This window comes from Streptomyces sp. CS113 (assembly GCF_002188365.1).
Classification (GTDB): Bacteria; Actinomycetota; Actinomycetes; order Streptomycetales; family Streptomycetaceae; genus Streptomyces; species Streptomyces tendae.
Genome location: NZ_KZ195574.1, coordinates 2,492,494 through 2,607,836, shown reverse-complemented (window position 1 = coordinate 2,607,836; position 115,343 = coordinate 2,492,494). Strand labels below are relative to the sequence as shown.

Here is a 115,343-nt window from a genome sequence, read left to right as displayed (position 1 = left end):
TGACCTCGGCGGCCGGTGCCACCCGGCACGCCGAGGTCACCGTCGCCGAACGCCAGTCCTGGACCACGGCCGGCATCTGCCAGGCCGGTGACGTGCTCGGCCTCATCGACGGCGACGTGGCCGTGATCGGCGCGGACGTCTCACAGGTCGCCGCGACCGTCCTGGACCGCATGCTGTCGGCCGGTGGCGAGCTGGTCACCCTGGTCCTCGGCGACGAGGCACCCGAGAGCGTCGCCGAGCACCTGGAGGCCCGCGTCCGGGAGGCCTACCTCGCCGTGGACACGGTCGTCCACCGGGGCGGCCGGCAGGGCGCCCTGCTGCTGGTCGGCGTGGAGTAGGCGCGGCAGCCGGCGCGGCAGCCGTGGAGCAGGCGCAGCGGTCCGGGGCCGTTACGGCGCTCCGTTACGGCGCTCCCCTGGGCCGTTGTCAGTGGTGTGGTGTGCAATGGATCTCGTGCCCGCACTGCGAGAACCCCTGAAGAAGGTGCTCGGCCCCGCCACCGCGAAGGTGATGGCCGAGCACCTCGGCCTGCACACCGTCGGCGACCTCCTCCACCACTACCCCCGGAGATACGAGGAGCGCGGTCAGCTCACCCACCTCGCCGACCTGCCCATGGACGAGCACGTGACCGTGGTCGCGCAGGTCGCCGACGCCCGGCTGCACACCTTCGCCTCCTCGAAGGCCCCGCGCGGCAAGGGGCAGCGCCTCGAAGTGACCATCACGGACGGCAGCGGCCGCCTCCAGCTGGTCTTCTTCGGCCACGGTGTGCACAAGCCCCACAAGGAACTCCTGCCGGGCACCCGCGCGATGTTCGCGGGCAAGGTCTCCGTCTTCAACCGCCGCCTGCAACTGGCCCATCCGGCGTACGAGTTGCTGCTCGGTGACACCGAGGGCGAGGAGGCGGTCGAGTCCTGGGCGGGTGCGCTCATCCCCCTCTACCCGGCCACCGCCAAGCTGGAGTCCTGGAAGCTCGCCAAGGCGATCCAGACGGTGCTGCCCAGTGCCCGGGAAGCCGTCGACCCCCTGCCGGACTCCTTGCGTGAGGGGCGAGGCCTGGTCTCCCTGCCCGAGGCGCTCCTGAAGATCCACCGCCCGCACACCAAGGCCGACATCGAGGACGCCCGCGCCCGTCTGAAGTGGGACGAGGCCTTCGTCCTCCAGGTCGCCCTCGCCCGCCGCCGCCACGCCGAGACCCAACTCCCCGCCGTGCCCAGGAAACCCGCCCCGGACGGCCTGCTCACCGCCTTCGACGACCGGCTCCCCTTCACCCTCACCGACGGTCAGCGGAAGGTCTCCCACGAGATCTTCGACGACCTCGCCACCGACCACCCCATGCACCGGCTGCTCCAGGGCGAGGTGGGCAGCGGCAAGACCCTCGTCGCCCTGCGCGCGATGCTCGCGGTCGTCGACTCGGGCGGGCAGGCCGTGATGCTGGCGCCCACCGAGGTGCTGGCCCAGCAGCACCACCGGTCGGTCGTCGAGATGATGGGCGAGCTGGCCGAGGGCGGCATGCTGGGCGGCGCCGAGCACGCCACCAAGGTGGTGCTGCTCACCGGCTCCATGGGCGCCGCCGCCCGCCGGCACGCCCTGCTCGACCTGGCCACCGGCGAGGCGGGCATCGTCATCGGCACCCACGCCCTGATCGAGGACAAGGTCCAGTTCCACGACCTGGGCCTGGTCGTCGTCGACGAGCAGCACCGCTTCGGTGTCGAGCAGCGCGACGCCCTGCGCGGCAAGGGCAAGCAGCCCCCGCACCTGCTCGTCATGACCGCCACGCCCATCCCGCGCACCGTCGCGATGACCGTCTTCGGCGACCTGGAGACCTCCGTCCTGGACCAGCTCCCGGCCGGCCGGTCCCCGATCGCCAGCCACGTCGTCCCGGCCGCGGACAAGCCGCACTTCCTCGCCCGGGCCTGGGAACGGGTCCGCGAGGAGGTCTCGAACGGCCACCAGGCGTACGTCGTCTGCCCGCGCATCGGCGACGAGGACGACGAACCGAAGAAGAAGGCCGCGCAGCGCACCTCGCCCGAGGACGACGCCGAGAAGCGGCCCCCGCTCGCCGTCCTCGACGTCGCCGAGCAGCTGGCAGAAGGGCCTCTGCGGGGGCTCAAGGTGGAGGTGCTGCACGGCCGGATGCAGCCCGACGACAAGGACGCGGTCATGCGCCGCTTCGCCGCAGGGGAGACCGACGTCCTGGTCGCCACCACCGTCATCGAGGTCGGCGTGAACGTCCCCAACGCCACCGCGATGGTGATCATGGACGCCGACCGCTTCGGCGTCTCCCAGCTGCACCAGCTGCGCGGCCGGGTCGGGCGGGGTTCCGCTCCCGGCCTGTGCCTCCTGGTCAGCGAGATGCCGGAGGCGAGCGCGGCCCGCCAGCGGCTCAACGCCGTCGCGAGCACCCGCGACGGCTTCGAACTCTCCCGCATCGACCTCGAACAGCGCCGCGAGGGCGACGTCCTCGGCCAGGCGCAGTCCGGCGCCCGCACCTCGCTGCGCGTCCTCGCCGTCATCGAGGACGAGGAGATCATCGCCGAGGCGAGACAGGAGGCGGCCGCCGTCGTCGCCGCCGACCCGGAGCTGACCGGCCTGCCCGGCCTGCGCACGGCCCTGGAGGCGCTGCTGGACGAGGAGCGGGAGCAGTACCTGGAGAAGGGCTGAGAGACTGGCAGCGGACACCGTCCGTCCATCCGAGCACACCGACAAGGACCCAGAAATGACCCGCGTGATCGCCGGCAAGGCCGGCGGACGTCGCCTGGCCGTCCCGCCGGGGACCGGTACCCGCCCGACCTCGGACCGTGCGCGCGAGGGCCTGTTCTCCACCTGGCAGTCCCTGCTCGGCGGCCCGCTGGACGGCGAGCGGGTCCTCGACCTCTACGCGGGTTCCGGCGCCGTCGGCCTGGAGGCGCTCTCGCGCGGCGCGGGGCACGTCCTGCTCGTCGAGGCCGACGCCCGGGCCGCCCGCACGGTCCGGGAGAACGTCGCGTCCCTCGGTCTGCCCGGCGCCGAGGTCAGGGCGGGCAAAGCGGAACAGATCATCCGTACCCCGGCCCCCGCGGAGCCGTACGACGTCGTCTTCCTGGACCCGCCGTACGCCGTCTCGGACGACGATCTTCGGGAGATCCTGCTCACACTCCGTACGGAGGGGTGGCTCGGGGCGGAAGCGCTCGTCACCGTGGAGCGCAGCACCAGGGGCGGCGAATTCCGCTGGCCGGACGGCTTCGACGCGATCCGGGCCCGTCGCTACGGCGAGGGAACGTTTTGGTACGGTCGCGCCGCCTCTACGTGCGAAGACGCACGATGACCGGACCGGAGAGCGAGGGAACTCAAGTGCGCCGTGCCGTCTGTCCCGGGTCGTTCGACCCGATCCACAACGGACACCTCGACATCATCGCCCGTGCCTCCAGCCTCTACGACGAGGTCTTCGTCGCGGTGATGATCAACCGGTCCAAGAAGAGCCTGTTCGAGATCGAGGAACGGATCGACCTCATCCGCCGGGTCACCGCCGAGTACGGGAACGTCCGCGTGGAGTCCTTCCACGGCCTGCTCGTCGACTTCTGCAAGCAGCGCGAGATCCCGGCCATCGTCAAGGGCCTGCGCGCCGTCAGCGACTTCGACTACGAGCTCCAGATGGCCCAGATGAACAACGGCCTCTCCGGTGTGGAGACCCTCTTCGTCCCCACCAACCCCACCTACAGCTTCATGTCGTCCTCCCTGGTCAAGGAGGTCGCGACCTGGGGCGGGGACATCTCCCACCTGGTGCCGCCACTGGTCCTCGAAGCCCTCACGGAACGCCTGAGGAACCGCTGACCGCCCCGTCGCACCGCCACCGCCGCCCCCCGCGGAGACTGACAATCCGTCACCCGGTGTCCCCGGGACACCCCAGGGTCGTACAGTCGTCCCGTCCGTCTCCAACACAGCTGTAGAGAGTGGCGAGCACACGGTGGACGTGCAGAACAAGCTCGACGAGATCACCGCGATGGTCTCCGGCGCCCGCGCCATGCCCATGTCGGCCTCGTGCGTGGTCAACCGCGCCGAGCTGCTCTCGATGCTGGAAGAGCTGCGCGCGGAGCTGCCCGGTTCCCTCGCCCAGGCGCAGGAGCTGATCGGCGACCGGGAGCAGATGGTCGCGCAGGCCCGCCAGGAGGCCGACCGGATCATCGAGAGCGCGCACGCCGAGCGCGGCTCCCTGATCGCCAGCACCGAGGTCGCCCGCCGCTCCCAGGCCGAGGCCGACCGGATCCTCGCCGAGGCCCGCCAGGAGGCCGAGGAGGTCCGCGCCGAGGCCGACGACTACGTCGACTCCAAGCTCGCCAACTTCGAGGTCGTCCTCACCAAGACCCTCGGCTCCGTCGGCCGGGGCCGCGAGAAGCTCCTCGGCACCGGACCCGGCCTCGACGAGCACGGCTACGAGGACGAGGACGCCCCCGAGCGCAGCCACGACCCGGAGACCCTGCGCCGCGACGCCGACGCCTACGTCGACACCAAGCTCGGCGCCTTCGAGGCCGTGCTGGCCAAGACCCTGGACGCGGTCGGCCGCGGCCGTCAGAAGCTGCACGGCCGGATCGCCACCGACGACCTCGGTGTCCTCGCCGACGACATGACCACCGTCCAGCACTCCAGCGACGCCGACTACCTCGCCGACCTCGCGGGCCTCTCCGACGCCGCCCCCACCCCCGCCGCCGCCGAGCCGCCCAGGCAGCCGCAGCCCCAGTACGGCGAGCCGGAGCCCGTCGCGGCCCAGGCGGCGCAGGCCGTGCCGGAGATGCCGGCCCAGGAGCCGGCGTACGGCTACGCACCCCAGCAGCCCGACCCGTACGCGGCCTACCAGCAGACCTACGGCGGCGGACAGGACCCGTACGGCTACCAGCAGCAGGGCGCCGACCCGTACGCCTACCAGTACGACGACGGCCGGCAGGCGTACGACGGACAGCAGGGCTACGCCCAGCCCCAGCCCCAGCAGCCGCCGCAGCCCCCGCACGCCCCGCAGGCCCAGCCGCAGGCGCTCGACGAGACCAGCCTCTTCGACACCAGCATGATCAGCGCCGAGCAGCTGCGGGCGTACGAACAGGGCCGCGGCCTCTAGCTGCGGCGGGCTCTCCCGGCCCGGATTGGGCCGAGAGCGGATGGTCCAGTATCCTGGCTCTTCGGTCGCGCGTACGTCCGCGATCGCAGCTGCCCGGGAACACCGAAGGGCGGCCCCCAACCCACGAAGACCGAAAGCAGGAATGGTTCTGAACGCGCGCCTCGACCACCGCGACCCCCTCGTGTTCGACACGCACGAGCTGGGACGGCGGCCCGGTGCGCTCCAGCGCCTGACCCGCACGGTCGACGCTCCCAAGGACTTCGGTCTCCAGGGAGTCATCGGAGTGCCGGAAGGCGCCCCGGTGGAGCTCGATCTCCGGCTCGAGTCGGTCATGGAAGGGGTGCTCGTCACAGGCACCGCCCGTGCCAGGGCCCGGGGTGAGTGCGTAAGGTGTCTGGAGCCGCTCGAGCAGCAGCTCGAAGCGGACTTCCAGGAGCTGTTCTCGTACCCTGACGCCGACGACCGTGGCCGCCCCGTGGCGGAACCGGGCGACGACGCCGAGGACGACGAGGACAGGTTCTTCGTCGAGGACGGACTGATCGGCCTCGAACCCGTGCTGCGCGACGCGGTGGTGCTCGCACTGCCGATGCAGCCGGTGTGCCAGGAAGACTGCCAGGGTCTGTGCTCCGAGTGCGGAGTGCGCCTGTCGGACGACCCGGACCACCACCACGACGCCGTCGACATTCGTTGGGCGGCATTGCAGGGACTCGCCGGTTCACTCGGAGACGGCGAGAAGGACGAGATGAGCGGCGACGGGTCGGATTCCGCGGACGCCGCCGAGAAGCAGGAGAAGTAGCCGTGGCTGTTCCGAAGCGGAAGATGTCGCGCAGCAACACGCGCCACCGCCGGTCGCAGTGGAAGGCTGCGGTCCCCACCCTGGTTGCGTGCGAGCGCTGCCACGAGCCCAAGCTGCAGCACATCGCGTGCCCGGCTTGCGGCACTTACAACAAGCGCCAGGTCCTCGAGGTCTGAGCGGCTGGTGAGAGGCACTGTGTCAGTCCCCAAGAAGGCGGAAGACGCCAAGGCGGACCCACCCGCCAAGAAGAAGGCGGACACCCAGGCCTCGTCCCACACGCTTCTGGAAGGGCGGCTCGGCTATCAGCTCGAGTCCGCCCTTCTGGTGCGTGCACTGACCCACCGTTCCTACGCGTACGAGAACGGCGGTCTGCCGACGAACGAGCGGCTGGAGTTCCTCGGTGACTCCGTCCTCGGCCTCGTCGTCACGGACACGCTGTACCGCACCCACCCCGACCTGCCCGAAGGCCAGCTGGCCAAGTTGCGGGCCGCGGTGGTCAACTCGCGTGCGCTGGCGGAGGTGGGCCGCGGGCTCGAACTCGGCTCCTTCATCCGGCTCGGCCGCGGTGAAGAGGGCACGGGCGGCCGGGACAAGGCGTCCATCCTCGCCGACACCCTCGAAGCGGTGATCGGCGCGGTCTATCTCGACCAGGGCCTCGACGCGGCCTCCGAACTGGTGCACCGCCTGTTCGACCCGCTGATCGAGAAGTCCTCGAACCTCGGTGCCGGCCTGGACTGGAAGACCAGCCTCCAGGAGCTCACCGCGACCGAAGGGCTCGGTGTCCCCGAGTACCTGGTCACGGAGACCGGTCCCGACCACGAGAAGACCTTCACTGCTGCCGCCCGCGTCGGAGGCGTCTCGTACGGCACCGGCACCGGCCGCAGCAAGAAGGAGGCGGAGCAGCAGGCCGCGGAATCCGCGTGGCGGTCCATCCGGGCCGCGGCGGACGAGCGCGCCAAGGCGACGGCCGACGCCGTCGACGTGGACCCCGACGAGGCGTCCGCCTCCGCCTGACCATCCACCGCACGGTCCGAGCGCCCGCCCCGCCTCCGGGGCGGGTGTTCGGTTCGTCGTCCGTCCACCGGCCCGGTCCGCCGGGCCGGACCGGCCCGTCCGAGGGGACGCCATGCCCGAGTTGCCCGAGGTAGAGGTGGTCCGGCGCGGCATGGAGCGCTGGGTCGCCCACCGGACCGTCGCCGACGCCGAGGTCCTGCACCCGCGCGCGGTACGCCGGCACATCGCCGGACCCGACGACTTCGCCCACCGCCTCAAGGGCCACCGCATCGGCACGCCCAGCCGCCGCGGCAAGTACCTGTGGCTGCCGCTGGAGGACACCGACCAGGCGGTCCTCGCCCACCTCGGCATGAGCGGCCAGCTCCTGGTCCAGGCGCACGAGACACCCGCCGAGAAGCACCTGCGCATCCGGGTCCGCTTCGCCGACGCCGTGGGCACCGAACTGCGCTTCGTCGACCAGCGCACCTTCGGCGGCCTCTCGCTGCACGACACGTCCGCCGACGGACTGCCGGACGTCATCGCGCACATCGCCCGCGACCCGCTGGACCCCCTCTTCGACGACGAGGCGTTCCACCACGCCCTGCGCCGCAAGCGCACCACGATCAAACGAGCCCTGCTCGACCAGTCCCTGATCAGCGGCGTCGGCAACATCTACGCGGACGAGGCCCTCTGGCGCGCCCGCCTGCACTACGAACGCCCCACGGCTACCCTCACCCGCCCCCGCACCGCCGAACTCCTCGGCCATGCCCGGGACGTCATGAACGCCGCCCTCGCCGTGGGCGGCACCAGCTTCGACAGCCTGTACGTCAACGTCAACGGAGAGTCCGGCTACTTCGACCGCTCGCTCGACGCGTACGGCCGCGAGGGCCTGCCCTGCCGCCGCTGCGCCACGCCGATCCGCCGCCGGCCGTGGATGAACCGCTCCAGCTACTTCTGCCCCAAGTGCCAGCGGGCGCCGAAGGTCACGCCGTAGGCATCCGCTGTGCGTCGTACCGCTCGCGCGACGCCAGCACCTCGTCCATCCGCCCCTCGACGCACTCGATGAGCGCGAGCAGCCGCCCGGCCACCTCGCGTCCCAGCGCCGTCAGCTCGTAGTCCACACGAGGCGGATTGGTGGGCTGCGCCTCGCGGTGCACCAGCCCGTCGCGCTCCAGCGCGTGCAGGGTCTGGGCGAGCATCTTCTCGCTCACGCCGTCCACCCGGCGCCGCAACTCGTTGAACCGGAAGGAACCCTCGTACAGCGCGCCGAGCGTCAGCGCGCCCCAGCGCCCCGTGACGTGCTCCAGGGTGCCGCGCGAGGGACAGGCCCGGGAGAACACGTCGTACGGCAGATCCTGCTCCGCCGTGCGCTCCTGCGTGGTCGACATGCGTCCAGCGTACGTGAGCACAGCGCTGCACCGCAGATCGCGCTGAGCGGGGCACAGCACGGGAGCGGCGCCGGGAAGCGCCGGCCGGGACGGTCAGTAGCCGAAGTCCTGGGTCCACCACGGGCCGCCGGAGCCGAAGTGGACGCCGACGCCGAGGGTCTTGAAGTCGCAGTTCAGGATGTTGGCGCGGTGGTCGGGGCTGTTCATCCAGGCGTCCATCACGGCCTGGGCGTCGGCCTGGCCGCGGGCTATGTTCTCGCCCCCGAGGCCGGATATGCCCGCTGCCGCCGCCCGGTCCCAGGGGGTCGCGCCGCCGGGGTCGGTGTGGTCGAAGAAGCCCTGGGTCGCCATGGCCTCGCTGAAGTCCTCGGCCAGTTCGCGCAGGGCGCTGTTCGCGGCCACCGGGGTGCAGCCCACCTTGGCGCGCTCGTCGTTGACCAGCTTGAGCACCTGCGCCTCGGCGACGGCCTGCTCGGAGACGGCGGCGGGCGCGCTGGGCTTCGCGGGCTGCTCGGCGGCCGGGCGGGAGGGCGTGGGCTTCGGCTTGGCGCTCGGCGGCGCCTTCGGCTTCTCGGTCTTCGACGGTGTCCCGGCCGGGGCGGCCGGCTTCGAGGCCGGTGCCGAGGTGGACGGGGAGGCCGAGGACGGCGAGGAGGACGGGGAGTCCTTGGCGGCCTCCTCCTCCGACGGCGACTGGGAGGACCGGGAGGACGAGGCGGAGGAGCGGTCGGTGCCGCGGCTCGTGGCGGCGTCGTCGCCACGGCCGGTCTCGGCGCTGCCCGAGGTGCCGCCCTGCTCGGACGGGCTGTTCGTCGGGGCGTCCTGGGCGTGCACCCGGTCGCCCCCGCCGCCGTCGCCGCCGATCCGGTAGTTGTCGAGGCCGGGCATCACGCCCGTGGCCACCGCCACCGTGCCGATGGCGACCGCGGCGGACACGCCGAGCAGACCGGTGCGGACCGGAGTGGCCGCCTTCCTCCGACGGCGCCGGCGCCCTCCGCCGGTCGGCGAGCCGCCGTCGGGCGTGTATCCGTCCCTGGGGAAGGCGACGGTGCGGCCGGCCTGCGGGCCCTCGCCGTCCGGATCGTCGGCGAAGAGGTAGGCGTCGCTCTTGGCGCGGACCTCGGCGTAGGCCTCGGGGTTCAGATACGGGGCGATGCCCATCGTGGGAGTCCCGCCCGCGTCCGGGGCGAGCGGATCGCGGCGCCGTCCCGCCGTACCGTCCGGCTGATGGCCTTCCGCGGCGCGGCCCGTGGCGGCGCGGCCGGCGGCGGAGCGTCGGTGGCGTCCCATGTCCTGGCCTTCCTCGTCCTCGTCCTCGCGCTGGGCGTGCCCTCGCGGTCGACTGTGCTCCCGATCAACACGGAACTCACACGATCGAGTGAGTTTCAAGTGGGATTCACTGGGTCGGGACGGTACCGCATGGCGCCAGGGGGTGAAGTGTCCCGCGAGACATTGACTGGTTAGGTTGCAGTCATGAGCGAGGATGTACGGCTGGTCGCGTGGGTGCGCGGACAGGTCCAGGGCGTGGGTTTCCGCTGGTTCACGCGGGCCAGGGCGCTGGAACTCGGCGGGTTGAGTGGTTTTGCTCTCAATTTGGGCGACGGTCGCGTCCAGGTCGTCGCGGAGGGCCCGCGCGAGCGCTGCGAGGGTCTGCTCGCGTGGCTGCGCGGTGACGACACGCCCGGACGCGTGGACGGAGTCACCGAGATCTGGGACACACCCCGCGGGGGCTACGACGGCTTCGCCATCCGCTGACGGTCCTCCGCGCGGGGGTGCGCGGGCGCCGCGAACGGCCCTCGCCGCAGGGGTGGCCCGAGCGAAAACGGGCAGGTGGTTGCCAAGGGAGGCCGCCCGTGGCAGGCTCCGCACCCAGAATGATCGCCACGCCCCGAGGGGCCCGCAGGAGTCGCACCGCCGCCGTTTCCCGGCCGCGTGCCCCCGGGCGCCCGCCAATACGGGGCGTGATCGTGTTGACCGTCAAACTTTTTGGTGAGACGCTGAAAGCCCCGCGCACCTTAGCTGTTTGGCATGGTTGAACGGCAGTAAAAACTCCAAAGTGCCAAGCACCGCGGGTGCGATTCCCTCACGACCCACACCGCTTCGGTCGGTCACTCATTGTGGAGGACCATCCATCATGGCAAAGGCGCTTCTCGGTTACGTCGGCGGCTCCGACCCGCGACTCCTCGCCGAGATGCGACGGCTCCAGCAGCGCGTCCAGGACCTGGAATCCGAGCTCGGACGAATCCAGGCGGAGAACGACGCGCTGGCGGCTGCCGCTTCTCACGACAGGATCATGGAGAGCATGGAGAGCGTTGACGCACACCAGGCGGAGCCTGCGCTCACCTGATCACTGCATCGCTCCACCCACGGCACGGCAGTGGTCGGGCCCGCCCGTACAACCGCTCAGGTGTCAGAGTCTGCAAGGGACGCTTCGGCGTCCCTTCTTTCTTTCCCGCCCCCGTCCCGCCCGCCGTGTGTCCGTCCCCGCGCAACCTTTCACCCTCTTCAACGTCTGATGTGCCCTGCACGTTCACCGGTGAAACCGCGACGGTTCACCGGTTCGTGGAGTGAGACAGACCCGAGAGGTAGAGTCCGACGGCGTGCACCTGAAGGCCCTGACCCTCCGCGGGTTCAAGTCGTTCGCCTCGGCGACCACGCTCCGGTTCGAGCCCGGCATCACCTGTGTCGTCGGCCCCAACGGTTCGGGCAAGTCCAACGTCGTCGACGCGCTCAGCTGGGTCATGGGCGAACAGGGCGCGAAGTCGTTGCGCGGCGGCAAGATGGAGGACGTCATCTTCGCCGGCACCACCGGCCGCCCGCCGCTCGGTCGGGCCGAGGTGTCGCTGACCATCGACAACTCCGACGGCGCCCTGCCCATCGAGTACGCCGAGGTCACCATCTCGCGGATCATGTTCCGCAACGGCGGCAGCGAATACCAGATCAACGGCGACACCTGCCGCCTCCTCGACATCCAGGAACTCCTCTCCGACTCCGGCATCGGCCGCGAGATGCACGTCATCGTCGGCCAGGGACAGCTCGACTCCGTCCTGCACGCCGACCCGATGGGCCGCCGGGCCTTCATCGAGGAGGCCGCCGGTGTCCTCAAGCACCGCAAGCGCAAGGAGAAGGCGCTCAGGAAACTGGACGCGATGCAGGCCAACCTCGCGCGCGTGCAGGACCTGACGGACGAGTTGCGGCGCCAGCTCAAGCCCCTCGGACGGCAGGCCGCCGTCGCCCGCAGGGCCGCCGTCATCCAGGCCGACCTCCGGGACGCCCGGCTCCGGCTCCTCGCCGACGACCTGGTGCGGATGCGCCAGGCGCTCCAGGCCGAGATCGCCGACGAGGCCGCACTCAAGGAGCGCAAGGAGGCCGCCGAGCAGGAGCTGGGCCGGGCCCTGCGCCGCGAGGCGGACCTGGAGGACGAGGTGCGCCGGCTCACCCCGCGCCTCCAGCGCGCCCAGCAGACCTGGTACGAGCTGTCCCAGCTCGCCGAACGCGTGCGCGGCACGATCTCGCTGGCCGACGCGCGCGTGAAGAGCGCCACCTCCGCGCCGCCCGAGGAGCGCCGGGGCCGCGAACCGGAGGAACTGGAGCGCGAGGCCGCCCGCGTCCGCGAGCAGGAGGCCGAACTGGAAGCGGCCCTGGAGGCGGCCGAACACGCCCTGGAGGACACGGTCGCCCACCGCGCCGACCTCGAACGCGAACTGGCCGTGGAGGAACGCCGCCTCAAGGACGCCGCCCGCGCCATCGCCGACCGCCGTGAGGGCCTGGCCCGGCTGAGCGGCCAGGTCGGCGCCGCCCGCTCCCGCGCCGCCTCCGCCCAGGCCGAGATCGAACGCCTCGCCGAAGCTCGCGACGCGTCGAGGGAGCGGGCCGCCGCCGCCCAGGAGGAGTACGAGACCCTCCGGGCCGAGGTCGACGGACTCGACGCCGACGACCGGGAACTCGCCGAGCGGCACGACGCCGCCAAGCGGCGGCTGGCCGAGGCGGAGACCGCCCTCGGCGCCGCCCGCGAGTCGGCCACCGCCGCCGAACGCGAGCGCGCCGCCACCCAGGCCCGGCACGATGCCCTCGCCCTGGGACTGCGCCGCAAGGACGGCACCGGGGCCCTGCTCGCCGCCAAGGACCGGCTCACCGGTCTGCTCGGCCCCGCCGCCGGACTCCTCACCGTGACGCCGGGCCACGAGGCCGCCCTGGCCACCGCCTTCGGCGCCGCCGCCGACGCCCTCGCGGTGACCTCCCCGGCGGCCGCCGCGGACGCCATCCGCCTGCTGCGCAAGCAGGACGCGGGCCGGGCCGCCCTGCTGCTGGCCGGCGCCCCCGACGACGTACCGCACGAGACACGCGCCGACGGACCGCCGTACGCCGCCGACCTGGTCCACGGGCCGGCGGACCTGATGCCCGCCGTACGGCGGCTGCTGCGCGGGATCGTCGTGGTCGCCACCCTGGAGGACGCCGAGGACCTCGTCTACGCCCGCCCCGGCCTGACCGCCGTCACCGCCGAGGGGGACCTGCTGGGCGCCCACTTCGCGCAGGGCGGGTCGGCCGGCGCGCCCAGCCTGCTGGAGGTGCAGGCCTCCGTGGACCAGGCCGCCGCCGAGCTGGCGGAGCTGGGCGTGCGGTGCGAGGAACTGGCCGCCGCGCAGGAGACGGCCGTCGCACGGCGCCGGGAGTGCGCGGCGCTCGTCGAGGAGCTGGGGGAGCGGCGCCGGGCCGCCGACCGGGAGAAGTCGTCCGTCGCCCAGCAGCTGGGCCGGCTCGCGGGCCAGGCACGCGGCGCCGCCGGAGAGGCGGAACGGTCCGCCGCCGCGGCCGAGCGGGCGCAGGAGGCGCTGGACAAGGCGCTCATGGAGGTCGAGGAACTGGCGGAGCGGCTGGCCGTTGCCGAGGAGAGTGCCCCCTTCGGGGAAAGAGGGGAGGAGGAGCCCGACACCGCCGCCCGCGACCGGCTCGCCGCCGACGGAGCCAACGCCCGCCAGACCGAGATGGAGGCCCGCCTCCAGGTCCGTACCCACGAGGAGCGGGTCAAGGGGCTCGCCGGGCGGGCCGACTCCCTGGACCGGGCCGCCCGCGCGGAACGCGAGGCACGCGCGCGTGCCGAGCAGCGGCGGGCCAGGCTGCGCCACGAGGCGGCCGTCGCCGAGGCGGTCGCCGCCGGCGCCCGGCAGCTGCTCGCCCACGTCGAGGTCTCGCTCACCCGCGCCGACGAGGAACGCACCCTCGCCGAGGCGGCCAAGGCCAGGCGCGAGCAGGAACTGACCGCCGCGCGCACCGCCGGGCGCGACCTCAAGGCGGAGCTGGACAAGTTGACGGATTCAGTTCACCGGGGCGAGGTACTCGGCGCCGAGAAGCGGCTGCGCATCGAGCAGCTGGAAACCAAGGCGCTGGAGGAACTCGGTGTGGAACCGGCGGGGCTCGCGGCCGAGTACGGCCCCCATCAAGAGGTGCCGCCCTCGCCCCCCGCCGAGGGCGAGGAGCTCCCGGACGATCCCGAGCACCCGCGCAACCGGCCCCGGCCCTTCGTCCGCGCCGAGCAGGAGAAGCGGCTGAAGGCCGCCGAGCGCGCCTACCAGCAGCTCGGCAAGGTCAACCCGCTGGCCCTGGAGGAGTTCGCGGCGCTGGAGGAGCGGCACCAGTTCCTCAGCGAGCAGCTGGAGGATCTGAAGAAGACCCGCGCCGACCTGCTCCAGGTGGTCAAGGAGGTCGACGAGCGCGTCGAGCAGGTCTTCACCGAGGCCTTCCGGGACACCGCCCGGGAGTTCGAGGGTGTCTTCAGCCGGCTGTTCCCGGGCGGTGAGGGACGGCTGATCCTGACCGACCCCGACAACATGCTCAGCACGGGCGTGGACGTCGAGGCCCGGCCCCCGGGCAAGAAGGTCAAGCGGCTGTCGCTGCTCTCCGGCGGGGAGCGCTCGCTGACCGCGGTGGCGATGCTGGTGTCGATCTTCAAGGCCCGGCCGAGTCCGTTCTATGTGATGGACGAGGTCGAGGCGGCGCTCGACGACACCAACTTGCAGCGGCTGATCCGGATCATGCAGGAGCTCCAGGAGGCCTCGCAGCTGATCGTCATCACGCACCAGAAGCGCACGATGGAGGTCGCCGACGCGCTGTACGGCGTGTCCATGCAGGGCGACGGTGTGTCGAAGGTCATCAGCCAGCGGCTGCGCTAGCTCGGATCCCGCAACTTCAACTCTTGAACGAGAAGGCGCGCTCCAGCCCCCTTCCGCGTCCTCAAACTCACAGCTGTCGCCCTATTGACTTCGAAACTTGAAGGCATAGTCTCTGCAACGTTGCTTTTACCTTCAGGTCCCTTCGTTGGTACCCCGAAGAGAGAACCGCCCCCGGCAGCGTTGCCGGTAGCCCGAGGAGTACACGTGGCCAGCACATCGCAGGCACCCAGTTCAGGAGCCAGGACGGCTCACCCCGATCATCTCGGGCACGTCATCTTCATCGCGGCGGCGGCCGCGATGGGCGGTTTCCTGTTCGGTTACGACAGTTCCGTGATCAACGGCGCGGTCGAGGCGATCCGGGACCGCTACGACGTCGGTTCCGCGGTGCTGGCGCAGGTCATCGCCGTCGCGCTGATCGGCTGCGCCATCGGTGCCGCGACCGCGGGCCGCATCGCCGACCGCATCGGCCGGATCCGCTGCATGCAGATCGCGGCGGTCCTGTTCACCGTCAGCGCCGTCGGTTCCGCGCTGCCCTTCGCGCTGTGGGACCTGGCGATGTGGCGTGTCATCGGCGGGTTCGCCATCGGCATGGCCTCGGTGATCGGCCCCGCCTACATCGCCGAGGTGTCCCCGCCCGCCTACCGCGGCCGGCTCGGCTCCTTCCAGCAGGCCGCGATCGTCATCGGCATCGCCGTGTCCCAGCTGGTCAACTGGGGCCTGCTGAACGCCGCCGGCGGCGACCAGCGCGGCAAGCTGATGGGCCTGGAGGCCTGGCAGGTCATGCTCGGCGTCATGGTGATCCCGGCCGTCCTGTACGGCCTGCTGTCCTTCGCCATCCCCGAGTCCCCCCGCTTCCTGATCTCGGTCGGCAAGCACGAGAAGGCCAAGAAGATCCTCGAAGAGGTCGAGGGCAAGGACGTGGACTTCGACGCCCGCATCGGCGAGATCGAGCACGCCATGCACAGCGAGGAGAAGTCCTCCTTCAAGGAACTGCTCGGCGGCAGCTTCTTCTTCAAGCCGATCGTGTGGATCGGCATCGGCCTGTCGGTCTTCCAGCAGTTCGTCGGCATCAACGTCGCGTTCTACTACTCCTCGACGCTGTGGCAGTCGGTCGGCGTCGACCCCACCGACTCCTTCTTCTACTCGTTCACGACGTCGATCATCAACATCATCGGCACCGTGATCGCGATGATCTTCGTGGACCGCGTCGGCCGCAAGCCACTCGCCCTGATCGGCTCCGTCGGCATGGTGATCGGACTGGCGCTGGAGGCCTGGGCCTTCTCCTTCGACCTCGTCGACGGCAAGCTCCCGGCCACCCAGGGCTGGGTCGCCCTGATCGCCGCCCACATCTTCGTCCTCTTCTTCGCCCTCTCGTGGGGCGTGGTCGTGTGGGTCTTCCTCGGCGAGATGTTCCCCAACCGGATCCGCGCCGCCGCCCTGGGCGTCGCCGCCTCCGCGCAGTGGATCGCCAACTGGGCCATCACCGCGAGCTTCCCGTCGCTGGCCGACTGGAACCTCTCCGGCACCTACGTGATCTACACGATCTTCGCCGCCCTCTCCATCCCCTTCGTCCTCAAGTTCGTCAAGGAGACCAAGGGCAAGGCCCTGGAGGAGATGGGCTGACCCGCCCGCCCCGAACCCGGGGAGGAGGGCCAAGTCCCCGCTGCCCCTCTCCCCGTACCGTCCGCCGCCCCGCCCGGGTCTTCGTCCGGGCGGGGCGGCGGTGTGCCGGGAGCCGTTCACCGGATCAGGACGTGGCGCCGATGCGGCCGGGAGCGGGGGTGCACAGAAGCGACGCCCCCGTTCCCGGACGCATGGGAAAGGGGGCGTCGTCCGGTGTACGTCAGACCGTCACGGCCTCGGTCTCGGGCTGCTCGGCCCGCTCCGCGCCCGCACCCGGCGCGATCGGCGCCGGCTTCGGCAGCACCGTGTACAGCAGGGCGGAGACCACGATCGTGGCCACCCAGCCCAGTCCGTACTCGCCGACGAAGTTGTTCGCGGCCAGCGGGCCGGTGAACCAGTCGGACGTGGTGAACATCAGACCGGCGACCAGGCCCACCGCCCAGGCGGCCACGGCGGCGGGGGAGAAGCCGCCGCGGTACCAGTAGGCGCTGGTGCGCCCGGTGTCGGCCAGGGCCTCGCCGTCGTACTCCCGGCCGCGCAGCATGTCCGCGCCGAATACGCCGACCCAGGCGGAGAAGGCCACCGCGAGCAACGACAGGAAGGCGATGAACGACCCCATGAAGCTGGTCGCCACCAGCATCAGCACACCACCGAAGACCAGCGAGATCACGGCGTTCACCGAGACCGCCCAGTGCCGCGGGACCTTGAAGCCCAGGGTCTGCGCGGTGAACCCGGCCGAGTACATCGACATCGAGTTGATCAGCAGCATGCCGATCAGCGCGATCAGCAGGTACGGCACGGCGATCCAGGTCGGCAGGATCTCGCCCAGGAAGGAGACCGGGTCGGCGGCCGAGGCCAGATCCGGCGTGGAGACCGCCATGACCGCGCCCATCAGCACCATCGGCAGCACGACGATGCCCGCGCCGCCGACCGTGACGCCCACGATCCCCTTCGAGGACGCCGTGCGCGGCAGGTACCGGGTGAAGTCCGGCGCGGACGGGATCCAGCTGACGCCGCCCGCCGCGATCAGGCCCACGCCCGTGATCACCGCGGCCACCGAACCGGCGGGCCGGTCGAACACGGCGGACCAGTCGGTGTCGACCACCAGGTAGCCGAGGACCAGCACCGAGAAGGCGCCGAAGAGGTACGCCGCGTACTTGTTGCACTTCTGCACGGCGTTGATGCCGAGCCCCGAGATCGCGAACGTGGCCACGACAAACGCGAGCAGCGTCACCATGTCCAGGACGCTGTTGGCGCGAATGCCGAACACGATGTCCAGGACCGTGAGCACGGCATAGGCGCCGGTCACCGCGTTGATCGTCTCCCAGCCCCAGCGGGCGACCCAGATCAGCGAACCCGGCAGCAGATTGCCCCGCTGCCCGAACACGGCACGGGACAGCGCCATCCCGGGAGCGCCGCCCCGCTTGCCGGCGATGCCGATCAGGCCCACCAGCCCGTACGACACGACGGGCGCCGCCGCCGCGACGACCAGGGCCTGCCAGAAGTCGAGCCGGTACGCCACGACGAGGCTCGCGCCCATCGTGAGCAGCAGCACGCTGATGTTGGCGCCGACCCAGGTCGGGAACAGCTCGCGGGTCCGGGCGGTGCGCTCGTGGTCGGGCACCTGCTCGATGCCGCGGGTTTCCAGGGCGCCTTCGTTCTCGGCGGTCTTGCTCATGTGGGGGGTCCGTGCCTCGATCGTGGGGAGAGGGGGCGGTCGGGACTCTACGCGCGTTGACGCGGCCTCCTCCATCGTACTTTGATCCGACTCATTCCCTCCAGGGGCCTTTGTCCTTTGGCGGAAACCACAAGCAACCGATGGCGGGGGGCCGTGCCGGGGGTCACGCATACTGGTCCCGTTATGGAAATCGTCATCCTTGCTGTAGTCATCGCCGTGGTCGTGATCGGCGCGCTCGGCGGGCTGGTCGTCGGCAGCCGCCGCAAGAAGCAGCTGCCCGAGCCGCCCCCCGCCGCGCCCGACATCACCGCCCCTCCGGCCGAGCCGCACGTCGGCGACGAGGCCGAGACGCCGCGCGACGAAACGCGCCGGACGATAGAGGAGGTCGACCTCCCGGACGGCGGCACCGCCACCGTCGAGGAGCCGCCCGTCGTCGAAGAGCTCGAGATCCCGCAGATCGAGGTTCCCGAGCCCACCGCCGGCCGACTGGTCCGGCTCCGTGCCCGCCTCTCCCGCTCGCAGAACGCCCTCGGCAAGGGCCTGCTGACCCTGCTGTCCCGGGAGCACCTCGACGAGGACACCTGGGAGGAGATCGAGGACACGCTGCTCACCGCCGACGTCGGCGTGCAGCCCACCCAGGAGCTGGTGGAGCGCCTCCGCGAGCGGGTGAAGGTCCTCGGCACCCGCACTCCCGAGGAGCTGCGCACGCTGCTGCGCGAGGAGCTGATCACTCTCGTCGGCCCCGACATGGACCGCGAGGTCAAGACCGAGCCCGCCGCCAGCAAGCCCGGCATCGTGATGGTCGTCGGGGTGAACGGCACCGGCAAGACCACCACCACCGGCAAGCTCGCCCGTGTCCTGGTGGCCGACGGCCGCAGCGTCGTCCTCGGCGCCGCCGACACCTTCCGCGCCGCCGCCGCGGACCAGCTCCAGACCTGGGGCGAGCGCGTCGGGGCCCACACCGTGCGCGGACCCGAGGGCGGAGACCCCGCCTCCGTCGCCTTCGACGCGGTCAAGGAGGGCAAGGAGATGGGCTCGGACGTCGTGCTCATCGACACCGCCGGCCGTCTGCACACCAAGACCGGCCTCATGGACGAGCTGGGCAAGGTCAAGCGCGTCGTGGAGAAGCACGCCCCGCTGGACGAGGTGCTGCTCGTGCTCGACGCCACCACCGGCCAGAACGGTCTGATCCAGGCCCGGGTCTTCGCCGAGGTCGTCAACATCACCGGCATCGTGCTCACCAAGCTGGACGGCACGGCCAAGGGCGGCATCGTGGTCGCAGTCCAGCGCGAGCTGGGCGTACCGGTCAAGCTGATCGGACTCGGCGAGGGCGCGGACGACCTGGCGCCGTTCGAGCCGGCGGCCTTCGTGGATGCCCTCATCGGCGAGTGACGCCACCCCCGCGGCGCCCCGCGCCCGCACCCTGGCGAGAAGCGCCCGCCTCCCGGACCGGGAGACGGGCGCTTCGCCGTGGGCGCAGGGCTAGGCCCGGGACCGGTGGGCCACGTAGGCCAGTGTGCCCAGGAGCAGCCGGGCCGCCGGGGGCTTGGTGGCCGAGTCGAGGGCCGGGGGCCGCAGCCAGCGCACCGGGCCCCGGCCGCCGCGGTCGGAGGGCGGGGCCGTGACGTACGTACCGGGGCCGAGGCCGCTGAGGTCGAGGGCGGACGGATCGTCCCAGCCCATCCGGTACAGCAGCCGGGGCAGCTCGGCGGCGGCGCCCGGGGCGACGAAGAAGTGCGCGCGGCCCTGCGGGGTGGCCGCGACCGGACCCAGCGGGAGGCCCATGCGCTCCAGCCGGGCCAGCGCCCGCAGCCCGGCGGACTCGGCCACCTCGAGCACGTCGAAGGTCCGCCCGACCGCCAGCATCACCGCCGCGCCGGGGAACCGGCCCCAGGCCTCGCTCGCCTCGTCCAGGGTCGCCCCGGCGGGCACCCGGGGGGCGAAGTCCAGCGGGTGCGCGCCCGGCGCCGGACAGTCGGGCAGGCCGCACGAGCAGGCGCCCTGGGCGGTGCGGGCGCCCGGCACCACGTCCCAGCCCCACAGCCCGGTGAACTCGGCCACGACGGTGCACTCCGAGGCGCGGCCGCGGCGGCGCGCACCGGACCGGATCTCGCGCATGCCCCGACTGCTGCCGATGCCGATCGTGAAGCCCATGCCCCCTCCAACGGGTCCGACGCAGCGGCGGTTACGCAGCGGACGTGAAACGTGACTCTCTGCTTCCAACTCCCCAGTCCGACGCGGTTCAGACAGCGTCCGGAAGCACTCCCGGTGGTGCGTCCGACGGCGCACGCCCCGGTGTGCACCGTTGCACCGACTCCCGGTTGGCCTATGTCAAGTGAATCGCGTCCCGGCCACCGCGAGTTCATTCGAAGGGGTGGCGAATGGTGGCGATTCCGCAATCGCCATGGCTGGACGAGTGATCGTAGGACTACTTTGTGTGCATGGAGCCTTGGGGCACATGCACTTGTGGGTATGCCGGAGGCAACCCGGTCTTCCGTTCGAAGGGTGCCAACCACCGGACGGAGGGCCCGGGCCACCGGCATTCTGATAGGGCTTGGCGCACTCGGCGACAGGTGGTCTCAGGGATGGGGGCGTTCCAGTGAGTGGCAACGGCGGAAGCGGTACGGGCGCGGCGAGCGCGCCGCACGCTGACAAGCGCCCGAACGAGCTGCTCACCTCCTGGTTCGCCCGCAGCGGCTGGTCCAAGGGCGAGCTGGCCCGCCAGGTCAACCGCAGGGCCCGCCAGCTGGGCGCCAACCACATCTCCACCGACACCTCACGCGTGCGCCGCTGGCTCGACGGGGAGAACCCGCGCGAGCCGATCCCGCGGATCCTGTCCGAGCTGTTCTCCGAGCGCTTCGGCGTCGTCGTCTCGGTCGAGGACCTGGGCCTGCGTTCCACCCGCCCCACGCCCTCCGCCACCGGCGTCGACCTCCCCTGGACGGGCCCGCAGACCGTGGCCCTGCTCAGCGAGTTCTCGCGCAGCGACCTCATGCTGGCGCGGCGCGGCTTCCTCGGGAGCTCGCTGGCCCTCTCCGCGGGCCCGTCCCTCATCGAACCCATGCAGCGCTGGCTGGTCCCCACACCCTCCGCGACCCCGCCGGCGGCCGGACCCGAGCCCGCGGCACCCGCCGGCCGCGCGCGCGGGCGGCTGTCCAGGCCGGAGCTGGACCTGCTGGAGTCCACCGCGGTGATGTTCCGCCGCTGGGACGCCCAGTGCGGCGGCGGTCTGCGCCGCAAGGCCGTGGTCGGCCAGCTGCACGAGGTCACCGACCTGCTCCAGGAGCCCCAGACGGAGACCACCCGCGCCCGGCTCTTCAAGGTCGCCGCCGAGCTGGCCGAGCTGGCCGGCTGGATGTCGTACGACGTGGGGCTCCAGCCCACCGCCCAGAAGTACTTCGTGCTCGCCCTGCACGCCGCCAAGGAGGCGGGGGACCGGCCGCTCGGCTCGTACATCCTCTCCAGCATGAGCCGCCAGATGATCCACCTCGGCCGCCCCGACGACGCCCTGGAGCTGATCCACCTCGCGCAGTACGGCAGCCGGGACTGCGCCAGCCCCCGCACCCAGTCGATGCTGTACGCGATGGAGGCCCGCGCCTACGCCAACATGGGGCAGCCCGGCCGGACCAAGCGCGCCGTGCGCATGGCGGAGGACATCTTCGCCGAGGCCGACGAGTGGGACGAGCCGGACCCCGACTGGATCCGCTTCTTCTCCGAGGCCGAGCTGTACGGGGAGAACAGCCACTCCTTCCGCGACCTCGCCTACGTGGCCGGCCGCAGCCCCGCCTACGCCTCCCTCGCCGACCCCCTGATGCGCAAGGCCGTGGAGCTGTTCGCCAAGGACGACGAGCACCAGCGTTCCTACGCGCTGAACCTGATCGGCATGGCCACCGTCCACCTGCTGCGCCGCGAACCGGAGGAGAGCACCGTCCTGGCCATGGAGGCCATGGGCATCGCCAAGAAGGTCCGCTCCGAACGCGTCAACACCCGCATCCGCAAGACCGTCGACACGGCCGTACGCGATTTCGGCGACCTCGGTGAGGTCGTCGACCTCACCGAGCGGCTCGCCGTCGAGCTGCCGGAGACCGCCGAAGCGGTCTGAACCCCCACCAGCCCCGGCCGCGGCCGGCCCTCCCGAACTGCCCGACTCGGCTCCCCCATGCCAGGTCATTCGGAGGCCGCCGCGGCCGGCTTGCGTCCCGGTGCGGACCGCCCCGCCACGACGGCGGCCGCACCGGCCCGCACCCGGCCGTTCACCCACGCGTAACACGCACCGCGCCTTCGTCACGGCGGCGAAACAACGAGGGGCTTCCACCGAAACCGCGCTGCGCCAATCTCATGGCGCATAACCGGCCCACCCCTCACCCCGCCCGCCCAGGCTTCGCCCGCACGGGGCCGTACCAACGACGAGGAGACGCCGATGGCTCCAGCCATCACGCTCGCCGCAGAGACGGAGCTCTCTGCCGCCAACACAGGCTTCATGCTCATCTGCTCCGCCCTGGTGATGCTCATGACGCCGGCCCTGGCCTTCTTCTACGGAGGCATGGTCCGCGTCAAGAGCACCCTGAACATGCTGATGATGAGCTTCATCAGCCTCGGCATCGTCACCGTCCTGTGGGTGCTGTACGGCTTCTCCATGGCGTTCGGCACCGACTCCGGCAGCGTCGTCGGCTGGAACTCCGACTGGGTGGGCCTGAGCAACATCGGCCTGACCGAGCTGTGGGACGGCTACACCGTCCCCGTCTTCGTCTTCCTGGTCTTCCAGCTGATGTTCGCCGTCCTCACCCCCGCCCTGATCAGCGGCGCCCTCGCGGACCGGGTGAAGTTCACGGCCTGGGCGCTGTTCATCGCCCTGTGGGCCACGGTCGTCTACTTCCCGGTCGCCCACTGGGTGTGGGGCGCGGGCGGCTGGGCCTTCGAACTGGGCGTCATCGACTTCGCCGGCGGTACGGCCGTGCACATCAACGCCGGTGCCGCCGCGCTCGGCGTGATCCTCGTCATCGGCAAGCGGGTCGGCTTCAAGAAGGACCCGATGCGCCCGCACAGCCTCCCGCTGGTCATGCTCGGCGCCGGTCTGCTCTGGTTCGGCTGGTTCGGCTTCAACGCCGGCTCCTGGCTCGGCAACGACGACGGCGTCGGCGCGCTGATGTTCGTCAACACCCAGGTCGCCACCGGCGCCGCGATCCTCGGCTGGCTCGCCTACGAGAAGATCCGGCACGGCGCCTTCACCACCCTGGGCGCGGCCTCCGGCGCCGTCTCCGGCCTGGTCGCCATCACTCCGGCCGGCGGCGCCGTCTCCCCGCTCGGCGCGATCGCCGTCGGCCTCATCGCCGGAGTGGTGTGCGCCATGGCCGTCGGCCTGAAGTACAAGTTCGGCTACGACGACTCCCTCGACGTGGTCGGCGTCCACCTCGTCGGCGGCATCCTCGGCTCGCTGCTCATCGGCTTCTTCGCCAGCGGCAAGGGCCAGTCCGACGTCGAGGGCCTCTTCTACGGCGGCGGCCTCGACCAGTTCTGGAAGCAGTGCGCGGGCGTCTTCGGGGTCCTCGCCTACTCCCTGGTCGTCTCCGCCGTCCTCGCCTTCCTGCTGGACAAGACGATCGGCATGCGGGTACCGGAGGACGTCGAGGTGGCCGGCATCGACCAGGCCGAGCACGCCGAGACCGCGTACGACTTCAGCGGCGCCGGCGGCGGTGCCGCCCGGACGACCGCCACGCCGGCCGCCTCCGCGGCGGCGTCGGCCCCGAGCAAGAAGGTGGACGCATGAAGCTCATCACCGCCGTCGTCAAGCCGCACCGGCTCGACGAGATCAAGGAGGCCCTCCAGGCCTTCGGGGTCCACGGCCTGACCGTCACCGAGGCCAGCGGCTACGGCCGCCAGCGCGGACACACCGAGGTCTACCGGGGTGCCGAGTACACCGTCGACCTGGTGCCCAAGATCCGCATCGAGGTCCTGGTCGAGGACGACGACGCCGAGCAGCTGATCGACGTCGTGGTCAAGGCGGCCCGCACCGGCAAGATCGGCGACGGCAAGGTCTGGGCGGTCCCGGTCGACACGGCCGTACGGGTCAGGACCGGCGAGCGCGGACCCGACGCGCTCTGACACGACGGACGGACGAACGGGAGTCGCCGGGTGACCAGTACGGACGTGACGGAAGAAGCAGAGGGCTCGGGACCCGGCGGCTACGCGGCGGCCCGGCTGCGCCTCCTCACCGAGGGGGCGCGGTCCGGGCCGCCGCGCCGCAGGGCGCTGGCCGGACTGACGGACGACTGGCTGGCGGGCCTCTTCGGCGCGGGCACCGGGGGACAGGCGGGGGTCTCGCTCGTCGCGGTCGGCGGCTACGGGCGCGGCGAGCTGTCCCCGCGCAGCGACCTGGATCTGCTCCTGCTGCACGACGGCCGGGACGACAAGGCCGTCGCCGCACTCGCCGACCGCCTCTGGTACCCGGTCTGGGACCTCGGTCTCGACCTCGACCACTCCGTACGCACCCCGCAGCAGGCCCGGAAGACCGCGGGCGAGGACCTGAAAGTCCACCTCGGCCTCCTGGACGCCCGCCACCTCGCCGGAGACCTCGGCCTGACCGCCGCCCTGCGCACCGCCGTCCTCGCCGACTGGCGCAACCAGGCCCCCAAACGCCTCCCCGAACTCCGCGACCTGTGCGCCGAGCGCGCCGAACGCCAGGGCGAGCTGCAATTCCTGCTGGAACCCGACCTCAAGGAGGCCCGGGGCGGGCTGCGCGACGCCACCGCCCTGCGTGCCGTCGCCGCCTCCTGGCTCGCCGACGCCCCGCGCGAGGGACTCGCCGAGGCCCGGCGCCGCCTGCTCGACGTACGCGACGCCCTCCACCTGGCCACCGGCCGGGCGACCGACCGGCTGGCCCTGCAGGAACAGGACCAGGTGGCGGCCGAGCTGGGCCTGCTGGACGCCGACGCCCTGCTGCGGCAGGTGTACGAGGCGGCCCGCGTGATCTCCTACGCGGGCGACGTCACCTGGCGCGAAGTGGGGCGCGTCCTGCGCTCGCGCTCCGTGCGGCCGCGGCTGCGCGCCATGATGAACGGCGGAAAACCCGTCGCCGAGCGCTCCCCGCTCGCCGAGGGCGTCGTGGAGCAGGACGGCGAGGTGGTGCTCGCCCGCGCCGCACGCCCCGAACGCGATCCCGTGCTCCCGCTGCGTGCCGCGGCCGCCGCCGCGCAGGCCGGGCTCCCGCTCTCCCTGCACGCCGTACGGCGCCTGGCCGCCACCGCGCGCCCCCTGCCCACGCCCTGGCCGGCCGAGGCCCGCGAGCAACTGGTGACCCTGCTGGGCTCCGGCCGCCCCACGGTGCAGGTCTGGGAGGCGCTGGAGGCCGAGGGCCTGGTCACCCGGCTGCTGCCCGACTGGGAGCGGGTCCGCTGCCGCCCGCAGCGCAACGCCGTGCACCTGTGGACCGTCGACCGGCACCTGATCGAGACCGCCGTCCGCGCCGCCGGGTTCGCGCGCCGGGTGCACCGCCCCGACCTGCTGCTGGTCGCCGCGCTGCTGCACGACATCGGCAAGGGCTGGCCCGGCGACCACTCCGTGGCCGGCGAGACCATCGCCCGGGACGTCGCCACGCGCATCGGCTTCGACCGCGCGGACGCGGCCGTCCTCGCCACCCTCGTACGCCACCACCTCCTGCTGGTGGAGACCGCCACCCGGCGCGACCTGGACGACCCGGCCACCGTGCGCGCGGTCGCCGAGGCGGTCGGCACCGAGCACACGCTGGAGCTGCTGCACGCCCTGACCGAGGCGGACGCGCTGGCCACCGGGCCGGCGGCCTGGTCGTCCTGGCGCGGCTCCCTCGTCGCCGACCTGGTGAAACGGGTCGCCGGGGTGCTGGCCGGGGACCCGCCCGCCGAACCCGCGGCCGCCGCGCCCACCGCGGAGCAGGAACGGCTCGCGGTCGAGGCCTTCCGCACGGGCGGCCCGGTGCTGGCGCTGCGGGCCCAGACGGAGCCGCCCGCCGACTCGGCACCGGCTCCCTCCTCGGCCGACGGTTCCGAACCCCTCGGCGTCGAGCTGCTGATCGCCGTACCCGACCAGGCGGGCGTGCTCCCCGCGGTCGCCGGGGTGCTGGCCATGCACCGGCTCACCGTCCGCACCGCCGAGCTGCGGTCCCTCCCGCTGCCGGACGGCGTCGACGGCTCCGTCCTGCTCCTCGACTGGCGGGTCGCCGCCCAGTACGGTTCCCTGCCCCAGGCCGCCCGGCTCCGTGCCGACCTGGTCAGGGCCCTGGACGGCTCCCTGGACATCGCCGGGCGGCTGGCCGAACGGGACGCCGCCCACCCACGGCGCCGGGGCGTGGAGCCGCCCCCGCCGCGCGTCACGGTCGCCCCGGCCGCGTCCCGGCTGGCCACGGTGATCGAGGTCCGCGCCCAGGACGCGCCGGGGCTGCTGTTCCGGCTCGGGCGAGCGCTGGAGGCGGCGGGCGTACGGGTCCGCAGCGCGCACGTGTCGACGCTGGGGGCGAACGCGGTGGACGCGTTCTACGTGACGCGGGGCGAGGGTGTGCCGCTGCCGCGGGAGGACGCGGCGTCCGTGGCGCGCGAGCTGGAGGAGTCGCTGCGGGCGTGACCCCGTGACCGGTGACCCGCGGGCCGCGTGCCGCGTGCCGCGTGCTGAGTGGTGAGTGCTGAGTGCCGCGCGGCGCCTGCCGCGTGGCTGTGCAGCGGCCTGCCCGCTGTCTGCGGCGGGCAGGGACGATTTGCTTGCCGGGCCGGATACCCTGGAGGGCGACCCACACCAACGCCGACGCGAGGACCTACGCCGCCGTGTTCGATACTCTCTCCGACCGCCTGTCAGCCACCTTCAAATCCCTCCGGGGCAAGGGACGGCTGTCCGAGGCGGACATCGACGCCACGGCCCGCGAGATCCGCATCGCGCTGCTCGAGGCCGACGTGGCGCTGCCCGTCGTGCGCGCCTTCATCAAGAAGGTCAAGGAGCGCTCCCTCGGCGCCGAGGTCTCCAAGGCGCTCAACCCGGCCCAGCAGGTCCTCAAGATCGTCAACGAGGAGCTGGTCGGCATCCTCGGCGGCGAGACCCGCCGCCTGCGCTTCGCCAAGCAGCCGCCGACCGTGATCATGCTGGCCGGTCTCCAGGGTGCCGGTAAGACCACCCTCGCGGGCAAGCTCGGCCACTGGCTCAAGGAGCAGGGCCACTCCCCGCTGCTCGTCGCCTGTGACCTCCAGCGCCCCAACGCCGTCAACCAGCTGAGCGTCGTCGCCGAGCGCGCCGGTGTCGCGGTCTACGCCCCCGAGCCGGGCAACGGCGTGGGCGACCCGGTCAAGGTCGCCAAGGACTCCATCGAGTTCGCCAAGGCCAAGGTCCACGACCTGGTCATCGTCGACACCGCCGGCCGCCTGGGCATCGACCAGGAGCTGATGCAGCAGGCCGCGGACATCCGCGACGCCGTCAGCCCCGACGAGATCCTCTTCGTCGTCGACGCGATGATCGGTCAGGACGCGGTCAACACCGCGGAGGCCTTCCGCGACGGCGTCGGCTTCGACGGCGTGGTGCTCTCCAAGCTCGACGGCGACGCCCGCGGTGGTGCGGCCCTGTCGATCGCCTCGGTGACCGGCAAGCCGATCATGTTCGCGTCGAACGGCGAGAAGCTGGGCGACTTCGACGCCTTCCACCCTGACCGGATGGCCTCCCGCATCCTCGACATGGGTGACCTGCTCACCCTGATCGAGCAGGCGGAGAAGACGTTCAGCCAGGAAGAGGCCGAGAAAATGGCCTCCAAGCTGGCGTCCAAGAAGGGCCAGGACTTCACCCTGGACGACTTCCTGGCCCAGATGGAGCAGGTCAGGAAGATGGGCTCCATCTCCAAGCTGCTCGGCATGCTGCCCGGCATGGGCCAGATGAAGGACCAGCTCAACAACCTCGACGAGCGGGACGTCGACCGCACGGCCGCCATCATCAAGTCGATGACCCCGGCCGAGCGCCAGGAGCCGACGATCATCAACGGCTCGCGCCGGGCCCGTATCGCCAAGGGTTCCGGTGTCGACGTGAGCGCGGTCAAGTCGCTCGTGGAGCGGTTCTTCGAGGCCCGCAAGATGATGTCCCGCATGGCCCAGGGCGGCGGCATGCCGGGGATGCCGGGCATGGGCGGTGGCCCGGGGCGGCAGAAGAAGCAGCAGAAGAAGGCCAAGGGCAAGCAGCGCTCGGGCAACCCGATGAAGCGCAAGCAGCAGGAGCAGGAGGAGGCCGCCCGGCGCGCCGCCGCCGCGCAGAGCGGGGGCGCCCTGGGGCTGCCGCAGCAGGGCGGGCAGGACTTCGAGCTGCCGGACGAGTTCAAGAAGTTCATGGGCTGACCGCCCGTACGGGCGCAGTACGTCGCCGGGGCGCCTCCTGCCGCAGGGGGCGCCCCGGCGTCGTACACCCACATGCCCGCACGGCTTTCCTGTCGTAGCGTCCGGATATGACCAATCCGTCCCCGCCACGCAAGGCACCGGAGCCGCCTTGGCGGACCGAGGGCACGCCGGACGAGCCGCCCAAGCCGCCGTCCGGCGGCAGGAGGATGCGCGGCGGCTGGTGGAACCTGATCCTGGCCGCGCTGATCGTCTACCTGATCGCCAACCTCGTGCTCTCCTTCTTCAACGAGGGCGACGAGCCGACCATCTCCTACACGGAGTTCAGCAAGCAGGTCGACGAGGGCAACGTCAGCAAGATCTACGCCAAGGGCGACGCGATCCAGGGGCAGCTGAAGAAGGCCCGGGACAATCCCGAGGGCGACGGGACCTACACCAAGTTCACCACCGAGCGGCCGACCTTCGCGGACGACCGGCTCTGGGCCGACCTGACGAAGAACAAGGTCACCGTCACCGCCGAGCCCGTCGTGCAGCACCGCAGCTTCCTGGCCAACCTGCTGATCGCGCTGGCCCCGATGCTGATCCTGGTGGTGCTGTGGATCTTCATCGCGCGGCGCATGCGGGGTGCCCTGGGCGGCGGGGCGGGCGGCATGCTGGGCCGCAAGGCGCCGCCCAAGCCGGTCGAGCTGGAGGCCGGCAAACCGCGCACCACCTTCGCCGACGTCGCCGGGATCGACGAGGTGGAGGGCGAGCTGAGTGACGTCGTCGACTTCCTGAAGAACCCGGACGCGTACCGCCGCATGGGCGCCAAGATGCCCCGGGGCGTGCTGCTGACCGGCCCGCCCGGCACGGGAAAGACGCTGCTCGCGCGTGCGGTGGCGGGAGAGGCGGGGGTGCCGTTCTTCTCCGCGTCGGCGTCCGAGTTCATCGAGATGATCGTGGGCGTGGGCGCCTCCCGGGTGCGGGAGCTGTTCGCGGAGGCGCGCAAGGTGGCGCCGTCGATCATCTTCATCGACGAGATCGACACCATCGGCCGCGCCCGCGGCGGCGGCTCCGGCATGGGCGGGCACGACGAGCGCGAGCAGACCCTGAACCAGATCCTCACCGAGATGGACGGCTTCTCCGGTTCGGAGGGCGTGATCGTCATCGCCGCCACCAACCGCGCCGACATCCTGGACGCCGCCCTGACCCGCCCCGGCCGCTTCGACCGGGTGGTCAGCGTCTCGCCGCCGGACAGAAGCGGCCGGGAGGCGATCCTGGAGATCCACACCCGCGAGATCCCGCTCGCCCCGGACGTCGACCTCGTCCAGGTCGCCCGTACGACGCCGGGCATGACCGGCGCCGAACTCGCCAACCTCGCCAACGAGGCGGCGCTGCTCGCGGTGAAGCGGAAGCAGGAACGGGTGACGCAGGCGAACCTCTCCGAGGCGCTGGAGAAGGTCCAGCTGGGGGCCGAGCGCCCGCTGGTGATGCCCGAGGAGGAGCGCCGGCGCACCGCCTACCACGAGAGCGGTCACGCCCTGCTGGGCATGCTTCAGCCGGGGGCCGACCCGGTCCGCAAGATCACCATCGTGCCGCGCGGCCGGGCGCTCGGGGTGACGCTGTCGACGCCGGACGCGGACAAGTACGCGTACACGGAGGAGTACCTGCGGGGGCGGATCATCGGCGCGCTCGGCGGGATGGCGGCGGAACACGTCGTGTACGGGGTGATCACGACGGGTTCGGAGAGCGACCTGGAACAGGTCACCAACATCGCCCGCGGCATGGTCGCGCGCTGGGGCATGAGCGAGCGGGTCGGCCGGCTCTCCGCGCTCCCCGGCGACGCCCAGCAGGCGTACGGCCTCGCCGCCGCACCGCAGACGCTCGACGCGATCGACGGCGAGATGCGACGGGTGGTGGACTCCTGCTACGAGGAGGCCGTGCGCAAGCTGCGCGACCACCGGGGACAGCTGGACGCGCTGGCGGAGTCGCTGCTGGCGAGCGAGACGCTGGACGAGGCGGAGGCGTACCGCATCGCTGGGATCACCCGGCTGACGAAGGACGACCCGGAGGCGTGAGCGCCGCGCTTGCCTACTTCTGCGGGAACTTCCAGACGTAGGGCTCGCCGTCCTCCTCCGACCAGTGGACCTCCACACTGGTCGCGCCGGCCGGAATCACGTACGTCTCGCAGAAGACGTGGCTCTCGCCCTGCTTCCAGCTCTCGACGTCGTACGGGTCCTCGCAGCCCGGCGCGTCCTCGGAGGCGCCGATGAGGACGCCGCCGCGCTGCCCGTCGGCGAAGACCGTGGTGCCGTCGTGCACGTCGGAGCCCTCGGTCAGGGCGGGCCCGCTCTTGTGGGTGTACTTGATGTGGGCGGTGGCCAGCACCTTGCCCTTGGCGTCCGCGGCGTCCGCCACCGCCTTCGCGGCCTCCGCCTCGGTGCCCACCTCGACCTTCTGCGCCACGACGTCGTAGGTGACCTCGCCGGGGTCCTCCGCCACCCTGCCCGTCGCGCTCTCGCCCTGCGCCATGTCGCCGCCCGACACGGGCTGCGAGGGCGACGGCGAGGCCGCCGCGGACTCCGTGGTCCCCGCGCCCTTCGCGTCGGCGCCGGTGTCGTCGTCCCCGCCCCCGCACGCGGTGAGGGCCAGGGCGAGGACGGCGACGGGCGCGGCGAGGCGCAGTGCGGTCGTGCGGTGCGGCACTACAGGCTCCTGTATGCAGATGTGTCTGTTCCCCCGAACGGTGGATCAGAGTAGAGGCCCATGATCCACCTGGGGAAACCGCAGGAGCCCCCGACCGGCTTCTTCACACCATTCACACCTGCACCGCAAGAAGCCGATCAAGATCCGCGTGTGATGGATCGACATCGATCCTTACGGGACCCGGGCGATCAGGTAGCGGAACACGTTCGGCATCCACACGGTCCCGTCCGGCCGCTGGTGCGGGTGCAGGGCCTCCGTCAGCTCCTTGTCGACCCGCTCCCGGCCGGCCGCCGCGACCGCCGCGTCGAACAGCCCGGTCGACAGCAGCCCGCGCACCGCGCTGTCCGTGTCGGCGTAGCCGAACGGGCACGCCACCCGCCCCGAGCCGTCCGGCCTGAGCCCGGCCCGCTGGGCGACCTCCTCCAGGTCGTCGCGCAGGGCGGGGCGCCAGCCGGCCGTACCGCGCATCGGGTCGGTGAGCCCGGCGGCCACCCGCAGCACCGATGTCGTGGCACACCGCTCGGGCGGGCCCCAGCCGGCCAGCACCACGGCCGCCCCGCGCGCGGCGAGCGGTGTCGCCTCGGCGAGCAGTTCGCCGAGCTGCCCCGGGTCGCCCGCGAGGCATCCGGTGGGCTCGAAGGCGGTCACCAGGGTGAACGCGGGTGCCGTGGGGTCCGCCGCGTCCGCGGGGGAGCCCTCGACGATCCGCGGCGCGTCGGCACGCACGCGTGTGCCTCCCGTGCCGCCCGAACCTGGGCCCTCGGACGTCCCGGACAGCAGGCGTCCACGGGCCAGGTCCAGGAGCTCGGGAGAGCGCGAGTCGACCCCGGTCACCGTGGCACCGCGCGAGGCGGCCATCAGCAGCGCGAGACCGGAACCGCAGCCCAGGCCCAGCATCCGGGTATCGCCGCCCACGTCCAGCCGCTCGTAGACGGCCTCGTAGAGCGGTACGAGCATCCGCTCCTGTATCTCGGACCAGTCACGCGCGCGTGCACGCAGGTCCACGTGAGGCGTCGTCCTCGCGTGAGACGGGTGCTGCCGCACGAGCGTAGGTGTCATAGGAAAGTGCCCCAATCGCCGAGTGTTGCCGCCGTGCCCGATTCCATGGCCCCCGTGCAGTGCGCTCGCACTCCCCCCGTATGCCAGGTAACTCCGGGCTCGCCGTGGCGTCCAGTGGTGGCGGGGCCCGCTTTGCCCGATCCCCGGCACCGTGGCGAGATTTCACTTCCCGGCAACATGGACCTGGCCGCGCGGTACCCGGCACGGCGCCGCCCCGGACCCCGGCCCGGATGGCCGGAACGCGACGCCGGGCGATGACGGTGGGTGGCCGACGGGCCGACGGGACGGTTCCGGCCAAGGTCGGCCGGAGGGGCGGCCACCGCGTGGTGCCCGGACGCGTCGGAAGGCGGGGCGGTGCCGCACGCCGGCGGCGCACCCGGTAACGTCACGTCCGTCAGTGCGCCTGCTCGGGCGGCGCCCCTGCGACGCGACAGCGACCGAAACGCCCCCTTGCGCCCGCGCGGATGTCGTACTCCGGCGCGTGGACGGCGGCTACACGCCGGCGCGTACGTCGGACTACGCACCAGCTTGGTACGAGCTGTGAGGCTTCTCCGCAGATCAGCGCACCCGCCCTCGTCGGGACGCATCAGCGGCAACTGACTGGTACGTGCAAATTATTTGGGATGCCCCGGAATAGGAACACAGCGGCCCTCCGGCTCGTTGTCATTACGTGAGCACGACACCACCTGTTCTCGCCGCAGAGCTGGCGCAGGCGTGGGCCGACATTCAGCGGCACCACACCGAGCTGCCCGATCTTGCCGCGCCCGAGTCCCTGATCGGAGAGTCGTCGTCCGCCTGCGGGCACGAGCTCTCCTTCGAGCGACTGCTTCACGAGGCAGTCCACGGCATCGCCGCCGCGCGCGGAGTACGCGACACCTCCCGCGCGGGGCGCTATCACAACCGTCGGTTCCTCGCGATCGCCGAGGAGCTGGGCCTGGACCATCCCGAGGAGCCGCATCCCAGCAGTGGCTTCTCGCTGGTCACGCTCACCCCCGAGGCGAAGCGCCGCTACCGCCCGACGATCGAACGCCTCCAGCGCGCGCTGAAGGCCCACACCGCCGCGACCGCGACCGACACCGCCCGCAGCTTCCGCGGTCCGGCCGCCCGCCACGGCTCCTCCGGGGGCGGGGTGCGCGTGAAGGCGGTCTGCGACTGCGGGCGCAACGTCCGCGTCGTCCCGTCGGTGCTGGCCCAGGCCCCGATCATGTGCGGCGGCTGCGGCAAGCCGTTCCGCATCCCGGAGGTGGTCGGCGCCGGGGTGAGCTGACGGACCGGCTGCTCGTGGCAGCCGGTCCGCGGCCGGATTCCGTCGGGAGCCGGGCGGCCCGCCCCGCGCGGGCGGGCCCGCCGCCCTCGGTCCGACGGGCCCGCCCGCGTGTGGCACAATGGCTAGCTGTACTCGACAGTCGCACAGGACCCCTCTCTCCTCCGGCTGACGCGTCCATCGGGCACTCGGGTACCGCAACCCCACGCGGCTCTCTCGCCGTGCCCAACCACGTCAAAACCAGGAGAACCCACTCCCGTGGCAGTCAAGATCAAGCTGAAGCGTCTGGGCAAGATCCGTTCGCCTCACTACCGCATCGTCGTCGCCGACTCCCGTACCCGCCGTGACGGCCGGGCCATCGAGGAGATCGGCAAGTACCACCCGACGTACAACCCGTCGGTGATGGAGGTCGACGCCGAGCGTGTCGCGTACTGGCTCGGTGTCGGCGCCCAGCCGACCGAGCCCGTGCTCGCCATCCTGAAGAAGACCGGCGACTGGCAGAAGTTCAAGGGCGAGCCCGCCCCGGCTCCGCTGCTTCAGCCGGCCGAGAAGGCGGCCCGCCCGTCCTTCGAGGCGATCGGTGGCGAGGACGAGGGCAAGGGTGAGGCGATCACCCAGAAGAAGAAGGCCGACAAGAAGGACGAGGCCGCCGCCGAGTCCTCCGCGTCCGAGGCCTGAGCATGCTCGAGGAGGCTCTCGAGCACCTCGTGAAGGGCATCGTCGACAACCCTGACGATGTGCAGGTCGCCTCGCGCAACCTGCGCCGCGGGCGGGTGCTCGAGGTCCGGGTCCACCCGGACGACCTCGGAAAGGTGATCGGCCGCAACGGCCGCACCGCACGCGCCCTGCGCACCGTCGTGGGCGCCATCGGCGGGCGCGGTGTCCGTGTCGACCTCGTCGACGTGGACCACGTCCGCTGACGCCAATCGCAGCACCGGCTCGGGCCGGGGAAGGCCACTGGGCCGTCCCCGGCCCGCAGTCGTATGAGCCGTGGGGTGCACGGTGCGCCCCGCGCGGCTCGTCCGCAGTACCGACAGGAGATCAAGCACAGTGCAGCTGGTAGTCGCGCGCATCGGCCGCGCCCACGGAATCAAGGGCGAGGTGACCGTCGAGGTCCGCACGGACGAGCCGGAGCTGAGGCTCGGGCCCGGCGCCGTACTGGCCACCGACCCCGCCTCCACCGGCCCGCTCACCATCGAGACCGGCCGGGTGCACAGCGGCCGCCTCCTGCTGCGCTTCGCCGGCGTCCACGACCGCACCGGCGCCGAGGCGCTGCGCAACACCCTCCTGATCGCCGACGTGGACCCGGACGAGCGTCCCGAGGACGAGGACGAGTACTACGACCACCAGCTGATCGACCTCGACGTGGTGACCGCCGACGGCACCGAGGTGGGCCGCATCACCGAGATCTCCCACCTGCCCACCCAGGACCTCTTCGTGGTGGAGCGCCCCGACGGCAGCGAGGTCTACGTGCCGTTCGTCTCCGAGATCGTCACGGAGATCGACCTCGACGAGCAGCGCGCGGTCATCGATCCGCCGCCCGGCCTGATCGACGACCGGGCCGAGATCGCCTCGGCACGGGACGCCGATACCGAGGGCGACGCCGATGCAAGGGGCGCCGACGCAGGGGGCGCCGATGCCGAGGACGCCGGGGACGAGGCGTAATGCGGCTCGACGTCGTCACGATCTTCCCCGAGTACCTGGAACCGCTGAACGTCTCCCTGGTCGGCAAGGCACGCGCGCGCGGACAGCTCGGCGTCCACGTGCACGACCTGCGCGAGTGGACCTACGACCGGCACAACACGGTCGACGACACCCCCTACGGCGGCGGCCCCGGCATGGTCATGAAGACCGAGCCGTGGGGCGACGCGCTGGACTCCGTGCTGGCCGACGGCTACGAGACGGGGTCCGGCGAGCCCGCCCTGATCGTGCCCACGCCCAGCGGCCGGCCCTTCACCCAGGAACTCGCCGTCCACCTCTCCGAGCGGCCCTGGCTGATCTTCACCCCCGCCCGGTACGAGGGCATCGACCGCCGCGTCGTCGACGAGTACGCGACCCGGATGCCCGTGTACGAGGTGTCCATCGGCGACTACGTCCTGGCCGGCGGCGAGGCGGCCGTCCTCGTCGTCACCGAGGCCGTGGCGCGGCTGCTGCCCGGCGTGCTGGGCAACGCCGAGTCCCACCGGGACGACTCCTTCGCCCCCGGCGCCATGGCCAACCTGCTGGAGGGCCCCGTCCACACCAAGCCCCCGCAGTGGCGCGGGCGCGGCATCCCGGACGTGCTGCTCAGCGGTCACCACGGGAAGATCGCCCGCTGGCGCCGCGACGAGGCGCTGCGCCGCACCACGGCCAACCGGCCCGACCTCATCGAACGGTGCGATCCCAAGGCCTTCGACAAGAAGGACCGCGAGATGCTCTCCATCCTGGGCTGGCAGCCCGACCCGGACGGGGAACCGTACGGCCGATTTTGGCGCAGGACGCCGGGCATGGAAGAATAGGCGGCTGTTGTGCGTCCGTCCGGAGCGCGCCCCTGCCACAGGGGGAGACGACGCCCGTCCCGACCCGCACGACCCTGATTCCGAAACACCTAGTTTCCGTCGATGACCTGTGGCATCGGCGAAGAAAGCAGACGAAATGTCTCACCTGCTCGACTCCGTCGACGCCGCGTCGCTGCGCAGCGACGTCCCGGCCTTCCGCCCCGGCGACACCGTCAACGTCCACGTGCGCGTCATCGAGGGCAACCGCTCCCGTGTGCAGCAGTTCAAGGGCGTCGTCATCCGCCGTCAGGGCGCCGGCGTGCGCGAGACCTTCACGGTCCGCAAGGTCTCCTTCTCCGTCGGCGTCGAGCGCACCTTCCCGGTGCACACCCCGATCGTGGAGAAGATCGAGCTCGTCACCCGCGGTGACGTCCGCCGCGCCAAGCTGTACTACCTGCGCGAGCTGCGCGGCAAGGCCGCGAAGATCAAGGAGAAGCGCGACAGCTGAGCGCCCTCCGGGGTCCGCGCCGGGGCCGGATAGCATCTGGCCCCGATGGACACCGAAACACAGCACACGGAGCGCGACCGCTCCTCCCGCCCTTCCGACTCCGAGCAGCCCTCGGATCCGGAGGGCCCGGAGGAACGGTCGCGTTCCGCGTTCACGGGGCGGATCAGGGACTGGGTGCCGGGCGGCCGGATCACCGTGACCCTGCTGATCCTCCTGCTGTTCCTGCTGCTGGTCAGCACCTTCGTGTTGCAGCCGTTCCAGATCCCCAGCGGATCGATGGAGCGCGGATTGAGGATCGGTGACCGGGTTCTCGTAAATAAGTTGGCGTACCGTTTCGACGGCCGGCCGCGACGGGGAGACGTCGTCGTCTTCGACGGCACCGGGAGCTTCGGGCACGGCGACTACATCAAACGCGTTGTCGGTGTGGGCGGTGACCACGTGGTGTGCTGCGACAAGGAGGGGAGGGTCCGGGTGAACGGCCAGTCGGTCGACGAGTCGGCCTTCCTGTACCCCGGCGACCGCCCGTCCACGGTCCCCTTCGACGTCGTCGTCCCCGACGGCACCCTCTTCGTCCTCGGCGACCACCGGGCCGACTCCAGCGACTCCCGCGACCACCTGGGCTCCCCGGGCGGCGGGATGGTGCCGCTGGACGACGTGATCGGTCGCGCCGACTGGATCGTCTGGCCCGTCGGCCACGCCACCCGCATCGAGCGTCCCGACGCCTACGCGCGCGTGCCGGACGCGGAGGCCGATACCGGGGCCGCGTCCGGCGCGGGGGCCCCGTCCGCGCCCGCCGAGGACGGCGATGGGTAGCCGGGGCAAGCCGCGGGGAGCGCCCAGCAGCCCCACGGAGAACCTGCTGCCCACCGGTTCGAGGCGCACCAGCGCGCCGTCCGGCGGCCGCTCGCGCGCGGAACGCCGCAAGCTCCAGCGCAAGGTCAAGCGGCGGCGCAGACGCGGCGCCGTCAAGGAGATCCCGCTCCTCATCGGCGTCGCGGTCCTCATAGCGCTGGTGCTGAAGACCTTTCTCGTCCAGGCCTTCGTGATCCCGTCGGGGTCCATGGAGCAGACCATCCAGATCGGCGACCGGGTCCTGGTGGACAAACTCACGCCCTGGTTCGGCTCCGAGCCGCAGCGCGGGGACGTCGTCGTCTTCCGCGACCCGGGCGGCTGGCTCCGGGGCGAGCAGACCACCAAGAAGGACGACCCCGTCGTCGTCAAACAGGTCAAGGAAGGCCTCGCCTTCATCGGCCTGCTGCCGTCCGACGACGAGAAGGACCTCATCAAGCGGGTCGTCGGCGTGGGCGGGGACCACGTCAAGTGCTGCGACAAACAGGGCCGCGTCACCGTCAACGGCGTTCCCCTGAACGAGGACTACCTGTACCCCGGCGACACCCCGTCCCGGACGCCGTTCGACGTCACCGTCCCCGAGGGGCGGCTGTGGGTGATGGGCGACCACCGGTCCAACTCCGCCGACTCCCGCGCCCACCAGGAGACCGACTTCGGCACGGTGTCCCAGGACGAGGTGGTGGGGCGGGCCATGGTGATCGCGTGGCCGTTCGGTCACTGGACCACCCTGGACGAGCCGAAAACGTACGCGTCGGTGTCCGACGCGGCCGCCGGTTCGACCGCCGCCCCCGAGCTGTCGCATAGGGTTGCCCCCTACGATCCGAACGATCCGAACGCGATGATGGAACTCCCGACCCCTGCGGAACTCCCGCTCGTTATGGGAGTGGTGGGCCTGCGCCGTATCCGGGGCAGGCGGCGGCAGAGAGTAAGGAGTTGGCGTGGGGGATGTGGCGGTTGGCGCACGGTCCGGTCACGACGGCGAGGAGAACCGCGGACGCCCCGAGGAGAGTTCCGGTCCGGCCGCGGTCGGCGCCCCGGACTCCGGGTACGGCTCCGGGACCGAGGACGACAGGGTGACGAACGGACAGCACGGCCAGAACGGACACAACGGCGGGACCGACGACGAGGGAGTCGGCGGGACGCCGCCGGCGACGCCCCCCGCGGCCAAGAAGCAGCGCTCCTTCTGGAAGGAACTGCCGATCCTGATCGGCATCGCGCTGGTGCTCGCGCTGCTGATCAAGACGTTCCTGGTGCAGGCGTTCTCGATCCCCTCGTCCTCGATGGAGAACACCCTTCAGATCGGTGACCGGGTCCTGGTCGACAAGCTGACCCCCTGGTTCGGCTCGGAGCCCGAGCGCGGCGAGGTCGTGGTCTTCCACGACCCGGACGACTGGCTGGCGGGCGAGCCGACACCCGACCCGAACGCGTTGCAGACGGTCCTCAGCTGGATCGGCCTGATGCCGTCCGCGGAGGAGAAGGACCTGATCAAGCGCGTGATCGGGGTCGCCGGCGACACGGTCGAGTGCAACAAGACCGGCCCGCTCAAGGTCAACGGCAAGGCGCTGAACGAGCCGTACGTCTACCCGGGCAACACGCCGTGCTCGGACGACGACCAGGGCGGCCGGTTCAAGGTCACGGTCCCCGAGGGCAAAATCTGGGTCATGGGCGACCACCGCCAGAACTCCCGGGACTCCCGCTACAACCAGTCGGACAAGAACGGCGGCATGGTCCCGGTGGACGAGGTCGTCGGCCGCGCCATCGTGGTCGCCTGGCCGATGAACCGCTGGAGCACCCTGCCGGTCCCGGACACCTTCAGCCAGGACGGCCTCCAGTCCCAGGCCCAGCCCTCCGCCGCCGCCGCGCTGTCGGTCGCGCCCCAGGGCCTGGCCGTCGCCGGCGTGGTCCCGATCGTCTGGTGGCGCCGTCGCCGCACCGCCCCGGCCGAGACCCGCTGAGCCCACCGCAGGCCGTCGAGGTTCGCACAGCCCCCTTTCCGGTCGCCGGGAGGGGGCTGCCCCGTTGGCGTACCGCCGGGTAAGGTGCGGCTCCATGGGTGGCGAGAGCACGACACGTACGGTCCCGCGCGGCGGCGCGGCGAGCAGGGGTGCGGTGGGCAGCCGGACCGGGCAGCGGTTGTCCGGGATCGCCGTGGCGCTGGGCCTGGTGCTGTTCCTCGGCGGGTTCGGCTGGGGAGCGGTGGTCTACCGGCCCTACACCGTGCCGACCAGCTCGATGACGCCGACCATCGACGCCGGTGACCGGGTGCTGGCGCAGCGCATCGACGGTGCCGACGTCCGCCGCGGCGACGTCGTCGTCTTCAAGGACGCGACCTGGGCCAACGCCCCGATGGTCAAGCGGGTGGTCGCCGTCGGCGGGGACACCGTCTCCTGCTGCCAGAAGGGCAAGCTGAAGGTCAACGGCAAGGTGATCGACGAGCCGTACCTGCCCGCGGGCACCCCGGCCGAGATCAGCGACTTCCAGACCGTGACCGTCCCGGAGGGCCGCCTGTTCCTGCTCGGCGACGAGCGCGACAACTCGGTGGACTCCACCGCCCACCTCACCGACGCGGCCGGCGGCACCGTGTCGCGCGGCGCCGTGGACGCCCGCGTGGACGCCGTGGCCTGGCCGATGAACGGCATGCTGGAGCGGCCCACCGGCTTCGAGACGCTGGGCGGCCTCTCCTCACCGGGTCCGCTGCGCACCGTCGTCGTACTGGTCGTCGCCGGTGCCGTGCTGATCCTGGGGGGCGCGGCCTACGGCCCCCTCGCGAAGCGGGCCGGGGCCTCCCGGGCCCGAAGGGGAACGGAGCCGGCCGGTGGCCGCTGAGGTGACCCCGGCCGGACAGGACACCTACGCGGGCGGACTGCGCCGGGTCGCCCGGGTGGTGCTGCTCGACCCCGAGGACCGCATCCTGCTGCTGCACGGCCACGAACCGGACGATCCGGCCGACGACTGGTGGTTCACCCCCGGGGGCGGTGTGGAGGGCGACGAGACCCGCGAGCAGGCCGCCCGGCGCGAGCTGCTGGAGGAGACCGGCATCACCGACGTCGACCTCGGCCCGGTGCTGTGGCGGCGCAGGTGCTCCTTCCCCTTCGCGGGCCGCCGCTGGGACCAGGACGAGTGGTACTACCTGGCCCGCACCGCCCGGCCCGCGGCCGAGGCGGTCGGGGCCGGCCTCACCGAGCTGGAGCGGCGCAGCGTCGCCGGAGCGCGCTGGTGGACGTGTGAGGAACTGACCCGGGCACGTGAGACGGTGTATCCGACCAGACTCGCCGGGCTGCTGCGCACGCTGCTCGACGAAGGTCCCCCGGCCGGGCCGGTGACCCTGGACACCGAAATCGTCTAGGGGCGCACGGGACTGGCGCACAATGGGGGGACCGCACGGCTGAAGGGGAACATGCCATGAGCGCCGAGGACCTCGAGAAGTACGAGACCGAGATGGAGCTCAAGCTCTACCGGGAGTACCGCGATGTCGTCGGTCTGTTCAAATACGTGATCGAGACCGAGCGGCGTTTCTATCTCACCAACGACTACGAGATGCAGGTGCACTCGGTACAGGGTGAGGTGTTCTTCGAGGTCTCCATGGCTGACGCCTGGGTGTGGGACATGTACCGGCCGGCCCGGTTCGTCAAGCAGGTGCGCGTGTTGACGTTCAAGGACGTGAACATCGAGGAGCTGAACAAGAGCGACCTGGAGCTGCCCGGCGGGTGACGGAGTTTTCCACAACCGGTGAGTAGTTCACCGTGAGTGACGCGCTCGTCCCGTCTGCGTGATCGTTGGTGCCGGAGGTGGTGCCGACATGAACGCACGAGGCGCGATGGGCAAGTACGGCGAGACACTCGCCGCCCGCCGGCTGACCGGGTCCGGAATGACCGTCCTGGAGCGCAACTGGCGCTGTGGCAGGACCGGCGAGATCGACATCGTGGCCCGGGACGGCGACGTCCTGGTGGTCTGCGAGGTCAAGACGCGCAGGGGCGGCTCCTTCGAGCACCCGATGGCCGCCGTGACACCGGAGAAGGCGGAGCGGCTGCGGCGGCTGGCCGAGCGCTGGATCCAGACCCACGGGGGAGCCCCGCCCGGTGGCGTGCGCATCGATCTGGTCGGCGTGCTCCTCCCGCAGCGCGGCGCCCCCGTGGTCGAGCACGCCCGGGGGGTGGCGTGATGGCGTTCGCGCGTACGTGCTCGGTGGCGCTGGTCGGCGTCGAGGGCGTGGTGGTCGAGGTCCAGGCCGACCTGGAACCGGGCGTGGCGGCGTTCACCCTGGTGGGACTGCCGGACAAGAGCCTCACGGAGAGCCGGGACCGGGTACGGGCGGCCGTGGTGAACTCGGGCGCGGAGTGGCCCCAGAAGAAGCTGACGGTCGGACTCAGTCCCGCCTCGGTGCCCAAGAGCGGCAGCGGCTTCGACCTGGCCGTCGCCGCGAGCGTCCTGGGCGCGGCGGAGCGGATCGACCCGCGGGTGCTGGCCGACATCGTGATGATCGGGGAGCTGGGTCTGGACGGCCGGGTGCGGCCGGTGCGCGGCATCTTGCCGGCGGTACTGGCCGCGGCGGAGGCCGGGTACGAGCAGGTGGTCGTGCCCGAGTGCGCCGCCGCCGAGGCGTCCCTGGTGCCGGGCGTGTCGGTGCTCGGAGTGCGCAGCCTGCGCCAGCTGATCGCCGTCCTCGCCGACGAACCCGTGCCGGAGGAGGAGCAGGACACGCAGGGCCGCCCCGACCCGCTGCTGGCCGGTCTGCGCATGCCCGGCACCGGCGCGGCCACGGGAATGCGCAGCATGGGGGCGGCACCGCACGACCACGGTCACGAGCACGGCCACGACCTCGCCGACGTCGTCGGCCAGGAGTCGGCGCGCACCGCGGTGGAGGTCGCCGCGGCCGGCCGCCACCACCTGTTCCTGGAGGGGCCGCCCGGCGCCGGCAAGACCATGCTCGCCGAACGGCTGCCCGCCGTCCTGCCCCGGCTCTGCCGGGCGGAGTCCCTGGAAGTCACCGCCGTGCACTCGGTGGCGGGACTGCTGCCACCGGGCAAACCCATGATCGACACGGCCCCCTACTGCGCTCCCCACCACTCCGCCACCATGCAGTCCCTCGTCGGAGGCGGCCCCGGCATCGCGCGGCCCGGCGCCGTGTCGCTGGCGCACCGGGGCGTCCTGTTCCTGGACGAGACCCCGGAGTTCAGCAGCCACGCGCTCGACGCCCTGCGCCAGCCGCTGGAGGCCGGCCACGTCGTCATCGCGCGCAGCGCGGGCGTGGTGCGCTTCCCGGCGCGGTTCCTGATGGTGCTCGCCGCCAACCCCTGCCCCTGCGGGCGGTTCTCGCAGACCGACGAGACGTGCGAGTGCTCGCCCGCGGCGATCCGCCGCTACCAGGCCAGACTGTCCGGACCGCTGCTCGACCGGGTCGACCTGCGGGTCGAGGTGGACCGGGTCACGCGCAGCCAGCTGGCGGGGGACGGCCCCCGGGGCGACTCCACCGCGACCGTCGCCGACCGGGTGCGCGCGGCCCGGGAGCGGTCCGCGGCGCGGCTCGCGGGCACCCCGTGGCGGTCGAACAGCGAGGTGCCCGGCCGGGAACTGCGCAGCCGCTGGCGTGCCGCACCCGGCGCGCTGGAAGAGGCGGAACGCAGCCTGGAACGCGGTGTGCTCACCGCCCGCGGACTCGACCGGGTCCTGCGCGTCGCCTGGACCGTCGCGGACCTCGTCGGCCACGACCGCCCCGACGCGCGCGACGTCGCCCTCGCACTGCAACTGCGCACCGGGGTGCCCCGGGGCGTGCCGATGGCTCTGGGGGCACTGACGTGAACACTGACGTGAGCGGCGACGGCGGGCAGCCGGCGGACGCCGTCCCGAGCGGGGACGTCATCCCGGCGGAGAGCGACGCACTCTTCCCTGACGCGGCCGTGTACCTCGACGACCGGGACCCGGCCGACCGGGACCCGGCCGAGGGGGAGGCGGTGACGGGCGGTGAGGTGCTGCGGGACCGTGAGGTGCCTCGGGACCGCGAGGTGCTCCGGGACCGTGAGGTGCTCGGGCGGGTCTTCCTCGCCCGGGTGCTCGAGCCCGGTGACGAGACCGGCGGTCGGTGGGTGCGGGAGCGGGGTGTCCTGGAGGTGGCGCGGCGCCTGCGCGAGGGCGGGCGTCCCCTGCCGGGCGTGGGCGAGAAGCGGTGGGCCGGGCTGTGTGCCCGGGCGGGGCGCGCCGACCCCCGCCGTGACCTGGCCGTCGCCCGGTCCGCGGGAGCGCGGTTCGTGACGCCGGGGACCGCGGAGTGGCCGGGACAGCTCGACGACCTCGGTGACGCCCGGCCGCTCGGGCTGTGGGTGCGGGGCGGGCCCAGTCTGCGCATGTGGGCGCTCAGGTCGGTCGCCGTCGTGGGTGCCCGCGCCTGCACCGAGTACGGCGCCCACATGGCCGCCACCCTCGCCGCCGGGCTGGCCGAGCGCGGCTGGGTCGTGGTCTCGGGCGGGGCCTACGGGATCGACGGTGCCGCCCATCGCGGTGCCCTCGGGGCCGGCGGCGCCACCGCGGCGGTCCTCGCCTGCGGGGTCGACCGCCCCTACCCTCCCGGGCACACCGCGCTGATCAACAGGATCGCCGAGCAGGGCCTGGTCGTCGGCGAACTGCCACCGGGCGACCATCCGACGCCGAGCAGATTCATCCTGCGCAACCGGGTCATCGCCGCGCTCACCCGGGGCACCGTGGTCGTCGAGGCCGCGTACCGCAGCGGTTCGCTGGTGACCGCCCGGGCCGCCCGGCGGCTGGGCCGGCACGTGATGGGCGTGCCGGGGCCGGCAACCAGCGCCCTCTCCGCCGGGGTGCACGAGCTGCTGCGCGGCGACGCGGTGCTCGTCGGCGACGCCGCCGAGGTGGTCGAACTGGTCGGCGCCATGGGCGAGCTGCCCCCGGAGCGGCGCGGCCCCGTCCTGCCCACCGATCTCCTGGAACCCCGGACCCGCCACGCGCTGTCCGGGCTCCCCGGACGGGGAACGGCGACGGCGGCGGAGGTGGCACACCGGGCCCAGACCACCGAGGACGAGGCGATCGCGAGGCTGTACGAGCTTCGAGCACTCGGTTACGTCGAACGACACGGCGACGGCTGGAAGTTGACACGCCAGGCGATGATCTCGGTTCGCGGCGCTCGCGGCCCCTGCTGACGCACCGTGTTCGGCCGTCCGGGGGAACCCCCGACGCCCGTGGGGATTCTGGCAGTTGAGGTATTCGAGTGATCACCCAGAGCGATCATCGTCCCCCCTGTAGAGCGTTCGGCGGAACGTATCTGCGTAGGGTCACCGCCCGCTCCTTCGCACACCGCGACGGTCCAGTCACGCTACGCTCACGATGACCCCCACGCAGACGGCCGACAGCAGGCGACAACCAGAAAGCAGACCGGCGGCCTCAGGCAGATCCACATCACGGCAGAACGGCACTAGGCGACGAATGCCCCAGCACACCTCCGGGTCCGACCGGGCGGCGATCCCCCCAGCCGCCCGCGACGGTGGCAGCGTGCGACCGTCCGCCCCCTCGACGCTCGACGAGTTGTGGCGGTCGTACAAGGCGACCGGCGACGAGCGGCTGCGGGAACAGCTGATCCTGCACTACTCGCCCCTGGTGAAGTACGTGGCGGGCCGCGTCAGCGTGGGCCTGCCGCCCAATGTCGAGCAGGCCGACTTCGTCTCCTCCGGGGTGTTCGGGCTGATCGACGCCATCGAGAAGTTCGACGTCGACCGGGAGATCAAGTTCGAGACGTACGCGATCACCCGGATCCGGGGCGCGATGATCGACGAACTGCGCGCCCTGGACTGGATCCCGCGCTCGGTGCGGCAGAAGGCGCGGAACGTGGAGCGCGCCTACGCGACGCTGGAGGCCCGCCTGCGCCGTACCCCCTCGGAGAGCGAGGTCGCGGCGGAGATGGGGATCGCGGTGGAGGACCTCCACGCGGTCTTCAGCCAGCTCTCGCTCGCCAACGTGGTGGCCCTGGAGGAGCTGCTGCACGCCGGGAGCGAGGGCGGCGACCGGCTGAGCCTGATGGACACGCTGGAGGACACCGCCGCCGACAATCCGGTGGAGGTCGCCGAGGACCGGGAGCTGCGGCGGCTGCTGGCCCGGGCGATCAACACGCTGCCGGAGCGGGAGAAGACCGTGGTCACCCTGTACTACTACGAGGGCCTCACGCTCGCCGAGATCGGGAACGTGCTGGGTGTGACCGAGAGCAGGGTCAGCCAGATCCACACCAAGTCGGTGCTGCAACTGCGCGCCAAGCTGGCCGGTTTCGGCCGCTGAACCGGATCCGCGGCCGGGGCCCGGCGCCGTCCGGTGGCCCGGCCGGCGGTGGTGCGGCCGGGTGCATGACTCCCGTACGGGGTGCCGCGTCCGTAAAGTGGTGACGTGCCAAGGATTCGAGCGGCCTCTGTGGCCGAGCACCGGTCGATGCAGCGTGCCGCCCTGCTGGACGCGGCACGCTCCCTGCTGTCCGACGGCGGAACGGAGGCGCTGACCTTCCCCGCCCTCGCCGAACGGACGGGCCTCGCCAGGTCCTCCGTCTACGAGTACTTCCGGTCGCGGGCGGCGGTGGTCGAGGAGCTGTGCGCCGTCGACTTCCCCGTGTGGGCCGCGGAGGTCGAGGCCGCGATGGAGCGCGAGACGGCCCCCGAGGGCAAGGTCGAGGCGTATGTGCGCACCCAGCTCGACCTGGTCGGGGACCGGCGGCACCGGGCCGTCGTGGCCATCTCCGCGAGCGAGCTGGACGCCGGTGCCCGGGAGAAGATCCGGGCCGCGCACGGCGGGCTGATCGCGATGATCGTCGAGGCGCTGGGCGAGATGGGGCACGGCCAGCCGCGGCTGGCGGCGATGCTCCTCCAGGGTGTCGTCGACGCCGCCGTACGGCGGATCGAGCTGGGTGCGGCGGAAGAGCCGACGGCGATCACGGAGGCGGCGGTCTCCATGGCGTTGCGCGGCGTGCGGGGCTGACCTCCGCGCCGCCCGGCAACGGCACCCCCAGGACCGGCAGCAGCCTCGACGGACCCGTGTCCAGCAGCCACGGGGGGAGCAGGGACAGCGGGTTCAGATAGACCTCGCCCCGCAGCAGGCCCCAGTGCAGGCAGGGAGCGCAGTGCGGGCCCGCCGGCTCCACCGTGCCGAGTACCTCCCCGGCCGCGACCTCGTCGCCCTCGCGCACGGTCGCATCGACGGGGGCGTACGTCGTCCGCAGGGGTGGGGCGCCGGTCCCCGCCAGCTCCACCGAGACCACGCCGCGGCCCGCGACCGGCCCCGCGAACGACACCCGCCCCGCCGCCACCGCCCGTACCGGGGCTCCGGCCCTCGCGGAGAGGTCCACGCCGCGGTGCCCCGGCCCGTACGGCGTCGCCGGGGGCTCCCAGCCCCGCAGGACCACGGGACGCGTGCCGACCGGCCAGTGCCGGGCGACCGGCGGCACCGCCGGGTCCGGGACCCGCCGGCCGGCGTCCGTCACCGAGACCGCCGGAGCAGTCCTCGGCGGCCCCGTGGCCAGGACGGTGAGCAGCAGTACCAGCCAGGTGCCCGGGCGCACCCATCGCCTCGTTCGCATGGGAGCACCGTCCCGCACCGCGGTCCGGCGCCGCCCGGCCCTGTGGACCGCCCTCCGGTTGTGGACAGCCGCGTCACCCGGTGCCCCGCGGGTCCCGTACACTTCTGGTGGCGATCCGGGTCACCGGGTCGACTTCGCACGCCCCGACACGAGGCCCGCACAGGTCCGTGTCAGCGCCCCTCGGTCCCTTGCGGCAGGCGCATCCGGGCGTCAGGCGCGGGAGCCGTCCGGCTCGCGCGGCACAACCGAGAACACCAAGGAGATACGGCCATGGCCGTCGTCACGATGCGGGAGCTGCTGGAAAGCGGCGTCCACTTCGGTCACCAGACCCGCCGTTGGAACCCGAAGATGAAGCGCTTCATCTTCACCGAGCGCAACGGCATCTACATCATCGACCTGCTCCAGTCGCTGTCGTACATCGACCGCGCCTACGAGTTCGTCAAGGAGACCGTCGCCCACGGCGGCACGGTCATGTTCGTCGGCACGAAGAAGCAGGCGCAGGAGGCCATCGCCGAGCAGGCCACCCGCGTCGGCATGCCCTACGTCAACCAGCGCTGGCTGGGCGGCATGCTCACCAACTTCTCGACCGTCTACAAGCGCCTTCAGCGCCTGAAGGAGCTCGAGCAGATCGACTTCGAGGACGTGGCCGCCTCCGGCCTCACCAAGAAGGAGCTGCTGGTCCTCTCCCGCGAGAAGGCCAAGCTGGAGAAGACCCTCGGCGGTATCCGCGAGATGTCCAAGGTGCCCAGCGCCGTCTGGATCGTGGACACCAAGAAGGAGCACATCGCGGTCGGTGAGGCCCGGAAGCTCAACATCCCGGTCGTCGCCATCCTCGACACCAACTGCGACCCCGACGAGGTCGACTACAAGATCCCGGGCAACGACGACGCGATCCGCTCCGTCACCCTGCTCACCCGCGTGATCGCCGACGCCGTCGCCGAGGGCCTCATCGCCCGCTCCGGTGCTGGCAAGGGCGCCGAGGGTGACAAGGCCGCGGGCGAGCCGCTCGCCGCGTGGGAGCGCGACCTGCTCGAGGGCGAGAAGGCCGAGAAGAAGGACGACGCCGAGGCCGCCGAGAAGCCCGCCGAGGCTCCGGCTGCCGAGGCCGCCCCCGCCGAGGCCGCCCCCGCCGAGGAGGCTCCCGCCGCCGAGGCTCCTGCCGAGACCCCGGCCGCCCCGGCCGCGGACGCCGAGCAGGCCTGACCCCTCACCACCTTCGGGTGCCGGACGGCGGGGGCCGCACAGCCCCCGCCGTCCGGCCCGTAGATCTTCAGACTTCGAGAGAGATTCCGGAATCATGGCGAACTACACCGCCGCCGACGTCAAGAAGCTCCGCGAGCTCACCGGCGCCGGCATGATGGACTGCAAGAAGGCGCTGGACGAGGCCGAGGGCAACGTCGAGAAGGCCGTCGAGGCGCTCCGCATCAAGGGCCAGAAGGGCGTCGCCAAGCGCGAGGGCCGCTCTGCCGAGAACGGCGCCGTCGTCTCGATCATCGCCGACGACAACACCTCGGGTGTGATCGTCGAGCTGAAGTGCGAGACGGACTTCGTCGCCAAGGGCGAGAAGTTCCAGACTGTCGCCAAGACCATCGCCGAGCACGTCGCCAAGGCCGCCCCGGCCGACCTCGAGGCGCTGCTCGCCTCCGAGATCGAGGCCGGCAAGACCGTCCAGGCGTACGTGGACGAGGCCAACGCCAACCTCGGCGAGAAGATCGTCCTGGACCGCTTCGCGCAGTTCTCCGGCGGCTACGTGGCCGCGTACATGCACCGCACGATGCCCGACCTGCCCCCGCAGATCGGTGTCCTCGTCGAGCTGGACAAGCCCAACGCCGAGATCGCCAAGGGCGTCGCGCAGCACATCGCCGCCTTCGCGCCGAAGTACCTCTCCAAGGAGGACGTCCCGGCCGAGGTCGTCGAGTCCGAGCGCCGCGTCGCCGAGGAGACCACCCGCGCCGAGGGCAAGCCCGAGGCCGCCCTGCCGAAGATCGTCGAGGGTCGCCTCAACGGCTTCTTCAAGGACGCCACCCTGCTCGGCCAGCCCTACGCCCTGGACAACAAGAAGTCCGTCCAGAAGGTGCTGGAAGAGGCCGGTGTCAGCCTGAAGCGCTTCTCGCGCATCAAGGTCGGCATCTGAGTCCGTACCGCGACGGACGCGCGACCCCGGTAGGGTCGACAGCAGTCGTCGGCGCCGTTCGCGTATGCCGTTGCGCACGCGCGCGTGGCGGCGGGCGACAGCAGATCTGACGAGGAGGCCATTGCCGCGTATGGGATGCGAAACACGCCCCCACCGGCAGTGGCCTTCTTCGTGTGTGTGACCCACGTAAAAGAGGCGAGATCTCCATGACCACCAAGGCCGAGAAGAGCGACGACGGCAAAGTACGCGGCCGCTTCATGCTGAAGCTGTCCGGAGAGGCCTTCTCCGGCGGTGGGGGCCTGGGCGTCGACCCCGACGTGGTGCACGCCATCGCCCGCGAGATCGCGGCCGTCGTCCGGGACGGCGCGCAGATCGCGATCGTCATCGGCGGCGGCAACTTCTTCCGCGGCGCCGAGTTGCAGGTGCGCGGCATGGACCGCGCCCGCTCCGACTACATGGGCATGCTCGGCACCGTGATGAACTGCCTGGCCCTCCAGGACTTCCTGGAGAAGGAGGGCGTCGACTGCCGCGTGCAGACCGCCATCACCATGGGCCAGGTCGCCGAGCCCTACATCCCGCTGCGTGCCGTGCGCCACCTGGAGAAGGGCCGCGTGGTCATCTTCGGCGCCGGTATGGGCATGCCGTACTTCTCCACCGACACCACCGCCGCCCAGCGCGCCCTTGAGATCGACGCCGAGGCGCTGCTCATGGGCAAGAACGGCGTGGACGGGGTCTACGACTCCGACCCGAAGACCAACCCGGACGCCGTGAAGTTCGACGCGCTCGGCTACGGCGAGGTCATCACCCGGGACCTGAAGGTCGCCGACGCCACGGCCGTCACCCTGTGCCGCGACAACAGCCTCCCGATCGTGGTCTTCGAGCTGCTGAAGGAGGGCAATATCGCCCGCGCCGTCAAGGGTGAGAAGATCGGCACGCTCGTGGGGGACCAGGGCAGCCGGGACTGACCGGAGAACACCCCCGTCCGCGGACGCCACCTGTCCGGGGGACGGACGGGGACGGGACCGGGCCGGGGGATGGACATTGTCCCGCCGGTCGGGAACCGTGCAGGAAGAACGCGACGCAGCCGGCCGCCAGCCCGCAGGGGAATCGCAGCCGGGCCTACTCAAGACACGCAGGAGCAAGTGGTGATCGAAGAGACCCTCCTCGAGGCCGAGGAGAAGATGGAGAAGGCCGTCGTGGTCGCCAAGGAGGACTTCGCCGCGATCCGCACCGGCCGTGCGCACCCGGCGATGTTCAACAAGATCGTGGCCGACTACTACGGCGCGCCGACGCCGATCAACCAGCTGGCCTCGTTCTCCGTGCCCGAGCCGCGCATGGCCGTGGTGACCCCCTTCGACAAGACGGCCCTGCGCAACATCGAGCAGGCGATCCGCGACTCCGACCTGGGCGTCAACCCGAGCAACGACGGCAACATCATCCGGGTGGTGTTCCCCGAGCTGACCGAGGAGCGCCGCCGGGAGTACATCAAGGTCGCCAAGAGCAAGGGCGAGGACGCCAAGGTCTCGATCCGCTCCGTGCGCCGCAAGGCCAAGGACGCCATCGACAAGATGGTCAAGGACGGCGAGGTCGGCGAGGACGAGGGCCGCCGTGCCGAGAAGGAGCTCGACGACACCACCGCCAAGTACGTCGCGCAGGTGGACGAGCTCCTGAAGCACAAGGAAGCGGAGCTGCTCGAGGTCTGATGAACGACTCTTCCTGGGGAGCGCCGCCACAAGCCGGGTACTGGGGGCCGTCCGACCAGGGACCCGTCCAGGGCGCCGGCCCGGCGGGTCCCGCGTACGATGCGCACTACGCGCAGCAGACTCGCCCCATGCCCATCGTGCCCGACGTACCCGAACACGGCGGAGACCAGGACGACGACCAGGGGACCGCTCGGCTGAGCGGTCCCTTGTTCCGGGACGAGCCGTTTCACGACCAGCCCGTTCGCGACGAGCCGTATCGCGACCCGAGTCCGTCGGCGCAGCCGTATGCGGCGGTGCCGCAGAATCCGGAGCCCATGCCCGACGCCCCGCAGCCGGCGCAGTCCCAGCCGCCGCCGCAGAAGAAGAGCGCGGGGCGCGACCTGGGTGCCGCGATAGGGGTCGGCGTCGGCCTCGGCGTGGTGATCATCGCGTCGCTGTTCGTCGTCAAGGCGGTCTTCGTCGGCGTGATCGCGGTCGCCGTCGTGGTGGGCCTGTGGGAGCTGACCACGCGGCTTCAGGAGCGCAAGGACATCAAGGCGCCCCTGGTGCCGCTCGCGATCGGCGGCGCCGCGATGGTGGTCGCCGGTTACGCGCGCGGGGCCGAGGGGGCGTGGGTCGCGATGGCGCTCACGGCGCTCGCGGTCCTGGTCTGGCGGATGACGGAGCCGCCCGAGGGCTACCTCAGGGACGTCACCGCGGGCCTGTTCGCCGCGTTCTACGTGCCGTTCCTGGCCACGTTCGTCGCCATGATGCTGGCGGCCGACGACGGCGCCTGGCGGGTGCTGGTCTTCCTGATACTGACGGTCGTCAGCGACACCGGGGCCTACGCCGTCGGCTGGCGCTTCGGCAGGAAGAAGCTCGCCCCGCGCATCAGCCCCGGCAAGACCCGCGAGGGCCTGCTGGGAGCGGTGGCGTTCGCGATGGTGGCGGGCGCGCTGTGCATGCAGTTCCTGATCGACGACGGCACCTGGTGGCAGGGCCTGCTGATCGGCCTCGTGGTCGCCGTCAGCGCCACCCTGGGCGACCTCGGCGAGTCCATGATCAAGCGGGACCTCGGCATCAAGGACATGGGCACCCTCCTGCCGGGCCACGGCGGCATCATGGACCGCCTCGACTCGCTGCTGCCCACGGCACCGGTGGTGTGGCTGCTGCTGGTGATCTTCGTGGGCTCGGGCTGATCCGGTCGGTGACCCCCTCAGGTCGGGTCTGACCTGCTGGTTCTTCGGAGAGGGACCCGTTGTCCACAGGGCGGCGGGTCCCTCTCCGTATGTCTGCGACACTGGTATGGCCATGCCTAAGCCCGGAGAACTCACATTTGTCGCGCCGCGCGGAGCCAAGAAGCCGCCGCGGCACCTTGCCGACCTCACGCCCGCCGAGCGCAAGGAGGCTGTCGCCGCGATCGGTGAGAAGCCGTTTCGCGCGAAGCAGCTCTCGCAGCACTACTTCGCGCGGTACGCGCACGCTCCCGAGCAGTGGACCGACATCCCCGCCGGTTCGCGCGAGGGGCTGCGCGAGGCGTTGCTGCCCGAGCTGATGACGGTCGTGCGCCACCTGTCGACCGACCAGGGGACCACGCGCAAGACGCTGTGGAAGCTGTTCGACGGGACGCTCGTCGAGTCGGTGCTCATGCGCTACCCGGACCGGGTGACCATGTGCATCAGCTCCCAGGCCGGCTGCGGCATGAACTGCCCGTTCTGCGCCACCGGCCAGGCCGGCCTCGACCGGAACCTGTCGACCGCCGAGATCGTGCACCAGATCGTGGACGGCATGCGGGCGCTCAGGGACGGCGAGGTGCCGGGAGGCCCCGCGCGGCTCAGCAACATCGTGTTCATGGGCATGGGCGAGCCCCTCGCCAACTACAACCGGGTGGTGGGCGCCATCCGCCGGCTCACCGACCCCGAGCCCGACGGGCTGGGGCTCTCCCAGCGCGGGATCACCGTCTCCACGGTCGGTCTCGTCCCCGCGATCCACCGCTTCACCGGCGAGGGCTTCAAGTGCCGCCTGGCCATCTCGCTGCACGCCCCCGACGACGAGCTGCGCGACACCCTGGTCCCCGTCAACACGCGGTGGCAGGTGCGCGAGGTGCTGGACGCCGGGTTCGAGTACGCGGCGAAGTCCGGGCGCCGGCTGTCCATCGAGTACGCCCTGATCCGCGACATCAACGACCAGGCCTGGCGCGGTGACCGTCTCGGGCGGCTGCTCAGGGGCAAGCCCGTGCACGTCAACCTGATCCCGCTCAACCCCACGCCCGGCTCCAAGTGGACCGCGTCCCGGCCCGAGGACGAGAAGGCGTTCGTGGAGGCGATCGCGGCGCACGGTGTGCCGGTGACGATCCGGGACACCCGTGGGCAGGAGATCGACGGGGCGTGTGGTCAGCTCGCCGCGAGCGAGCGGTAACCTGACCGGCGGCAGTACCGGTAGTACAGGCAGTACATGCAGTACATCGTCAGAGTCATCACATCTTCATATTCCGACAGGGGAGCGCCACAGCGCTGAGAGTGCGGCACCGGCCGCAGACCCTCCGAACCTGGCCCAGGTCATTCTGGGTAGGGAGATCGGTCACCACTCGAGCTGTTGCGCCCTGCCCGGGATCCCTGCCAGGGGTCCCGGGCGGGGCCGCGTCTTCTCCTGGTCACCCAGGAGGAATTCAGTGAGCATCACCAAGAAGGTCAGTGTCCTGGCCGTCGGACTCGGCATGGTCGGCACGCTGGCCGCCTGCGGATCGTCCTCCGACGACGCCGGCGGCAGCGGCTCCGGCGACTCCAGGACCGTGACCCTGGTCAGCCACGACTCGTGGGCCGCGTCCAAGGACGTCATCGCGGCCTTCGAGAAGCAGTCGGGCTACAAGGTCAAGGTCCTGGAGGACGGCGACGCCGGGCAGGCCGTCAACAAGGCCATCCTCACCAAGGACAACCCGCAGGGCGACGTCTTCTTCGGCGTCGACAACACCCTGCTGTCCCGCGCCCTCGACAACGGCCTGTTCCAGCCGTACGAGGCCAAGGGCTCGGACCAGGTCCGGCCCGAGTACCGCGCCGACCAGGACAAGCACCGGGTCACGCCCGTCGACAGCGGCGACATCTGCGTCAACTACGACAAGGCGTACTTCACCCAGCACGGGCTGACCCCGCCGAAGTCCTTCGACGACCTGATCAAGCCGGAGTACAAGGACCTCCTCGTCACCGAGAACGCCGGCAGCTCCTCGCCGGGTCTCGGCTTCCTGCTCGGCACCGCCGCCCAGTACGGCGACGAGGGCTGGGAGGGCTACTGGAAGAAGCTCGAGGCGAACGGCGTCAAGGTCGTCGACAGCTGGGAGCAGGCGTACAACGAGGAGTTCTCCGGCTCGGCCGGCGGCAAGAAGGCCAAGGGAGACCGGCCCCTCGTCGTCTCCTACGCCTCCTCCCCGCCCGTCGAGGTCGTCTACGCCGACCCGCAGCCGGACACCGCACCCACGGGCGTCGCCGACGGCACCTGCTTCCGGCAGGTCGAGTACGCGGGCCTGCTCAGCAACGCGAAGAACCCCGAGGGCGGCAAGGCCCTCCTCGACTTCCTGCTGAGCAAGTCCTTCCAGGAGGACATGCCGCTGAACATGTTCGTCTACCCGGTGCGGGAGGGCGCGCAGGTCCCCGAGGTGTTCTCGAAGTTCGGGCCGCAGGCGAAGGACCCGCAGACCCTCGACCCGGCGAAGATCGCCGACAACCGCGACCAGTGGGTCAAGTCGTGGACCTCGCTCGTACTGAAGTGAGCCGCACCGGCAGGCGGGCGGGGAAACCGACCGGGACCGTGCGCGGGAGCGCGGCCCGGCTCGGGCTGATGGCCGTGCCCGTCGCGTTCTTCGCGGTGTTCTTCGCCTACCCCGTCGCCGCCATCGTCGCGCGCGGCCTGGAGGTCGACGGGGTCTGGCGGTTCGGGCGGATCGGGGACGTGCTCGCGCAGTCCGACGTGCGGCACGTGCTGTGGTTCACCACCTGGCAGGCGCTGGCGTCCACCGCGCTCACGCTGCTGGTCGCGCTGCCCGGCGCGTACGTCTTCGCCCGCTTCGACTTCCCCGGCAAGCAGGTCCTGCGGGCCGTGGTGACCGTGCCGTTCGTGCTGCCGACGGTCGTCGTCGGTACGGCGTTCCTGGCGCTGGTCGGGCGCGGCGGGCTGCTCGACGAACTGTGGGGCCTGCGCCTGGACACCACGGTGTGGGCGATCCTGCTCGCCCACGTCTTCTTCAACTACGCCGTCGTCGTACGCACCGTCGGCGGGCTGTGGGCGCAGCTCGACCCGCGGCAGGAGGAGGCCGCGCGGATGCTCGGCGCCTCCCGGCTGCGAGCCTGGCGGCAGGTGACGCTGCCCGCGCTGGCGCCCGCCGTGGCCGCCGCCGCGCTGATGGTCTTCCTGTTCACCTTCACCTCCTTCGGCGTCGTCCAGATCCTCGGCGGGCCCACCTTCTCCACCCTGGAGGTGGAGATCTACCGGCAGACCTCACAGGTCTTCGACCTGTCCACGGCCGCCGTCCTGACGCTGATCCAGTTCGCGGCCGTCGCCGCGGTCCTCGCCGTGCACGCCTGGACGGTACGGCGGCGCGAGAGCGCGCTCAGGTTGGTGGACGCGGCCACGACCGCGCGCCGGCCGCGCGGGGCCGGGCAGTGGGCGCTGTTCGCCGGGGTCCTGGGCACCGTCGCCGTGCTGCTGGTGCTGCCGCTCGCGGTGCTGGTCCAGCGGTCGCTGGGCGCGTCCGGCTTCGGCTACTACCGGGCGCTGACCCGCGAGGACGGCGGTGCCTTCCTCGTCCCGCCGATCGAGGCGATCGGCAACTCCCTTCAGTACGCGGTCGCCGCCACGGCCATCGCCGTGGTGATCGGCGCGCTGGCCGCGACCGCGCTCACCCGGCGGGACGCGGGCCGCTTCGTGCGCGGGTTCGACGCACTGCTGATGCTGCCGCTCGGTGTGTCGGCCGTGACGGTCGGCTTCGGGTTCCTGATCGCGCTGGACGAGCCCCCGCTGGACCTCAGGTCCTCCTGGATCCTGGTGCCGCTCGCGCAGGCGCTGGTGGGTGTCCCCTTCGTCGTACGGACCATGCTGCCGGTGCTGCGGGCGGTGGACGGACGGCTGCGGGAGGCGGCGGCGGTGCTGGGCGCGTCGCCCTGGCGGGTGTGGCGCGAGGTGGACCTGCCGATGGTGCGGCGGGCGCTGCTGGTCGCGGCCGGGTTCGCCTTCGCCGTGTCGCTGGGCGAGTTCGGCGCGACGGTGTTCATCGCACGTCCGGACAACCCGACGCTGCCGGTCGCCGTGGCCCGGCTGTTGGGGCGGCCCGGTGACATGAACTACGGCCAGGCGATGGCCCTTTCGACGATTCTGATGCTGGTGTGCGCGGTGGCCCTGGTGGTGCTGGAGCGGCTGCGGACCGACCGGAGCGGGGAGTTCTGACATGCCGTCCATGCCGTCCGGGCCGTCGGAGCAGCCCATGCCGTCCGGGCCGTCGGAGCAGCCCGTGCCGTCCGGGCCGTCGGAGCCGCCCGTGCCGTCCAGCCTGCTGAGTCTCGAAGGCGCCACCGTCCGCTTCGGCGGCCGGGCCGTGCTCGACGCCGTCGACCTGGGAGTCGCCGAGCACGAGGTGGTGTGCGTGCTCGGGCCCAGCGGCAGCGGCAAGTCCACACTGCTGCGGGCGGTCGCCGGGCTCCAGCCGCTGGACGCCGGACGGGTGACGCTGGACGGCCGCGACCAGAGCGGGGTGCCCGCGCACCGGCGCGAGGTCGGGCTGATGTTCCAGGACCACCAGCTGTTCCCGCAGCGTGACGTGGCCGGGAACATCGCCTTCGGGCCGCGGATGCGCGGCGCGTCCCGGACGGAGCAGCGGACCCGGGTGGAGGAGTTGCTGGAGCTGGTCGGGCTGCCGGGCGCCGCCCGCCGGTCCGTCGCCGCGCTCTCCGGCGGGGAACAGCAGCGGGTGGCGCTGGCCCGCGCGCTCGCGCCCAGGCCCCGGCTGCTGATGCTGGACGAGCCGCTCGGTCAGCTGGACCGCTCGCTGCGCGAGCGCCTCGTCGTGGAACTGCGGGAGCTGTTCGGGCGGCTGGGCACGACGGTGCTCGCGGTGACGCACGACCAGGGCGAGGCGTTCGCGCTCGCCGACCGGGTCGTGGTGATGCGGGACGGGCGGATCGCCCAGTCGGGCACGCCCCTGGAGGTGTGGCAGCGGCCGGCGGACGCCTTCGTGGCCCGTTTCCTCGGCTTCGACAACGTGGTCGAAGCGTCCGTCGCAGGGCAGGCCGCTCACACCCCGTGGGGCAAGGTGCCGGTCCCCGAGAACGCCCCCCAGGGCACCCGGACGGTACTCGTGCGGCCGGCCGGGGTCCGTGTCGTCCCCGCCGACGAGGGCCTGCGCTGCACCGTCACCGCCCGCACCTTCCGCGGCACGCACGTCGCCGTGCACCTCCAGCCGGAGGACGCGCCCCGCCTGGAGGCGGCCTGCGCGCTGCGGGCGGCGCCGGAGGTCGGGGCCGAGGTCGGGGTGGAGTTCGACGCGGCGGACGTCGTCGTGCTCGGTGGATCGGGCGTTCCGGAGTGACCGTTCCGGAGTGATCGTTCCGCTCGTAGGGTGACGGTATGACACTCCTCACCCACGACCGGTACTGCGACGAAATCGTCCGCCAGGTGGCCGGACTCGGGGCCGTGGTCACTTCGGGTGCGGACCTGTCCGCGACCGTGCCGACCTGCCCGGACTGGACCCTGGAGGACCTGGTCCGGCACGTGGGCCGGGCCCTGCGCTGGACCGGGCTGATCGTCGGCACCCGCGCCGAGGAGGACGTCCCGGTGGACCGGGCTCCGGGAGCCGCGGGGCCCGCGGCGCGCGGGGACGCGGCGGCGCTGGACGCGTGGCTGGCGGAGTCCGGCGAGGTCGTCGTCGGTGCCCTGCGGGAGGCCGGTCCCGATGCGCACGCGTGGTCGTGGGCCGGCATCGACACGGCGGGGTTCTGGGCGCGGCGGATGACGCACGAACTCGTCGTCCACGGCGCGGACGCGGCACTCGCGGCGGGCCTGCCCCGCCGGGCGGTCGCGCCCGACGCGATCGACGAGTGGCTGGAGATCGTGCGGTTCGTCCAACGGGTCCTGCCCGACGCTGCGGCGAACGAACTGCGCGCCCCCGGCAGCAGTCTCCACCTGCACGCGACCGACACCCCGGCCGAGCTGAACGCCGAGTGGTTCATCGAGCTTCCCGACGACGGCATCACCTGGAGCCGCGGGCACGAGAAGGCGACGGTGGCGTTGCGCGGCCCGCTCACGGACGTACTGCTGGCCTTCTACGGCCGGCTGTCGCCGGACGCCCCGGGGCTCGAGGTACTCGGTGACCGCGAGCTGCTCGAACTCTGGCTGGAGAAGGCGACGTTCGGCTGACACGACGGTGGCCCGCCCCGGACCGGGACGGGCCACCGCGATCAGCGCGTTGGCGCGGGAGATCAGCTGCCGCTGTTCGCTCCGCGACGGCGCAGGCCGAAGAAGACGGCGCCGCCACCGACGACGACCAGGGCCGCCGCGATACCGGCGATCATGCCGGTGTTGGAGTTGGCGCCGGTCTCGGCGAGGTTGGAGTCACCGGCCGCCGGGGACGGTGCGTTGTCGTTCGGAACGGCCGCCGGGGCGGTGGTCTCCGGCTGCGACGGCGCGGGGGCCGACGTGGAGGGCTCGGGCGCCGGGGACTCCGTCTCGTCGGACGGGGTCGAGGAGCTCTCCGACGGGGTCGGAGTCGGCGTGTCCTCGGTCTTGCAAGGCGTCGACGGGGTGGTGACGTCCGGCTTGATGAACTCGTCGACGTACCGGTCGGCCTTGATGTGGACGCGGTAATCCGTGTTCGGCTTCCAGTCCACGGCGAAGGAGACGGTGGTGCCCTCCTTGGAGCCCTTGACCGTTTCCTGGCCGACCTGCTCGCCGGTGCTCTTCAGGGTGACGGTGACGGTGGCCGGGATGCCGGCCGGGTCCACGTCGGTGACGGTGATGACACCGTTGTCGCCGTCGCACTTGGCTTCGGCGGAGAACTCGCTGATGTTGCAGGCGAGGGCGTTGCCCGACGCGCTGAGCGCCAGGGCCGCGGAGGCGGCGACGACGCCGAGGGCGCGGACGCCGCGGCGGGATGCCGTGCGGCTGATGAGGGACAGGACTGCCACGTTTGTCCTTTACGGGAGCGCGGATGCGGGGGGTGAAGAGGGTGCCGACGCTCGATGACGCGGCATCAGCACACCCATGAGCCTCACTGGTCTATAAGCGGGGCGTAAGAAGTGTCAACGCATATGCCCGCCAGGGACGTTGACTTTGCCGTCTTATTAACCGACGAGACGTTTCAGCGCGTCCGGAGCCTCGTCGATTCGGTCAACCAGCACGATTCGGGACTCCATCGCCCGCCCCTTCGCGAGCGACCGCAGCAGCGGCCAGGCCGGCAGCGTACGGGTCCAGTGCTCCCGGTCCACGAGCACCATCGGCGTGGGCTCGCCGCGCGACTCGTAGTAGTTCGGCGTCGCGTTGTCGAAGATCTCCTGCACGGTGCCGGCCGCGCCCGGCAGGAACACCACGCCCGCGGTGGAGCGGGCCAGCAGGCCGTCCTCGCGGGTGGCGTTGGCGAAGTACTTGGCGATGTGCGCGGCGAAGGCGTTGGGCGGCTCGTGGCCGTAGAACCAGGTCGGGATGCCGATCGAGGCGCCGCCGCCGGGCCATCGCTCGCGCACCTCGAACGCGGACCGGGCCCAGTCGGCGATCGACGGCGTGAACGACGGGACCTTGGCGAGCAGCGTCAGGGCCTCGTCCAGCATGCCGTCGTCGAACGGGGCGGCGTACGCGCCGAGGTTCGCCGCCTCCATCGCGCCCGGGCCGCCGCCCGTGGCCACCGTGAGCCCGGCGCGGGCCAGCTCACGGCCCAGGCGGGCGGCGCCCGCGTACTCCCGTGTGCCGCGGGACATGGCGTGACCGCCCATGACGCCCACCACCCGGCTGCCGACGACTAGTTCGTCCAGCGCGTCCGAGACGGCGTCGTCATGGATGGCGCGCAGCATGGAGGCGAAGACGTCACCGTCGGCCTTGGTCTGCTGGAACCAGTCGTAGGCCAGGGCGTCCGGCGTGGCCTCGTAGCCCTCGTCGAGGCGGGCGTACAACTCGTCGGGGGAGTAGACCCGCCCCCGGTAGGGGTCGAAGGGGAGCCCCGGTATCGGCGGGAAGACCAGGGCGCCGGCGGCGCGCACCCCGGCGGCGGCGCCGGCGTCCATCGGGCAGCCGAGGAAGACCGCGCCGGTGGGGTCGGCGGCGAGCAGGGCGTCCGTACGGCCCGTCAGGTCGACGGCCTGGACGCGGTGATGGGCGAGCGAGCCGGGGGCCGAGACGACGCGGTCGAACTCGGCGAGAGTCTCGATCTCCCGGTCGTGGGAGGCGTGGTGGGACTGGAACTGGGACAGTGACGGCGACCCGTGCGGTGACCGGGCCTTGCGCTGGGCGGGTGTCTGATCGGGTGTCGGATCCACCCGCCCATGCTAGGCACGCCCCCGGATCAGCCCTCGATCGCCGCCGGGTCCATCCACACGACCTCGAAGGTGTGGCCGTCGACGTCGTCGAAGGCCCGGCCGTACATGAAGCCGTGGTCCTGCGTCTCGCCGGAGACCGAGCCGCCGGCCGCGACCGCCTTCTCCACCAGCTCGTCGACCTTCTCGCGGCTCTCGGCGCTCAGCGCGATCAGCACCTCGCTGGACTTCGTCGAGTCCGCGATCTCCTTCTTCGTGAACTCGCGGTACTTCTGCGGCGTGTGCACCATGACCACGATGGTGTCGCTCAGCGGGATCGAAGCGGTGCTGTCGTCGCTGAACTGGGCGTTGATCTCGTACCCGAGCCCGGTGAAGAACTTCTTCGAGGCGTCGAGGTCGTTGGTGGCCAGGTTCAGGAAGATCATCTGCTGGTACATGGGGGCCTCTCCCGGGTTCGTATGCCGTGCCGTTCGAAGAGGTAGACGCGAGGCGGCCCCGGAACTCATCGCCGGTGCGCGGACTTTCTCGAAAAAGTTTTCCGCCGGTCAGTGGTCCAGCGGCAGCGCCGCCAGCACCGCGACGATCAGGACCAGCGGACCGAACAGGGCGAGCAGCGCGGCGGCGCGTACGGCGGCCGCGGCGCGCAGGGTCGCCGGGGGCGCGCCGAGCCGCCGCAGGGCGCCCGTGGTGTCGGCACGGGCGTGCCTGGCCTCGACGGCCGCGGTGAGCAGGGTGGCCACCGTGCAGCCGGCCACCAGGACGGCGCCCAGCGTGCCGAGCGGGCCGAAGGCCGGGCCGTCCCCGTCGTACACGGCCGCGGTCACGTAGGCCGCGGCGGCGACGGCGGCGACGACGCCGAGCGGGCGGCCGATGCGGTGGGACTCCTCCATGAGCACGCGGCCGGCCAGCAGGCGCAGGGCGCCGGGGCGGGCGGCCTGGAGCAGGCGGCCGCACAGGTGGGTGAGGCCGGGACCTGCCAGGGCGAGGCCCACGGCCGTGAGGGCCCAGCCGATCAGCACGCCGGCGGAGGGGGCGGTGCCGGGGGCGGGGGCGGCGCTCGCGTTGCCGGTGTAGGTCTCGACGGTGAGGCCCGCGGTGAGGACGGCGATGCCCCAGGGGAGGGCGGTGGTGCTCGGGGGGCGGGGGGCCGGCCCGGCCGGGGTGTCGGGGGCGGTGTCCGGTGTCTGCGAGGTGTCCGCCGGGGCCGGGGGAGCGGCGTCCAGCGTCTGTGTGGTGCCGTCCGCCGAGGTCGGGGGGTGGGGAGCACGTGCCTGCGGGTGCGGGGCGCCGCCTGCGCCCACCCTCCCCCGCTCTCGGCTTCGCTCGAGCGGGGGCACCTCCATCGCCCCAGCGGCACGACTGCCCGCAGCCACGGAGGCGGGCTGGCTGCCCGCAGACACGGAGGCGGGCTGCGCGGTGCGGGCGCCGAAGCGGCCGTAGGCGCCGAAGGTTTCGCGGGCCTTGCCCCAGCCGTACGCGCCGAAGCGGCCGTAGCCGCGGGGGGCGGGCGCCGTGGTGGGCCGGGGATCGCGGGGCCGCAGCGTGTGGGCCACCGCCGCCGACGCGAGGGCCGGGACGAGGACCAGCAGGGTCAGGACGGCCGGGGCGGGGAGGGTCTGCCCGACGGCCAGGGCGTCCGCCGCCACGCGGTCGGAGGGCGGGCGGCCGGTCAGGCTGCCGCGCAGGTACAGGAAGGCGAGCAGGGCCGCGACCGACCCGAGCGCGGCGGACAGGGCCGTGGTCGTCGCCGAGACGGCCATCAGCCGGCCCGGCCCCAGACCGATCGCCGACAGCCCCGAGCGGGGCCGGGTCCCGGGATCGGTGCGGGCCACGGCCACCGCCAGGTACACCGCGGCGGCCAGCGGCGCCGCGCACCAGGCCAGCCGGAGGGCGGAGGCGCCGGGGGTGTCCGGGTGGCTCAGCGCGTGGCCGAGGGCGCACAGCAGCAGGAAGCCCGTGCCCGCCGAGGCCAGCGCGACCAGCAGGCGGCGCAGGTGGACGGCGAGGTGGGCGGTGCGGGTCAGGCGGAGAGCGAGCACGCCGCCCGGCCTTCCGTTCCGGGAGTCCCGGCGGCACCCGTGGCCACCGTGGTCTCGGCGAGCGGCGGCAGGTGCACGGTCCGCACCCGCCGTCCGTCCAGGAGCGCCACCGTGCGGTCCGCCAGGGCGGCGGTCTGCGCGTCGTGCGTGGCGAGCAGGACGGTGATGCCGTGCGAGCGGGCCGCCGTGGTGAGCGTCCGCAGGACCTGGGCGCGGTCGGCGCGGTGCAGGGGGGCCGTCGGCTCGTCGGCGAAGAGGACCGCCGGGGCGACGGCGAGCGCGCGGGCGATGCAGACGCGCTGCCGCTCGGCCTGCTGGAGCTCGTGCGGGCGCCTGCGTGCCTTGCCGCCGACGTCGAGCCGGTCCAGCCACTCCAGGGCGGCGGTCTTGGCCCGGCGCCGGCCGGTGCCGCGCAGCATGAGGGGGAGCGCGGCGTTCTCCCAGGCGTTCAGCTCGGGGACGAGTGCCGGGGCGGGGTCGATCCAGCCGAAGCGGTCGCGGCGCAGCCGTTCGCGGCCGAGCGGGCCCATGGTGTGCACCGGCACGCTGTTGAACCACACCTCGCCGTCCTGCGGCTTCACCAGTCCGGACAGGCATCGCAGCAGGGTGGTCTTGCCGCTGCCGCGCGGGCCGCTCACGGCGAGGATCTCGCCCTGGCGCACGCCGAGCGACACGCCTTGCAGCGCGGGGGAGCCGTCGTGGTGCTGGAAGTGCAGGGCACGGGCCCAGAGCACGTCGTTGTCCGGCGGGGCCTCCATGGGCGTACACCTCGGTTCTGATCCGTATTCCCCCGGTCGTGTCGTCCCCCTTCCGGGGGAACGAAGACGGGGCCGATCGGTCACTGGGCACCGTAAGGAGTCGCCGCGGAGGAAGCCGGACAGCACGCGGCCCCGGGCCGCCGTTCTCACTCGAACGGACCGCACCGGGGCCGGTGATGATCGTCTCAGCGGATGATCGGGACGATCAGAGCTTCGTCCACGCCTCCGTCAGCGTGGCGCGCAGGATCTGCTCGATCTCGTCGAAGGTCTCCTGGTTGGAGATCAGCGGCGGGGCGAGCTGGATGACCGGGTCGCCGCGGTCGTCGGCACGGCAGTACAGGCCGTTCTCGAAGAGCTTCTTGGAGAGGAAGCCGTACAGGACGCGCTCGGTCTCCTCCTCGTTGAAGGACTCCTTGGTGGCCTTGTCCTTCACCAGCTCGATGCCGTAGAAGAAGCCGTTGCCGCGGACGTCGCCGACGATCGGCAGGTCGTGCAGCTTCTCCAGGGTGGCGCGGAAGGCGCCCTCGTTGTCCAGCACGTGCTGGTTGAGGCCCTCGCGCTCGAACAGGTCGAGGTTGGCGATGCCGACCGCGGCGGAGACCGGGTGGCCGCCGAAGGTGTAGCCGTGCAGGAAGGTGTTGTCGCCCTTGTAGAACGGCTCGGCCAGGCGGTCGGAGATGACGCACGCGCCGATCGGGGAGTAGCCCGAGGTCATGCCCTTGGCGCAGGTGATCATGTCCGGGACGTAGCCGAACTTGTCGCAGGCGAAGGTGGTGCCCAGGCGGCCGAACGCGCAGATGACCTCGTCCGAGACGAGCAGCACGTCGTACTGGTCGCAGATCTCGCGCACCCGCTGGAAGTACCCGGGCGGGGGCGGGAAGCAGCCGCCCGCGTTCTGCACGGGCTCCAGGAAGACCGCGGCGACGGTGTCCGGGCCCTCGAAGAGGATCTGCTGCTCGATCTGGTCCGCGGCCCAGCGGCCGTACGCCTCGGGGTCGTCGCCATGGATCGGGGCGCGGTAGATGTTGGTGTTCGGCACCTTGTGCGCGCCGGGGACCAGCGGCTCGAAGGGGGCCTTCAGGGCGGGCAGGCCGGTAATGGACAGGGCGCCCTGCGGGGTGCCGTGGTAGGCCACCGCGCGGGAGATCACCTTGTACTTGGTGGGCTTGCCGGTCAGCTTGAAGTACTGCTTGGCGAGCTTCCAGGCGGTCTCGACCGCCTCGCCGCCGCCGGTGGTGAAGAAGACCTTGTTGAGGTCGCCGGGGGCCTCGTTCGCCAGCCGCTCGGCCAGCTCGACGGCCTTGGGGTGGGCGTAGGACCACACCGGGAAGAAGGCCAGCTCCTGCGCCTGCTTGGCGGCGGCCTCGGCCAGCTCCGTGCGGCCGTGTCCGGCCTGGACCACGAACAGGCCGGCGAGACCGTCGAGGTAGCGCTTGCCCTTGTCGTCGTAGATGTGGGTGCCCTCACCGCGGACGATGGTGGGGACGGGGGCGTTCTCGTACGACGACATGCGGGTGAAGTGCATCCACAGGTGGTCGTACGCGGTCCGGCTGAGGTCCTTGGGGCTGTCGGTGCTCACGATTATCGGGTTCCCCACATATAGGTCTGCTTCTTGAGCTTCATGTAGACGAAGCTCTCGGTGGAGCGCACGCCGGGCACGGCCCGGATGCGTCGGTTGATGACCTCCAGGAGGTGGTCGTCGTCCTCGCAGACGACCTCCACCATCAGGTCGAAGGAGCCCGCGGTCATCACCACGTACTCGCACTCGGACATGGCCGACAGCGCCTCGGCCACCGACTCCACGTCGCCCTCGACGTTGACGCCGACCATCGCCTGGCGCCGGAAGCCCACCGTGAGCGGGTCCGTGACGGCGACGATCTGCATCACGCCCTGGTCGAGCAGCTTCTGGACGCGCTGGCGCACGGCCGCCTCCGACAGGCCCACGGCCTTGCCGATGGCGGCGTACGGCCGGCGGCCGTCCTCCTGGAGCTGCTCGATGATGGCGAGGGAGACGGCGTCCAACTGGGGACCGCCGTTCCTGGACTCGCGGGAGTCCTTCTGGTCTGCGCTTCGACTGGCCACGGCTTCACTGTGCACGACGTATCGACAGTTTCGCAAGGCCGGATCGATGAAATTCGTTGTCTGAGTCGCTTCAATCTGCGGATATCGCAACCCCGAGGGCGGTGGGGGTGTTGAAAACGTCGGGACTCCGTCTAGGGTGGGTGTCTCAGTTACTGGACACCCGAACTTGGAGGGCCGGCAGTGAGCACCGAGCTGCGTCGTCTGCGCAATTACATCGACGGTGAGTTCCGGGACGCCGCCGACGGACGGACCACGGAAGTGGTCAACCCCGCCACGGGCGAGGCGTACGCGACCGCCCCCCTGTCCGGGCAGGCGGACGTCGACGCCGCGATGGCGGCCGCCGCGGCGGCCTTCCCGGCCTGGCGGGACCTGGTCCCGGCCGAGCGGCAGAAGGCCCTGCTGAAGATCGCGGACGCGTTCGAGGAGCGGGCCGAGGAGCTGATCGCGGCCGAGGTGGAGAACACGGGCAAGCCGATCGGGCTGACCCGCTCCGAGGAGATCCCGCCGATGGTCGACCAGATCCGCTTCTTCGCGGGCGCGGCGCGGATGCTGGAGGGCCGCGGCGCCGGCGAGTACATGGAGGGGCTGACCTCCTTCGTGCGCCGCGAGCCCATCGGTGTCTGCGCGCAGGTGGCGCCGTGGAACTACCCGATGATGATGGCCGTGTGGAAGTTCGCCCCGGCGCTCGCCGCGGGCAACACGGTCGTCCTCAAGCCCTCGGACACCACCCCCGCCTCCACGGCCCTGATGGCCGACATCATCGGCTCGATCGTGCCCAAGGGCGTCTTCAACGTCGTGTGCGGCGACCGCGACACCGGCCGCCTGATGGTCGAGCACGAGACCCCGGCGATGGCCTCCATCACCGGTTCGGTGCGGGCCGGCATGTCGGTCGCCGAGTCGGCCTCCAAGGACCTCAAGCGGGTCCACCTGGAGCTGGGCGGCAAGGCGCCGGTCGTGGTCTTCGAGGACACCGACATCCCCAAGGCCGTCGAGGGCATCTCGGAGGCGGGCTACTTCAACGCCGGCCAGGACTGCACGGCGGCCACCCGCGTGCTGGTCCACGAGTCGGTCCACGACGAGTTCGTGAGCGCGCTCGCCAAGGCCGCGTCCGAGATCAAGACCGGGCAGCCGGACGACGAGGACGTGATGTACGGCCCGCTCAACAACCCGAACCAGCTCAAGCAGGTCTCCGGGTTCATCGAGCGGCTGCCCGCGCACGCCAAGGTCGAGGCGGGCGGCCACCGGGTCGGCGACAAGGGCTACTTCTACGCCCCGACCGTCGTCTCCGGCCTCAAGCAGGACGACGAGATCATCCAGCAGGAGGTCTTCGGACCGGTCATCACCGTCCAGTCCTTCCGCGACGAGGACCAGGCCGTCGAGTGGGCCAACGGCGTCGAGTACGCGCTGGCCTCCTCGGTGTGGACCAAGGACCACGGCCGCGCGATGCGGATGTCCAAGAAGCTCGACTTCGGCTGCGTGTGGATCAACACGCACATCCCGCTGGTCGCCGAGATGCCGCACGGCGGCTTCAAGAAGTCCGGCTACGGCAAGGACCTGTCGGGCTACGGCTTCGAGGACTACACCCGGATCAAGCACGTGATGACGTCGCTGGACATGTGACCCCCACGCGGTGCGCGCGGCCCCGGACGGACCTCCCGGTCTCCGTCCGGGGCCGCGGCGCGTGTGCACCGGGGGGTGAACTCCCCGCGCTCGACAGGGTGTCGGGCCTGGCCGGACCCGCTCGACGCAGCGTCGATTGTCCCGGTCGGCGGCGCGACGGGATCCTCGTGCCATGCCCCTGCTCCCGAAGACGCCCTCGCTGTCCCGCCGTACGCTGCTGCGCGGCCTGGGCGGTTCCGCCGCGCTCGGTGCGCTCGGCACCCTGGCCGGCTGCGGTGTCCCCGCCGCGTACGTCGCACCGGGCGACCGGGCCGCGACCGACCGGTCCGCCACCGAACGGCGGCTGACCTGGGCCAACTGGCCGCTCTACATCGACACCGACGACAAGCACCCCGGCCGGCGGCCCACGCTGGAGGCCTTCGAGAAGGAGACGGGCATCTCCGTCGACTACATCGAGGAGATCAACGACAACGACGAGTTCTTCGGCAAGATCAGCCCGTCCCTGATGAACCACCAGCCCACCGACCGCGACCTGATCGTCATCAGCGACTGGATGTGCGGGCGGTTCGTGCGGCTGGGCTGGGTGCAGGAGATGGACCGCTCCCGCCAGCCGAACGTCACCGAGTACCTGGACCCACTGCTGCGTTCGCCCGCCTTCGACCCCGGCCGGAAGTTCACCGTGCCCTGGCAGTCCGGCATCACCGGCATCGCCTACAACCGGCGCCGGCTCGGCCGGGAGATCCGGCACGTGTCCGACCTGTGGGCGGCCGACCTCAAGGGCCGCGTCACCCTGCTGTCCGGCATGGACGAGGCCTTCGCGCTGCTGATGCAGGGCAACGGCGTGGACATCACCGACTGGCAGACGGACGACTTCCACCGGATCTGCGACCAGGTGGAGAAGCAGGTCGCCAAGGGGCAGATCCGCCGCTTCACCGGCAACGACTACATCAAGGACCTCTCCAGCGGCGACGTGCTCGCCTGCCAGGCCTACTCGGGCGACGTGATCCAGCTCCAGGCGGACGATCCGGACATCGAGTTCGTCGTCCCGGAGGAGGGCGCCGAGCTGTGGGCCGAGTCCCTGATGATCCCCAACCTGGCCCGCCACAAGGCCAACGCCGAGCGGCTGATCGACCACTACTACCGGCCCGAGGTCGCCGCCGAGCTGGCCGCCTGGGTCAACTACGTCTGCCCGGTCCCCGCCGCCCGGGACATACTCGCCTCCTCCGGCGACGAGGAGACCGCGGCCCTGGCGGAGGACCCGCTGATCTTCCCGGACGCGGCGATGCGCGAACGGCTCGCGATCGCGCGGGACATCTCGGCGGGGGAGCGGACGGAGTTCGCGAAGCGGTGGAACGGGATCGTGGGGGTGTAGCAGACTGATCATGTGACGAATTCATCGGGCGAGGAACAGGCGGTCGGGGGCGCGGTCACGCTGGGACTGCTGGCGGCCTGGGCGCTGCACGACCTCGAGGAGTTGGCGACCGTGCCCGGCTGGTGGCGGCGCAACCTCCCCGCCCTGCGCGAGCGGTACCCGGGTGTGCCGGAGGCCGTGTGGCGGCGGGCCGGGTCGGTCGACGGGCGGGAGTTCGCGGTGGCGGTCGGCGCGATGGCCGCGGTCGTGGCCTCCGCGTCCGTCGCCGGACGGCTGACCGGCGGCCGCTCGGCCACCTACCAGGCCGCTCTCCACGCCTTCGGCCTGCACGGCCTGGTCCACCTCGCGCAGTCGGGGCTGGTGCGCGGCTACACGCCCGGGTCGGCGACCTCGCCGCTGATCGTGGTCCCGTTCACCCTCTGGGCCCGCCGCCGGCTGCGCCGCGCCGGTGTCCTGCGTCCCACCCGCCCGCGCGATCTCGCCGTGGCGCTGGGCTTCGCGGGGGTGGCGACGGTCGCGGCGCACGAGGTGGCGCGGCGGTTGACGGGGCGCGGCGCCTGACGGGGGCGCTACCTCAGCGCATTGCCCGACGGGGGCTACTTCAACGCGATGCCTGACGAGGGCCACTTCAGCTCGGCGCCTGACGGGGGCTACTTCAGCGCCGCCATGGTGATCCGGTCGAGGACCGGCTTCGGGCCCGCGCTCTTGGCGTCCGTGGAGTTGACCGAGGAGACGAGGGTGCGGCTCAGGTCGCGGGTGCCGCCGATGACGGCGCTGTAGCCGTAGCGGGAACCCGACTTGCCCCAGAAGACCTCGCCGTCGACTTCCGTGTACTCCAGCCCCGCGCTCCGCTCTGCGCCCGGAACGCCGGCCGGGGTCGTGAACATCTCCTCCAGCTCCGGCTGCGGCACGATCTTCCCCCGGAACAGCCGGGCGAGCAGCTTCTCCAGGTCGGCGGTGGTGGAGATCATGTCGCCCGCCGCCCAGCGGTCCGCCTGGTTCCACTCGGTCACGTCGAGGAGTTCCGTCGTGCCGTCCGGCCGCTCCACCGACTGGTAGCCGCGGTTGTGCGGGCCCCGGATACGGGGGTCGGTGCCGGGGAAGTACGTGTGCCGCATGCCCGCCGGACGCAGGACCAGGCGCGTGGCGACCGAGGCGTACGAGTGCCCCGTCACCTTCTCGATCAGCAGGCCGAGAATCGTGTAGTTGATGTTCAGGTACTGCTGCCGCGTCCCCGGGGTGAAGTCCTCCGGTCCCTTGGCGATCGCCGACGCCGCGACCTCCTGCGGGGTGAGGGTCTCGAAACGGTGCGCGTACACCTCCGCGAAGTCCTCGCCGAGACCGTCGCCCGGCTTGATGCCGCTGGTGTGGTTCAGCAGGTGGCGCACGCTGATCGGCTGCTCGAAGTCCGGCGTGAACAGGTCGGGGAGGTAGCCCTGGACGGGCGCGTCCAGGTCGATCTCGTCCTGCGCGGCGAGGCGCAGGACGGTGGCGGCGGTGACGACCTTGGTGATCGAACCGGCCCGGAAGCGGGCGTTGGGGAGTGCCGGCCGGTCACCGGTCAGGTCGCGCACGCCCGCGCTGCCGTGCCAGTCGCCGTCCGGGTCGCCGACCCGCACGAGGGCGGCGGTGGCGTGCTGGTTCGGGACGTCGGAGAGGGCGGCGCGCAGTGCCTCCTCGTCCGGCCTGTCCGAGCGGCCCGGCCCGTTCGTTCCGTCCGAGCGGCCCGGCCCCTCCGTTCCGTGTCCGGTGGTGGCGGGAGCGGTGTCGGAGGGTGGCGCGGCGAACGCGGGAACCGCCAGCGGGCCGGCGGCGAGGGCGAGCACGAGGGAGGCGGCGAGAGTGGAGGCGGTTCGGGCACGCATCGACTGCTCCAGAGGATCCGGACGGCAAGGACGGTGATCATCCTCGTCGTGCCGCGAGCCCCCGCGGATCCCCTGCGAGGAGGGCACCCGCCCCGAGTCCCGGATCGGGGAAGTCCCCTACAGCCGGCGGGACGTGTGCGGGACCGCCCTTACGGGCGGCGGGCGGAGCCGCCGTCGCGCAGCGCGCACAGCACGTCGACGCGGTTGGTGGTGATCGAGTCGACGCCCAGGGCGCGCAGGCGGCGCATGGTGCGGCGGGTGTCGGGGGTCCAGACGGACAGCAGGAGCCCGTCGGCGTGGACGCGGTCGGCCAGCGCCCGGTCCACCAGGCCGAAGCGGTAGTTGAGCCACCGCGGCCGCACCGCCGCCAGCAGCGCGGGCCGGGGCGGTGCCGCCGTGGTCCAGGTCATGGCGATCTCGGCGGCGGGGTCGGCTGCCCGCACGGCGAGCATCGCCGCGGCGCCCGCCGTGTAGTACACCCGGTCCCGCGCCCCGCACTCGCGGACCACGTCCACGATGCGCCGCACCGCCCGTTCGTCCGGCCCGCCCGGCAGGTCCAGCATCAGCCGGCTGCCGTCGGTCGCGGCCAGCGCCTCGGCGAGCGTCGGCACCCTGCCCGCCGTCAGCCCCCGCACCTCCTCGGCCGACAGGGAGCGCAGCGGCCTCTCGTGCTGCCACAGCCGCTTCAGCGTCTCGTCGTGCAGCAGCACCGGAACGCCGTCCCGGGTGAGGCGTACGTCGGTCTCGACCGCGTCCGCGCCGCGCTCCAGGGCGGAACGCAGCGAGGCGATCGTGTTCTCGCGGTACCGGTAGGGGTCGCCGCGGTGGGCGACGGCGGTCAGGGCGCGCGGGGTGTCCATGGCGGGGGCAACTCTCGGTGGGCGCGGTTCTCAGGAGGCGAGCCAGGCGGCGGTGTACGTGTCGATCTCGTCGGCGATCCTGGCCTTGCCCGGTGCGTCGAGGAAGGACGCCTCGACCCCGTTCTTCGCGAGGTCGGCGAGTCCGCGCTCGTCGAGGCCGAGGAGCCGGGCGGCGACCGCGTACTCGTTGTTGAGGTCGGTGCCGAACATCGGCGGGTCGTCGGAGTTGATCGTCACCAGGACGCCGGCGCGGGTGAACTCCTTGATCGGGTGCTCGTCCAGGGTGCGCACCGCGCGGGTGGCGATGTTCGAGGTCGGGCACACCTCCAGCGGGATGCGCCGCTCGGCGAGGTGGGCGAGGAGCTCGGGGTCCTGCGCCGAGCTGGTGCCGTGTCCGATGCGTTCGGCGCGCAGGTCGGTGAGGGCGTCCCACACGGTCTGCGGGCCGGTCGTCTCGCCCGCGTGCGGCACCGAGTGCAGGCCCGCGGCGATCGCCCGGTCGAAGTACGGCTTGAACTGCGGGCGGGCCACCCCGATCTCGGGTCCGCCGAGCCCGAAGGAGACCAGGCCCTCCGGGCGCAGCCGGTCGTCGGTGGCCAGCCGCGCCGTCTCCTCCGCGGACTCCAGACCGGCCTCGCCGGGAATGTCGAAGCACCAGCGCAGTACCGTCCCGAACTCGGCCTCCGCCGCCTTGCGGGCGTCCTCGATCGCGTCCATGAAGGCACCCTCGTCGATGCCGCGCCGGGTGGAGGAGAACGGTGTGACGGTCAGCTCGGCGTAGCGCACCTGCTGCCGGGCCATGTCCCGGGCCACCTCGTAGGTCAGCAGCCGGACGTCCTCCGGGGTGCGGACCAGGTCGACCACCGACAGGTACACGTCGATGAAGTGCGCGAAGTCCGTGAACGTGAAGAAGTCGGCCAGTGCCTCGGGGTCGGTGGGGACCTTGGAGTCGGGGTGGCGCGCGGCCAGTTCGGAGACGATCCGCGGGGAGGCGGAGCCGACGTGGTGGACGTGCAGTTCGGCCTTCGGCAGTCCGGCGATGAAGGCGTGCAGGTCACGCGGGACGTCGGGGTCGACGAGGTGCTCGGTCATGGGTTCCTCCCCGGGGCGGCGCCCCCACCCGGGCCGCGGGGCGGCCGTGGGGCGCGGGTGATCGGCTGATCGGTCGTTCGGGGATCATCGTAGGCCGGTCTCACGCCCGGCGGCCCGGGACCGTAGCATGGCGGGCACGAACGACCCGGGGGGACAGGACACGATGACGGACGCGACGAGACCGGACGGGGCATCCTCCGGCGATCACGATCCCTGGGCGCCCCCGGAGAGCGGGCCGTCCCTGAACAAGGGCGCCGGGCAGCCGCAGATGCCGCAGGAACCGCCCGGGCCGCCCGCCTCCGGCCCGCCGCCGGTCTGGCAGCCGCCGCCCGGCGTGCACGACCAGGCCACGGTCACCTCGATGCCCGGTGCCGGGTTCCCCGGCCCCGACCCCGCGGTGCCCGGCGCCGGGTTCCCCGGCCCCGACCCATCGGTGCCCCCGCCGCCGATCGCACCCGGCGGCGCCGGTGTCCCGGGCGGGTACGGCTACCCCGGATACGGCCAGGGCTACGGCTGGCCGGGCATGCAGATGCCCCCGCAGAACGGGCTCGGCACCGCGGCGATGGTGCTGGGCATCCTCGCCTGCGCGCTGTTCTGCCTGTACGGCGTGGTCTCCCTGGTGCTCGGCATCCTCGCCGTGATCTTCGGGATCAAGGGCCGCCGGAAGGCGGAGAGCGGCCTGGCCAACAACCACGGGCAGGCGCAGGCCGGGTTCATCATGGGCATCATCGGCATCGTCCTCGGAGTCGCCGTGATCGTGCTGATCGCCGTCGGGATCACCGCGGCGATCAACGAGGACTCGGACTACGACGACCCCTACTACGGCGCCTCGCACCCCGTGCCGGTCTCCGTGACGGCGGAACGCTGAGCCTCTCCCCGCAGGGTCGTCTCCACGACGCCACGCTCCGACGGGGGAGAGCGGTTCGTGTCGAACTCCGAGGCCACCGGCAAGGGCTCCGCGGCCGCTGGTCTCGTGCTCGGCGGCGTCGCCCCCGTGATGCTGCCGCCGATCGGCTTCCTCGCCTTCGCGAGCACGACGAGCGTCGCCTGATCCAGTCCGCGTACTGAGGGGCGAGCCCCCGGGCCGCCCCTCAGTCCCTCAGTCCCTCGGTCTCTCAGTCCCTCGGTCTCTCAGTCCCTCGGTCTTTCAGTGGTCCTGCGCGCGCAGTCGCTCCCGGGCCGCCATCAGCGCGAAGCCCAGCAGGTTCGGCCCCCGCCAGCGCTCCGGGTCCTGGGCCGCCTCGTCGTCCGCGGCCAGGCCGATGCCCCACACCCGGTCCACGGGGCTCGCCTCCACCAGCACTCTCCCGCCCGTGCCCAGCAGATACGCCCGCAGCGCGGGGTCCGAGGCGAACTTGTGGACGCTGCCCTCCACCACGATCCGGAACCGCTCCCGCTCCCACACCGCCTCGTCGAAGCCGCGCACGAGCCGGCCCGCCTTCTTCGCCTCGGCGGGGTGCGCGGCCGCCAGCACCCGCCGTTCGGCTTCCGCGTCCGCGAAGAGCCGGGCCTTGCCGGCCATCATCCAGTGCTCGGCCGTCGCGTACTCCACTCCGTCCACGGCGAACGGCGACGGCCACCACTGGCTCAGGCAGCTGGGACCCGGCCTGCCGTCCGGGAGCGGCCGGTGTCCCCAGAAGCACAGGTACTTGATCCGCGCGCCCGCCCGGACCCGTGCGACCAGCGCCTCCCGGCTGTCGATGCCCTCCACTGCCCGCTGCTCCGCCCCCGTGATCTTGTCCATGCACGCGAGTGTGGCACGCGCCACTGACACTCCGTCCGTCCTTTTCCGTGGCGACTCGACACCTGGTCGACAGATTCCGTCGCGTAACCAAATGGCAACAACGGAATCACTTGTTGGAGGCCTAGTGCTCTGTCAGGATCGGCACTCACATCGAGCCTGAGCCACGCCGGCCCCCGCCACGGGGAGACCGAGGAGAGCCGACATGCACAACCCGGGCAACGCCACCCAGGACCGATTCCCGGCCCAGGACCGCTTCGCGGACGGGGCCCAATTCATCGCGGGCCGTCTCACGAAGGGCACCTCCGGACGCACCCACACCGTCGTCGACCCGGCGACCGGCGCGGACGTCCTGACCTACGAACTGGCCGGACCCGACGACGTCGACGCGGCCGTCGGCGCCGCGCGGGAGGCGTTCCCCGGCTGGGCCGGTGCCACCCCGGGCGAGCGCTCCGACGCCCTGCACCGGTTCGCCGCCGTCCTCGCGGAGCGCGCCGAGGACTTCGCCCGCGCCGAGTCCCTTCAGTGCGGCAAGCCGCTGAAGCTGACCCGCGAGTTCGACGTGCCGGGCACGGTCGACAACGCGGCCTTCTTCGCCGGAGCCGCCCGGCACCTCCAGGGGCAGTCGGCGGGGGAGTACTTCGGCGACCACACCTCGTACGTCCGCCGCGAGCCCATCGGCGTCGTCGGCTCCATCGCGCCGTGGAACTACCCGCTCCAGATGGCCGCCTGGAAGATCCTCCCGGCGATCGCCGCGGGCAACACCATCGTGCTCAAGCCCGCCGAGATCACCCCGCTCACCTCCCTGATGTTCGCCCAGGCCGCGACCGAGGCCGGCATCCCGGACGGCGTGATCAACATCGTCAGCGGCACCGGACGGGAGGCCGGCGAGCACCTCGTCGCCCACCCCGACGTCGCCATGACCTCCTTCACCGGGTCCACCGCCGTCGGCAAGCGCGTCGCCGAGGTCGCCACCGCCACCGTCAAGCGCCTCCACCTGGAACTCGGCGGCAAGGCACCCTTCCTCGTCTTCGACGACGCCGACCTGGACGCCGCCGTCCACGGCGCGGTCGCGGGCGCGCTCATCAACACCGGCCAGGACTGCACGGCCGCCACGCGCGCGTACGTGCAGCGGCCCCTGTACGAGGCGTTCGTCGAGCGGACCGCCGCCCTCATGGACACCGTCCGCGTCGGCGACCCCTTCGCACCCGGCACCGACCTCGGCCCGCTGGTCAGCCACGTCCAGCGGGACCGCGTCGCCGCCTTCGTCGACCGGGCCCGCGGCTACGCGCGCGTGGTGTGCGGCGGCGAGGCACCCCAGGGCGACCTCGAGGACGGTGCCTACTACCGGCCCACCCTCGTCGCGGACGCCACCCAGGACAGCGAGGTCGTCCAGTCCGAGATCTTCGGGCCCGTCCTGGTCGTCCTGCCCTTCGACACCGACGACGAGGGCATCCGGCTGGCCAACGACACGCCGTACGGGCTCGCCGCCTCCGCCTGGAGCCGGGACGTGTACCGGGCCAACCGCGCCACCCGAGAGATCAAGGCGGGCTGCGTCTGGATCAACGACCACATCCCGATCATCAGCGAGATGCCGCACGGCGGATACAAGGCGTCCGGCTTCGGCAAGGACATGTCCGCCTACTCCTTCGAGGAGTACACGCAGGTCAAGCACGTCATGTTCGACAACACCGCGGTGGCGGCCAAGGACTGGCACCGCACCGTCTTCGGGGACCGATAGGACCGACAGCCATCACGCCAGGCCGCCGACCACGGCCGACCCACCCGAAAGGGCAACCACGCGCATGGAGCAGTACGAGCCAGACCGCCTGTCCCCGGCCCAAGTGGCCGCCATGCGGCGCTCACTCAGGAGCGGCCGGGCCGCCCTCACCCGCCGTTCGCTGCTGCGCGCCTCCACCGGCGGCGCGCTCGCGGCCGGCGGCCTCGGCCTGCTGAGCGGCTGCGGCATCCCGGCGGCCGGCAAGACCGAGGGCGGCGTCTCCGCCGAGGACCACTCGAAGGAGGAGAAGCAGGTCCGCTTCTCCAACTGGACCGAGTACATGGACGTCGACGAGAGCGGCCGTCGGCATCCCACGCTGGAGGCGTTCACCAAGCGCACCGGCGTCAAGGTCACGTACACCGAGGACATCAACGACAACAGCGAGTTCTTCGGCAAGATCCAGCCGCAGCTCGCCGCCGGCCAGGAGACCGGCCGCGACATCATCGTCCTCACCGACTGGCTGGCCGCCCGCCTGATCCGCCTCGGCTGGGTCCAGAAACTGGACCCGGCCAACCTGCCGCACGCCTTCACCAACCTGTCGCCCCAGTTCCGCAACCCCGACTGGGACCCGGGCCGCGCCTACTCCTACCCCTGGCAGGGCATCTCGACCGTCATCGCCTACAACAAGAAGGCACTGGACGGCATCGAGGTCGGCACGGTCTCCGACCTGCTCGACAACCCGAAGCTCAAGGGGCGGGTCGGCTTCCTCACCGAGATGCGCGACACCATGGGCATGACGCTCCTGGACATGGGCAAGGACCCGGCGCGTTTCACCGACGACGACTACGACGCGGGGATCGCCCGGCTCCAGAAGGGCGTCGACCGCGGCCAGATACGCCGCTTCACCGGCAACGACTACACGTCCGACCTCAGCAAGGGCGACTTCGCGGCCTGTCTGGCCTGGGCCGGTGACGTCGTCCAGCTCAAGGCCGACAACCCCGACATCGACTTCGTCATCCCGGACAGCGGCTACGTCACGTCCAGCGACAACATGCTGATCCCCAACAAGGCACGGCACAAGACCAACGCCGAACGGCTCATCGACTACTACTACGAGCCGGGCCCGGCAGCGGAACTCGCCGCCTACATCAACTTCGTCTGCCCCGTCGACGGTGTGAAGGACGACCTGGCGAAGATCGACGAGGACGCGGCGAACAACCCGCTGATCATTCCCGACAAGGCCATGCAGGCCAAGTCGCACTCCTTCCGCTCCCTGAGTTCGAAGGAAGAGACGGCATACGAAGAGAAGTTCGCGAAGCTCACCGGGGCGTGACGACGATGACGACCAACACGACGAAGAACCAGACCGACGGCGGCGGTGACGTCCGCCTCGCCGGCATCAGCAAGACCTACGGCTCCTTCACCGCCGTGCACCCGCTCGACCTGACCGTGCCGCAGGGCTCCTTCTTCGCCCTGCTCGGCGCCTCCGGCTGCGGCAAGACCACCACCCTGCGCATGATCGCCGGACTGGAGGAGCCGAGCGGCGGCACCGTCCACCTCGGCGACCAGGACGTGACCGCGCTGCCGCCCTACAAACGGCCGGTCAACACGGTCTTCCAGTCCTACGCCCTCTTCCCGCACCTCGACATCTACGAGAACGTCGCCTTCGGCCTGCGCCGGCGCGGCATCAAGAGCGTGAAGAAGCAGGTCGGGGAGATGCTCGACCTGGTGCAGCTCGGCGAACAGGCCCGCAAGAAGCCGCACCAGCTCTCCGGCGGCCAGCAGCAGCGCGTCGCGGTCGCCCGCGCCCTGATCAACCACCCCCGGGTGCTGCTCCTCGACGAGCCCCTCGGCGCCCTCGACCTCAAGCTGCGCCGCCAGATGCAGCTGGAGCTGAAGCGCATCCAGACCGAGGTCGGGATCACCTTCGTGCACGTCACCCACGACCAGGAGGAGGCCATGACCATGGCCGACCAGGTCGCCGTGATGAACGCGGGCCGCGTCGAGCAACTGGGCGCCCCCGCCGACCTGTACGAGAACCCGCGCACCACCTTCGTCGCCAACTTCCTGGGCACCTCCAACCTCATCGAGGCCGAGGTCGACACCCGCAGCGGCGACGACGTCGTCGTGAAGGCGGCCGGCGGCAAGCTGGTCCTGCCCGGCGCCCGGTGTGCCGCCCCGGCGACGACCGGCGGCAAGGTCCTGGTCGGGGTCCGCCCCGAGAAGATCAGCCTCACCCACGCGGACGACGCGGGCTCCATCCCCGAGGGCCGCAACCGCATCACCGGCAGGATCAGCAACACCAGTTTCATCGGCGTCTCCACCCAGTACGTCGTGGACTGCGCCGCCTGCCCCGAGTTCGAGGTCTACGCCCAGAACATCGACCGCGACGCCCGCCTCGCGCCCGGCGCCGAGGTCGTCCTGCACTGGAACCCGGCGCACACCTTCGGTCTGGACGCCGCCCAGGACATCGACGCCGGTGTGGCCGAGGGCGAGGCCGCCTGATGTCCACCCTCACCGAGGCGCCACCGCCGCTCACCCCGGCCGCGCCCGAGCCGAAGCCCCCGCGCAAACGCGGCCGCTGGACGCCGTACTGGCTGCTGCTGCCCGGCATCCTCTGGCTGGTCGTCTTCTTCGCGGCGCCGATGGTCTACCAGGCCTCCACCTCCGTGCAGACGGGCTCGCTGGAGGAGGGCTACAAGGTCACCTGGCACTTCGCGACCTACTGGGACGCGGTGTCCGAGTACTGGCCGCAGTTCCTGCGCTCGGTCGCCTACGCCGCCTCCGCGACCGTGCTGTGCCTGCTGCTCGGCTACCCGCTCGCGTACCTCATCGCCTTCCGCGCGGGCCGCTGGCGGAACCTGATCATGATCCTGGTGATCGCGCCGTTCTTCACCAGCTTCCTGATCCGCACCCTGGCCTGGAAGACGATCCTCGCCGACGGCGGCCCGGTGGTCGGCGCCCTGAACACGCTGCACGTCCTGGACGTGACCAGCTGGCTCGGCTGGACCTCCGGCGACCGGGTGCTGGCCACCCCGCTCGCGGTGGTCTGCGGCCTGACGTACAACTTCCTGCCCTTCATGATCCTGCCGCTCTACACCTCCCTGGAGCGCATCGACGGCCGGCTGCACGAGGCGGCGGGGGACCTGTACGCGAAGCCGTCCACGGTCTTCCGCAAGGTCACCTTCCCGCTGTCGATGCCGGGGGTCGTCTCCGGCACGCTGCTGACCTTCATCCCGGCCACCGGCGACTACGTCAACGCCTCCCTGCTGGGCTCGGCGGACACCGGAATGATCGGAAACGTGATCCAGTCCCAGTTCCTCAGGGTGCTGGACTATCCGACGGCGGCGGCGCTCTCGTTCGTCCTCATGGCCGCGATTCTGGCCATGGTCACCTTCTACATCCGCAAGTCGGGGACGGAGGATCTCGTTTAAATGGCCTTCGTCAACTGGTTCAAGCGTCGTCTGGTTGTGATCGCCGGACTGCTGACCCTCGCGTATCTGCTGCTGCCCAACGTCGTCGTCACCGTGTTCTCGTTCAACAAACCGAACGGGCGCTTCAACTACGAATGGCAGCAGTTCTCCACGGACGCCTGGAAGGACCCGTGCGGGGTCGCCGGGCTGTGCGGTTCCCTCTCGCTCAGCCTCCAGATCGCCCTCTGGGCGACGCTCGGCGCCACCGCCCTCGGCACCGCGATCGCCTTCGCGCTGGTCCGCTACCGCTTCCGCGCGCGCGGCGCGATCAACTCGCTGATCTTCCTGCCGATGGCGATGCCCGAGGTCGTGATGGCCGCCTCGCTGCTCACCCTCTTCCTCAACATGGGTGCTCAGCTGGGCTTCTGGACGATCCTGATCGCCCACATCATGTTCTGCCTCAGCTTCGTCGTGACGGCCGTCAAGGCGCGCGTGCTGTCGATGGACCCGCGCCTGGAGCAGGCCGCGCAGGACCTGTACGCCGGCCCTTTCCAGACCTTCGTCCGGGTCACGCTGCCGATCGCCGCGCCCGGTATCGCGGCCGGCGCGCTGCTCGCCTTCGCGCTGTCCTTCGACGATTTCATCATCACCAATTTCAACGCGGGCTCCACCGTCACCTTCCCCATGTTCGTCTGGGGATCGGCCCAGCGCGGAACGCCCGTTCAGATCAATGTCGTCGGTACGGCCATGTTCGTGATCGCCGTACTGTTCGTCCTGGTCTCCATGGTCATCGGCAACCGCCGAAACCGCCGCACGGCATGAAGCACGTCTGCGCCCTCGCAGCAGTGTCATTCGTAGGGAGTTGAAATCATGGCCCCTGGCGCCATGAGCCGCAGCAACGACTGGACGAAATCCCTCTCCGACGCCCAGCCGGTCCCGTACTGGCTGGACGACCCCGGCCGCCCCCGTCCCGAGGCCGCCCTCACCGGCGCCGAGACCTGCGACCTGCTGGTCGTCGGCGGCGGATACAGCGGACTGTGGACCGCGCTGATCGCCAAGGAGCGCGACCCGGGGCGCGACGTGGTGCTGGTCGAGGGCCGCGAGGTGGGCTGGGCCGCCTCCGGCCGCAACGGCGGCTTCTGCGCCGCCTCCCTCACCCACGGACTGTCCAACGGCCTCACCCGCTGGCCGGACGAGATCCACACGCTGGAGGAACTGGGCGCCCGCAACCTCGACGCCATCGAGGAGGCGGTCGCCCGCCACGGCCTCGACTGCGACTTCGAGCGCACCGGCGAGATCGACGTCGCCACCGAGCCCTACCAGGCCCGCGAACTGAAGGACTGGCACGAGGAGATCCGCGCCAAGGGCCTCGCCGAGGGCATCGAGTACCTGGACGCCGAGGCCGTACGGGAACAGGTCGACTCACCGACCTTCCGGGCCGGCCTGTGGGACCGGCGGGGCGTGGCGCTGGTCCACCCCGCCAAGCTGGCCTGGGGCCTCAAGCGCGCCTGCCTCGCCCTCGGGGTGCGGGTCTACGAGCACACCCCGGCGCTCACCCTCAAGCCGTACGGCGCCGGCATGGCCGTACGCACCCCGTACGGCGGGGTCCGGGCCCGCACGGTCGCGCTCGGCACCAACATCTTCCCGAACCTCGTCCGCAGGGTGCGCTCGTACACCGTCCCGGTCTACGACTACGCCCTGATGACCGAGCCGCTCAGCGCGGAGCAGCTGGCCTCGATCGGCTGGAAGAACCGGCAGGGGCTCGGGGACAGCGCCAACCAGTTCCACTACTTCCGGCTCTCCGCCGACCACCGCATCCTGTGGGGCGGCTACGACGCGGTCTACCCGTACGGCGGCCGGGTGCGCGCCGAGTACGACGACCGGCCCGAGACCTACGCCAAGCTCGCCGGGCACTTCTTCACCTGCTTCCCGCAGCTGGAGGGCGTCCGCTTCACCCACGCCTGGGGCGGCGCCATCGACACCTGCTCGCGCTTCTCGGCGTTCTTCGGCACCGCGCACCGGGGCAGGGTGGCGTACGCGGCCGGGTACACCGGCCTCGGTGTGGGCGCCACCCGGTTCGGCGCCGAGGTGATGCTGGACCTGCTGGCGGGGGAGCGCACCGAGCGGACCGAGCTGGAGATGGTGCGCAGTAAGCCGCTGCCGTTCCCGCCCGAGCCCTTCGCCTGGACCGGCATCGCACTCACCAAGTGGTCGCTGGCCCGCGCCGACCGGCACGACGGCCGGCGCAACCTGTGGCTGCGGACGATGGACCGCCTGGGGCTCGGGTTCGACAGCTGAACCGGCTCCGGTACGCCGTGTGACCCGGTTCACCCCAACGAGGTACCGCAACCCGCGTAATGCCGCCGGGAGACCTCCCTCTCCCTCGTGACGCACCCCGCGTCGACGAGTGAAAGGGAGGTTTCACATGCCTGGTGCGAAGACGGCGGTCGCGTGGCTGGCATCCGTCGCACCGGATCCCGAGTCCTGCCGCCGGGACTGGGAGCGCGACCCCTCGGGCATCGCGCTGCTGCCGGCCGGCAAGGCCTGGGACGTGCTCATCCTGCCGAGCAGGCTCGGCTATCCGACCCTGGACGTGCTCTCTCGCGTCCTGGACCAGCCAGGCCCGGTGCTCGCCGACTTCGGCGACGCGCGCACGGGCTTCTTCGTGCCGGCCGGCACGGCGGCCCGCTGGGTCGGCACCGGCATCAGGACCGCCGGGCTCGGCACCTGGATCGTGGTGCCGTACCCCGGCGGACTGTCGTCCGGAGGAACCCGCTGGCTGATCCCGCCGGACGGGACCGGCACCCTCACCGACCCCTCGCTCCTCGAGCTGGCGATGCACGAGGCGGCGGCGGCCCTCGCGGTGGAGGAGGACGGGGGGTAACGGGCGGTGAGGTGCGCAAGGGGTTGACAACCGAATTGGTCTGGACCAAATTGGGCGCGCTCCACCCTCCCCATCTCCCCCATGTCCGGAGGCACTTGTGGAACGCGCACGTGCGGAACGCGCCAGACCTCTCGCCCGCCGCCCCCTCGTCACCCTGCTCACGGCCGCGGCCCTCGCCGCGTCCGGCCTGACCGCGCTCACGTCGGCCGCCCGTGCGGCCGACGCGGACCTCGCCCGCAACGGCGGCTTCGAGTCCGCGCTCGACGGCTGGACCTGTACCGCGGGCACCACCGTGACCTCACCCGTCCACAGCGGCACGACGGCCCTGAAGGCCACCCCGGCGGGCGCCGACAACGCCCGCTGCGCCCAGACGGTGTCCGTGAAGCCGGACTCGCAGTACACGCTCTCCGGCTACGTCCAGGGCACCTACGTCTACCTCGGCGCGAGCGGCACCGGCACCACCGACGTCTCCACCTGGGCCCAGTCCGCCCCCGCCTGGCAGCAGCTGACCACCACGTTCCGTACCGGCCCGTCGACCACCAAGGTCACCATCTACACCCACGGCTGGTACGGCACCGGCGCCTACCACGCCGACGACATCTCCCTCACCGGCCCGGGCGGCGAGACGGGCCAGCCCCCGGCGGCACCCGGCGGCCTGAAGACCGGCTCGGTGACCTCCTCCAGCGTCGCCCTGTCCTGGTCACCGGTGCCGGGCGCGACCGGATACGCCGTCTACCGCGACGGCGCCAAGGTCAGCACGGTCACCGGCACCTCCACCACCGTGTCCGGCCTGACCCCCTCGACCGCGTACTCCTTCCAGGTCGCCGCGGTCAACGACGCGGGCGAGTCGGCGCGTTCGGCCACGGTCACGGCGACCACCGCCCAGCGCCCGGACGACGGCGGCGGCTCCTCCGACCTCCCGCCCCACGCCCTGGTCGGCTACCTCCACGCCAGCTTCGCCAACGGCTCCGGCTACACCCGCATGGCCGACGTGCCCGACAGCTGGGACGTCATCGACCTGGCCTTCGGCGAACCCACCTCGGTCACCTCCGGGGACATCCGCTTCGAGCGCTGCCCGGTCGCCGAGTGCCCGAACGTGGAGAGCGACGCCGAGTTCAAGGCCGCGATCAAGGCCAAGCAGGCGGCCGGCAAGAAGGTGCTGATCTCCATCGGCGGCCAGAACGGCCAGGTGCAGCTCACCACCGCCGCCGCCCGCGACAAGTTCGTCTCCTCCGTCTCCGCGATCATCGACGAGTACGGCCTGGACGGCCTCGACATCGACTTCGAGGGCCACTCGCTCTCCCTGAACTCCGACGACACGGACTTCAAGAACCCGAAGACCCCGGTCATCGTCAACCTCGTCTCGGCCGTGAAGACCCTCAAGGCCAAGTACGGCGCCGACTTCGTGCTGACCATGGCGCCCGAGACCTTCTTCGTCCAGCTCGGCTACCAGTACTACGGCACCGGCAAGTGGGGCGGCCAGGACCCGCGGGCCGGGGCCTACCTCCCGGTGATCCACGCCCTGCGCGACGACCTGACCCTGCTGCACGTCCAGGACTACAACTCCGGCTCGATCATGGGCCTCGACAACCAGTACCACTCCATGGGCGGCGCCGACTTCCATATCGCCATGACCGACATGCTGCTCACCGGCTTCCCGGTCGCGGGCGACGCGAACAACGTCTTCCCGCCGCTGCGCCCGGACCAGGTCGCCATCGGCATGCCCGCCTCCACCCAGGCCGGCAACGGCCACGTCTCGTCGGCCGAGGTCAACAAGGCGCTCAACTGCCTGACCAAGAAGACCGACTGCGGCTCGTACGCCACCCACGGCACCTGGCCCGGCCTGCGCGGCCTGATGACGTGGTCGATCAACTGGGACCGTTACGCGAACTGGGAGTTCCAGAAGAACTTCGACGCGTACTTCGGCTGACGTCCCGCGGGGTCCGGCCGGGCGGGGTCCGGCGGTCCACCAGCCGGACCCCGGCCAGCAGCACCACCCCGAGGCACCAGCTCGCCACCACGTCCAGCGGCCAGTGGTAGCCCCGCCGCACCAGCCCGTAGGAGGTGCCGAGGACCAGTACGGCGCACAGCACCACCAGCACCCGGCGTACGGCCGGTGAGCGCAGCCGCCCGAGCAGCAGCAGCGTCGCCGCGCCGTACGCCACGACCGCCGTCGCGGTGTGACCCGAGGGGTAGTAGCCGGTGGCGGGCGGCACCGCCGGAGTGCCGGGGCGGTCGGTCCACTCCTTCAGCGGCGCGACCAGCGCCGGCACCAGCACCATCGCCAGCGCCCCGGCCAGGGGCGGCAGCCACCACAGGGCCACACCCGAGGTGCGCCCGTGCCACGCCACGTACACCAGTGCCACGACCAGCACGGGCACGGCCACCTGCACGTTGCCGAGGTCGGACAGCAGCTCGGCGAGCCGGTCCGGGTGGACGAGTGCCCCGCTCAGCCGTTCGTCCGCCCCGACCAGCGGGCCGTCGGCGAAGACCTGCCAGGTGATCAGCGCGAAGAGGAGCAGGGGCAGCCCGACGAGGGCGGACGGTGCGCGAAGCGGGGCGGAGACCGGCATGACGCACAGCTTCGCAGGCCCGCCGTCCCGTAGTCTCACTGCCCGTGACCACCATACGAACGGCACGGGACAGCCAGTGGGGAGAGACCTTCGCACGGCTGAAGGCGATGACCGGTGAGGGCAGGTACGAGGAGGTCGAGGCCGAGGCCCGGGCGCTGGCCGCGCTCCCGCGGCGTCCCTGGCGCAGGCGTCCGCCGCACTGGGAGGCGAGGGTGCTGGCCACGGGAGCGGCCGTCCTGCACGGCCGGATGGCCGAGGCGCTGGACGAACTGGACACGCTGATCGCGGAACTGGAGCCGGTCGGCCTCAACGCGCGGATGCTGCGACTGATCGCCCGCAGCAACCGCGTGGTGGCCCTGTCCGGCCTGCGGCGGTACGCGGAGGCGGAGACCGAGGCGAACGGCGTCCTGCGGGAGCTGAACCAGATCGCCCACCGCGCCCCGGTGGCGAAACTGGAGGTCAACACCCTCGGGCACCTGGCCGTCGTGCTGTGCGGGCTGGCCCGGCACGAGGAGGCGGAAGCCGTGGCCCGCGGCAACCTGCCGCGCGCGAACGGACCCGCCGCCGGTGTCCTGAACACCACGCTGGCGCGCAGCCTGAACGGACAGGGCCGCTACGAGGAGGCGCTGGCGGAGGTCCGCCGGAGCCCGCCCCGGCCGCCCCGCTACGCCGGCGGCTACCCGGACCTGGTCACCGCCGAGGCGCTGCACGGCCTGGGCCGCCGCGCCGAGGCGGAGGACGCCGTACGGCGTGCGCTGGCCGACTGCGAACGGCGGCTGCACCCGGCCCATCCGCGCACCGCCGAGGCCCGAGCCCTGCTCGCCCGCATCACCGGGGAGGAGCCGGGCGAGGAAGCCCGAGAGGAACCGGGCGAGTGACACACCGAAGGGCCGGCACAAGGGGGGGAGTGTGCCGGCCCTTCGGTGAACCACCGTCCCGAGTGCCGAGGCGGCCGTCCTGACCGGAACGCCGCGCGCCCCGGGGGGTTTGGGGCGAGCGACCGTCCGATCGGTGAGGAAGCCGGAACCCGTGGGCTCCGGTTGTGTGCGCGAGGCACGACCAGGTCGAAGCCGGGGAAGCCTCGTCCTGATGATCCGCCCACAGTCCCCTGTGGGCGGGTGTATCTCTCATCTGCGTAGAACCTACGGCAGGGGGTGCGCTCAGGACAGGGCCATCGGCGTCCTGACATCCACCTCGCACACGTTCTTCACACGCTCTGCCGGTGGCCCCGCCAGACGTGCGAAACACGGCTCGGACGCGTGTTCCGCACTCGTACTCGGGCGCGAACGAAGGGCCGCCTCAGACGCGGGCGAAGGCCTGCTCGATGATGTCGAGCCCCTCGTTCAGCAGGTCCTCGCCGATGACCAGCGGGGGCAGGAAGCGCAGCACGTTGCCGTAGGTGCCGCAGGTCAGGACCAGCAGGCCCTCCTGGTGGCAGGCCTTGGCGAGCGCGGCGGTCGCCGCCGGGTCCGGCTCCTTGGTGTCGCGGTCCTTGACCAGCTCGATCGCGATCATCGCGCCGCGGCCCCGGACGTCGCCGATGACGTCGAACTTCTCGGCCATGGTGGACAGGCGGGACTTCATGACCGCCTCGATGTGCTTCGCCCGGGCGTTGAGGTCCAGCTCCTTCATCGTCTCGATGGCCCCGAGCGCGCCCGCGCAGGCCACCGGGTTGCCGCCGTAGGTGCCCCCCAGACCGCCGGAGTGCGCGGCGTCCATGATCTCGGCGCGGCCGGTGACGGCGGACAGCGGCAGACCGCCCGCGATGCCCTTCGCCGTCGTGATCAGGTCCGGGACGATGCCCTCGTCCTCGCAGGCGAACCACTGGCCGGTGCGGCAGAAGCCGGACTGGATCTCGTCCGCGACGAAGACGATGCCGTTGTCCTTCGCGAACCGGCTGATCGCCGGCAGGAAGCCCTTGGCCGGCTCGATGAACCCGCCCTCGCCGAGCACCGGCTCGATGACGATCGCGGCCACGTTCTCGGCACCGACCTGCTTGCTGATCTGGTCGATCGCCTGCGCGGCGGCCTCAGGACCGGCGTTCTCGGCACCGGTCGGCCAGCGGTAGCCGTAGGCGACCGGCACCCGGTACACCTCGGGCGCGAACGGGCCGAAGCCGTGCTTGTACGGCATGTTCTTCGCCGTCAGCGCCATCGTCAGGTTCGTCCGGCCGTGGTACCCGTGGTCGAAGACCACCACGGCCTGCCGCTTGGTGTACGCACGCGCGATCTTGACCGCGTTCTCCACGGCCTCGGCGCCGCTGTTGAACAGCGCGGACTTCTTCGCGTGGTCGCCCGGCGTCAGCTCGGCCAGCGCCTCGGCGACGGCGACGTAGCCCTCGTACGGCGTGACCATGAAACAGGTGTGGGTGAAGTCGGCGAGCTGCGCGGACGCCTTGCGTACGACGGCCTCGGCGGAGGCGCCGACGGAGGTCACCGCGATGCCGGAACCGAAGTCGATCAGCCGGTTGCCGTCGACGTCCTCGATGACACCGCCGCCGGCCCGCGCCACGAAGACCGGCAGCGTGGAGCCCACACCCTGCGCGACCACGGCCGTACGGCGGGCCTGCAACTCCTGCGACTTCGGGCCGGGAATGGCGGTGACGACACGGCGCTCCTGCGGAAGTGCGGTCATGGGGGGCTCCTGGGGTCGTGCCGGATCCGCGGGGCCTGGGGTGCCTGCGGGATCCGCGGGATCTTACGGACGCTTGCCTTCTTTTCTCGCAGGCTAGGACCGGCGGTGCGGGGTGGGCATGCTCCATGTGGGCGTTGTCCGAACGGCCGCTTGTCCGACATGGACAGGTGCCGGGAACGGCGACATATGGACACGTCGACGCGGGCCCGGCCGTGTAAGCGGTGAACTCCCCCTGGGAGGGCGTTAGATTGGCTCGCTGATGGTGGACGGAGCGGCTGGTCAGGGGGCAAGGGCGATGGACGGCGACGGGACCCGGGACGCGCGGGGCACGCATGCGAATCCGGTGCCGCGCCCGGCGGGGCCCCCGGAGGTGCCCGCGAAGCCCCCCGAGGCACCCGCGGTGCCGCCCCGGCCGGCGCGGGCACCGGGGGCCTCGGACGGTTCGGCCTTCCTGACCTGGCTGCGCACCCCGCGCCCCCAGGCCCTGCCCGGGGTGTGGCGGTTCGGACACCGGCCGCGGCCCGAGGAGGAGCCCGAGCGGGTACCGGCCCGGCAGCTGCTGAGCGGCGCGGTGATCGCCTTCCTGGTCGGCTGGCTGATCTGGTCGCTGCTGTGGAACGGCTACCTGGGCGGCTGGTGGCTGCTGCCCCTCTATGCGATGATCCCGGACTCCTGGGCCGAGCCCCACAGCTTCGCCGCGGTCGTGGCCGTCTACGCCTACTACGTCCTGATCGCCGGCATCATCATGGTCGGCGTCGGGCGGCTCGGCCGCTGGGGCGAGATCTGGCGGCGCTACGGACCGTCCGCCTGGCGCCGTGCCGTCCCGGGCGCGGTGCCCCCGCCCGCCCCCGAGGAGGACCCCGCCGCCTGGCCCGCGCTCCGCGCCGCCGGAGCCCACGACGCCGCCGAGCGGCTCGCCGCCGACGCCCGCGCCGGGCTCATGCGGGACGTGGACCACGCCCGCATCACCCGCGCCTGGCAGGGCGTGCAACGCGGACGGCACAGCCTCGCCACCTTCACCGGCGCGGTGCTCAGCCAGGGCGCGGGCGCCTGCCCGCACCCCTCCGGCGCCCGCGACCTGCCCGTCCGGCAGGCCCGGCACGACCTGGTCACCGGCCAGGTGCGCATCGGCACGGCCGCCGACGACGCCCGCAACCCCTACGCCTACCGCGGCGCCGGGCTCGCCCTCGGACCCGACCTGCTCGGCACCTCCCTGCTGGCCGTCGGACCCGCGGGCTCCGGCAAGACCGGCAGCCTGGTGCGCCCGCTCACCGAGTCGCTCTGCCTGCACGCGCTGGCCGGCCGCGCCGCGGTCGTCGTGGTCGGCGCGGCGGGCGCGGACCACGGCCCGGCCGACGCGTACGACGTCGTCGTGCGGATCGGCCACCCGGACTCCGTGTACGACCTGGACCTGTACGGCGGCACCACCGACCCCGACGAGGCCGCCGTCGTGCTCGCCGAGGCCCTGGCCGGCGACCTCACCGAGCAGCACCAGGGCGGCGACACCCGGCGCTCCACCACCGTCCTCGCCCAGCTCCTCGGCCCCTTCCGCGCGGTCCACGGCCGCTTCCCCGGCGTGCCGGAGCTGCGGCAGCTGCTGGAGGGCGCCCCCGGACCGCTGGCCGAACTGCGCGAGGGGCTGCGGACGGCCGGTCAGGACTCCCTGCTGCGCGAACTGGACGCGCGCGAGCGGCAGCTGGACCGGCCCGGGGACCTGGGCGGCGTCCTGGCCGACCGGGTGGCGCTCCTGGACCGTCCCGCCTTCGCCCCCTTCTTCGACACGTCCGGGCAGACGCGCCCCTTCTCCCTCAAGGCCCTCGACCACCCGGTGCGGGTCCGCATCGACCTGCCCCAGCGCGGTCACGCCGACGCCTCCCGGATGCTGGCGCGGCTGGTGCTCGCCCAGTTCACGGCGAGCGTCTCGGTACGGGAGGACCGGTCGCTGTTCGCCTGCCTGGTACTGGACGACGCGAGCGGCGTGGTGACACCGGAGGCGGTACGGGGCGTGCAGCGGCTGCGCTCGGCCGGGGCCGGCGTGGTCCTGACCCTGCGCACCCTGGACGACGTACCGCGCCCGTTGCGCGGGCCGCTGCTCGGGGCCATCGGATGCCGGATGGCGCTGTCCGGACTCACCCCCTGGGACGGGCAGGACTTCGCCGAGGTGTGGGGCAAGGAGTGGACCGAGGCCCGCGACGTCACCGACCGGCAGATCATCGCCGAGACCCCGGCGGGCAAGGCCGTGCACATGCTCCGCCGGGTGATCACCGGGAAGGCGCCCACCGCGCGCGCGGTGACCGTGCGGCAGGTCGAGCGGGAACGCTGGTCGGCCTCCGAGCTGGCGCACGCCGTGCCGGCCGGGCACGCGGTGCTGTCGCTGACCAGCGTCAAGGGGGAACACGCGCCGCCACTGCTGGTGGATCTGCGCGGGTGAGCCGTGCGGGGCCCGGGTGAACCGCGCGGGGCCCGGGTGAACCGCGCGGGACCCGGGTGAGCCGTGCGGGACCCGGGCGGGCCGTGCGGGACCCGGGCGGGCCGTGCGGGACCCGGGCGGGCCGTGCGGGACCCGGGCGGGCACCCGGGACCGTACAGTGAGGCAGAATCGACACAGGTCGTTCATACGCGGCGGCCAAAAGATCACAGGTACTCCACGCGGACCCCGCAGCCAGCCTCACCCCCGACGCAGACCCGAAGGCCCAGGCCCCATGCCACCCACGCTCGCCTCGCTCGTCCACCACTCGGCGCTCAAGCTGACCGTGCGCGCCGGCGAGGACCGCCTCGACGTGCCGGTGCGCTGGGCCCACGTCAGCGAACTCGCCGACCCGGTGCCCTACATGGAGGGCGGGGAGCTGCTGCTGATCACCGCCCTCAAGCTGGACGCCGAGGACCCCGAGGTGATGCACCGGTACGTGAAACGGCTCGCGGGCGCCGGAGTGGTGGGCCTCGGATTCGCCGTCGGGGTCAACTACGACGACATCCCCGAGGCACTGGTCGCGGCGGCCCGGAAGGAGGGCCTGCCCCTGCTGGAGGTGCCGCGCCGCACCCCCTTCCTCGCCATCAGCAAGGCCGTCTCCGCCGCCATCGCCGCCGACCAGTACCGCGCGGTCACCGCGGGCTTCGCCGCCCAGCGCGAGCTGACCCGGCGGACCCTGGCCGACGGCCCCGAGGGACTGCTGGCCGCGCTCGCCGCCCAGGTCGACGGCTGGGCGGCGCTGTACGACGCCTCGGGCGCCGTCGTCGCCACCGCGCCGGAGTGGGCGGGCCGCAGGGCGGCGCGGCTCACCGCGGACGTGCAGCGACTGCGCGAGCGCCCCGCGCCGGCCTCGTCGGTGGTCGGCGGTGCGGGGAACACCGAGCACCCCGAGAACGCCGACCGGGTCGAGCTGCACTCCCTGGGCACCTCCCGCAGGCCCCGCTCCGCGCTCGCCGTCGGCACGGCCGCCGCCCTCGGCACCGCCGAGCGCTACGCCGTCCACTCCGCCATCGCCCTGCTGACCCTCACCACGGAACGCTCCCGCTCCCTGCACGAGGCCGGGCTGCGCATCGACGCGGCCGTGCTGCGCATGCTGCTGGCCGGCGAACCCGACCACGCCCGCACGGTCGCCGGGGACCTGTACGGCGGCCTGCTGGACGCGCCGTTCCGAATGATCGTCGCCGAGTCGCCCGCGGCCAGGAACAGGGCCGCCGCGGCCGCGCAGACCGCCGGTGACACCGCCCCGGAGACGGGCGGCGACCCCCTCGGCACCCTCGGCGCGCTCGTCGAAGTGGTGGAGTCCGCGGCGGCCCGCGCCGGCGAGGCGGTGCTGGTCGTCCCGGAGGGCGAACGCCTGGTCGTGCTGGCCACCGACGGGGGCGCGGCTGTCGCCGCCTGCGTCGAGCACGCCTCCGCGCTGGAGGCCGCCCGCCCGGCGTCCGAGTCCCTCGCGGGCGGTGACGAGGAGAGCCTGTTCGTCGGTCTGTCGGCACCGTCCGGGCCCATCGCCGCGTCCGCCGCCTACAAGCAGGCCCAGCAGGCCCTGTCGGTGGCCCGCCGGCGCGGCCGCGTCTGCGTGGAGCACGAGCACGTGGCGGCCGGCTCGGTGCTGCCGCTCCTCGCCGACGACGCGGTGCGCGCCTTCGCCGACGGCCTCCTGCGGGCGCTGCGCGACCACGATGCCACCGGCCGGGGCGACCTGGTCGCCTCCGTGCGCGCCTGGCTCTCCCGGCACGGCCAGTGGGACGCGGCCGCCGCCGACCTCGGCGTCCACCGCCACACCCTGCGCTACCGGATGCGCCGGGTGGAGGAGATCCTCGGCCGCTCCCTGGACGACCCGGACGTCCGCATGGAGCTGTGGCTGGCCCTGAAGGCGACGGCCTCCGAATAGCCCCGTGCGGCCGAACAGCCCGTCCGGGGCGGTCCCTCAGCCCGTCCGGCGATTGAGGACGAGGCCCGTCCAGGGCCGAAGCGGGGGTCCGGGGACGGCAGCCCCTAGGGGCAGGGACGGGAAGGGGCGGCGGGGGCGAAACCGGAACGCCGCACCCCCACCTGGCCACACCGTCGAAGAACCCACCACCACCACGACACCCCGGACAAACGCGCGCCACCCGACCCCGCCCTACCGTGGACCCCGCACGCACCCGTACACACCACCACCCCCAACGCGGAAGGGCCGGGACTCGACATGACTTCCACCCACGCCTTCTGGCTCGCCGGCCGCCAGGCCACCGGCGAGTCCGACTTCGACGTCACGTCCCCCTGGGACGGCACCACCGTCGGCACGGTGAGCCTCCCCACCGACGCCCAGGTCGAAGAGGCCGTGGCCGCCGCGTACGCCGTACGGGACGAGTTCGCCGCGACCCCCGCCCACGTCCGCGCCGCCGCCCTCGACCACGTCAGCCGCCGCCTGACCGAACGCACCGAGGAGATCGCCCGCCTGATCTCCGCCGAGAACGGCAAGCCGGTCAAGTGGGCCCGCGGCGAGGTCGGCCGCGCGGTCTCCGTCTTCCGCTTCGCCGCCGAGGAGGCCCGCCGCTTCAACGGCGGCGAGGCCCAGCGCCTGGACACCGACGCGGGCGGCCAGGGCAGGCTGGCCCTCACCCGGCGCTTCCCCAAGGGCGTCGTCCTCGGCATCGCGCCCTTCAACTTCCCGCTCAACCTGTGCGCCCACAAGATCGCCCCCGCGATCGCCGCCGGCGCGCCCATCATCCTCAAGCCGGCCCCGGCGACGCCCCTCTCCGGCCTGATCATCGGCGAGCTGCTCGCCGAGACCGAGCTGCCCGCCGGCTCCTGGAGCATCCTCCCGGTCCCGAACGACCGCATGCCCGCCCTGGTCCAGGACGAGCGCCTGCCGGTCATCTCCTTCACCGGCTCCGAGACCGTCGGCTACGCGATCATGGACTCGGTGCCCCGCAAGCACTGCACGCTGGAGCTGGGCGGCAACGGCGCGGCCGTCGTCCTCGCCGACTGGGCGAGCGACGACGACCTGGACCGGGCCGCGGCGCGCATCGCGACCTTCTCCAACTACCAGGGCGGCCAGTCCTGCATCTCCGTGCAGCGCGTGATCGCCGACGCCGCCGTCTACGACCGGCTGCTGCCCCGCATCGTCGCCGCCGTCGAGGCACAGGTCACCGGCGACCCGAACGACGACGCGACGGACGTCGGCCCGCTGGTCAGCGAGGCCGCCGCCGAGCGCGTGGAGGCATGGGTGCGGGAGGCCGTCGACGCGGGCGCGCAGCTCCTCACCGGCGGCAAGCGCGACGGCGCCTCCTATGCCCCGACCGTCCTCACCGACCTCCCCGCCGACACCACCCTCGCCCACGAGGAGGTCTTCGGCCCGGTCCTCAGCGTGCAGAAGGTGACCGGCGAGGCCGAGGCGTTCGCCGCCGTCAACGACTCCAAGTACGGCCTCCAGGCGGGCGTGTTCACCCACGACCTCCAGGCCGCCTTCCGCGCCCACCGCGCCCTGGAGGTCGGCGGCGTGGTCATCGGCGACGTCCCCTCCTACCGCGCCGACCAGATGCCGTACGGCGGTGCCAAGCAGTCCGGCGTCGGCCGCGAGGGCGTGAAGTTCGCGATGGACGACTACACCTACGAGCGGGTGCTGGTCCTCACCGGACTCGCCCTCTGACGTTCCGGTCCCACCCGGCGCCGAGCCGGTGGTCCGCCCAGAGGTACGTCTCGGGCGGCAGATCGGGAACGGGGACCTCGCGCACGCGGTCCCCGTTCATCAACCGGGGCGGGCAGGCCCGCCGGCCGTCCGCCGACTCGTACGTTTCGCTGCCGACCGTGTGGTGGTGCTGCCGAGACCTCGACGACAGCCCCGGGGGTGCCGTCGTGGCAGTACGCCGTGACGGAGGACGGGGAGAGGGGGCCCGGTACCGGTAGCCGCCGGTGCCGGGCCCCCTCCCCGTGCCGGACTCCTCCGGACCCTCAACCGGAGAAGCCGACGTGCGCGAGCCGCAGAGAGCCGCGCAGCCTGATGCGGAGATCGTGGACGCCGGCGGCCGTGAGGGCGCCGTCCAGGTCCACGTAGTCGTACGGTCCCGCGGTCGGCGTGCCGGGTGACAGCGCCGCCGTCCACGGGCCCCCGTCCAGCGCGACCTCGACCGAGCCCGCCCCCGCGACCGACACGGTCACCCCGGTCACCCCGGTGCCGAAGTCGCAGTCGCGGTAGAGCAGTTCGCCCGTCCGTCCGGCGACCGTCGTGACCGCGTCGCCCACGACCGTCGTCCGGTCGACGATCTCCGTGCCGCTCTGCTCGTCGAAGTCGACCGCCTCCACGCCGCGTGTGCCGACCGGGCGCGGGACGGCGGGCTCGCCGTCGAGCGTGACGGTCGTCGACAGGCGCACGTCCGCGCTGGAGGCACCCACCAGCAGCGCGTACGGGCCCGGCTCCAGCCGCCACCGGCCGTGCGCGACGTCCCAGAACGCGAGGGCGGAGAGCGGAACTTCGAAGGAGACCCGGTCCGAGGCCCCGGGGGCGAGGGTGAGCCGGCGGTGGGCCAGAAGCTCGCGGCGCGGACGCGGCACCGAGGGGGCCTCGGCGCGGACGTAGAGCTGGGCCACCTCGTCGGCGGTCACCTCCCCGGTGTTGGCGACGGTGAAGGAGACGGTCACCGACCCGTCCCGCACCTGGGCCGTGAGGTTCCCATACCCGAAGGACGCGTAGGACAGGCCGTGCCCGAAGGGGAACAGCGGGGTCCCCTCGAAGTACAGGTAGGTCTGGCGGCCGCCGATCACGTCGTAGTCGAGCAGGCCGGGCAGGTCGGCGTCGTCGGCGTACCAGGTCTGCGGGAGCCGGCCCGCCGGGGAGACGTCGCCCGCGAGGACCCGGGCCAGCGCGGTGCCGGCCGCCTGGCCGCCGTGCGCGGTCCACAGCACCGCCGGGAGCGTCTCGACGTCGACCGCGTACGGGTAGGCGGAGACCAGCGCCAGCACGGTCGCCGGGTTGGCGGCGCGGGCCGCGCGCAGCAGCCGTTCCTGGTGGGCGGGCAGCCGCAGTGTCGTACGGTCCTCGGTCTCGCGGCCGTTGATGTGCGGGTCGTTGCCCGCGACCACGACGACCACGTCCGCGTCCGCCGCCGCCCGCGCCACCGCCTCCTCGCCGCGCTCGGCGACGACCAGCTCGAAGACCTCGGCCTCCGTGTCCCCGGCGTCCGGAGCGGCAACCTTCACGCCGTCGGCGGCGACCTGGACGAGGCGACCCGTTCCCGTGTGCCTCAGGAGGTGACCGTCGTCATGGGGCTCCAGCCGGAAGGTCTCCTGCACGATCCAGCCCCCGGGCTGGTCGGCGGAGGCGCGCACGAAGCCGTCCCCGGCGACGGACAGGTACCGGCCGTCGGGCGCGCGCAGGGTGAGCACGCCCTCGCCCCAGTCGACGAGCGCCAGTTCGGTGCCGACGGCGTCGGTGGTCAGGGGCGGCAGGTCGGTGCGGCCGGCGAGCAGGGCCGGGTCGAGGGCACCCTCCGTGCCGAGTGCCTCGGCGGGGGAGCCGTCCGACGGGAGGACGTGCAGGTAGGCGCCGTCGGACGTGCGCAGCCGGACGCGGTCCACGCCCTCCGCGAAGCTCACGCGCGCGGCGCCGAACCGCTCGTACAGCCCCTCCAGCGGAGTGGAGCGGTGGATGAGCGTGCCGCTGTACCAGTCGAGCTTGCACTCGTCGGCGAGCAGTCCGACGACGGCGACGCGGGTGTCGGGGGCCAGCGGCAGGACACCGTCGTTCTTGAGCAGGACCACCGCCTGCTCGGCCGCCTCCCGCGCCAGCGCCCGGTGTTCCGGCGTGTCGAAGTCACCGGCACCCGCGTACGGGTCGTGCTCCGGGTCGAACTCGCCGAGCCGGAAGCGGACCGACAGCTGACGGCGCACCGCCGTGTCCACGTCCGCCTCCGTCAACAGGCCCTGCTCCAAGGCACCCTTCAGGCGCGCGAGGATCCGCGAGGAGTCGGTGCCGTGGTCGGTGAAGCTGTCCACCCCGGCCCGCAGCGCGGCGGCGGTGGCCTCCTCGTGGCTGTCGAAGTAGTGCTCCGAGTCGACCAGGTTGGAGGGCGCGCCCGCGTCCGAGCAGACCAGGAGTTCGTCCTCCGTCCAGGCGCGCAGGTGCCGCCCGAGGTACGGGGAGAGGTGGTTGGGGCGGCCGTTGACCAGGTTGTAGGCCGGCATCACCCCGGCCACCGCGCCCGCCTCGACCGTCTCCCGGAAGGCCCGCAGGTCGTACTCGTTGAGGACGCGCGGGCGGACGGAGGACGAGGAGGTGTCCCGGTCGGTCTCGTTGTTGTGGGCGAGCCAGTGCTTGAGGACGGGCGCGGTGCGCCAGTACGTCGGGTGGTCGCCGCGCAGGCCCCGGGTGTAGGCGGTGGCGACGGCCGAAGTGAGCCTCGGGTCCTCGGAGTAGCCCTCCTCGTTGCGGCCCCACAGCGGGTGGCGCAGCAGGTTCACGGTCGGCGACCAGACGTTGAGGCCGACGCGCTCGTCGCGGGCGCGCATCGCCCGGGCCTCCTTGGACACCGCCTCGCCGACCCGCCGCACCAGCTCCTCGTTCCAGGTGGCGCCGAGCCCCACGGCCTGCGGGAACACGGTCGCCGGGCCCATCCAGGCCACGCCGTGCAGGGCCTCCTGGCCGGTGCGGAAGGCGGCGATGCCGAGCCGCTCGACCGCGGGCGCGAACTGGTGCAGGAAGGCGGTCTTCTCGTCGAGGGTGAGCCGCGACAGCAGGTCGTCGACGCGCTTCGCGAACGGCAGCCGCGGATCACGGAACGGCGGCGTGGGTGCGGTCACGTGGGGGTCCCCTTGCAATGGTGCGGGCAGGACGTCGAAGCGCTTCGATGCTCCGTGCGGCCCCGGGTGGGTGTCAAGGTGGCCACCAATCTTGGAAACGACCCTTGTGTGACCCGGGGGGTTAACTTAACCTCGCTGCAACATCGAAGCGCTTCGACATACATCGCCACGTCGAAATTCAGTTCCCTCAACACACCGCAGCCGACGGCCCGTCGGCTCTCCTGCGGTGCGCCACGAAGGCACGAAGGGTTGACGCACATGACGCCGAACGCCGCCTCCGGTCCCAGCCGGAGAAGTTTCCTCGCCTCCACCGCGGTCGCCACCGCGGCGGTGGCGGGAGGGGTGCCGCTGCTCTCCGCCTGCGGCGGATCCGACGGAGGCTCGCGCGACGGCACCACGTCGGGCAAGGACGCCGAGAAGCTGCTGCCGGCGTACGTGGCGGGCAGCGTCGTCACGCCCGACATCCCCAGCAAGAACGGCTCCGCGGTCGGCTTCACGAGCAAGCTCGACCTCGCGGACCTGAAGACGTCGGTGCCCGAGAAGCTCGGCAAGGGCGGCGAGGTCACGATCATGTCGCCGTTCTGGGGGTCCCCGCCCAAGGAGGACAACGCCTACTACACGGCGATGAACGACCTCGTCGGCGTCGACGTGGTCTGGCAGAACCAGGACGGCAACACCTACGACCAGAAGCTCGGCGCGGTGCTCGCCTCCAGCGAGGTGCCGGACGTGGTGGTCGTGCCCGGCTGGAACATGACCGGCAAGATACCCAGCGCCATCATCGGCAAGTTCGCCGACCTCGGCCCCTACCTGTCCGGCGACGCGGTCAAGGAGTACCCGAACCTCGCCGCGATCCCCACCGACGCCTGGCGCCGGTCCATCTTCGGCGGCAAGCTGCTCGGCCTGCCGATGCCGTCCTCGTACGTGTCCGGCATCGTGCCGCTGTACCGGCAGGACATCTTCGAGAAGGAGGGCTACGAAGTCCCCCGCTCCTGCGAGGAGTTCATGGCGTTCGCCAAGGACGCCACCAACGCCAGGGCCAAGCGCTGGGCCTGCCTGGACATGAAGTGGACCGCCTTCAACGCCTTCGGTGTGCTCTCCGGCAACGAGAAGTCGCTCGGCTGGAACCAGGTCGACGGCAAGCTGGTCCACCGCGCCGAGACCGACGAGTACCTCGAGGCGCTGGAGTGGACGCGCAAGCTGTTCGCCGCCGGGGTCGTGCACCCCGACGCCAAGCTCGGCAAGTCCAACGCCGCCGACCCCGGGCCCAAGTTCGCCGCCGGCGAGTTCCTCGTCTACAACCAGGACATCTCCCAGTGGTGGAGCCGCACCGCGGAACAGGCCACCCAGAACCCCGGGTTCAGGATCTGGGGCATGGACTTCTTCGGGCACGACGGCGGCGCCCCCACGCTGTGGGCGCAGAACCCGGCGAGCATCTTCGCCTTCGTCAACAAGAAGGCGTCCAAGTCCGTGATCCGCGACGTGCTGGCCGTCGCCAACGTCACCGCGGCGCCGTACGGCACCAAGGAGTACATGGCCACCAACTACGGCGTCGAGGGCACCCACTACACCGTCGAGGACGGCGTGCCCACCAAGACCGACCAGGGCAACATCGACGTGATGAACGCCTACGTGATGGTGGCGAGCCCCGCCGCGACCATCGCCCACCCCGACTTCCCCGAGGTCGCCAAGGGCCAGGTCGAGTGGCAGCAGCGGACGGGCGCGGTCACCAGGAAGCCCACGTTCTACGGCATGCAGATCGTCGAACCCGCCCGCTACACCAACCTCTCCAACGACTTCGAGCAGCTGGAGGACGACATCGTCCGCGGCCGCAAGAAGATCGGCGACATGCAGCAGGCCGTCTCCGACTGGAAGAGCAAGGGCGGGGACAAGCTGCGCGACTGGTACCGGAAGATCCTCGACGAGAACGGTCCGGCGGCCGGCTGACCGGGTACCGAGGCAAGGAGAACCACCGTGTCCCACAGCACGGTGCCTCGGACCAGGACCGAGGCCGATGCGACCAAGAAGACCCCGGTGGCGTCCGGCGACGCCACCGGCCCCCGCGGCGGACAGCGGCCCTCGGGGAAGCTGAGCCTGCGGCTGCGGTTCCGCCGCGACCGCGTACTGCTGCTGATGACCCTGCCGGCCGTGCTGCTGGTACTGCTCTTCAACTACGTCCCGATCCTCGGCAACGTCGTCGCCTTCCAGGAGTACGACCCGTACATCAGCGACAACGGGGTCGTCTCCATCCTGCACAGCCCCTGGGTGGGCCTGGAGAACTTCCAGCGGATCTTCGAGGACTCCGCCTTCTGGAACTCGGTGCGCAACACCCTCGTGCTCTTCGTGCTCCAGCTCCTGCTGTACTTCCCGATCCCCATCGCCCTCGCGCTGCTCATCAACAGCGTGGTCAGGCCCCGGGTGCGGGCGATCTCGCAGGCCATCCTCTACCTGCCGCACTTCTTCTCCTGGGTGCTGGTCATCGCCGTCTTCCAGCAGCTGCTCGGCGGCGCGGGGCTGCTGTCCCAGCTGCTGCGCGACCACGGGTACGACGGGCTGAGCGTCATGACCGACCCGGACACCTTCAAGTTCCTGGTCACCGCGCAGAGCGTGTGGAAGGACGCCGGCTGGGGGATCATCGTCTTCCTCGCCGCCCTCGCCTCGGTCAGCCCCGACCTGTACGAGGCCGCCGCGATGGACGGCGCGAACCGCTGGCGCCGCATGTGGCACGTCACCCTGCCCGCACTGCGCCCGGTGATCGCCCTGCTGCTGGTGCTGCGCGTCGGCGACGCCCTGACGGTCGGCTTCGAACAGATCCTGCTGCAACGCGACGCCGTCGGACCCGGCGCCGCCGAGGTCCTCGACACCTTCGTGTGGTGGAACGGCGTGCGCAACCAGGACTTCGGCTACGCGGCCGCCGCCGGGCTCGTCAAGGGCGTCATCAGCCTCGGCCTGGTGCTGGTGGCCAACAAGGTGGCCCACCTCATGGGCGAGCAGGGGGTGTACAAGAAGTGACCGCCGTACCCGAAGCGACGGCCGTACGAGAAGCGACCGCCGTGAGCCACGCGCCCGCGCGCCGGCCCCGCCCGTGGGCCGCCCCGCCCCGCCCCGTGTGGGAGGAGAAGCCCAGCCGGGCCGGTATCGCCGGCAAGGGGCTCGTGCTGCTCCTGGCCTGCCTGGGCATCCTGTTCCCGCTGTGGATCGTCGTCGTCACCAGCCTGTCCAGCCGCAGGTCCATCGACGAGGCCGGCGGCCTGGTGATGATCCCCAAGGACATCACCTTCGTCGCCTACCAGGAACTGCTCAGCGGCGGCCAGGTCACCCGCGCCGCGCTCGTCAGCATCGGCATCACGCTCGTCGGCACCCTGTTCTCCATGGCGGTGTCCGTGCTGTGCGCCTACGGGCTCTCCCGCAGCGGCTCGCTGGGCCACCGCTGGATCCTCATGGTGCTGCTCGCCACGATGTTCTTCAGCGCCGGTCTCATCCCGACCTACCTGCTGGTGCAGTCCCTGGGCCTGACCGACAGCTACCTCGCGCTGATCCTGCCGAGCGCGATCAGCGTCTTCAACATCCTCGTCCTGCGCGGCTTCTTCATGGGCATCTCCCAGGAACTGATCGACAGCGCCCGCATCGACGGCGCCGGGGACCTGCGCATCCTGTGGCAGATCGTCCTGCCGCTGTCCCGCGCGGTCGTCGCGGTGATCACGCTGTTCTACGCCGTCGGCTACTGGAGCGCCTGGTTCAACGCCTCGCTCTACCTGAACGACCAGGACATGCTGCCCCTCCAGAACGTCATGATCCAGCTGGTGCAGAAGCAGGAGGCACCGGTCGGGCTCGGCCAGGCGATCAAGACCGGTGAACTGTCCGGCCTGGCCGTCCAGATGGCCGTGATGGTGATGGCCCTGCTGCCGGTCGCCGTGCTGTCGCCCTTCGTCCAGCGCCACTTCAAGAAGGGCATGCTCACCGGGGCGGTGAAGGGCTGATGCCGAACCTCTCCGACGTCACCGGCCGGCGCATCCTCTACGGCGGCGACTACAACCCCGAGCAGTGGCCCGAGGAGACCTGGCCCGAGGACGTCCGCCTGATGCGGGCCGCCGGTGTCAACTCCGTCACCCTCGGCGTCTTCTCCTGGTCGAAGCTCGAACCACGCCCCGGCGTCCACGACTTCGCCTGGCTGGACCGGCTCATGGACCTGCTGCACGAAGGGGGCATCGGCGTCGTCCTCGCCACCCCCACCGCCTCACCGCCGCCCTGGCTGGGCCACCTCCACCCCGACACCCTGCCCCGCGACGCGGACGGCCGCACCGAGTGGTGGGGCGGCCGGCAGCACTTCTCGCACTCCAGCGCCGTCTACCGCCGCCACGCCGCCGCCATCACCGAGGCCCTGGCCGCGCGGTACGGGTCCCATCCCGCGCTCACCCTGTGGCACATCAACAACGAGTACTGCACCTACGACCACGGCGACGAGGCCGCCACCCGCTTCCGCCGCTGGCTCCAGGACCGCTACGGCACCCTCGACGCCCTCAACACCGCCTGGGGCACCGCCTTCTGGAGCCAGGGCTACGGCGACTGGGCCGAGGTCGCCCCGCCCCGCCGCGCCCACTACCTGAGGAACCCCAGCCAAGTGCTGGACTTCCGGCGCTTCACCTCCGACATGCTCCTGGAGTGCTACACCGCCGAGCGCGACATCGTCCGCCACCACACCCCGCACATCCCGGTCACCACCAACTTCATGCCGCTGTGGTCGGGGCAGGACGGCTGGCGCTGGGCCGAGGAGGAGGACGTCGTCTCCGTCGACCTCTACCCCGACCCGCGCGACCCGTTCGGCGCCCAGGAAGGCGCCCTGGTCCAGGACCTGACCCGCTCCCAGGCACGCGGCCCGTGGATGCTCATGGAACAGGCGGCGGGACCCGTCAACTGGCGCGGCGTGAACCACCCCAAGCCGCGCGGCCTCAACCGCCTCTGGTCGCTCCAGGCGGTGGCCCGCGGCGCCGACGCCGTCTGCTACTTCCAGTGGCGCCAGTCACGGCAGGGCGCCGAGAAGTTCCACTCCGGGATGGTGTCCCACGCAGGGGAGGAGGGCCGCACGTACCAGGAGGTCGTCCGGCTCGGCGCCGACCTCGCGCGTCTCGGCCCGCACGCGGCCGGTGGCACGATCCACGCCGACATCGCCGTCCTGCACGACTGGCACGCCTGGTGGGCCGCCGACCAGGAGGCTCGCCCCTCCGCCCGCGTCGACCACGCGGACGTCCTGCGCGCCTGGCACCGCGCGCTGTGGCGGGGGCACCTCAGCACCGACTTCGCCCACCCCGAGGACGACCTCACCCCGTACCGGGTCGTCGTCGTGCCCCAGCTCTACGCCCTCACCGACGCGGCGGTCGACAACCTCCTCGCCCACGTCCGCGGCGGCGGCACCCTCGTCTGCGGCTTCCTCACCGGCGTCGCCGACCCGGACGACCGGATCAGGCCCGGCGGCATGGACGCCCGGCTGCGCGAGCTGTTCGGCATCCGCACGCTGCACGAGTGGTGGCCCCTGGACGCCGACGAGAGCGCCGACTGCGACGGCTTTGGCGGCACCCTCTGGTCGGAGGAGCTCGAACCCGACGGCACCGCGTCCGAGACGATCACCTACCAGGGCGGCGAGCTGGACGGGCTCCCGGCCGTCCTGCGCAAGGGCAGCGCCTGGTACTTCTCGACCCTCCCCGAGCCGGACGCGCTGCGCGACCTCCTGGCCCGCGTCGCCGCCGACGCGGGCGTCCGCCCGGTGCTCGACGCCCTCCCGGCCGACGTCGAGGCGGTACGCCGGGGCGACCTGCTGTTCCTGCTCCACCACGGCCGGGACCCGGTCACCGTGGACGTCCCCGGCACCCACCTCGACCTGCTGACCGACACCGTCGTCACCGACCGCCTCACCCTGGGCCGCTACGGCGTGGCCGTGCTGAGCGCCCCGGAGCCGACGCCATGAGCGGCACGCCCGTGCACGGCGCACCCGTGCACGGCACCTGGGAACCGGAGCCCGCCGCCCGCTGGGAGGACGCCTTCCTGAGCGGCAACGGCCACCACGGCGCCCTCGTGTTCGGCGATCCGGACGCCGACCGGGTGATCGTCACCCACCACACCCTGGTACGCCCCGACGGCGACGACGCACACCGCCGCCCGCCCGCGCTCGCCGCCGCGCTCCCCGCCCTCCAGGACCGCCTGCTGACCGGCGACACCACCGCCGCCGAGGACTTCACCGACGGCCGCCCGCTGCACTGGGTACGCCCCTTCCACCCGGCCTTCCAGCTGCGCCTGGACCGACCACCGGACGACGACACCCACGACACCCGCGCCCCCTACCGCCGCGCCGTCGACTTCACCACTGGCGAGACCACGGCCACCCGCGCCGGCTGGACCAGCCGTGTCTTCGTCTCCCGCGCCGACGACGTGATCGTCCAGCACGTCACCGCCCCGCACCTCACCTTCGACCTGTCCCTCGACCCCCGCCTCCCCGGCGCCCCCGCCGGGCTCGGCGTCGGCCACGGCGCCGTCCTCACCCCCGAGGGCGCCCTGCTCACCCTGCGCGCCCGCTACCCCGGCAGCGACCTCGCCTACACCGGCGTCACCCTCGCCGCCGTCACCGGCGGCACCGTGAAGCTCGTACCGCCGGGCGTCCACGTCGAGGGTGCCACCGACGTGCTGCTGCTGACCCGGGTGCACCGCCACACCGGCGAGCTGGACACCCTCACCGAGAGCCGCGCCCTGCGCGCCCTGCTGGACGCCGCCCCGCACGCGTCGTCGTACGACAACCTCCTCGCCCGGCACCTGGCCCGGCACCGCACCGCCTACGACCGCGTCACCCTCGACCTCGCCGCCGGCCCCGCCGAACGCGCCCTGCCGGGCACGGCCCTGCTCGCCGGGGCCGGCGGCGGCCCCGCCCTGCTGGAACGGCTCTTCGCCGCCGGCCGCTACCACCTGCTGTCGGCGAGCGGCCTGCTTCCGCCCCGCCTCACCGGCCTGTGGACCGGCGACTGGAACACCGCCTGGTCCGGCGCCTTCACCACCAACGCCAACCTCAATCTCCAGACCGCCTCCGCCGCGGCCGCCGCCCTCCCCGAGGTCACCGAGGCCCACGCCGCCCTGGTCCACCGGCAACTGCCCGACTGGCGGGACAACGCCCGCGAGATCTTCGGCACCCGGGGCGTGGTCGCGCCCTCCCACACCGACGGCGAGAGCGGCCACACGTACCACTTCAGCCGCGCGTACCCGCTGCACCTGTGGACCGCGGGCGCCGACTGGCTGCTCAAACCGCTCCTCGACCACGAGGAGACGCACGGCACGCCCGACCCGCACACCACCGCCGCCCTGTCCGAAGTCGCCCTGTTCTACGAGGACTTCCTCCAGCGCACCGACGCCGACGGCCACCTGGTCGTCGTCCCCTCCTACTCGCCCGAGAACCGCCCCGGGAACGCGAGCTGGGGCACCCTGAACGCGGCGATGGACCTCTCCGCCGCCCGGCACGCCCTGCGCACCGCCGCCGACCGCCACCCCGAGCACGCCGACCGCTGGCGCGCCCTCGCCGACCGCCTCCCCGCGCACCGGGTCAACGCCGACGGCGCCCTCGCCGAATGGGCGTGGCCCGGCCTGGCGGACACCTACGACCACCGCCACCTCAGCCACCTCTACGGCGTCTGGCCGCTGGAGGAGATCAACCCGTACGACACCCCCGGCCTCGCCGAAGCCGCCCACCGCGCCCTCGAACTGCGCGGCGCCGAGAACGACTCCGCCCACGGCCACCTCCACCACGCCCTGGTCGCCGCCCGCCTCCGGGACGGGGCCGGGGTCGCCGACGCCCTGGACCGGGTCCTCGGCGGCGACTACTTCCACGCGTCGCTGATGAGCGCGCACTACCCGCACCGCGACGTCTACAACGCGGACGCGGCGCACGCCCTGCCCGGCGTGCTCATCGAGATGCTCGTGCAGTCCACCCCCGGCCGACTGGTCCTGCTGCCCGCCCTCCCCGCCTCCTGCCCGCAGGGCGAACTCAGGGGCGTACGGACCCGTTTCGGGGCCTCGCTCGACCTCGCCTGGACGGCCGACGGCAGCGCGACGGCCGTCCTGCGCCCGGACCGCACCCGCCGCATCGAACTCCACACTCCCTCCGGCGCCGAACCGCTCGACCTCGCCGCCGGGGAGGACCGCGTCATCAGCGTGACGGCGCGGTAGCACCAGCGCACGTCCCCCCACCCATGGAAGGAAACGCCATGGCACCACGCACGCGCCCCGCCCGCACCCGCGCCCGCACGCGCACCCTGACCGCTCTGCTCGCCCCGGCCCTCGCGCTCGGCGCCACCGTCGGCCTCGCCTCCGCCCCCGCCCAGGCCGCCGTCTGGAACTCCTGCGACCAGTGGGGCAACACCACCCTGGACGGCTACGCCCTCTACAACAACATCTGGGGCTCCGGCGCCGGAAGCCAGTGTGTCTGGGCCAACTCCGGCACCGACTGGGGCGTGTGGGCGGACCACCCGAACACCGGCGGCATCAAGTCCTACCCGAACGCCAAGAAGGTGATCAACAAGCCGATCACCTCCCTCGGTTCGCTCACCAGCAGCTACCACGTCACGGTCCCGACCTCCGGCGCGTACAACACCTCGTACGACATCTGGGACACGGACTACGACTACGAGATCATGCTCTGGGTCAACCACAACGGTGCCGTCGGCCCCCTCGGCACCTCGCAGGGGACCGTCGGCCTCGGCGGCCACACCTGGAACGTGTACAAGGGGAACAACGGCGCCAACGAGGTCTTCTCGTTCCTGCGCACCTCGGACTCGAACTCCGGCACGGTGGACATCCTCCCGATCCTGAAGTGGATCAAGGACACCAAGGGCTGGATGGGCAACGAGACCGTCGGCGACGTGCAGTTCGGCTTCGAGATCACCTCGTCCGCGGGGGGCCTGGACTTCCGCACCGACAACCTGACGGTCAGCGGCGGCTGACCACGGCGCACCACGGCACAGGGGCCGGTACCGGGACCGTCGGGCGTGGGAGGGCTAGGACCCGACGGGTGCCGGCCCCGTGCTGGCCCGGACGGTCAGCTCCGGCGCGAGCAGCACGACCTCGTCGCTGCCGCGGCCGTCGAGCTTGGCGACCAGCTGCTCCACGGCCCGCCGCCCCATCTCCTGCGCGGGCACCGCGACCGAGGTGAGCCGCACCGAGGCCCGGGTGGCGACCTCCTCGGGGCAGACCGCGACCACCGACACGTCCTCCGGCACCGCCCGGCCCTGCTGGCGCAGCAGGGCGAGCAGCGGCTCGACGGCAGCCTCGTTCTGGACGACGAACCCCGTGGTGTCCGGACGTTCGTCGAAGACGCGGGCCAGCGTCGCGGCCATCGCGTCGTACCCGCCCTCGCAGGGCCGGTGCAGCAGCCGCAGTCCCAGCTCACGGGCGCGCGTGCGCAGTCCGTCGAGGGTGCGCTCGGCGAATCCGGTGTGCCGTTCGTAGACGGCGGCGGCCTCGCCTATGACGGCGATGTCGCGGTGCCCCAGCTGCGCCAGGTGCTCCACACACAGCGCGCCGGTCGCCCGGAAGTCCAGGTCGACGCAGGTCAGGCCCTCGGTGTCGGCGGGGAGGCCGATGAGGACGGACGGCTGGTGGGTGCCGCGCAGCAGGGGGAGCCGCTCGTCGTCGAGCTCGACGTCCATCAGGATCATCGCGTCGGCGAGTCCGCTGCCGGTGACGCGGCGCACCGCGTCGGGGCCCTCCTCACCGGTGAGCAGCAGGATGTCGTACCCGTGGGTGCGCGCGCCGGCCGCGACCGCGATGGCGATCTCCATCATCACCGGCACGTACATGTCGGTGCGCAGTGGGATCATGAGGGCGATGATGTTCGACCTGCTGCTGGCCAGGGCGCGGGCGCCGGCGTTCGGGTGGTAGCCGAGCGTCCGGATGCTCTCCTCGACCCGCTGCCGGGTGGTGGTGGAGATGGACCGCTTGCCGCTGAGGACATAGCTCACCGTGCTCGCCGAGACTCCGGCGTGCTGGGCGACCTCGGCGAGGGTGACCATCCAGCTCTCCAAGTCGTGTGAAGCGCTTCGACAGCGCGCGGGGTGAACAGTGGCGGGCGAGGGTGGTTCGACAGTAGCCGCAGTGCGGATGGGTGTCCATAGTCCGTCGAAGCGCTTCGACGGCCCTGTCCTCCTGCGTGTGCCGCGCCGAGGTCTGCCACGTGCGCCCCGCCGAACCTCCCCTCGCAGTATCCGCCGAACGGCCGCACGAAGGGTGGCCGGGTCGCCCGGGATCGGGTAGATACGATCGAGTAGCACCGACTAGTGACGTACGTCCGCAAGTTCGTGCAGGGCGATTCGTGGCGAGGTGAGCCTCATGTCCGCACCACCCACCCCCTCCTCCCGTCCCACCGTCACCGAACGTGAGGCCCGACAGGTCGCGGAGGCGGCCCGGGAACAGGACTGGCGCAAGCCCAGCTTCGCCAAGGAGCTGTTCCTCGGCCGCTTCCGCCTCGACCTCCTCCACCCCCACCCGCTCCCGGCCGACCAGGACGTCCAGCGGGGCGAGGAGTTCCTCGCCAAGCTCCGCGACTTCTGCGAGACGAAGATCGACGGGGCGGTGATCGAGCGCGACGCGCGGATCCCCGACGACGTGATCACCGGGCTGAAGGAGCTGGGCGCCTTCGGCATGAAGATCGACACCAAGTACGGCGGCCTCGGCCTGACCCAGGTCTACTACAACAAGGCCCTCGCCCTGGTCGGCTCCGCGAACCCGGCGATCGGCGCGCTGCTCTCCGCCCACCAGTCGATCGGCGTGCCGCAGCCGCTGAAGATGTTCGGCACCCAGGAGCAGAAGGACACGTTCCTGCCGCGCTGCGCCCGCACCGACATCTCGGCCTTCCTGCTCACCGAGCCCGACGTCGGCTCCGACCCGGCGCGGCTGGCGACCACGGCCGTCCGGGACGGCGACGACTACGTGCTCGACGGCGTGAAGCTGTGGACCACCAACGGCGTCGTCGCCGACCTGCTCGTCGTCATGGCCCGCGTCCCGAAGCCGCAGCAGGGCGAGAACGGCAAGCACAGCGAGGACGGCAAGGACGGCAAGCACGGCAAGGACGGCAGGGGAGGCATCACCGCCTTCGTCGTCGAGGCGGCCTCCGAGGGCATCACGGTCGAGAACCGCAACGCCTTCATGGGCCTGCGCGGCCTGGAGAACGGCGTCACCCGCTTCCACCGGGTCCGGGTGCCCGCCGCCAACCGCATCGGCCCGGAGGGCGCCGGCCTCAAGATCGCGCTCACCACCCTCAACACCGGCCGCCTCTCGCTGCCCGCGATGTGCGTCGGCGCCGGCAAGTGGTGCCTGAAGATCGCCCGCGAGTGGTCGGCGGTGCGCGAGCAGTGGGGCAAGCCGGTCGCGCTGCACGAGGCGGTCGGCTCCAAGATCTCCTTCATCGCGGCGACGACCTTCGCGCTGGAGGCCGTCCTGGACCTCTCCTCCCAGATGGCCGACGAGGACCGCAACGACATCCGCATCGAAGCCGCCCTCGCCAAGCTCTACGGCTCCGAGATGGCCTGCCTGATGGCCGACGAACTGGTCCAGATCCGGGGCGGCCGGGGCTTCGAGACCGCGGCCTCCCTCGAAGCCCGGGGCGAGCGCGCGGTCCCCGCCGAGCAACTCCTGCGGGACCTGCGCATCAACCGCATCTTCGAGGGCTCCACCGAGATCATGCACCTGCTGATCGCGCGCGAGGCCGTCGACGCCCACCTCTCGGTCGCCGGCGACCTGATCGACCCCGACAAGACCCTGTCCGACAAGGCGCGGGCGGGTGCGCAGGCCGGCGTGTTCTACGCCAAGTGGCTGCCGAAGCTCGTCGCGGGCCCCGGTCAGCTTCCGCGTTCGTACGCGGATTTCCACCCCTCGGGTCACCCCGATCTCTCCTCCCACCTGCGCTACGTCGAGCGCACCGCCCGCAAGCTCGCCCGCTCCACCTTCTACGCCATGTCCCGCTGGCAGGGCCGGATGGAGACCAAGCAGGGCTTCCTGGGCCGGATCGTCGACATCGGCGCCGAGCTGTTCGCGATGAGCGCCGCCTGCGTCCGCGCCGAGCACCTGCGCGCCGCGGACGACCACGGCCGCGAGGCCTACCAGCTCGCGGACGCCTTCTGCCGCCAGTCCCGCATCCGCGTCGAGGAACTCTTCGGCCGCCTGTGGAGCAACACCGACGACGTCGACCGCAAGGTCGTCAAGGGCGTGCTCGGCGGCGCGTACGAGTGGCTGGAGCAGGGCGTGGTCGACCCGTCCGGCGACGGCCCGTGGATCGCGGACGCCGCGCCGGGCGCCAGCACCAAGGAGAACGTCCGCCGCGCCATCGGCTGACCCGGGGCCCCGCCCCGCAGGCAGGACCGGAGCAGGCTCCCGGCGACTCGCGTCGGGCGCCTGCCGCACCGGACCGTCCCGGCGGAAGGGGCGCGGCCGACCGGCCCCGGCCGACCGGCCCCGGCCGACCGGCCCCGGCCGTCCCTCGTACGGGCCCGCGACACCCGACCGAGGGACGCGCTGTCCTCCCGGAGGGCCGTTGCGGACACAATGGGGGAATGAGCGACAGTCCAGCCCCACTCGCCGACCCCCACCTCGTCTACGACCCGGTGGCGGGCGACGGCCCGAAGGACGTGGTGATCCTCGGGTCCACCGGGTCGATCGGGACCCAGGCCATCGACCTCGTGCTGCGCAACCCGGACCGCTTCCGGGTCACCGCCCTGTCCGCCAACGGCGGCCGGGTCGGCCTCCTCGCCGAGCAGGCGTACCGGCTCAAGGCGCGGACCGTCGCCGTCGCCCGCGAGGACGTCGTACCGGCGCTGCGCGAGGCGCTCACCGCGCAGTACGGCGCGGGGGAGCCGCTTCCGGAGATCCTCGCCGGGCCGGAGGCGGCCACGCAGCTCGCCGCCTCCGACTGCCACACCGTGCTCAACGGCATCACCGGCTCCATCGGACTCGCGCCCACCCTCGCCGCCCTCGAGGCGGGCCGCACCCTCGCGCTGGCCAACAAGGAGTCGCTCATCGTCGGCGGCCCGCTGGTCAAGGCGCTGGCCAAGCCGGGCCAGATCATCCCGGTCGACTCCGAGCACGCCGCCCTGTTCCAGGCGCTGGCCGCCGGCACCCGCGCCGACGTGCGCAAGCTGGTCGTCACCGCCTCCGGCGGCCCGTTCCGCGGCCGGACCAGGGACCAGCTGGCGGCCGTCACCGTCGAGGACGCCCTCGCCCACCCCACCTGGGCCATGGGCCCGGTGATCACGATCAACTCCGCGACCCTCGTCAACAAGGGCCTGGAGGTGATCGAGGCCCACCTGCTCTACGACATTCCCTTCGACCGCATTGAGGTGGTCGTGCACCCGCAGTCGTATGTCCACTCGATGGTTGAGTACACGGACGGATCGACCCTGGCCCACGCCACGCCCCCCGACATGGGCGGGCCCATCGCCGTGGGCCTCGGCTGGCCCGAACGCGTCCCCGACGCCGCGCCCGCCTTCGACTGGAGCAAGGCCTCGACCTGGGAGTTCTTCCCCCTCGACACCGAGGCCTTCCCCTCCGTCGACCTGGCCAGGCACGTCGGACAGCTCGCGGGCACGGCCCCGGCGGTGTTCAATGCCGCCAACGAGGAGTGCGTCGAGGCGTTCCGCTCCGGCGCGCTGCCGTTTCTCGGGATCATGGAGACCGTCACGCGGGTGGTCGAGGAGCACGGCACCCCCCGTACGGGAACCTCGCTCACCGTCGCGGACGTCCTCGAAGCGGAGACCTGGGCACGCGCCCGGGCCCGGCAACTGGCGGCACAGACGGCGGAGGCCCGTGCATGACGACCCTGATGTTCATCCTCGGCATAGTCCTCTTCGCCGTCGGTCTGCTCTTCTCCATCGCCTGGCACGAGCTGGGCCACCTGTCCACGGCCAAGATGTTCGGCATCCGGGTGCCGCAGTACATGGTGGGCTTCGGACCGACGCTCTTCTCGAAGAAGAAGGGCGACACCGAGTACGGGGTCAAGGCCATCCCGTTCGGCGGCTACATCCGCATGATCGGCATGTTCCCGCCCGGCCCCGACGGCCGCATGGAGGCGCGCTCCACCTCGCCCTGGCGCGGGATGATAGAGGACGCCCGCTCGGCCGCCTTCGAGGAACTCCAGCCCGGTGACGAGAAGCGCCTCTTCTACACGCGCAAGCCGTGGAAGCGCGTCATCGTGATGTTCGCCGGCCCGTTCATGAACCTGATCCTCGCCGTGGTGCTCTTCCTCACGGTGCTGATGGGCTTCGGCATCTCCCAGCAGACCACCACGGTCAGCTCCGTCTCGCAGTGCGTCATCTCGCAGAGCGAGAACCGCGACGACTGCGCCAAGTCCGACCCCGCCTCCCCGGCCGCCGCGGCGGGCCTCAGGGCCGGGGACAAGATCGTCGCCTTCGACGGCGTACGGACCGACGACTGGGACAGGCTGTCCAACCTGATCCGCGCCAACCCCGGTGAGGACGTGCCGGTCGTCGTCGAACGCAAGGGCGAGGAGATCACCCTCCACGCGACCATCGCCACCAACAAGGTCGCCAAGAAGGACTCCAACGGACAGATCGTCCAGGGCGAGTACGTGACCGCCGGCTTCCTCGGCTTCAGCGCCGCCACCGGCGTGGTGAAACAGGACTTCGGCCAGTCCGTGACCTGGATGGGCGACCGGATCGGCGACGCCGTCGACTCCCTCGCCGCGCTGCCCGCCAAGATCCCCGCCCTGTGGGACGCGGCCTTCGGCGACGGACCGCGCGAGGCCGACTCCCCGATGGGCGTCGTCGGCGCCGCCCGCGTCGGCGGCGAGATCGCCACCCTGGACATCCCGCCCACCCAGCAGCTCGCCATGTTCGTCATGCTGGTGGCCGGCTTCAACCTCTCCCTGTTCCTCTTCAACATGCTCCCGCTGCTGCCGCTCGACGGCGGCCACATCGCGGGCGCCCTGTGGGAGTCGCTGCGCCGCGGCGCCGCGAAGGTGCTGCGCAGGCCCGACCCCGGGCCCTTCGACGTGGCGAAGCTGATGCCGGTGGCGTACGTGGTGGCGGGCGTATTCGTCTGCTTCACCCTGCTCGTGCTGGTGGCGGACGTGGTCAACCCGGTGCGCATCAGCTGACGGCCGGACCCTCCGCGGCACCGGCCAGGTCACCGGAACCGCGGACCGTCCGACCGGTCCGACGAGAAGCCCGATCCGGAGAGCATGTCCCTCCGGGCCGGGCTTCACTCGCCTCACCCGGCAGATGGACGCCATAGGGTGCATCTCCCGTACGCCGCGTGCCCGGCCTTCATCTCGGTGCCGTAATCTCGAAGGCCGGAGCCCGCCGCTGAACGGGGCCGGACCTTGATCCACGACTTGGGGTTGCACAGCAGATGACTGCGATTTCTCTCGGCATGCCGGACGTTCCGACCAGGCTCGCGGAGCGCCGCAAGAGCCGGCAGATCCAGGTCGGGCCCGTGGCGGTGGGCGGCGACGCCCCCGTGTCGGTGCAGTCCATGACGACCACCCGTACCTCCGACATCGGGGCCACGCTCCAGCAGATCGCCGAGCTGACGGCGTCGGGCTGCCAGATCGTCCGCGTGGCCTGCCCCACCCAGGACGACGCCGACGCGCTGCCCGTGATCGCGAGGAAGTCGCAGATCCCGGTGATCGCGGACATCCACTTCCAGCCCAAGTACGTCTTCGCCGCGATCGAGGCGGGCTGCGCGGCGGTCCGGGTGAACCCGGGCAACATCAAGCAGTTCGACGACAAGGTCAAGGAGATCGCCAAGGCGGCGAAGGACCACGGCACCCCGATCCGCATCGGCGTGAACGCCGGCTCCCTCGACCGCCGCCTGCTCCAGAAGTACGGCAAGGCGACCCCCGAGGCGCTGGCCGAGTCCGCCCTGTGGGAAGCCTCGCTCTTCGAGGAGCACGACTTCCGGGACATCAAGATCTCGGTCAAGCACAACGACCCGGTCGTCATGGTCGAGGCCTACCGCCAGCTCGCCGCCCAGTGCGACTACCCCCTCCACCTCGGCGTCACCGAGGCGGGCCCGGCGTTCCAGGGCACCATCAAGTCGGCGGTCGCCTTCGGCGCGCTCCTCTCCCAGGGCATCGGCGACACCATCCGGGTCTCCCTCTCGGCCCCGCCGGTCGAGGAGATCAAGGTCGGCATCCAGATCCTGGAGTCGCTGAACCTGCGCCAGCGCGGCCTGGAGATCGTCTCCTGCCCGTCCTGCGGCCGCGCCCAGGTCGACGTGTACAAGCTGGCCGAGGAGGTCACCGCCGGTCTGGAGGGCATGGAGGTCCCCCTCCGCGTCGCCGTCATGGGCTGCGTCGTCAACGGCCCCGGCGAGGCCCGCGAGGCCGACCTCGGGGTCGCCTCCGGCAACGGGAAGGGCCAGATCTTCGTCAAGGGCGAGGTCATCAAGACCGTCCCCGAGTCCAAGATCGTGGAGACCCTCATCGACGAGGCCATGAAGATCGCCGAGCAGATGGAGAAGGACGGCGTGACCTCCGGCGAACCCTCCGTCTCCGTCGCGGGCTGATCCACCCCCCCCGTGCCGCGTCGCCCCGGGGGGCGGCGCGGCATATGCGCGACAGGTACAGTGCGGAGACCAGCAGATCTCAGGGTGAGGCCCCCGCACGTGTTGACGCAGACCACCTCCCGCGTGCTCGAACCGAGCGACCTGGACGCCGCGCTCGCCATCCTCGACCGCGACCCGGTCGCGAACGCCTTCGTGGCCGCCCGCGTCCAGATCGCCGGACTCGAACCGTGGCGCCTCGGCGGCGAGATGTGGGGCTGGTACGAGCACGGCATGCTCACGTCCCTGTGCTACGCCGGCGCCAACCTCGTGCCCATCTGCGCCACCCCGCGCGCCGTCCGCGCCTTCGCCGACCGCGCCCGCCGGGCCGGCCGCCGCTGCTCCTCCATCGTCGGCCCCGCCGACACCACCGCCCAGCTCTGGCGCCTGCTCGAACCGGGCTGGGGCCCCGCCCGCGAGGTCCGCACCCACCAGCCCCTCATGGTCACCGACCGCCTCCCCGACGACATCGCCCCGGACCCCTACGTCCGCCGCGTCCGCAAGGACGAGATGGAACGGATCATGCCGGCCTGCGTGGCGATGTTCACCGAGGAGGTCGGCATCTCCCCGATGGCCGGCGACGGCGGCCTGCTCTACCAGGCCCGGGTCGCCGAACTCGTCGGCTCCGGCCGCTCCTTCGCCCACTTCGACGCCGACGGCAAGGTCGTCTTCAAGGCCGAGATCGGCGCCGCCACCGACCGCGCCTGCCAGATCCAGGGCGTGTGGGTGGCCCCCGAGTACCGCGGCAAGGGCCTGGCGGCACCGGGCATGGCGGCGGTCCTGCGCTACGCCCTCGCGGACGTCGCCCCGGTGGCGAGCCTGTACGTCAACGACTTCAACACCGCGGCGCGACGGACGTACCACCGGGTCGGATTCCACGAGGTGGGCGCCTTCATGAGCGTCCTGTTCTGAGCCTCTGGCGCACCACCAGCACCAGCACTTCAACCGCAACCCCCCTGTAGGCTCCCCGCATGGACCTCGTGATCGGCCCACTGGACCTCTCCGCGCACGTGGACGAGGCCCTGGCCGTCCAAGCCGCCGCCTTCGGCCTCGGCCCCGACGAGGTGGCCGTCCGCCGTCAGATCGTCCTGCGCCACATGACCCACCCGGGCGCCAGAGCCCTCGGAGCCACCGTCCGGGGCCGTCTCGTCGGCTTCGTCTACGGCATGCCCAACGACCGTACCCACTGGTGGTCCACCGTCGTCGAGCCCTATCTCCGCGCCCGGGGCACCGACGCCTGGCTCGACGACTCCTTCGTCATCACCGAACTCCACGTCCACCCGTCCCACCAGAACCGCGGCGCGGGCCGCGCTCTGATCACCACGATCACCGACGCCGCCACCGAGCCCCGCTCGATCCTCTCCGCGATCGACACCGAGAGCCCCGCCCGCGGCCTCTACCGCTCCCTCGGCTACCAGGACCTCGCCCGCCGGGTCCTCTTCCCCAGCGCCCCCAAGCCGTACGCGGTGATGGGCGCCCCGCTGCCCCTGCACCGGCCACCGGCGGGCCGATAACCGATTTCCACCGCACCGGACCGCCCGGCTAACCTCCTAGCACCACCCTTACGCAGCAGGAGACACGAGAACCATGGCCAACGCACCGGTCCAGCGCATGTCGAAGTTGATGGCGAAGACGCTGCGCGACGACCCGGCGGACGCCGAGGTCCTCAGCCACAAGCTGCTGGTCCGCGCCGGCTACGTGCGCCGCACCGCCGCCGGCCTGTGGAGCTGGCTGCCGCTCGGCAAGAAGGTCCTCGGCAACATCGAGCGCATCGTCCGCGAGGAGATGGACGCCATCGGCGCCCAGGAGGTCCAGCTCCCTTCCCTCCTGCCGCGCGAGCCGTACGAGGCCACCGGCCGCTGGCAGGAGTACGGCCCCGAGCTCTTCCGCCTCCAGGACCGCAAGGGCGGCGACTACCTCCTGGGCCCCACCCACGAGGAGATCTTCACGCTCCTGGTCAAGGACCAGGCGTCGTCCTACAAGGACCTGCCGGTCATCCTCTACCAGATCCAGAACAAGTACCGCGACGAGGCCCGCCCCCGCGCCGGCATCCTGCGCGGCCGCGAGTTCCTCATGAAGGACTCCTACTCCTTCGACGTGGCCGACGAGGGCCTCGCGGAGTCCTACGCCCTGCACCGCGCCGCCTACCAGCGCATCTTCGAGCGCCTGGGCCTCGACTACCGCATCGTCGCGGCCACCGCGGGCGCCATGGGCGGCTCCAAGTCCGAGGAGTTCCTGGCCCCCGCCGAGGCGGGCGAGGACACCTTCGCCGACTGCCCGAACTGCGACTACGCCGCCAACACCGAGGCGATCACCTACAAGCTGAGCCCCGTGGAGGCGGCCGACGTCCCCGCGGCCGAGGACATCCCCACCCCCGACACCCCCACCATCGAGACCCTGGCGGCCTCCCTGGGCGTACCGGCGTCGGCCACCCTCAAGAACCTCCTCGTCAAGGTGGACGGCGAGATCGTGGCCGTGGGCGTCCCCGGCGACCGCGAGGTCGACATGGACAAGGTCGAGGCGCACTTCGCCCCGGCCGCCGTCGAACTGGTCACCGCCGAGGACTTCGTCGGCCGCCCCGACCTGGTCCGCGGCTACGTCGGCCCGCAGGGCCTGGGCGACAAGGTCACGTACATCGCCGACCCCCGCGTCGCGCCCGGCACCGCGTGGATCACCGGCGCCAACAAGGCCGACACGCACGCCAAGAACGTCGTGGCGGGCCGCGACTTCGAGGTCGACAGCTACGTCGACGTCGTCGTCGTCCGCGAGGGCGACCCCTGCCCCAACTGCGGCACCGGCCTCAAGCTGGACCGCGCCATCGAGATCGGCCACATCTTCCAGCTGGGCCGCAAGTACGCCGACGCCCTCAAGCTCGACGTCCTCGGCCAGAACGGCAAGCCGGCCCGCGTCACCATGGGCTCCTACGGCATCGGCGTCTCCCGCGCGGTGGCCGCCCTCGCCGAGCAGCACGCCGACGACAAGGGCCTCGTCTGGTCCAAGGAGGTCGCCCCGGCCGACGTCCACGTCGTCGCCGCCGGCAAGGCCGTCCAGACCGAGCTGGCCCTGGAGGTCTC

Annotated in this window: 98 protein-coding genes, 1 pseudogene and 1 riboswitch (2 of these 100 only partly in view); of the genes and pseudogenes, 77 read left to right on the top strand and 22 right to left on the bottom strand. The window is 72.0% G+C overall.

All coding sequences use genetic code 11. The features are described from left to right. The 9 genes from B9W62_RS11180 to mutM form a co-directional block, all read left to right on the top strand. Nucleotides 1-338: the end of a DAK2 domain-containing protein gene (locus tag B9W62_RS11180; protein ID WP_087807040.1), read on the top strand. It extends 1,378 nt beyond the left edge of the window; the window shows 338 of its 1,716 coding nt (coding positions 1,379-1,716); its start codon lies off the left edge, out of view; the stop codon is at nt 336-338. A 106-nt stretch (nt 339-444) separates the two neighbouring features. Next, nucleotides 445-2,661: an ATP-dependent DNA helicase RecG gene (recG, locus tag B9W62_RS11175; protein ID WP_087807039.1), complete on the top strand. Its 2,217-nt coding sequence runs from the start codon at nt 445-447 to the stop codon at nt 2,659-2,661. Nucleotides 2,662-2,716: 55 nt separating this feature from the next. Next, complete coding sequence (gene rsmD, locus B9W62_RS11170) at nt 2,717-3,304, top strand: 16S rRNA (guanine(966)-N(2))-methyltransferase RsmD (protein WP_087807038.1); 588 nt, start codon at nt 2,717-2,719, stop codon at nt 3,302-3,304. 26 nt (nt 3,305-3,330) lie between these two features. After that, entirely contained in the window at nt 3,331-3,810 is a 480-nt protein-coding gene (gene coaD, locus B9W62_RS11165) for a pantetheine-phosphate adenylyltransferase (protein ID WP_087807037.1), read from the top strand. Between the two features lie 133 nt (nt 3,811-3,943). Further along, entirely contained in the window at nt 3,944-5,086 is a 1,143-nt protein-coding gene (locus tag B9W62_RS11160) for a cell division initiation protein (protein WP_087807036.1), read from the top strand. A gap of 142 nt (nt 5,087-5,228) precedes the next feature. Further along, nucleotides 5,229-5,882: a YceD family protein gene (locus tag B9W62_RS11155; RefSeq protein ID WP_087807035.1), complete on the top strand. Its 654-nt coding sequence runs from the start codon at nt 5,229-5,231 to the stop codon at nt 5,880-5,882. A gap of 2 nt (nt 5,883-5,884) precedes the next feature. Continuing rightward, nucleotides 5,885-6,058, top strand: a complete 174-nt coding sequence (gene rpmF, locus B9W62_RS11150) for a 50S ribosomal protein L32 (RefSeq protein WP_006139588.1) — start codon at nt 5,885-5,887, stop codon at nt 6,056-6,058. Nucleotides 6,059-6,065: 7 nt separating this feature from the next. Then, on the top strand, nt 6,066-6,896 hold the full coding sequence (gene rnc, locus B9W62_RS11145; RefSeq protein WP_061442354.1) for a ribonuclease III: 831 nt from the start codon (nt 6,066-6,068) through the stop codon (nt 6,894-6,896). A 112-nt stretch (nt 6,897-7,008) separates the two neighbouring features. Beyond that, nucleotides 7,009-7,869: a bifunctional DNA-formamidopyrimidine glycosylase/DNA-(apurinic or apyrimidinic site) lyase gene (gene mutM, locus B9W62_RS11140; RefSeq protein ID WP_087807033.1), complete on the top strand. Its 861-nt coding sequence runs from the start codon at nt 7,009-7,011 to the stop codon at nt 7,867-7,869. On the opposite strand, the gene B9W62_RS11135 is transcribed toward mutM, so the two are convergent. Together B9W62_RS11135 and B9W62_RS11130 are read right to left on the bottom strand one after the other, a co-directional pair. Continuing rightward, on the bottom strand, nt 7,859-8,263 hold the full coding sequence (locus B9W62_RS11135; protein ID WP_179235429.1) for a winged helix-turn-helix transcriptional regulator: 405 nt from the start codon (nt 8,261-8,263) through the stop codon (nt 7,859-7,861). The genes mutM and B9W62_RS11135 overlap by 11 nt on opposite strands. Nucleotides 8,264-8,356: 93 nt before the next feature. Next, on the bottom strand, nt 8,357-9,553 hold the full coding sequence (locus tag B9W62_RS11130; RefSeq protein WP_087807031.1) for a CAP domain-containing protein: 1,197 nt from the start codon (nt 9,551-9,553) through the stop codon (nt 8,357-8,359). 183 nt (nt 9,554-9,736) lie between these two features. Between B9W62_RS11130 and B9W62_RS11125 the strand changes: the two genes are divergently transcribed. From B9W62_RS11125 to B9W62_RS11110, 4 genes are all read left to right on the top strand, one after another. Further along, nucleotides 9,737-10,018, top strand: a complete 282-nt coding sequence (locus tag B9W62_RS11125; protein ID WP_087807030.1) for an acylphosphatase — start codon at nt 9,737-9,739, stop codon at nt 10,016-10,018. Nucleotides 10,019-10,397: 379 nt separating this feature from the next. Next, complete coding sequence (locus B9W62_RS11120) at nt 10,398-10,610, top strand: hypothetical protein (RefSeq protein ID WP_003973418.1); 213 nt, start codon at nt 10,398-10,400, stop codon at nt 10,608-10,610. 253 nt (nt 10,611-10,863) lie between these two features. Next, nucleotides 10,864-14,433: a chromosome segregation protein SMC gene (smc, locus tag B9W62_RS11115; protein WP_087807029.1), complete on the top strand. Its 3,570-nt coding sequence runs from the start codon at nt 10,864-10,866 to the stop codon at nt 14,431-14,433. Between the two features lie 204 nt (nt 14,434-14,637). Continuing rightward, nucleotides 14,638-16,056, top strand: coding sequence for a sugar porter family MFS transporter (locus tag B9W62_RS11110; RefSeq protein WP_087807028.1), 1,419 nt, complete (start codon nt 14,638-14,640; stop codon nt 16,054-16,056). Between the two features lie 220 nt (nt 16,057-16,276). Here B9W62_RS11110 and B9W62_RS11105 read toward each other — a convergent pair whose 3' ends face one another. Further along, entirely contained in the window at nt 16,277-17,734 is a 1,458-nt protein-coding gene (locus tag B9W62_RS11105) for a cytosine permease (RefSeq protein ID WP_087807027.1), read from the bottom strand. 183 nt (nt 17,735-17,917) lie between these two features. Here B9W62_RS11105 and ftsY point away from each other — a divergent pair, with 183 nt between their 5' ends. After that, nucleotides 17,918-19,126, top strand: coding sequence for a signal recognition particle-docking protein FtsY (gene ftsY / locus B9W62_RS11100; protein ID WP_087807026.1), 1,209 nt, complete (start codon nt 17,918-17,920; stop codon nt 19,124-19,126). A gap of 90 nt (nt 19,127-19,216) precedes the next feature. On the opposite strand, the gene B9W62_RS11095 is transcribed toward ftsY, so the two are convergent. Then, the gene (locus B9W62_RS11095) at nt 19,217-19,888 is read right to left on the bottom strand and encodes a bifunctional DNA primase/polymerase (protein WP_087807025.1); all 672 of its coding nucleotides are present in this window, start codon (nt 19,886-19,888) and stop codon (nt 19,217-19,219) included. A 445-nt stretch (nt 19,889-20,333) separates the two neighbouring features. Here B9W62_RS11095 and B9W62_RS11090 point away from each other — a divergent pair, with 445 nt between their 5' ends. The 6 genes from B9W62_RS11090 to ftsH all read left to right on the top strand — a co-directional run bounded on the left by B9W62_RS11090 (nt 20,334) and on the right by ftsH (nt 30,119). Further along, on the top strand, nt 20,334-21,836 hold the full coding sequence (locus tag B9W62_RS11090) for a transcriptional repressor NsdA (RefSeq protein ID WP_087807024.1): 1,503 nt from the start codon (nt 20,334-20,336) through the stop codon (nt 21,834-21,836). Between the two features lie 318 nt (nt 21,837-22,154). Then, nucleotides 22,155-23,501: an ammonium transporter gene (locus B9W62_RS11085; RefSeq protein WP_087807023.1), complete on the top strand. Its 1,347-nt coding sequence runs from the start codon at nt 22,155-22,157 to the stop codon at nt 23,499-23,501. Further along, nucleotides 23,498-23,836: a P-II family nitrogen regulator gene (locus B9W62_RS11080; protein ID WP_003973409.1), complete on the top strand. Its 339-nt coding sequence runs from the start codon at nt 23,498-23,500 to the stop codon at nt 23,834-23,836. Before B9W62_RS11085 ends, B9W62_RS11080 begins: the two co-directional genes overlap by 4 nt. Before the next feature lie 30 nt (nt 23,837-23,866). After that, the gene (locus B9W62_RS11075) at nt 23,867-26,326 is read left to right on the top strand and encodes a [protein-PII] uridylyltransferase (RefSeq protein ID WP_179235428.1); all 2,460 of its coding nucleotides are present in this window, start codon (nt 23,867-23,869) and stop codon (nt 26,324-26,326) included. Between the two features lie 197 nt (nt 26,327-26,523). Continuing rightward, complete coding sequence (gene ffh, locus B9W62_RS11070; RefSeq protein ID WP_087811856.1) at nt 26,524-28,065, top strand: signal recognition particle protein; 1,542 nt, start codon at nt 26,524-26,526, stop codon at nt 28,063-28,065. A gap of 107 nt (nt 28,066-28,172) precedes the next feature. Next, entirely contained in the window at nt 28,173-30,119 is a 1,947-nt protein-coding gene (ftsH, locus tag B9W62_RS11065; RefSeq protein WP_087807022.1) for an ATP-dependent zinc metalloprotease FtsH, read from the top strand. A 13-nt stretch (nt 30,120-30,132) separates the two neighbouring features. Here ftsH and B9W62_RS11060 read toward each other — a convergent pair whose 3' ends face one another. Then, entirely contained in the window at nt 30,133-30,747 is a 615-nt protein-coding gene (locus B9W62_RS11060; RefSeq protein ID WP_087807021.1) for a hypothetical protein, read from the bottom strand. Between the two features lie 171 nt (nt 30,748-30,918). Continuing rightward, on the bottom strand, nt 30,919-31,806 hold the full coding sequence (locus tag B9W62_RS11055; protein WP_087807020.1) for a class I SAM-dependent methyltransferase: 888 nt from the start codon (nt 31,804-31,806) through the stop codon (nt 30,919-30,921). A gap of 670 nt (nt 31,807-32,476) precedes the next feature. Between B9W62_RS11055 and B9W62_RS11050 the strand changes: the two genes are divergently transcribed. From B9W62_RS11050 to B9W62_RS10970, 17 genes and pseudogenes are all read left to right on the top strand, one after another. Beyond that, nucleotides 32,477-33,073, top strand: coding sequence for a hypothetical protein (locus tag B9W62_RS11050; RefSeq protein WP_030188620.1), 597 nt, complete (start codon nt 32,477-32,479; stop codon nt 33,071-33,073). 255 nt (nt 33,074-33,328) lie between these two features. Then, on the top strand, nt 33,329-33,748 hold the full coding sequence (gene rpsP / locus B9W62_RS11045) for a 30S ribosomal protein S16 (RefSeq protein WP_007444852.1): 420 nt from the start codon (nt 33,329-33,331) through the stop codon (nt 33,746-33,748). Between the two features lie 2 nt (nt 33,749-33,750). Beyond that, a complete protein-coding gene (locus tag B9W62_RS11040; RefSeq protein WP_003973401.1) occupies nt 33,751-33,990 on the top strand; it encodes an RNA-binding protein in 240 nt (79 codons plus the stop codon). A 130-nt stretch (nt 33,991-34,120) separates the two neighbouring features. Continuing rightward, on the top strand, nt 34,121-34,735 hold the full coding sequence (gene rimM, locus B9W62_RS11035) for a ribosome maturation factor RimM (protein ID WP_087807019.1): 615 nt from the start codon (nt 34,121-34,123) through the stop codon (nt 34,733-34,735). Beyond that, complete coding sequence (gene trmD, locus B9W62_RS11030) at nt 34,735-35,568, top strand: tRNA (guanosine(37)-N1)-methyltransferase TrmD (protein ID WP_087807018.1); 834 nt, start codon at nt 34,735-34,737, stop codon at nt 35,566-35,568. Before rimM ends, trmD begins: the two co-directional genes overlap by 1 nt. Before the next feature lie 136 nt (nt 35,569-35,704). Then, entirely contained in the window at nt 35,705-36,055 is a 351-nt protein-coding gene (rplS, locus tag B9W62_RS11025; RefSeq protein ID WP_003973398.1) for a 50S ribosomal protein L19, read from the top strand. A 45-nt stretch (nt 36,056-36,100) separates the two neighbouring features. Next, nucleotides 36,101-36,868 carry a signal peptidase I gene (gene lepB / locus B9W62_RS11020; protein ID WP_087807017.1) on the top strand — a complete coding sequence of 256 codons (768 nt, stop codon included), beginning with the start codon at nt 36,101-36,103 and terminating at the stop codon, nt 36,866-36,868. Continuing rightward, nucleotides 36,861-37,952: pseudogene (lepB, locus tag B9W62_RS11015) on the top strand (signal peptidase I); the annotation flags it as partial. The gene lepB (B9W62_RS11020) and the pseudogene lepB (B9W62_RS11015), both read left to right, overlap by 8 nt. Beyond that, nucleotides 37,843-38,859: a signal peptidase I gene (lepB, locus tag B9W62_RS11010; RefSeq protein ID WP_256976279.1), complete on the top strand. Its 1,017-nt coding sequence runs from the start codon at nt 37,843-37,845 to the stop codon at nt 38,857-38,859. The pseudogene lepB (B9W62_RS11015) and the gene lepB (B9W62_RS11010), both read left to right, overlap by 110 nt. A 94-nt stretch (nt 38,860-38,953) precedes the next feature. Beyond that, on the top strand, nt 38,954-39,730 hold the full coding sequence (gene lepB, locus B9W62_RS11005; protein ID WP_087807014.1) for a signal peptidase I: 777 nt from the start codon (nt 38,954-38,956) through the stop codon (nt 39,728-39,730). After that, the gene (locus B9W62_RS11000) at nt 39,720-40,250 is read left to right on the top strand and encodes an NUDIX hydrolase (protein ID WP_179235427.1); all 531 of its coding nucleotides are present in this window, start codon (nt 39,720-39,722) and stop codon (nt 40,248-40,250) included. Before lepB (B9W62_RS11005) ends, B9W62_RS11000 begins: the two co-directional genes overlap by 11 nt. A gap of 56 nt (nt 40,251-40,306) precedes the next feature. Then, on the top strand, nt 40,307-40,615 hold the full coding sequence (locus B9W62_RS10995) for a DUF2469 domain-containing protein (protein WP_003965949.1): 309 nt from the start codon (nt 40,307-40,309) through the stop codon (nt 40,613-40,615). A gap of 88 nt (nt 40,616-40,703) precedes the next feature. Continuing rightward, a complete protein-coding gene (locus B9W62_RS10990) occupies nt 40,704-41,066 on the top strand; it encodes a YraN family protein (protein WP_179235426.1) in 363 nt (120 codons plus the stop codon). Next, nucleotides 41,066-42,703, top strand: coding sequence for a YifB family Mg chelatase-like AAA ATPase (locus B9W62_RS10985; protein WP_087807012.1), 1,638 nt, complete (start codon nt 41,066-41,068; stop codon nt 42,701-42,703). Before B9W62_RS10990 ends, B9W62_RS10985 begins: the two co-directional genes overlap by 1 nt. A 167-nt stretch (nt 42,704-42,870) precedes the next feature. Then, on the top strand, nt 42,871-44,055 hold the full coding sequence (gene dprA / locus B9W62_RS10980) for a DNA-processing protein DprA (RefSeq protein ID WP_373433735.1): 1,185 nt from the start codon (nt 42,871-42,873) through the stop codon (nt 44,053-44,055). A 283-nt stretch (nt 44,056-44,338) separates the two neighbouring features. Next, the gene (whiG, locus tag B9W62_RS10975) at nt 44,339-45,181 is read left to right on the top strand and encodes an RNA polymerase sigma factor WhiG (protein ID WP_087807011.1); all 843 of its coding nucleotides are present in this window, start codon (nt 44,339-44,341) and stop codon (nt 45,179-45,181) included. Nucleotides 45,182-45,310: 129 nt separating this feature from the next. After that, nucleotides 45,311-45,868, top strand: coding sequence for a TetR/AcrR family transcriptional regulator (locus B9W62_RS10970; RefSeq protein WP_087807010.1), 558 nt, complete (start codon nt 45,311-45,313; stop codon nt 45,866-45,868). Here the strand turns inward: B9W62_RS10970 and B9W62_RS10965 are convergent. Further along, nucleotides 45,822-46,466 (bottom strand): murein hydrolase activator EnvC family protein, encoded by a 645-nt coding sequence (locus tag B9W62_RS10965; RefSeq protein ID WP_087807009.1) that lies wholly within the window; start codon nt 46,464-46,466, stop codon nt 45,822-45,824. The two genes, B9W62_RS10970 and B9W62_RS10965, sit on opposite strands and share 47 nt — an antisense overlap. A 270-nt stretch (nt 46,467-46,736) precedes the next feature. Here B9W62_RS10965 and rpsB point away from each other — a divergent pair, with 270 nt between their 5' ends. The 10 genes from rpsB (at nt 46,737) to B9W62_RS10915 (ending at nt 57,680) form a co-directional block, all read left to right on the top strand. Continuing rightward, entirely contained in the window at nt 46,737-47,669 is a 933-nt protein-coding gene (rpsB, locus tag B9W62_RS10960; RefSeq protein WP_087807008.1) for a 30S ribosomal protein S2, read from the top strand. Between the two features lie 94 nt (nt 47,670-47,763). Continuing rightward, the gene (gene tsf, locus B9W62_RS10955) at nt 47,764-48,600 is read left to right on the top strand and encodes a translation elongation factor Ts (protein ID WP_087807007.1); all 837 of its coding nucleotides are present in this window, start codon (nt 47,764-47,766) and stop codon (nt 48,598-48,600) included. A 206-nt stretch (nt 48,601-48,806) separates the two neighbouring features. Further along, nucleotides 48,807-49,565, top strand: coding sequence for a UMP kinase (gene pyrH, locus B9W62_RS10950; protein WP_007444937.1), 759 nt, complete (start codon nt 48,807-48,809; stop codon nt 49,563-49,565). Between the two features lie 180 nt (nt 49,566-49,745). Then, nucleotides 49,746-50,303: a ribosome recycling factor gene (gene frr / locus B9W62_RS10945; protein WP_059300879.1), complete on the top strand. Its 558-nt coding sequence runs from the start codon at nt 49,746-49,748 to the stop codon at nt 50,301-50,303. Then, nucleotides 50,303-51,481 carry a phosphatidate cytidylyltransferase gene (locus tag B9W62_RS10940; RefSeq protein ID WP_087807006.1) on the top strand — a complete coding sequence of 393 codons (1,179 nt, stop codon included), beginning with the start codon at nt 50,303-50,305 and terminating at the stop codon, nt 51,479-51,481. Before frr ends, B9W62_RS10940 begins: the two co-directional genes overlap by 1 nt. 112 nt (nt 51,482-51,593) lie before the next feature. Beyond that, complete coding sequence (gene rlmN, locus B9W62_RS10935) at nt 51,594-52,700, top strand: dual-specificity RNA methyltransferase RlmN (RefSeq protein ID WP_087807005.1); 1,107 nt, start codon at nt 51,594-51,596, stop codon at nt 52,698-52,700. A gap of 68 nt (nt 52,701-52,768) precedes the next feature. After that, nucleotides 52,769-52,874, top strand: a riboswitch (TPP riboswitch). Nucleotides 52,875-52,953: 79 nt separating this feature from the next. After that, nucleotides 52,954-54,045, top strand: a complete 1,092-nt coding sequence (locus tag B9W62_RS10930) for a thiamine ABC transporter substrate-binding protein (protein ID WP_087807004.1) — start codon at nt 52,954-52,956, stop codon at nt 54,043-54,045. Further along, complete coding sequence (locus B9W62_RS10925; RefSeq protein ID WP_373433680.1) at nt 54,021-55,715, top strand: ABC transporter permease; 1,695 nt, start codon at nt 54,021-54,023, stop codon at nt 55,713-55,715. The genes B9W62_RS10930 and B9W62_RS10925 overlap by 25 nt, the downstream gene beginning before the upstream one ends. Nucleotides 55,716-55,806: 91 nt before the next feature. Continuing rightward, nucleotides 55,807-56,853 carry an ABC transporter ATP-binding protein gene (locus B9W62_RS10920; protein WP_087811852.1) on the top strand — a complete coding sequence of 349 codons (1,047 nt, stop codon included), beginning with the start codon at nt 55,807-55,809 and terminating at the stop codon, nt 56,851-56,853. 38 nt (nt 56,854-56,891) lie between these two features. Continuing rightward, nucleotides 56,892-57,680: a maleylpyruvate isomerase family mycothiol-dependent enzyme gene (locus B9W62_RS10915; protein WP_087807003.1), complete on the top strand. Its 789-nt coding sequence runs from the start codon at nt 56,892-56,894 to the stop codon at nt 57,678-57,680. A 62-nt stretch (nt 57,681-57,742) separates the two neighbouring features. Here the strand turns inward: B9W62_RS10915 and B9W62_RS10910 are convergent, their stop codons facing one another. The 7 genes from B9W62_RS10910 to B9W62_RS10880 all read right to left on the bottom strand — a co-directional run bounded on the left by B9W62_RS10910 (nt 57,743) and on the right by B9W62_RS10880 (nt 64,679). After that, nucleotides 57,743-58,447 carry an LAETG motif-containing sortase-dependent surface protein gene (locus B9W62_RS10910; protein WP_087807002.1) on the bottom strand — a complete coding sequence of 235 codons (705 nt, stop codon included), beginning with the start codon at nt 58,445-58,447 and terminating at the stop codon, nt 57,743-57,745. A gap of 156 nt (nt 58,448-58,603) precedes the next feature. Continuing rightward, nucleotides 58,604-59,788 carry an LOG family protein gene (locus B9W62_RS10905; RefSeq protein WP_087807001.1) on the bottom strand — a complete coding sequence of 395 codons (1,185 nt, stop codon included), beginning with the start codon at nt 59,786-59,788 and terminating at the stop codon, nt 58,604-58,606. A gap of 26 nt (nt 59,789-59,814) precedes the next feature. Then, complete coding sequence (locus tag B9W62_RS10900; protein WP_087807000.1) at nt 59,815-60,222, bottom strand: VOC family protein; 408 nt, start codon at nt 60,220-60,222, stop codon at nt 59,815-59,817. A 108-nt stretch (nt 60,223-60,330) separates the two neighbouring features. Then, complete coding sequence (locus B9W62_RS10895; RefSeq protein WP_087806999.1) at nt 60,331-61,824, bottom strand: hypothetical protein; 1,494 nt, start codon at nt 61,822-61,824, stop codon at nt 60,331-60,333. Next, on the bottom strand, nt 61,806-62,582 hold the full coding sequence (locus B9W62_RS10890; protein ID WP_087806998.1) for an ABC transporter ATP-binding protein: 777 nt from the start codon (nt 62,580-62,582) through the stop codon (nt 61,806-61,808). The genes B9W62_RS10895 and B9W62_RS10890 overlap by 19 nt, the downstream gene beginning before the upstream one ends. Before the next feature lie 205 nt (nt 62,583-62,787). Continuing rightward, on the bottom strand, nt 62,788-64,161 hold the full coding sequence (locus tag B9W62_RS10885) for an aspartate aminotransferase family protein (RefSeq protein ID WP_087806997.1): 1,374 nt from the start codon (nt 64,159-64,161) through the stop codon (nt 62,788-62,790). Between the two features lie 2 nt (nt 64,162-64,163). After that, a complete protein-coding gene (locus B9W62_RS10880; RefSeq protein WP_003973369.1) occupies nt 64,164-64,679 on the bottom strand; it encodes an Lrp/AsnC family transcriptional regulator in 516 nt (171 codons plus the stop codon). Nucleotides 64,680-64,844: 165 nt separating this feature from the next. Here B9W62_RS10880 and B9W62_RS10875 point away from each other — a divergent pair, with 165 nt between their 5' ends. From B9W62_RS10875 to B9W62_RS10865, 3 genes are all read left to right on the top strand, one after another. Further along, nucleotides 64,845-66,284, top strand: a complete 1,440-nt coding sequence (locus B9W62_RS10875) for a gamma-aminobutyraldehyde dehydrogenase (protein ID WP_087806996.1) — start codon at nt 64,845-64,847, stop codon at nt 66,282-66,284. A 172-nt stretch (nt 66,285-66,456) separates the two neighbouring features. Then, nucleotides 66,457-67,656 carry a polyamine ABC transporter substrate-binding protein gene (locus B9W62_RS10870; RefSeq protein WP_087806995.1) on the top strand — a complete coding sequence of 400 codons (1,200 nt, stop codon included), beginning with the start codon at nt 66,457-66,459 and terminating at the stop codon, nt 67,654-67,656. A 12-nt stretch (nt 67,657-67,668) separates the two neighbouring features. Continuing rightward, nucleotides 67,669-68,217, top strand: coding sequence for an HXXEE domain-containing protein (locus B9W62_RS10865; protein ID WP_087806994.1), 549 nt, complete (start codon nt 67,669-67,671; stop codon nt 68,215-68,217). 89 nt (nt 68,218-68,306) lie between these two features. Here B9W62_RS10865 and B9W62_RS10860 read toward each other — a convergent pair whose 3' ends face one another. The 3 genes from B9W62_RS10860 to B9W62_RS10850 form a co-directional block, all read right to left on the bottom strand. Further along, nucleotides 68,307-69,521 carry a serine hydrolase domain-containing protein gene (locus B9W62_RS10860; protein ID WP_087806993.1) on the bottom strand — a complete coding sequence of 405 codons (1,215 nt, stop codon included), beginning with the start codon at nt 69,519-69,521 and terminating at the stop codon, nt 68,307-68,309. Between the two features lie 149 nt (nt 69,522-69,670). Further along, the gene (locus B9W62_RS10855) at nt 69,671-70,381 is read right to left on the bottom strand and encodes a glycerophosphodiester phosphodiesterase (RefSeq protein ID WP_087806992.1); all 711 of its coding nucleotides are present in this window, start codon (nt 70,379-70,381) and stop codon (nt 69,671-69,673) included. Nucleotides 70,382-70,411: 30 nt separating this feature from the next. After that, on the bottom strand, nt 70,412-71,473 hold the full coding sequence (locus tag B9W62_RS10850) for an adenosine deaminase (RefSeq protein ID WP_087806991.1): 1,062 nt from the start codon (nt 71,471-71,473) through the stop codon (nt 70,412-70,414). A gap of 163 nt (nt 71,474-71,636) precedes the next feature. Between B9W62_RS10850 and B9W62_RS10845 the strand changes: the two genes are divergently transcribed. Then, nucleotides 71,637-72,341, top strand: a complete 705-nt coding sequence (locus B9W62_RS10845) for a DUF4190 domain-containing protein (protein ID WP_087811851.1) — start codon at nt 71,637-71,639, stop codon at nt 72,339-72,341. 57 nt (nt 72,342-72,398) lie between these two features. Then, a complete protein-coding gene (locus tag B9W62_RS10840) occupies nt 72,399-72,524 on the top strand; it encodes a hypothetical protein (protein WP_256976276.1) in 126 nt (41 codons plus the stop codon). Nucleotides 72,525-72,620: 96 nt separating this feature from the next. Here B9W62_RS10840 and B9W62_RS10835 read toward each other — a convergent pair whose 3' ends face one another. Next, nucleotides 72,621-73,217 (bottom strand): NADAR family protein, encoded by a 597-nt coding sequence (locus tag B9W62_RS10835; RefSeq protein WP_179235424.1) that lies wholly within the window; start codon nt 73,215-73,217, stop codon nt 72,621-72,623. Nucleotides 73,218-73,419: 202 nt separating this feature from the next. Here B9W62_RS10835 and B9W62_RS10830 point away from each other — a divergent pair, with 202 nt between their 5' ends. From B9W62_RS10830 to B9W62_RS10795, 8 genes are all read left to right on the top strand, one after another. Then, nucleotides 73,420-74,955, top strand: a complete 1,536-nt coding sequence (locus tag B9W62_RS10830) for a gamma-aminobutyraldehyde dehydrogenase (RefSeq protein WP_087806989.1) — start codon at nt 73,420-73,422, stop codon at nt 74,953-74,955. 64 nt (nt 74,956-75,019) lie between these two features. Next, on the top strand, nt 75,020-76,267 hold the full coding sequence (locus B9W62_RS10825) for a polyamine ABC transporter substrate-binding protein (RefSeq protein ID WP_087806988.1): 1,248 nt from the start codon (nt 75,020-75,022) through the stop codon (nt 76,265-76,267). A 5-nt stretch (nt 76,268-76,272) separates the two neighbouring features. After that, on the top strand, nt 76,273-77,439 hold the full coding sequence (locus tag B9W62_RS10820) for an ABC transporter ATP-binding protein (RefSeq protein WP_087811850.1): 1,167 nt from the start codon (nt 76,273-76,275) through the stop codon (nt 77,437-77,439). Then, nucleotides 77,439-78,368: an ABC transporter permease gene (locus tag B9W62_RS10815; RefSeq protein ID WP_087806987.1), complete on the top strand. Its 930-nt coding sequence runs from the start codon at nt 77,439-77,441 to the stop codon at nt 78,366-78,368. The genes B9W62_RS10820 and B9W62_RS10815 overlap by 1 nt, the downstream gene beginning before the upstream one ends. Then, the gene (locus B9W62_RS10810; RefSeq protein WP_087806986.1) at nt 78,369-79,169 is read left to right on the top strand and encodes an ABC transporter permease; all 801 of its coding nucleotides are present in this window, start codon (nt 78,369-78,371) and stop codon (nt 79,167-79,169) included. Between the two features lie 48 nt (nt 79,170-79,217). Continuing rightward, nucleotides 79,218-80,645 (top strand): NAD(P)/FAD-dependent oxidoreductase, encoded by a 1,428-nt coding sequence (locus tag B9W62_RS10805; protein ID WP_087806985.1) that lies wholly within the window; start codon nt 79,218-79,220, stop codon nt 80,643-80,645. A 127-nt stretch (nt 80,646-80,772) separates the two neighbouring features. Next, entirely contained in the window at nt 80,773-81,231 is a 459-nt protein-coding gene (locus B9W62_RS10800; RefSeq protein ID WP_087806984.1) for a hypothetical protein, read from the top strand. A 97-nt stretch (nt 81,232-81,328) separates the two neighbouring features. Further along, nucleotides 81,329-83,161 carry a chitinase gene (locus B9W62_RS10795; RefSeq protein WP_087806983.1) on the top strand — a complete coding sequence of 611 codons (1,833 nt, stop codon included), beginning with the start codon at nt 81,329-81,331 and terminating at the stop codon, nt 83,159-83,161. Here the strand turns inward: B9W62_RS10795 and B9W62_RS10790 are convergent. Then, on the bottom strand, nt 83,100-83,804 hold the full coding sequence (locus tag B9W62_RS10790) for a phosphatase PAP2 family protein (protein WP_179235423.1): 705 nt from the start codon (nt 83,802-83,804) through the stop codon (nt 83,100-83,102). The two genes, B9W62_RS10795 and B9W62_RS10790, sit on opposite strands and share 62 nt — an antisense overlap. 44 nt (nt 83,805-83,848) lie before the next feature. Here B9W62_RS10790 and B9W62_RS10785 point away from each other — a divergent pair, with 44 nt between their 5' ends. After that, entirely contained in the window at nt 83,849-84,682 is an 834-nt protein-coding gene (locus tag B9W62_RS10785; RefSeq protein ID WP_256976273.1) for a tetratricopeptide repeat protein, read from the top strand. Between the two features lie 421 nt (nt 84,683-85,103). On the opposite strand, the gene gabT is transcribed toward B9W62_RS10785, so the two are convergent. Further along, a complete protein-coding gene (gabT, locus tag B9W62_RS10775; RefSeq protein ID WP_087806979.1) occupies nt 85,104-86,438 on the bottom strand; it encodes a 4-aminobutyrate--2-oxoglutarate transaminase in 1,335 nt (444 codons plus the stop codon). Between the two features lie 295 nt (nt 86,439-86,733). Here gabT and B9W62_RS10770 point away from each other — a divergent pair, with 295 nt between their 5' ends. The 3 genes from B9W62_RS10770 (at nt 86,734) to B9W62_RS10760 (ending at nt 92,542) form a co-directional block, all read left to right on the top strand. Beyond that, the gene (locus tag B9W62_RS10770) at nt 86,734-88,869 is read left to right on the top strand and encodes an ATP-binding protein (RefSeq protein ID WP_087806978.1); all 2,136 of its coding nucleotides are present in this window, start codon (nt 86,734-86,736) and stop codon (nt 88,867-88,869) included. 271 nt (nt 88,870-89,140) lie between these two features. Beyond that, on the top strand, nt 89,141-90,799 hold the full coding sequence (locus B9W62_RS10765; protein ID WP_087806977.1) for a PucR family transcriptional regulator: 1,659 nt from the start codon (nt 89,141-89,143) through the stop codon (nt 90,797-90,799). A gap of 297 nt (nt 90,800-91,096) precedes the next feature. Further along, a complete protein-coding gene (locus B9W62_RS10760) occupies nt 91,097-92,542 on the top strand; it encodes an aldehyde dehydrogenase family protein (protein WP_087806976.1) in 1,446 nt (481 codons plus the stop codon). 302 nt (nt 92,543-92,844) lie between these two features. On the opposite strand, the gene B9W62_RS10755 is transcribed toward B9W62_RS10760, so the two are convergent. Next, a complete protein-coding gene (locus B9W62_RS10755) occupies nt 92,845-95,688 on the bottom strand; it encodes a glycoside hydrolase family 3 C-terminal domain-containing protein (protein WP_087806975.1) in 2,844 nt (947 codons plus the stop codon). Between the two features lie 258 nt (nt 95,689-95,946). Here B9W62_RS10755 and B9W62_RS10750 point away from each other — a divergent pair, with 258 nt between their 5' ends. The 6 genes from B9W62_RS10750 to B9W62_RS10725 are packed head-to-tail and all read left to right on the top strand — an operon-like array spanning nt 95,947 to nt 104,660. After that, a complete protein-coding gene (locus B9W62_RS10750; protein WP_087806974.1) occupies nt 95,947-97,632 on the top strand; it encodes an extracellular solute-binding protein in 1,686 nt (561 codons plus the stop codon). A gap of 27 nt (nt 97,633-97,659) precedes the next feature. Continuing rightward, on the top strand, nt 97,660-98,697 hold the full coding sequence (locus tag B9W62_RS10745) for an ABC transporter permease (protein ID WP_087806973.1): 1,038 nt from the start codon (nt 97,660-97,662) through the stop codon (nt 98,695-98,697). Between the two features lie 41 nt (nt 98,698-98,738). After that, a complete protein-coding gene (locus B9W62_RS10740; RefSeq protein WP_179235422.1) occupies nt 98,739-99,665 on the top strand; it encodes a carbohydrate ABC transporter permease in 927 nt (308 codons plus the stop codon). Then, a complete protein-coding gene (locus B9W62_RS10735) occupies nt 99,665-101,647 on the top strand; it encodes a beta-galactosidase (protein WP_087806971.1) in 1,983 nt (660 codons plus the stop codon). The genes B9W62_RS10740 and B9W62_RS10735 overlap by 1 nt, the downstream gene beginning before the upstream one ends. Next, on the top strand, nt 101,644-103,887 hold the full coding sequence (locus B9W62_RS10730) for a glycosyl hydrolase family 95 catalytic domain-containing protein (RefSeq protein ID WP_373433679.1): 2,244 nt from the start codon (nt 101,644-101,646) through the stop codon (nt 103,885-103,887). Before B9W62_RS10735 ends, B9W62_RS10730 begins: the two co-directional genes overlap by 4 nt. 38 nt (nt 103,888-103,925) lie before the next feature. Beyond that, nucleotides 103,926-104,660 carry a glycoside hydrolase family 12 protein gene (locus B9W62_RS10725; protein ID WP_087806970.1) on the top strand — a complete coding sequence of 245 codons (735 nt, stop codon included), beginning with the start codon at nt 103,926-103,928 and terminating at the stop codon, nt 104,658-104,660. Nucleotides 104,661-104,714: 54 nt separating this feature from the next. Here B9W62_RS10725 and B9W62_RS10720 read toward each other — a convergent pair whose 3' ends face one another. Further along, nucleotides 104,715-105,728, bottom strand: coding sequence for a LacI family DNA-binding transcriptional regulator (locus B9W62_RS10720; RefSeq protein ID WP_087806969.1), 1,014 nt, complete (start codon nt 105,726-105,728; stop codon nt 104,715-104,717). 316 nt (nt 105,729-106,044) lie between these two features. On the opposite strand from B9W62_RS10720, the gene B9W62_RS10715 reads away from it, so the two are divergent. From B9W62_RS10715 to B9W62_RS10685, 7 genes are all read left to right on the top strand, one after another. Beyond that, nucleotides 106,045-108,045 carry an acyl-CoA dehydrogenase family protein gene (locus tag B9W62_RS10715; protein WP_087806968.1) on the top strand — a complete coding sequence of 667 codons (2,001 nt, stop codon included), beginning with the start codon at nt 106,045-106,047 and terminating at the stop codon, nt 108,043-108,045. 218 nt (nt 108,046-108,263) lie between these two features. Beyond that, the gene (gene dxr / locus B9W62_RS10710) at nt 108,264-109,520 is read left to right on the top strand and encodes a 1-deoxy-D-xylulose-5-phosphate reductoisomerase (RefSeq protein ID WP_087806967.1); all 1,257 of its coding nucleotides are present in this window, start codon (nt 108,264-108,266) and stop codon (nt 109,518-109,520) included. An 8-nt stretch (nt 109,521-109,528) separates the two neighbouring features. Next, nucleotides 109,529-110,821, top strand: coding sequence for a M50 family metallopeptidase (locus B9W62_RS10705; RefSeq protein ID WP_087811848.1), 1,293 nt, complete (start codon nt 109,529-109,531; stop codon nt 110,819-110,821). 254 nt (nt 110,822-111,075) lie between these two features. Continuing rightward, the gene (gene ispG, locus B9W62_RS10700; RefSeq protein WP_087806966.1) at nt 111,076-112,233 is read left to right on the top strand and encodes a flavodoxin-dependent (E)-4-hydroxy-3-methylbut-2-enyl-diphosphate synthase; all 1,158 of its coding nucleotides are present in this window, start codon (nt 111,076-111,078) and stop codon (nt 112,231-112,233) included. 99 nt (nt 112,234-112,332) lie between these two features. Further along, nucleotides 112,333-113,181 (top strand): GNAT family N-acetyltransferase, encoded by an 849-nt coding sequence (locus B9W62_RS10695; protein ID WP_087806965.1) that lies wholly within the window; start codon nt 112,333-112,335, stop codon nt 113,179-113,181. Nucleotides 113,182-113,240: 59 nt separating this feature from the next. Further along, a complete protein-coding gene (locus B9W62_RS41115; RefSeq protein ID WP_087806964.1) occupies nt 113,241-113,783 on the top strand; it encodes a GNAT family N-acetyltransferase in 543 nt (180 codons plus the stop codon). A 73-nt stretch (nt 113,784-113,856) separates the two neighbouring features. Further along, nucleotides 113,857-115,343 carry the 5' portion of a proline--tRNA ligase gene (locus B9W62_RS10685; RefSeq protein WP_087806963.1) on the top strand. 217 nt of this gene lie beyond the right edge of the window, so only the first 1,487 of its 1,704 coding nucleotides appear in the window; its start codon is at nt 113,857-113,859; the stop codon falls past the right edge of the window.

Excerpts from the sequence above, each read along its gene's own strand:
- ftsY (WP_087807026.1), top strand. The coding sequence starts at position 17,918 with ATGGAAATCGTCATCCTTGCTGTAGTCATCGCCGTGGTCGTGATCGGC.
- B9W62_RS10730 (WP_373433679.1), top strand. The coding sequence starts at position 101,644 with ATGAGCGGCACGCCCGTGCACGGCGCACCCGTGCACGGCACCTGGGAA.
- B9W62_RS10750 (WP_087806974.1), top strand. The coding sequence starts at position 95,947 with ATGACGCCGAACGCCGCCTCCGGTCCCAGCCGGAGAAGTTTCCTCGCC.
- lepB (WP_087807014.1), top strand. The coding sequence starts at position 38,954 with ATGGGTGGCGAGAGCACGACACGTACGGTCCCGCGCGGCGGCGCGGCG.
- recG (WP_087807039.1), top strand. The coding sequence starts at position 445 with ATGGATCTCGTGCCCGCACTGCGAGAACCCCTGAAGAAGGTGCTCGGC.
- B9W62_RS10810 (WP_087806986.1), top strand. The coding sequence starts at position 78,369 with ATGGCCTTCGTCAACTGGTTCAAGCGTCGTCTGGTTGTGATCGCCGGA.
- B9W62_RS10870 (WP_087806995.1), top strand. The coding sequence starts at position 66,457 with ATGCCCCTGCTCCCGAAGACGCCCTCGCTGTCCCGCCGTACGCTGCTG.
- B9W62_RS11135 (WP_179235429.1), bottom strand. The coding sequence starts at position 8,263 with ATGTCGACCACGCAGGAGCGCACGGCGGAGCAGGATCTGCCGTACGAC.
- B9W62_RS10915 (WP_087807003.1), top strand. The coding sequence starts at position 56,892 with ATGACACTCCTCACCCACGACCGGTACTGCGACGAAATCGTCCGCCAG.
- dxr (WP_087806967.1), top strand. The coding sequence starts at position 108,264 with ATGAGCGACAGTCCAGCCCCACTCGCCGACCCCCACCTCGTCTACGAC.
- B9W62_RS10760 (WP_087806976.1), top strand. The coding sequence starts at position 91,097 with ATGACTTCCACCCACGCCTTCTGGCTCGCCGGCCGCCAGGCCACCGGC.
- B9W62_RS10725 (WP_087806970.1), top strand. The coding sequence starts at position 103,926 with ATGGCACCACGCACGCGCCCCGCCCGCACCCGCGCCCGCACGCGCACC.
- B9W62_RS11085 (WP_087807023.1), top strand. The coding sequence starts at position 22,155 with ATGGCTCCAGCCATCACGCTCGCCGCAGAGACGGAGCTCTCTGCCGCC.
- mutM (WP_087807033.1), top strand. The coding sequence starts at position 7,009 with ATGCCCGAGTTGCCCGAGGTAGAGGTGGTCCGGCGCGGCATGGAGCGC.
- B9W62_RS10815 (WP_087806987.1), top strand. The coding sequence starts at position 77,439 with ATGTCCACCCTCACCGAGGCGCCACCGCCGCTCACCCCGGCCGCGCCC.
- B9W62_RS10850 (WP_087806991.1), bottom strand. The coding sequence starts at position 71,473 with ATGACCGAGCACCTCGTCGACCCCGACGTCCCGCGTGACCTGCACGCC.
- B9W62_RS11080 (WP_003973409.1), top strand. The coding sequence starts at position 23,498 with ATGAAGCTCATCACCGCCGTCGTCAAGCCGCACCGGCTCGACGAGATC.
- whiG (WP_087807011.1), top strand. The coding sequence starts at position 44,339 with ATGCCCCAGCACACCTCCGGGTCCGACCGGGCGGCGATCCCCCCAGCC.
- B9W62_RS11125 (WP_087807030.1), top strand. The coding sequence starts at position 9,737 with ATGAGCGAGGATGTACGGCTGGTCGCGTGGGTGCGCGGACAGGTCCAG.
- B9W62_RS11120 (WP_003973418.1), top strand. The coding sequence starts at position 10,398 with ATGGCAAAGGCGCTTCTCGGTTACGTCGGCGGCTCCGACCCGCGACTC.
- B9W62_RS10765 (WP_087806977.1), top strand. The coding sequence starts at position 89,141 with ATGCCACCCACGCTCGCCTCGCTCGTCCACCACTCGGCGCTCAAGCTG.
- B9W62_RS10735 (WP_087806971.1), top strand. The coding sequence starts at position 99,665 with ATGCCGAACCTCTCCGACGTCACCGGCCGGCGCATCCTCTACGGCGGC.
- B9W62_RS11155 (WP_087807035.1), top strand. The coding sequence starts at position 5,229 with ATGGTTCTGAACGCGCGCCTCGACCACCGCGACCCCCTCGTGTTCGAC.
- ftsH (WP_087807022.1), top strand. The coding sequence starts at position 28,173 with ATGACCAATCCGTCCCCGCCACGCAAGGCACCGGAGCCGCCTTGGCGG.
- B9W62_RS11095 (WP_087807025.1), bottom strand. The coding sequence starts at position 19,888 with ATGGGCTTCACGATCGGCATCGGCAGCAGTCGGGGCATGCGCGAGATC.
- B9W62_RS10715 (WP_087806968.1), top strand. The coding sequence starts at position 106,045 with ATGTCCGCACCACCCACCCCCTCCTCCCGTCCCACCGTCACCGAACGT.
- B9W62_RS10890 (WP_087806998.1), bottom strand. The coding sequence starts at position 62,582 with ATGGAGGCCCCGCCGGACAACGACGTGCTCTGGGCCCGTGCCCTGCAC.
- B9W62_RS10770 (WP_087806978.1), top strand. The coding sequence starts at position 86,734 with ATGGACGGCGACGGGACCCGGGACGCGCGGGGCACGCATGCGAATCCG.
- B9W62_RS10985 (WP_087807012.1), top strand. The coding sequence starts at position 41,066 with ATGGCGTTCGCGCGTACGTGCTCGGTGGCGCTGGTCGGCGTCGAGGGC.
- B9W62_RS11105 (WP_087807027.1), bottom strand. The coding sequence starts at position 17,734 with ATGAGCAAGACCGCCGAGAACGAAGGCGCCCTGGAAACCCGCGGCATC.
- rsmD (WP_087807038.1), top strand. The coding sequence starts at position 2,717 with ATGACCCGCGTGATCGCCGGCAAGGCCGGCGGACGTCGCCTGGCCGTC.
- B9W62_RS10835 (WP_179235424.1), bottom strand. The coding sequence starts at position 73,217 with ATGGACAAGATCACGGGGGCGGAGCAGCGGGCAGTGGAGGGCATCGAC.
- rplS (WP_003973398.1), top strand. The coding sequence starts at position 35,705 with ATGTCTCACCTGCTCGACTCCGTCGACGCCGCGTCGCTGCGCAGCGAC.
- B9W62_RS11040 (WP_003973401.1), top strand. The coding sequence starts at position 33,751 with ATGCTCGAGGAGGCTCTCGAGCACCTCGTGAAGGGCATCGTCGACAAC.
- B9W62_RS10825 (WP_087806988.1), top strand. The coding sequence starts at position 75,020 with ATGGAGCAGTACGAGCCAGACCGCCTGTCCCCGGCCCAAGTGGCCGCC.
- B9W62_RS10830 (WP_087806989.1), top strand. The coding sequence starts at position 73,420 with ATGCACAACCCGGGCAACGCCACCCAGGACCGATTCCCGGCCCAGGAC.
- B9W62_RS11130 (WP_087807031.1), bottom strand. The coding sequence starts at position 9,553 with ATGGGACGCCACCGACGCTCCGCCGCCGGCCGCGCCGCCACGGGCCGC.
- B9W62_RS10900 (WP_087807000.1), bottom strand. The coding sequence starts at position 60,222 with ATGTACCAGCAGATGATCTTCCTGAACCTGGCCACCAACGACCTCGAC.
- pyrH (WP_007444937.1), top strand. The coding sequence starts at position 48,807 with ATGACCACCAAGGCCGAGAAGAGCGACGACGGCAAAGTACGCGGCCGC.
- rpsB (WP_087807008.1), top strand. The coding sequence starts at position 46,737 with ATGGCCGTCGTCACGATGCGGGAGCTGCTGGAAAGCGGCGTCCACTTC.
- B9W62_RS41115 (WP_087806964.1), top strand. The coding sequence starts at position 113,241 with ATGGACCTCGTGATCGGCCCACTGGACCTCTCCGCGCACGTGGACGAG.
- lepB (WP_087807017.1), top strand. The coding sequence starts at position 36,101 with ATGGACACCGAAACACAGCACACGGAGCGCGACCGCTCCTCCCGCCCT.
- B9W62_RS10800 (WP_087806984.1), top strand. The coding sequence starts at position 80,773 with ATGCCTGGTGCGAAGACGGCGGTCGCGTGGCTGGCATCCGTCGCACCG.
- gabT (WP_087806979.1), bottom strand. The coding sequence starts at position 86,438 with ATGACCGCACTTCCGCAGGAGCGCCGTGTCGTCACCGCCATTCCCGGC.
- rlmN (WP_087807005.1), top strand. The coding sequence starts at position 51,594 with ATGCCTAAGCCCGGAGAACTCACATTTGTCGCGCCGCGCGGAGCCAAG.
- B9W62_RS10820 (WP_087811850.1), top strand. The coding sequence starts at position 76,273 with ATGACGACCAACACGACGAAGAACCAGACCGACGGCGGCGGTGACGTC.
- tsf (WP_087807007.1), top strand. The coding sequence starts at position 47,764 with ATGGCGAACTACACCGCCGCCGACGTCAAGAAGCTCCGCGAGCTCACC.
- B9W62_RS10720 (WP_087806969.1), bottom strand. The coding sequence starts at position 105,728 with ATGGTCACCCTCGCCGAGGTCGCCCAGCACGCCGGAGTCTCGGCGAGC.
- B9W62_RS10990 (WP_179235426.1), top strand. The coding sequence starts at position 40,704 with ATGAACGCACGAGGCGCGATGGGCAAGTACGGCGAGACACTCGCCGCC.
- B9W62_RS10940 (WP_087807006.1), top strand. The coding sequence starts at position 50,303 with ATGAACGACTCTTCCTGGGGAGCGCCGCCACAAGCCGGGTACTGGGGG.
- B9W62_RS11055 (WP_087807020.1), bottom strand. The coding sequence starts at position 31,806 with ATGACACCTACGCTCGTGCGGCAGCACCCGTCTCACGCGAGGACGACG.
- B9W62_RS10805 (WP_087806985.1), top strand. The coding sequence starts at position 79,218 with ATGGCCCCTGGCGCCATGAGCCGCAGCAACGACTGGACGAAATCCCTC.
- B9W62_RS10965 (WP_087807009.1), bottom strand. The coding sequence starts at position 46,466 with ATGCGAACGAGGCGATGGGTGCGCCCGGGCACCTGGCTGGTACTGCTG.
- B9W62_RS10790 (WP_179235423.1), bottom strand. The coding sequence starts at position 83,804 with ATGCCGGTCTCCGCCCCGCTTCGCGCACCGTCCGCCCTCGTCGGGCTG.
- B9W62_RS10845 (WP_087811851.1), top strand. The coding sequence starts at position 71,637 with ATGACGGACGCGACGAGACCGGACGGGGCATCCTCCGGCGATCACGAT.
- ispG (WP_087806966.1), top strand. The coding sequence starts at position 111,076 with ATGACTGCGATTTCTCTCGGCATGCCGGACGTTCCGACCAGGCTCGCG.
- B9W62_RS10860 (WP_087806993.1), bottom strand. The coding sequence starts at position 69,521 with ATGCGTGCCCGAACCGCCTCCACTCTCGCCGCCTCCCTCGTGCTCGCC.
- B9W62_RS10995 (WP_003965949.1), top strand. The coding sequence starts at position 40,307 with ATGAGCGCCGAGGACCTCGAGAAGTACGAGACCGAGATGGAGCTCAAG.
- B9W62_RS10705 (WP_087811848.1), top strand. The coding sequence starts at position 109,529 with ATGTTCATCCTCGGCATAGTCCTCTTCGCCGTCGGTCTGCTCTTCTCC.
- trmD (WP_087807018.1), top strand. The coding sequence starts at position 34,735 with ATGCGGCTCGACGTCGTCACGATCTTCCCCGAGTACCTGGAACCGCTG.
- B9W62_RS10855 (WP_087806992.1), bottom strand. The coding sequence starts at position 70,381 with ATGGACACCCCGCGCGCCCTGACCGCCGTCGCCCACCGCGGCGACCCC.